Raw genomic sequence first — 113,864 nt, forward strand, 5'->3', positions numbered from 1 at the left:
GAGTCGTCGCACGCGTCGGCGGCCCTGTCGTACGCCGACGGCCTGGCCAAGGCCTTCGAGCTGTCCGGGCAACGGCGCCGGCACGTGGTCGCCGTCGTCGGCGACGGCGCCCTGACCGGCGGCATGTGCTGGGAGGCGCTCAACAACATCGCCGCCGGCAAGGACCGCTCGGTGGTCATCGTCGTCAACGACAACGGCCGCTCCTACGCGCCCACGATCGGCGGCCTCGCCGATCACCTCGCGGCGCTGCGCCTGCAGCCCGGCTACGAGCGGATGCTCGACAGCGGCCGGCGCATGGTCAAGAAGATGCCGTGGGTGGGCCGTGCCGCCTACCAGCTGCTGCACGGGATGAAGGCCGGTCTCAAGGACGCCGTCAGCCCGCAGGTGATGTTCACCGATCTCGGCATCAAGTACCTCGGCCCGGTCGACGGGCACGACGAGGTCGCGATGGAGTCGGCGCTGCGCCGCGCGAAGGCGTTCGGCGGTCCGGTGATCGTGCACGCGGTGACCCGCAAGGGCATGGGCTACGCGCCCGCCGAGAACCACGTCGCCGACCAGATGCACGCGACGGGCGTGATCGACCCGCTCACCGGCAAGTCGCGCGGCGCCCCGGTGCCGGACTGGACGTCGGTGTTCTCGACCGAGCTGATCACCCAGGCCGAGCAGCGCGACGACATCGTCGCGATCACCGCGGCGATGCCCGGCCCGACCGGCCTGGCTCCGTTCGGGGAGCGGTTCCCGGAGCGGATGTTCGACGTGGGCATCGCCGAGCAGCACGCGGTCACCTCGGCCGCGGGCCTCGCGCTCGGCGGGATGCACCCGGTGGTCGCGATCTACTCGACGTTCCTCAACCGTGCGTTCGACCAGCTGCTCATGGACGTCGCGCTGCTGAAGCAGCCGGTGACGATCGTGCTGGACCGGTCCGGCATCACCGGCACCGACGGCGCGAGCCACAACGGCATGTGGGACCTGTCGTTCCTCCAGCTGGTGCCGAGCCTGCGCCTGGCCGCCCCGCGCGACGCCGCCCGGCTGCGCGAGCTGCTCAACGAGGCCGTCGAGGTCGACGACGCGCCGACCGTCGTCCGGTTCCCGAAGGGGCCGCCGCCCGCCGACATCCCGACGATCGGCAAGGCCGGTGCGGCTGACGTCCTGGTCCGCAACGGCAGGAAGGACGTGCTGGTCGTCGCCGTCGGGTCGATGAACGAGGTCGCCGTCGACGTCGCCGACCGGCTGGTCGCGCAGGGCATCGGCGTGACGGTGGTCGACCCGCGCTGGGTCAAGCCCGTCGACCCGGCGATCGTGGAGCTCGCCCGCGAGCACCGGCTCGTCGTCAGCGTCGAGGACAACGGCCGGGTCGGTGGCTGCGGCGCGGTGCTGCTGCAGACCCTCAACGACGCGGGCGTCACCACGCCGTTCCGGCTGCACGGCATCCCGCAGGAGTTCCTGGGCCACGCGAAGCGGGCCGCGATCCTCGAGCGGATCGGCCTGACGCCCCAGGCCCTGGCCCTCGGCATCGTCGAGGACATGACCTCGATGGCCGAGGATCGTTCTCCCGTCGATGCCGATCGTCCGGCCTGACCTCTCCCTCCGCGCCGCGCTGGTCGCGGCGCTGGTCCTCGCGTTCCCGGCCTGCACCGGCCACACCGAGGACGCCCTGCCGCCCCCACCGAGCGGCACGTCGTACGCCGCCGCACCCGACGTGGTCTCCGGCGTCCAGCAGGCCCTGCAGCGCCGGGCCCGCGCGGTCCTGGCCGGCGACGGCGCCGCCTTCGAGCGCGGGATCCGCGGCACCGCCGAGTTCCGCGAGCAGCAACGCACCTGGCTCGCCAACCTGCGCCAGCTGCCGGTCGGCGAGCTGAGCTACACCGTCGACCCCGCCGCGCTCGTGCGCGACGGCGACGACTACTGGGTGGTGGTCGAGGAGCACCTGCTGCTGTCCGGGTACGACGCCGTCCCCGTCGTCACCCGGGACCGCTACCGGTTCCGCCCCGGCACGCGGCGGCCCGACCGGATGGTCCTCACCTCCGTCACCGACCCGGCCTGGGAGCAGACCCACGAGGTGCACCCGCAGCCGTGGGACCTCGGTCGGGTCGTGGTGCGCAGCGGGTCCGGCGTCCTCGGGGTGTTCGACGAGGGCAGCCTGCCGGCGTCCGGCCCGCTGCTGCGCTCGGTCGAGCGGGGGATCGACGCGGTCGCCGCCGAGGTCCCGTACGACTGGTCGCGGTCCGTCGTGGTCTACGCGCTCTCGGACCCGGCGTACCTCCGGGTCATCGACGACGTGCCCGGGGGCGACCCGGACGTCCTCGACGGGGTGGCCTTCCCGGTCCCGGCCTCGCCCGGCGAGGAGACGCTGGCGGCGACCCGGTTCGCCCTGCACCCGCGGATGCTCGAGCGCGCCGGGGTCGCCCGCGACCGCCTGGTCCGCCACGAGCTCACCCACGTGGCCCTGGGCTCGCGCGACGACCACGCCCCGGTGTGGCTGAGCGAGGGGCTGGCCGAGTACGTCTCCGCGCAGGCGATGGACCCGGCCGAGCGCCGGGTGCCCGAGCGGGCGGTCCGGGCCGCGGAAGCGGGGTTCGACGCGCTGCCCGACGACGGGTCGTTCAGCGGGGAGGGCACGGCCACCAGCTACGCGCTGGCCTGGTGGGCCTGCGAGTACCTCGCCCGCACCTTCGACGAGTCGGTCCTGTGGAGCCTGCTCGACGAAGTGGGCTCCGGCGAGGTCGACCCGGACCGGCTGCTGCTCGACTGGCTCGAGATCCGGCCCGCCCGCCTGGCCCGGCGAGCGGGCGAGCTGATCGTCGCCGAGTACGGCGAGCCGGTGCCGCCGCCGGTGCCGCCGACGCCGACCGTCCCGGTCCCGACCGCCCCGAGCACGGATCCGGGCACCGACCCGTCGATGGTGCCGACCCAGACCCCGCCGGCCCCCGAGATCAGCCCGGCAGGCTGAGCGCGCGGGCGTGCGCGAGCGCCCACTCCAGCGCGGTGTCGGCGACCTTCTCCCAGCCCGGCTCGGCGCAGGTCCAGTGCGAGCGGCCCTCGAACTCGAGGTACTCCGCAGGGACGCCCGACTTGGCGTACTTCTTGGCGTTCGACTTGTTCACCGCCGGCGGCATGATGTGGTCGGCGGTGCCGCCGATGAACAGCAGCGGCGCCCGGTCGGCGTTGCGGTAGTCGACCCAGGTCTCCTGGTGACCGGGCTTGAAGTTGGCGATCAGCCCGTAGTCCCACACCCAGCGCCCCGGCGCGGCGATGGCGTAGCGCTCGTACGCCGCCTTCGCGGCCTCCTCGTCGAGGGTGTTGGTGAACGCGTAGTGGAACTGCTTCTCGGTGAACCCGACCGCGCGGTGCCGCTTCGCCGGGTTGTTCAGGGCGGGCCACAGCGACTTCAGCTGCGACGGCGGGTTGGTGCGCACCCCCTCGGTGGGGGCGGAGTTGATCGCTACGCCCGCCGCGCCCAGCCCGCGGTGCAGCAGCATCTGGGTCAGCGCGCCGCCGAAGGAGTGGCCCATGATGATCGGCGCCGTCGGGATCGACCGGACGACGTCGGCGAGGTGGTCGATCGTGGCGGTGATGTCGCACTCGGCGATGATCGACTCGTCGGCGCGCAGCGCCTCCACCTCGACCTCGAAGCCCGGGTAGGCGGGTGTCACGACCGTGAAGCCCTGCGCCTCGTAGTGGGCGACCCACTCCTCCCAGCTGCGGGGCGTGACCCACAGTCCGTGGACGAGCACGATCGTGTCGGGGGCAGGGTGCTGCTCGGCGTCCATGGTCGATCTCCTTCGGTGACGCGGTGGGGAGCCATGACGCTAGGGCCGCACGGCGTACGCCCGAACGGCTCTGGGTGCCCGCTCGTCGGCCCTGGGTGCCGCTGCGGGCGGCGATCGAAGACCACCCGCGTGGGTCATGCGCGGTGGCGGCGGTCCGTCGTACCGTCCGGGGCATGCCGGTGCTGCTCGACACTGCCGCGCTGGAGGCGCGCGAGCGCGCCGAGGCGTTCCGCACGACGATGCTGGTGATGACCGGCTCGACCCGGGTCGACCTGGAGCACGAGGAGCAGGGGACCGCGGCGCGGATGGAGCTCACCCCGGTCGGACCGGTGCAGCTGTTCAGCACGTGGAGCACCGGTGTCCGGATGACGCGCGGTTCGCGCGCTGCCCGCCAGGACTTCCCGGAGTACGTCGCGGTCGCGGTCCACGAGCAGGGCACGGGTCGGTACGACGCGGGCGCGCTGCAGCGGCGGGTCCATCCCGGGGAGCTGATGGTGGTCGACCTGACCCGGCCGTACTCCTTCGCCTGGAGCGGGATCGGCTCGTCGAGCTCGATGCAGGTCGCGACCGCCGACCTGGGGCTGTCGCCGGAGGTGATCGCGCGGGCCTCGACCCGGCTCGCCAGCAGCCCGCTCTACGGCACCCTGGCCCACCACCTGCGCGACCTGACCCGGCACGCGGAGACGCTCGCCTCCTCGCCGGCCGCCGTCGACGCCGGGACCGCGAGCGTGCACCTGCTGCGTGCGGTGCTCGCGGGCGCGGCCGAGGGTGGCCGGACCCCGGCCGACGTCACGGAGCGGACCCTGGCCGACCAGGTGCGGGCCTACCTGGCGGCGCACCTGCGGGAGCCCGACCTGGGACCCGACCGGGTGGCGGCGGCGCTGGCGGTCTCGCGGCGCCAGGTCTTCCGGGCCTGCCAGGCGGCCGGGTTCAGCCTGGAGCAGTACGTCATCGAGCGGCGCCTGGAGGGCGCGCGGGCTGAGCTGGCCCGGTCCCGGCGCGGCGTCGCGCGGGTCGCGCACGGCTGGGGGTTCAAAGACGCGACCCACTTCGCGCGCCGCTTCCGCACGGCCTACGGCCTGCTGCCCGGGGAGTGGCAGCAGGCCGTGGGTGCGCGGAACGGGACGGGGTGAGCGGGACGGGTCAGCCCTCCTTGCGGGCGACGATCTGACCGAGCACGACGTACCCCACCAGCAGGTGCAGCGGGGCGACGACCTGGGCGATGTCCTCGCCGAAGATCCCCATGGTCGGGATCACGACGACGGCCCAGCTCTCGGCGACCATCGGCCAGAACCGCGACACGCCGCGCCACCGACCGGCGACCGCGATCCGGATGCCGATGAAGAACATGCCGAGCATCGACAGCGGCCAGAACATGTCGAGCAGCAGCCAGCGGGTCTGGTCCAGGTTGCTGACCCCGGTGCCGTCGGCGATCGTCGAGCCGATGGCCAGCACGACCAGGACGGCCTCGAAGCGGACGAAGAACCGCGCGAGCCGGCCGGTGCCGAGTGCCCGGGTCCGGAACAGCACGGTGAGCAGGCACAGCAGTCCGACCTGGAACAGGCCGGAGCCGAACGCGAAGGCGATCCGGTCCGCGCCGGTCTCGCCGGGGTCGATCCCGCCGAAGGCCATGGTGACCGCCCAGGCGAGCGCGCCGACCGAGAGGACGGTGCCCTGGAGGACGTAGGGCCGGCGGGCGGGCGAGCCGGACGAGGTGGTGGTGGGCCGCACGTCGGTGCGGGCGGGGGTGGTGTCGGTGTAGTTCGTCATGGCAGCAACCCTCGGCGGGACGGCGACCCGGGCGGCAGGGAGCGCGGTCCCGTCCCCGGTCCCGCGAGATGTCCCGTCCGCGGCGGGACTCCGATCCCGGGACGACGGGACGGGTGCCGCTCGATACTGAGCGGGTGCACCCCGCCCGTCCCGCCCCGCGCGTCGCCCCGGTCGCGTACGTCGTCGCCGCGCTGGCCCTGCTGGCGGTCGGGCTCTGCATCCCGCTCGATCTCGTGAACGAGCCCGCCGACCGCGCCCGCGCCCTGATGGGCTGGGGCAGCTTCTCCGCCCTGGTCGGCGCGGTCGGTGCCGGTACGGCGGTCCCCGTCCTGGCCCGGCACCCGCGGCACCCGGTCGCCTGGGTGATCGCGCTGACCGGCCTGCTGTGGGCCTTCGACGGGCTGGCCGAGTCGTGGTCGGCGTACGGGATGGCGCACACGCCGTACCTGCCGCTCACCGGGTTTGCGGTCTGGGTGGTCGCCCAGCTCGGCGCGTTCCTGATGGTCGGGCTGCCGCTGGTGCTGGTCCTCTACCCGACCGGCCGCCTGGTCCCGGGGCGCTGGCGGCCGGTGAGCATCGGCGTGATCGCGATGGCCTGCGCGCTGCCGGTGCTGCTGCTGTTCGCCCCGGTGGACTCCCTGGAGGGCGACGGCTTCGCGATGCCGCTCGAGACCGGCATGCCGCAGCTGCCGGTCGACGGCGACCTCTACATCGCCCTGCTCACGGTCGGTCGGACCCTGACCCTGCTCTCGATCCCGCTCGCCGTCGCGGTGCTCCTCGCCCGGCAGCGCCGCGCGTCGGGGCGGGAGCGGCTCCAGCTGCGCTGGCTGCTGTGGGCCGCGATGACGTGTCTCGTCGTCTTCGGGATCGCGATCGTGCTGCACAACGGCTGGATCGTCACGATCGCCCTCGTGGTCGCGTTCGCGGTGACCGGCGCGTCGATCACCATCGGCATCCTCGATCCGGAGCGGTGGGACGTCGACGCGCTGCTGGCGGCCACCGGCGTGTGGTCGGCCGTCGCCGCGATCGTGGTCGTGCTCGACCTGGCCCTGCTCGCTCTGCTCGACGGGGTCCTGGGCGAGCGGCTCTCCGAGGGCGACGCGACGCTGCTGGTGCTGCTCCTGGCCGTCACGATCTACGGCCCGCTGCGCACCTGGGCCGGCGCCGTCGTACGACGCGTGCTGGTGGGGCGCCGCGGCGACCGGTACGCCGTGGTCACCGAGCTCGCCGCCCGCCTGGAGGAGTACGGCGACGTACGCCGCCAGCTGCCGGCCCTGGCCTCCGAGCTCGCCGAGGCGTTCAAGCTCGGCTTCGTGCGCGTGGAGGTGTTCCGCCACGGCGGCGGCACCCTCGCGGCCACGCACGGCGACGCGCCGGACGAGATCCGGGAGGTGCCGATCCGCTACGGCGCCGAGGAGGTCGGGCGGCTGGAGCTGCCCGCCCGCGGGGTCCGCTCGATGCTGTCCAAGCGCGACCAGGCGCTGCTCTTCGACGTGGTGCGGCAGGCCGCGATGGCGGTCCGCAGCAGCCGGCTCGCCGACGACCTGCAGGCGTCCCGCGAGCAGCTCGTGCTCGCCCGCGAGGAGGACCGTCGCCGGATCCGCCGCGACCTCCACGACGGGCTCGGCCCGGCGCTCGGCGGGGTCGCCATGCGCCTGGACGCCGCCGGGAACGCCCTGGACCACGACCCCGAGACCAGCCGCCGCCTCCTGGCCCAGTCGCGCCAGGAGATCACCGACGCGCTCGCCGACGTACGACGCCTCGTGCACGGGCTGCGTCCGCCGGCCCTCGACGACCTGGGCCTGCTCGCCGCGCTGCGTCAGCAGGCGGAGCGGCTGAGCTCGACCGAGCTGGGCGCGACCGTCGACGCCGAGGACCTGCCGCCGCTGCCCGCCGCGGTCGAGGTCGCGGCGTACCGCATCGCCTCGGAGGCGCTGACCAACACCGCCCGGCACGCGGACGCCGGGTGCGCCGTCGTCCGGCTGGCGGCGGTGCCGGGCGCGCTGCTCGTGGAGGTCACCGACGACGGCGTCGGGATCGCCCCCGAGGTGACCGCCGGGGTGGGCCTACGCTCGATCCGCGAGCGCGCGGACGAGCTCGGCGGCCGCACCGAGATCATCTGCCCGCCGGGCGGCGGCACCCGGGTGCGCGCCTGGCTGCCACTGAGCGTCGTGTCCGAGGACACCAGGATCGAGGAGACGGCATGAGCGAGACCGACGGTCCGGTGCGGGTCCTGATCGCCGACGACCACCCGGTCTTCCGCGACGGACTGGCCTCGCTGCTCGGCACCCAGCCCGCCGTGGCGGTGGTCGCGACCGCGGCCGACGGCGCCGAGGCGGTGGCCCTCGCGCTCGAGCACCGGCCGGACGTCGTGGTGATGGACCTGCAGATGCCCGAGATGAACGGCATCGAGGCGACCCGACGACTGGGCGTCGAGCTCCCGGAGACCCGGGTCCTGGTGTTCACGATGGGGGAGGAGGACGGCACGGTGCTCGCGGCGATGCGGGCCGGCGCCCGGGGCTACCTCGTCAAGGGCGCCAGCCAGGACGAGGTGGCGCGGGCCATCTCCACCGTGCACGCCGGCGGACTCGTCTTCGGCGCCTCCCTGGCCGCGCGGATCACCGACCTCCTCTCCGGGTCGACGACACCGGACCGGTCGGTCTTCCCCCAGCTGACCGAGCGCGAGCTGGAGATCCTCGACCTCATCGCGGCGGGGCGCAACAACGCCCAGATCGCGGCGGAGCTGTACCTGGCGCCGAAGACGGTGCGCAACAACGTCTCGAACATCCTGGCCAAGCTGCAGGCCACCGACCGGGCCGACGCGATCATCCGCGCCCGCGAGGCCGGCCTCGGCGGTGGCGGCTGAGCGATCCGGCCGGCTCCGGTCCGGCGCCGGGGCTGGTCAGAGGACGAGCAGCAGGAGCAGGATGACGGCGATGACCAGGGCGGCGACGGCGATGGTGCGAGTGTTCACGAAGGACTCCGATCTGTCGTGCTCCCTGAACGGGAAGCGGTGCCACCGGGTGCCCGAGTCCCGACCGTCGCAAACGGCGTACGCCGGCGCCCCGCGCGTGCGGGAGCCCGGCGTCGGGTAGGGGGTCCGTCATGAGCGTGTTCCGCACCAAGTCCGTCGAGCAGGCCATCGCCGACACCGACGACCCCGACCACCGCCTCCGCAAGGAGCTGGGCGCCGCCGACCTCGTCGTCTTCGGCATCGGGGTCGTCGTCGGTGCGGGCATCTTCGTGCTCACCGGCACCGTCGCGGCCTCCCACTCCGGTCCTGCCCTCGCGCTGTCGTTCCTGATCGCGGCCGTCGCGTGCGGGCTCGCCGGCCTCTGCTACGCCGAGTTCGCCTCGACCGTGCCGGTCGCCGGCAGCGCCTACACCTTCAGCTACGCCAGCTTCGGCGAGCTGATCGCCTGGATCATCGGCTGGGACCTGGCCCTGGAGTTCACGATCGGCGCCTCGGCGCTGGCCGTCAGCTTCTCGGGCTACCTCCAGGAGCTGCTCGCCGGCACGCCGTTCGAGGTGCCCACCCAGGTCGGCTCGGCCTCCGCGGGTGTCGTGGACCTGCCGGCCATCGTGGTCTCGCTGGTGATCATGGTGCTGCTCATCCGCGGCACGAAGCTCTCCAGCCGGGTCAACCAGGTGATCGTCGCGATCAAGCTCGCCGTGGTCGCGACCGTGATCGTCGTCGGCATCACGCTGGTCGACCCCGGCAACTGGGTGCCGTTCATCCCCGAGTCGCAGCCGACGACCGAGTCGGAGGGCGGCTTCCTCCACCTGCCGCTGGTCACCAGCATCTTCGGCATCGAACCGGCCGTCTTCGGGATCGCCGGCGTGATCTCGGGCGCGGCCGTGGTCTTCTTCGCCTTCATCGGCTTCGACGTGGTCGCGACCACCGCCGAGGAGGCCAAGAACCCCCAGCGCGACGTCCCGATCGGCATCCTCGGCTCGCTCGCCGTCGTCACCGTCCTGTACGCCGCCGTCAGCCTGGTCGTCACCGGGGTCCAGGACTACCGCGACATCGACCCCGACGACGCCGCCCCGCTCGCGACCGCGTTCAACGAGGCCGGGGTGGACTGGATGGGCGACCTGATCTCGGTCGGGGCCTGCATCGGGCTGGTGGCCGTGGCGATGATCCTGATGCTCGGTCAGAGCCGGGTCGCGTTCGCCATGTCACGCGACGGCCTGCTGCCCCGCGGGCTGTCGTCGGTGCACCCGCGCTACGGGACGCCGTACCGGATCACGCTGATCACGGGCGTCGTGGTCGCCGCGATCGCGGGCTTCGTCGACCTCGCGACGCTCGCCAGCCTGGTCAACATCGGCACCCTGTTCGCCTTCATCCTGGTCAGCATCGGTGTCGCCGTCCTGCGCCGTACCCGGCCCGACCTGCCCCGCTCCTTCCGCACCCCGGTGGTGGGTCTCGTCTCGGTGCTCGCGACGCTGCTGTGCCTCTACCTGATGCTCAACCTGTCCGGCGAGACCTGGCTGCGCTTCCTCATCTGGATGGCGCTCGGCGTCGTGGTCTACGCCGTGTACGGCCGCAGGCACAGCCGGCTCGGCGAGCGGGAGCGCGAGCCCGTCCCGCCGCCCGGGGGCTGACCGGTCCGTGGCTCCGTCGATCACCCGAACCGGGGGAAGTACGCCCGTGACCGCGCCGCGACGCTGTGGGATTCCAGCCGACCCCAGCCGCGAAGGAAGGGCAGCCCATGAGCGGACGCATCGTGGTCGGCATCGACGGGTCCGAGCACAGCGGAGGCGCCCTCGACTGGGCGGTTGCCCGCGCCCGCCTGGGCGGCGAGCAGCTGGAGCTGGTGCACGCGTACAGCCCGGTGCCCGCCGTACCGACCGGCGACCTCTACGGCCTCCACGACCTCGCCGCCAGCCAGACCGTCGAGTGGTACGCCGAGCTCGCGAAGCAGCTGCTCGATACCGCGGCCGGCCGCGTCCGCGAGCTCGCGCCGGAGCTGACCTGCACCACCAGCGCCCGGCCGGGTCAGCCGGGTGCCGTGCTGATGGCCGCCTCCGAGGACGCGGACGCGGTGGTCATCGGTCGGCGCGGGCTGGGGAACGCGGTGGGCGCGCTGCTGGGCTCGGTCAGCAACCAGATGGCGACCGACGCGACGTGTCCGGTGGTGGTCGTCGGAGAGGGCGACGTGCCGACGACCGGGCCGATCGTGGTGGGCGTCGACGACTCGCAGTTCGGCATCAGCGCGCTCCGGTTCGCGATTGACGAGGCGGTCCTGCGGGGGACGTCCGTGCGTGCCGTGACCGCGTACGACGTCCTGCAGCCGGCCGGCCTCCGCGCCGACCCGGAGCTCGTCGAACGGCAGCAGGCCGACGTCGAGGGCGAGATCGCCAACCTGGTGGACCGGGTGCTCGGCGAGACGCCGGGCGGAGCCGCGGTCTCGGTGGAGCACGTCGCCGTGCACGCCGAGCCGGCCCCGGCGATCCTGGGCCATGCCGGGAACGCCCAGCTCATCGTCGTCGGCACCCACGGCAAGGGCCTCGTCCGTCGGGTCCTGCTCGGGTCGGTGAGCCGGGACGTGCTCCACGGCGCCGACCGGCCGGTCGCCGTCGTCGACGTCGGGAAGGGCCTGATCTGAGCGGGCGCGGGATCGTCAGCGCGTCCGGACGGCGCGCACGACCACGTCGTGCAGCGGCACCGGCCGGCCACCCGGGCCGGTGAGGACCCGGTCGACCTCGTCCGTGGTCCGGACTGTCCAGACCGTCGGGTCCAGGCGGTCCGTGACCGTCGCGGCCGTCACGGAGGCGGCCGCGGGCGGGCCGTCGTGGTCGTGCCCATGACCTTCGTGCCCATGACCTTCGTGATGGCGGTGGCCGACGATCAGCAGCGTGCCGCCGGGTGCGACCCAGTCCGCGATCCGGTCGTAGAAGTCCAGCTGCGGCATCGCGGGATGGGCGTAGTGGGTGGCGACCAGGTCGTACGGTGCCTCGGGCGTCCACGTCGTGAGGTCGGCCGCGAACCACTCGATGCGCTCGGCGCCGGGCAGTCCGGCGGTCCGCTCGCGCGCCTGGGCGATGGCGCTCTCCGCGATGTCGACGGCGGTGACCCGCCATCCGGCCGCGGCGAGCCAGGACGCCTCGGCTCCGCTGCCGCAGCCCGCGTCGAGCGCCGTACCCGGCTCGAGCTCGTCGGCGACGGCGCGCAGCGCGGGGTGCGGTCCGCTCGCCGCCATCGACCCGTGGGCGCCGGAGCGCCAGCGCTCCTCCCAGAACTCCCGGTCGAACTCGTTGCTCATGCATCCTCCGTGTCGGCTCGCGTCGTCACGACGAGCATGCGACGCTGGGTGGCGATATCGCAAAGGATGTTGCCGAATGGAAAATCGCTCACCCGGTCCCGACGACGCCGATCGGACCCTCGACGCGGTGGGTCCGCGGCTCAAGGCCCTGCGGCAGCGCCGGTCGACCACCCTCGCCGAGCTGGCCGAGCAGACCGGCATCTCCGTCAGCACGCTCTCGCGTCTCGAGACCGGGCTGCGACGACCGACGCTGGAGCAGCTCCTGCCGCTCGCCCGGGTCCACGGCGTCACGCTCGACGAGCTGGTCGACGCCCCGGCCACCGGGAACCCCCGGATCAACCTGCAGCCGATCGCGGGTCCGGACGGCGCGGTCATCCTCCCGCTGACCAGGCGGGCAGGCGGGATCCAGGCGTACAAGTTCGTGCTCCCCGCCGGCACCGACGACGCCGTACCCGACCTGCGCACCCACGACGGCTACGACTGGGTCTACGTCCTCGACGGGACCCTCCGCCTCGTCCTCGGCGAGCACGACCTGCTGCTCGCAGCGGGTGAGGCCGCCGAGTTCGACACCCGCACCCCGCACTGGTTCGGCGCCACCGCCGCCGGCCCCGTCGAGTTCCTCAGCCTCATCGGCCGCCAGGGCGAACGCGCCCACGTCCGCGCCGCCCCCCGGTGAGCCGACCCGTCACTTTCTCGGCAGTTTTCGCGGTGTGTCGACGAGAAAGTGACGGGTCGGGCTGGGCCTGGGTCGGACTGGGGTCAGTGGAAGGAGCCGAGGCCTTCGCGCTCCAGCAGCATCGTCAGGCCGCCGTTCCAGAACGAGAAGCCGGCGCCGGTGATCATCGCCAGGTCGAGGTCCTCGGCGGCGGCGACCACGCCCTCGTCGAGCATGATCTGCACCTCCTCGGCGAGCCCGGTGAGCACCTGGGTGCGGACCTCCGACGCGGACAGCTCGACCGGGGAGGCCGGCTGCTCCAGCAGCGCCGAGACCTCGGGGTCGAGCGTCCCGTCCGGCAGGAAGTACGACGACTTCCGCGCCTCGACGACCCGCTGCAGGGCCGGCGACACGTAGAACCGGTCGGGGAACGCCTGAGCCAGGGTCTCGGTGTTGTGCAGCGCGATCGCCGGGCCGACGAGCGCGATCAGCGTGAACGGGGGCATCGGCGCGACACCCGCGAACGAGCCGTCGACGACCTCGATCGGGGTGCCCGCGTCGACGATCCGGCTGACCTCGCTCATGAAGCGACCCAGCAGCCGGTTCACGATGAACGACGGGCTGTCGTTGACCAGGATGGTCGTCTTCTTCAGCGCCTTGCCGGTGGCGAACGCCGTCGCCAGCGTCTCGTCGGAGGTGGAGGATCCGCGCACGATCTCCAGCAGCGGCATCACCGCGACCGGGTTGAAGAAGTGGAAGCCGACGACCCGCTCGGGGTGCTCCAGGTCGGCGGCCATCTCGGTGATCGACAGCGACGAGGTGTTGGTCGCCAGCACGCACTCGGGGGAGACGACCTTCTCGACGTCGGCGAAGACCGACTTCTTGACCGACATCTCCTCGAAGACGGCCTCGATGACGAAGTCGGCATCGGCGAACGACGCCGCCTTGTCGATCGTGCCACTGACCAGGGCCTTGTGCCGGTTGGCCTTGTCGGAGTTGATCCTGCCCTTCGCGAGCAGCTTGTCGATCTCGGCGTGGACGTAGCCCACGCCCTTGTCGACGCGCTCCTGGTCGAGGTCGGTCAGCACGACCGGCACCTCGAGGCGGCGTACGAACAGCAGCGCCAGCTGCGAGGCCATCAGGCCCGCGCCGACGATGCCGACCTTGGTGACCGGGCGCGCGAGCGACCGGTCGGGTGCGCCGGCGGGCCGCTTGGCCCGCTTCTGCACCAGGTCGAACGAGTACAGCGAGGCGATCAGCTCGGGCGTGTGCGACATCGCCTCCAGGGCGTCGTCCTCGGCCGCGAAGCCCTCGTCGCGGGTCGCCGTACGGGCCGCCTCGATGAGGTCGACCGCCGTGGCGGCCGCGGGGCTGGCGCCGCCGGTGCGACCGGCCACGATCTGCCGGCCGCGCGCGACGGCCGCGTCCCAGGCCTCGCCCCGGTCGACCTCCGGACGCGACACGACGGTCGCGCCGGTGAGGACCGACGCCGCCCAGAGCAGCGACTGCTCGAGGAAGTCCGCGCCGGAGAACATCGCATCCGCGAGACCGAGCTCGTACGCCGCCCGGCCCGACAGCGTCTTGCCGTTGTTGAGTGGGTTCTCGACGATGACGGTCACCGCGCGGTCCGCCCCGATCAGGTTCGGCACCAGGTAGGCGCCGCCCCAGCCGGGGACCAGGCCGAGCATCACCTCGGGCAGGCCCAGCGCGGGCGCGCTGTCCAGCACCGTGCGATGGTCGCAGTGCAGGGCGACCTCCAGGCCGCCGCCGAGCGCGAGGCCGTTGACGAAGCCGAACGACGTCTTGCCGCCGTCCTGCAGCTTGCGGAAGACCGCGTGCCCCAGTTCGGCGACCACGCGGACGGCGTCAGGCCCGCCGCCCGCGACCGAGGTCAGGTCGGCGCCCGCGGCGAGGATGAAGGGCTTGCCGGTCACGCCGATCGACGAGATCGACTCGTCGGCCAGCGCCGCGTCGATGGCCGCGTTCAGCGCCAGCAGCGAGCGCGGGCCGAACGTGTTCGGCTTGGTGTGGTCCTCGCCGTTGTCGAGGGTGATCAGGCCCATGACACCGGCGCCCAACGGGAGCGTCACCTTGCGCAGGTGGGCGGCCGTGACGCGCTCGGCGTCGGAGGAGATCGCCTCGGCACGCTTCAACAGGTCGTTCATCAGGCCACTCCCTCGGTGGTCGAGCTCGTCGAGACCCAGTGCGGGTTCTCCCAGATGACCGTGCCGCCCATGCCGATGCCGATGCACATGGTGGTCAGGCCGTAGCGGACCTCGGGGCGCTCCTCGAACTGCCGCGCCAGCTGGGTCATCAGCCGGACGCCGGAGGAGGCGAGCGGGTGGCCCATCGCGATGGCGCCGCCGTACGGGTTCACGCGCGCGTCGTCGTCCGCGATGCCGAAGTGCTCCAGGAACGCGAGCACCTGCACGGCGAACGCCTCGTTGACCTCGAACGCCTCGATGTCGTCGATGGTGAGGCCGGCCTGCTTCAGCGCCTTCTCGGTCGCCGGGATCGGGCCGGCGCCCATCACCTCGGGCTCGACGCCGACGAAGGAGTACGACACCAGCCGCATCCTCACCGGCAGCCCGAGCTCGCGCGCGGTCTCCTCGTCGGCGAGCAGCGCGGCCGTCGCGCCGTCGTTGATGCCGGCGGCGTTGCCCGCGGTCACCTTGCCGTGCGCGCGGAACGGCGTCTTCAGCGTGGCCAGCGACTCCATGGAGGTGCCGGGCCGCATCGGCTCGTCGGTCGACGCCAGCCCCCAGCCCTCCTCGGCGGAGCGGGTCGCGACCGGCACCAGGTCGGGCTGGATCTTCCCGGCGTCGTACGCCGCCGCCGTCTTGGCCTGCGAGCGGACGGCATACGCGTCGACGCGCTCGCGGGTGATCGTGGGGTAGCGGTCGTGGAGGTTCTCCGCGGTCTTGCCCATCACCAGCGCGTCAGGGTTCACGATGCGCTCGGAGAGGATCCGCGGGTTCGGGTCGACGCCCTCGCCCATCGGGTGCCGGCCCATGTGCTCGACGCCGCCCGCGATGGCGACGTCGTACGCGCCGAAGGCGATGCCGGATGCCGTCGTGGTCACGGCGGTCATCGCGCCCGCGCACATCCGGTCGATGGCGAAACCGGGGACGCTCTGCGGCAGCCCGGCGAGGAGGGAAGCGGTGCGGCCGATGGTCAGGCCCTGGTCGCCGATCTGGGTCGTGGCGGCGACGGCCACCTCGTCCACACGCTCCGGCGGGAGCGACGGGTTGCGACGCATGAGCTCGCGGATGCACTTGATGACGAGGTCGTCGGCGCGGGTCTCGGCGTACTGACCCTTGGCCTTGCCGAAGGGGGTGCGTACGCCGTCGACGAAGACGACCTCTCGCAGCTGTCGGGGCACCTGTTCTCCTGGGTGGGGGTGGTGGGGACGAGGCAAGATTACCCATGAGTAACAACTTCGGCGACGAGGGTGGGCGTGTGCGTCGTCACGCGGGGGATCACCACTAGGGTGGCGTCGTGACGTCAGAACCCAGGCTCGTGCACATCGTGGACGAGGTCCCCGAGCTCGACGACCGCCAGGACCCGACCGACGGGCTGACGATGGTGCTCGTCCTCGACGGCTTCCTCGACGCGGGCAACGCCGCGGCCCGCGCCGCGCAGCACCTGCACGACCTCGACGACGGCGGCTCGGTCGTGGCGACGTTCGACGTCGACCAGTTCCACGACTACCGCGCCCGCCGACCGGCGATGTCCTTCCTCCAGGACCACTACGGTGCGTACGACGCCCCGCGGCTCGTCGTCCGGCTGCTCCACGACACCGGCGGGACGCCGTACCTCCTCTTCCACGGGCCGGAGCCCGACAACCGGTGGGAGGCGTTCTGCCGCGCGGTCAGGGAGGTCGTCGAGCGCTTCGGGGTGACCAGGACGGTCGCCATGGGCTCGGTGCCGATGGCCGTGCCGCACACTCGGCCGATCGCGCTGACCTCGCACGCCAACGACCCCGCCCTGCTCGTCGGCGAGAGCCGGTGGCGCGGCGAGCTGCGGGTCCCGAGCAGTGCGCAGGCCCTCCTCGAGGTGCGCCTGGGGGAGTGGGGCCACGCGGCCCAGGGCTTCGTGGCCCACATCCCGCACTACCTCGCGCAGCTGAGCTTCCCCCAGGCCTCGGCGACCCTGCTGGAGCAGGTCGAGATCGCGGGCCGGCTGACCGTCGACCTCTCCGGCCTGCGCGCGGAGGCCGAGGACCGCGCGGCCGAGATCGCCCGCTACCTGGAGGCCAACGACGAGCTCGGCGACGTGGTCGCGGCGCTGGAGCGCCAGTACGACTCCTTCGAGCGGGCCGAGGCCTCGGGCGCCAACCTGCTCGCGCCCGACCAGCCGCTGCCCAGCGGCGACGAGCTCGGTCAGCAGTTCGAGCAGTTCCTGGCCGGCCTCGAAGGTCCGGACGACGACAAGTCGGGGAGCTGAGATGCCGAAGGACGCCGCCGCCCTGCTCGCGCTGCTCGACCTCGAGCGCATCGACGACAACCTGTTCCGGGGCGCGCAGGAGCCCTCCGCGCTGCCCCGCGTCTTCGGCGGGCAGGTCGCCGCGCAGGCCCTGGTGGCCGGCACGAGGACCGTTGACCCGGCGTACGGCGTGCACTCGCTGCACTCCTACTTCCTGCAGCCCGGCGACCCCGGCGCGCCCATCGTGTACGACGTGGAGACGCTCCGCGACGGTCGCTCCTTCGCGACCCGGCGGGTGCTGGCGCGCCAGCACGGCCGGCCGATCTTCGCGCTGACGGCCAACTTCCAGGTGTCCGAGGAGGGCTGGGAGCACCACGACGTGATGCCCGAGGTGACCTCGCCCGAGAAGTCCCTCGACCCGCGCCAGGTGCTGGCCCAGATGTACCCCGACCGCGACACCAGCGCCGACAGCGAGTGGGACGTCGCCGACCTGCGCTACGTCGGCAGCTCGGGCGACGGCCTGCTGGCCGAGGACCCCGAGCACCCGGGCCTCCAGCGCTGCTGGCTGCGGGTCTCCTCGCGGCTGCCCGACGACCCGTTCCTGCACGTCGCGGCGTTCACCTATCTCTCCGACATGACCCTGATGGGCTCGGCGCTCGCGCCGCACGGGGCGCGCCCGGAGGACGGCACCCACATGGTCGCCTCGCTCGACCACGCGATCTGGTTCCACCGGCCGTTCCGTGCCGACGAGTGGTGGCTCTACGACCAGACCTCGCCGTTCGCCGGCGGCGGGCGCGGGCTCGTCACTGCCGGCGTGTTCACCGAAGGCGGCACGCTGGTCGCCACCGTCGCCCAGGAGGCACTGTTGCGGAAGTTCGACCCCTCGCGAGCGCGCGCATGAGCGACGTCGCCGAGCTGGTGCGGCTGCTCGACCTCGAGCAGATCGAGCCCGACCTCTTCCGGGGCGCCCAGCCCGACTCCGCCCGGGCCCGCGTGTACGGCGGCCAGGTCGCCGCCCAGGCCCTGGTCGCCGGGATCCGCACCGTCGACCCGGCGTACGCCGTCCACTCGCTGCACTCCTACTTCCTGCGCGGGGGCGACTACTCCGTCCCGATCGTGTACGACGTCGAGCGGATCCGCGACGGCCGGGCCTTCCAGACCCGCCGGGTCGTCGCCCGCCAGCACGGGCGCCCGATCTACTACCAGACGCTCGACTTCCAGCGGCCCGAGGAGGGCTACGAGCACCAGGACGCGATGCCGGCGGTCGGCACGCCCGAGCAGGGCTTCGACCTGGTCGAGCTGATGCGCTCCGGTGGCAACACCGAGGCGGACGCTCTCGGCAAGGAGTGGTCCGCGCTCGACGTGCGCTACCTCGGTAACACCCGCACCGGCCTGCCCGCGCACCACCGCTACCAGGCGCAGGCGCAGATGTGGGTCCGGATCCGCGAGGAGCTGCCGCCCGACCCGGTGGTCCACCTCGCCGCGTTCACCTACGCCAGCGACGTCAGCCTGCTCGGCGCCTCGCTCGCCGCTCATGACGCGAGTCCGTCGCACACCCAGATGGCCTCGCTAGACCACACCATCTGGTTCCACCGCCCCTTCCGCGCCGACGAGTGGTGGCTCTACGACCAGTGGTCACCCTCCGCCAGCGGCGCCCGCGGCCTCTCCCTCGGCCGCGTCTTCCTCACCGACGGCACCCTCGTCGCCACCCTCGCCCAAGAAGGCCTCATCCGCCCCCGCCCGAACGCTGGTTGAGGTGCAAAGGACGGCGTCCTGCGCCGGCCTGACGGTGGTCGAGGTGCGAAGGACGAAGTCCTGCGTCGGCCTGGCGCTGGTTGAGGTGCGAAGGACGAAGTCCTGAGCCTCGAAACCCGGTGACCTGCAAGTCGGCCTCGTGAGGGTCGGGTGCGGACGGTGGTCTCGATACGCCCGCTCGTTCCTCGCGGGCTACTCGACCAGCGAGTAGTGCCACGCTGGTTGAGGTGCGAAGGACGGAGTCCTGAGCCTCGAAACCCGGTGAGCCGCACGACGGCTTCGATCGGGCGTGCTTGTCGGGCTGCGGGGGTTTCGAGGCTCGCTGCGCTCGCACCTCAACCGGCGTTGGGTGGCGGTGGTTGAGGTGTGAAGGACGAAGCCTGCGCCGGCCTGGCGGTGGTTGAGGTGTGAAGGACGGAGTCCTGAGCCTCGAAACCCGGTGAGCGGTACGACGGCCGTCGGTCGGGCGTGCTTGTTGAGGTGCGGGGGTTTCGTGGCTCGCTGCGCTCGCACCTCAACCGGCGTTGGGGCACCGGGGACCCGGTGAGCGGTACGACGGTGTCGGTCGGGCGTGCTTGTCGGGCTGCGGGGGTTTCGAGGCTCGCTGCGCTCGCACCTCAACCGGCGTGGGGTCAGGCGGCGTCGGCCTCGTCGAGGGTCAGGCCGAGGGCGAGGGCGGTGTCGTGGAGCACCTCGGCGGCGAGCTCGGGGTTGTCCGAGAGGCTCTGGCCGTAGCTGGGGATCATCTTCTCCAGCGCGGGGAGCCACTCCTCGGCCTTGTCGGGGAAGCAGGTGCTCAGCACGTCGAGCATGATCGGGACGGCCGTCGAGGCGCCCGGCGAGGCGCCGAGCAGGCCGGCGATGGAGCCGTCGCCGGCGGCGATCAGCTCGGTGCCGAACTGCAGGACGCCGCCCTGGCCGGGGACGTTCTTGATGACCTGGACCCGCTGGCCGGCGACGATCTTCTCCCAGTCCTCGGCCTTCGCGTCGGGGAAGAAGTGCCGCAGCTCCGCGAGCTGGGACTTCCGGCCGGCGAGGACCTGGCCGATCAGGTAGAGCGTCAGGCCGACGTTGCGCAGCCCGACCTGGATCATCGGCCACAGGTTGTGCAGGCGGATCGAGCGGAACAGGTCGAGCAGCGAGCCGTTCTTCAGGAAGCGGGGGCTGAAGCCAGCGTACGGGCCGAACATCAGGCTGGGCTTGCCGTCGACCATCCGGGTGTCGAGGTGGGGTACCGACATGGGCGGCGCGCCGACGGCGGCCTTGCCGTACACCTTGGCCTGGTGGCGGGCGACGATCTCGGGGTTGGTGGTGCGCCAGAACTCGCCGCTCACGGGGAAGCCGCCGAAGCCGCGGATCTCCGGGATGCCGGAGCGCTGCAGCAGCGTCAGCGCCTGGCCGCCGGCGCCGACGAAGACGAAGCGGGCCGAGGCGTCGTACTTGCCGGAGCCGTCGCGGTGCTTGCCGCGCACGCGCCAGCCGCCGCCCTCGAGGCGGTCCAGCTTGCGCACCTCGACCCCGGTCACCAGGTCGATGGCGCCGCGGTCGTCCAGCGCGCCGACCAGCAGGCGGGTCAGCGAGCCGAAGTCGACGTCGGTGCCGGCGAGCGAGCGGGTCGCGGCCACCGGCTCGTCACGCTCGCGGCCGGCCATCAGCAGCGGCGCCCACTGCTCGATGACGTCGTGGTCCTCGGTGTACTCCATGCCGACGAAGAGCGGGTGCTCGGCGAGCAGCTCGTAGCGCTTGCGCAGGTAGGCGACGTTCTCCTCGCCCCACACGAAGCTGATGTGCGGGCTCGGGTGGACGAACGAGGTGGAGTCGGGGATCTGCCCGCTCTCGACCAGGAAGGCCCACAGCTGCCGGCTGAGCTGGAACTGCTCGTTGACGCTGATCGCCTTGCTGACGTCGACGGAGCCGTCGGGGCGCTGCGGCGAGTAGTTGAGCTCGCACAGCGCGGCGTGCCCGGTGCCGGCGTTGTTCCAGGGGCCGGAGGACTCCTGCGCCAGGTCGTCGAGACGCTCGACGACGGCGACCCGCCAGCTCGGCTCCACCTGGTGCAGGAGCGTGGCCAGCGTGGCCGACATGATGCCCCCGCCGACCAGGATGGCGTCGTACTGGACAGGTCCTTCGCTGGCCGAGCTCACGCTGTTGTTCTCCTGTCGATGGGGATGGCGCGCACGAAAATAGGTGCACCTTCACCAACACCGATCGGCAGGTCTGTTTTCCCCTGAGCAGGAGAGACATGGTTCACATTTCGGTGCTCCGACCGAGCAGATGAGGAGCCCCGTCGCGGGGTCGGGAGAGCGAGAACGCGTGGCCGTCGTCGAGTCGTATGACGCCGTACTCGACGGTTCCCGGAAGGGGGATGGGCTTCTTGAAAGCGGCGTCCACACGGACCGCGCCGGGGAGCCGGTTCTCGATCGCGGCGACGCACCGGGCGAGGCTCCACATGCCGTGCGCGATCGGTCGCGGGAAGCCCAGCGCGCGGGCCGTCAGGGGATGCAGGTGGATCGGGTTGTGATCTCCCGACACGGCGGCGTACCGGCGTCCCAGGTCGGCGGGCAGCCGCCAGGTCAGTCCGTGCGGAGCGGCCTCCGGGAGGTCGACGCCCTCGGCCGGCGACCCGGTGCTCGCTCCTCGGCGCAGGTACGTCGAGGTGCTCTCCCAGACGGTCTCGTCCCCGGACCGGGCGGTTGCCTCGAAGGCGTAGGCGGTGCCCTTCGGGTGAGGCAGGGCGGCGCCGACCTCGACCTCCACGGCGAGTGTCTCGCCCACGGCGATCGGCCGGTACGCCGTGATCGAGTTCTCGACGTGCACGGTGCCGATCGCGGGGGCGGGGAAGGCCTGGTCGCCCAGGATCTCCAGGTGCAGGCCGAAGGCCAGCAGGTGGGGGTAGGTCATCGGGACGGTGTCCTTGGCGGGGAAGCCGCAGACCGCGGCGTACCGCTCGACGTGCTCGCGCTCGATCGTCACCGGCGGGCGGGACCGCCGCAGGCCGGTGAAGCCGTCGGCCGGTGCCTTCCTGACGCCGGGCAGCCGGTTGACCAGGGGGACGCTGGGAAGTGCGGCGCGGACGAGCGACATCAGGCGCCCAGCATCATCTGGCCGCACACCCGGACGACGTTGCCGTTGACGGCGGTCGAGCCGGGGGAGGCGTACCAGGCGACGGTCTCGGCGACGTCGACCGGCAGCCCGCCCTGGGCCATCGCGTTCAGCCGCTGGCCGACCTCGCGGGTCGCGAACGGCACCGCGGCGGTCATCTTCGTGATGATGAACCCGGGCGCGACGGCGTTGACGGTGATGCCGCGGTCCAGGTCGTCGGCGAGCGAGTCGACGAGCCCGATGACGCCCGCCTTGGAGGCGGCGTAGTTGGTCTGACCGACGTTGCCCGCGATGCCGGCGATGCTCGCGACCCCGACGATCGAGCCGTTGTCGTTGATGACGCCCCGGTCCAGCAGCTCACGCGTGATCCGTTCGGGCGCGGTGAGGTTCACGGCCATGACGGAGTCCCAGCGGTCCTCGGTCATGTTGGCCAGCTTCTTGTCACGGGTGATGCCGGCGTTGTGGACGACGACGTCGACGCCGCCGTGCTGCTCGGCGAGGTGGTGGGCGATGCGCTGCGGCGCGTCCCGTCCGGTGATGTCGAGGGCGAGCCAGTCGCCGTCGAGCTCGCGCATCAGTGCCTGCAGCTCGCTGGCCGCCTGCGGTACGTCGACGCCGACGACCGTCGCCCCGTCGCGGTGCAGGACCCGGGCGATCTGCTCGCCGATGCCGCGGCTCGCGCCGGTGACGAGCGCGACTCGCCCGGTCAGCGGCCGGGTCCAGTCGGCGACCCCGCCGGCCGTCGTCGCGCCGTGGGCGCCGATGCGCACCACCTGCCCGGAGACGTACGCCGACTTCGGCGACAGAAGGAAGCCGAGCGTGGAGGTGGCCGCAGCCTCCGCGCCCGCGGCCACGTAGACGAGCTGGACGGTGCCACCCCGGCCGATCTCCTTGCCGAGGCTGCGGGTGAAGCCCTCCAGTGCGCGCTGGGCGACCCGCTCCGCACCCGCGACCTGCTCGGGCGGGGTACCGAGCACGATCACCCGCGGGCAGGTCTCGAGCCGGCGCAGCAGCGGGGTGAAGAACTCGCGCAGCGCACCGAGCCGGTCCGACGAGGTGAGGCCGGTCGCGTCGTAGACGAGGCCCTTGAAGCGCTGCTCGGGACCCGCGTCGTCGGTGTGGTCGATGCCCAGGTCGTCGAGCAGGCCGGGGAGCGACCGGGCCAGCCGGCCGTCGCCGCCGAGCAGGACGGTGCCGTCGACGAGCGGCGCGCCCGCGTCGTACCTCTCCAGGCGGGTGGGACTCGGCAGCCCCAGGTTCTTCACGAGGAACTTGCCGATCTGCGAGGACGCGAAGTCCTGGTAGCGGTCGCTCATGACACTCCATGCAACTAGTCGTGTAACTCCGAGTCCACATTTCATGACGTGGGTCTCATGTCGTTGTTGAGGTGTACCCAGGTGGGAACCATGGAGCCATGACCTCCAGCACCCGACGCGTCGCCGTCCTCGGCGGCAACCGCATCCCGTTCGCCCGGTCCAACACGGCGTACGCCGACGCCTCCAACCAGGACATGCTCACCGCGGCGATCGACGGACTGGTGGCGCGCTACGGGCTGGCGGGGGAACGGCTCGGTGAGGTCGTCGCGGGGGCGGTGCTGAAGCACTCGCGCGACTTCAACCTGACCCGCGAGGCGGTGCTGGGCTCGAAGCTCGCGCCCGAGACGCCGGCCACCGACATCCAGGAGGCGTGCGGCACCGGCCTGCAGGCGACGATCCAGGTCGCCAACAAGATCGCGCTCGGGCAGATCGACGCCGGGATCGCCGGCGGGACGGACACGACGTCGGACGCACCCGTCGCGATCAGCGACAAGCTGCGCCGGAAGCTGATGCGGGTCAACGCAGCGCGCGACACCGCCGGCAAGGTCAAGGCGCTCGGCGCGATCCGCCCGGGCGACATCGGCCTGGAGATCCCGCAGAACGGCGAGCCGCGCACCGGGCTGTCGATGGGCGAGCACGCGGCCCTCACGGCACTGGAGTGGCGCGTCACGCGCGAGGAGCAGGACGAGCTGGCGGCCGCGTCGCACCAGCACCTCGCGGCGGCGTACGACGCCGGCTGGCTCGACGACCTCGTCACGCCGTACCGCGGCCTCGAGCGCGACAACAACCTGCGTCGGGACTCGACCGCCGAGAAGCTGGCCAAGCTGAAGCCGGTCTTCGGTCGCGGCGAGGCGGCGACGATGACCGCGGGCAACTCGACCCCGCTCACCGACGGCGCGTCCGTCGTCCTGCTCGGGTCGGAGGAGTGGGCGGCCGCGCACTCCTTGGAGCCGCTGGCGTTCCTGGTCGACTCCGAGACCGCGGCCGTCGACTACGTGCACGGCAACGAGGGCCTGCTGATGGCCCCGGCGTACGCCGTCCCGAGGATGCTCGCGCGCCGCGGCCTGTCGTTGCAGGACTTCGACTTCTACGAGATCCACGAGGCGTTCGCGTCGCAGGTGCTGGCGACGCTGAAGGCGTGGGAGGACCCGGTGTTCTGCACCGAGCGCTTGGGCCTCGACGCCCCGCTGGGCTCGATCGACCGCTCGCGGCTGAACGTGCACGGGTCGTCCCTCGCCGCCGGGCACCCGTTCGCCGCCACCGGCGGCCGGATCGTCGCGACGCTGGCCAAGCTGCTCGCCGAGCGCGGGTCGGGCCGCGGTCTCATCTCGATCTGCGCCGCGGGCGGTCAGGGCGTCGTGGCGATCCTCGAGCGCTGAGTCAGGCGCTGGCGAGCGCGAGCGCCGAGGTGACCAGGTAGTCGCGGACCTGCTCGGGCGAGATCTGTCCGACGGTCGGGATACCGGGGGAGGCCTCCTTGACCAGGATTCCGACCCGGGCGAGCTGCAGCGCGCCCAGACCGCTGGCGTACAGCGTGTTCGCCAGCAGCGTCGGGTCCTCGACGCCGAGCTCCTCCAGGGCGGAGCCGAGGACGGCCAGACAGGCGGAGATGCTGCGCCCGAGCCGGAACAGCGCGCCCTCGGAGATCTCGTCCAGCAGCTCGGGGCCGGAGCGGCGCATCAGCGCCTGGGCGCAGTCCACGAACGCCGGGTGTGCCAGCCCGTAGTCGACGAACGCCGTGACGATCGAGGCCAGCCGCTCCTCGGGCGTCGCGCCCCCCGCGCTGTCGAGCTCGCCATGCAGCTCGTCGAGGTACCCGACCAGCACCAGCGCGAACAGCTCCTCCTTGCCGGAGAAGTGCCGGTAGACGATCGCCCGGTTGATCCCGACCGCGCCGGCGATGTCGTCGATCTGCGCGTCGCGCACCCCGCGCTGGTCGAAGAGCGCCCGGGTGGCGCCGATGATCTCCGCCTCCCGCTTGCGCCGCCGCGCCGCCGCAGCCGTACGCCGACCGTCGGTCGCAGGCGCACGGGTCGGCATACCCCGATGCTAGCCGTCCTGTAACCCCGAGTTGCACCACGAGTCCCACGCCGAGTAGGCAGAACTTGCACGCCGAGTAGGCAGAACTTGCGCGCCGAGTCGGCAGAACTTGCGCGTCGAGTCGGCAGAAGTTGCGCGTCGAGTCGGCAGAAGTTGCCGCCGGCTCGGCCTGGCATAGTCTCGCCCGGTGACCGCGACCCTCGTGGCGAAGGACCTGGCCGGCGGCCACGGGCATCGCATCCTCTTCGAGTCCCTCGACCTGACCGTCGCGCCCGGCGACGTGGTGGGGGTGGTCGGCGCCAACGGCGCCGGCAAGTCGACCCTGCTCCGGCTGCTGGCCGGGGCGAGCGAGCCGATGGGCGGGTCGGTGTCGCTGGCGCCGGCTGACGCCTTCGTCGGCTGGTTGCCGCAGGAGCACGACCGGATCCCGGGCGAGACCGTGGCGGCGTACGTCGCCCGCCGTACCGGCGCGACCGCGGCGACCGAGGCGATGGAGACGACGGCGTCGGCACTGGGCTCGGACGTGCCGGGGGCCGACGACGCGTACGCCGCCGCCTTCGACCGCTGGATGGCCAGCGGGGCCGCCGACCTGGAGGACCGCCTGCCTCCGGTGCTGGCCGAGCTCGGCCTCGACGTCGGGCCGGACGCGCTGATGACCTCGCTGTCCGGCGGCCAGGCCGCCCGGGCGGCGCTGGCCGCCCTGCTGCTGAGCCGCTTCGACGTCGTCCTCCTCGACGAGCCGACCAACGACCTGGACCTCGACGGCCTGGAGCGGCTGGAGTCGTTCGTCCGCGGGCTGCGTAGCGGGGTGGTGCTGGTCTCGCACGACCGCGAGTTCCTGGCCCGCTGCGTGACCCGGGTGGTCGAGCTGGACCTGGCCCAGCACCAGGTCGCGGTGTACGACGGCGGGTACGACGCCTATCTCGACGCCCGTGCGGTCGCGCGCCGGCATGCGCGGGAGGCCTACGACGAGTACGCCGAGAAGAAGGCCGAGCTCGTGGGGCGCGCCCGGACGATGCGCGAGTGGAGCTCGCAGGGCGTGCGCAACGCGATGAGGAAGTCGCCCGACAACGACAAGGTACGCCGCCGCGCGCAGTCGGAGTCGTCGGAGAAGCAGGCGCAGAAGGTGCGCCAGATGGAGTCGCGGATCGCCCGGCTCGACGAGGTGGAGGAGCCGCGCAAGGAGTGGGTGCTGCAGTTCAGCATCGCCGCCGCGCCGCGCTCCTCGACGGTCGTGTCGACGCTCAACGAGGCGGTCCTGCGACGTGGTGAATTCACCTTCGGCCCCGCCTCGCTGCAGGTCAACGCGGGCGACCGGATCGGCATCACCGGCCCCAACGGCGCCGGCAAGTCGACGCTGCTCGCCCTCCTGCTCGGCCGGGTCGCTCCCGACTCCGGGAGCGCCTCGCTGGGTGTCTCGGTCGCCGTCGGAGAGATCGACCAGGCGCGCACCGGCCTCGCCGACGACCAGCCGCTCGGCACCGCGTTCGAGCTCGCCGTACCGACCTGGACGCCCGCCGACGTACGGACGCTGCTCGCGAAGTTCGGCCTGAAGGCCGACCAGGTCGGCTCGCTGGTCGGGAAGCTCTCGCCCGGCGAGCGCACCCGGGCCGCGATGGCGCTGCTTCAGGCCCGCGGCGTCAACCTGCTGGTCCTCGACGAGCCGACCAACCACCTCGACCTGCCCGCGATCGAGCAGCTCGAGGAGGCGCTCGCGTCGTACGACGGCGCGCTGCTGCTCGTCTCCCACGACCGGCGGTTGCTGGAGAACGTCGAGCTGGACCAGCGCTGGCACGTCGAGGCGGGGCGGGTCACGCAGCTGTGAGCGGTGCGGTGGACGCCCGGTCCCGTTCGCTCGGTGCTCTGAGCGCCGACAGGATGTGCGCGTGCTGAGGCGAGAGCGCGACCTCGCGCTCGACGCCTTCGACCGCGGGTGCTGGGTCCTTCGCCGTAATGGCGAGATCGCGGGCCACGTCGCCACCACGCTGTCCTCGTTCTGGTCGCCCGGCCGTCCCCTCACGGCGCAGCAGTGGGTCTGGTACGTCGTCGTGTGGGCCGACGGTGCCCGCGAGCGAGCGCAGGAGGACTACCCGCCCTGGAACGCGGTGGCGGAGCTGAGGAGCGGCGTCTTCGCGTGGGGCGACGGCGGTCCGCGCAGCGGCCGGTACGACGCCGAGCGGCTTCCTGCTCCCGACGCCGACGCGCAGTGGATCTCGCTCGGTCTGACGGTCGAGGACTTCTGACAGTCGCGTACGAGCTCAGGTCGTCCGGTTCGACCTCCGCCACCAGACCACCAGTGCGTCGGCCAACGCCCGATCAGCGCCGTGATCAGGGCTCAGTCCGAAGTGGTCGATGCGTTCCCGGGTGATCCAGTCGCGCAGGAAGGCGGCGTCCGCTCCACCGCGGAGGCGGCTGAGAAGCGGTCCGATCAGGCAGTCGTACTCGTCCCGGCACTCGACGTCATCCGCGACGCCGATCGCGTCCCACTCCAGGAGCAAGGCGCGCACGTCGGCCACCTGGTGTCTGGCTTCCTGCGTGTCCACGAGGCGATTCTCGATGACCGCAGGCTCAGGCGAGCGCCCGCACCGTCTCGATCGTGTCCGCCTCGTCGGCGGTCTTGTCGTCGCGGTAGCGCATCACCCGCGCGAACCGCAGCGCCAGGCCGCCGGGGTAGCGGGTGGAGCGTTGCAGTCCGTCGAAGGCGATCTCGACGACCTGCTCGGGGCGCACGTGGACGACGTGCCCGTCGCGGTGCCTCTCCAGGCCGAGGAAGCGCTCGGTCTGCCAGGCGAGCATCTCGTCGGTCATGCCCTTGAAGGTCTTGCCGAGCATCACGAAGCCGGTCTCGGACGACGGGTCGCGGGCGCCCAGGTGGATGTTGGAGAGCGTGCCGGAGCGGCGGCCGGAGCCCCACTCGACCGCCAGCACGACCAGGTCGAGGGTGTGCACCGGCTTGACCTTGACCCAGGCGGCACCGCGGCGGCCGGCGTCGTACGGCGCGGCGAGGCGCTTGACCACGACGCCCTCGTGACCGGCCGCCAGGGTGTCGGCGACGAACGCCTCGGCGACCGCCACGTCCGAGGTGACGATCCGCGGGACCCGGAACGGCTGGGGGACCAGGCGCTCGAGCTCGGCCAGCCGCTCGTCGCCCGGGGCGGTCAGCAGGTCGCGGCCGTCGACATGGAGCACGTCGAAGAAGAACGGCGTGACGCGCACGCCGGTCGCCTGGGCGGTGCGCGAGGCGGTCTCCTGGAAGGCACGTGGCCGCCCGGACTCGTCCAGCGCGATCGCCTCGCCGTCCAGTACGAACCGCTCCGACGGGAGCGAGAGCGCGAGCTCGACGACCTCGGGCAGCCGCGCGGTGATGTCGTCCAGCGAACGGGTCGCGACGACGACCCGGTCGCCGAGCCGGTGCACCTGGATCCGGATGCCGTCGAGCTTGGTGTCGACCGCGACGGTGCCGCCGCCCGCCTTCTCGACCGCATCGGCCAGCGTCTTCGCCGACGAGGCGAGCATGGGCAGCACCGGCCGGCCGACCTCGAGCCCGATCTCCGCGAGCGCCGGCTCGCCGCCCTCGAACGCCACCCGCACGACGGCCACCGTCGATCCGGCCAGCATCGCGGCGCGGCGTACGGCGCTCAGCGGGATCTCCGCGGCGGCGGCGACCGCCTCCTGGACCAGCGCGTCGAGCGCCCCCTGGCGCACCTCGCCGGTCGCGAGGCCGCGCAGCCACCGCTGCTCGTCGGCCGTCGCCCGCCCGAAGAGCGCGGCCACGGCCTCCGCGCGGGCGGCCTGCGAACCCGGACCCGAGAGCGCCGCGATCGCCTCGAACGCCGCGTGCACCTCTAGTACGTCGAGCGTCGGCTCAGCGGCCGCCGGAGGCAGGTCGGCGAGGCTCCGCCAGCCCAGGCCGGTACGCCGCTGGCGCAGTGCGCCTCCGACGTACGACGTGACCGTCTCCAATTCCTCGGGCTCGGCCGTCGCGAGGAGCGCCGCGATGGCGGCCACCTTGGCCTTGCGCGAGCGGGTAGCGGCCACCGTCGCGGAGGTGGCGACGAGATCGGCGAGCAGCATGCGTCCATGGTGCCGGGTGGCGCCGACAGTGGCCGCGCAGATTCGCCGGTGTACCGGGGAACCTGGACGTTCCCAGGCAGAACTTCACCCCCGAACGTCAGGGTCTCGCCGAGAACCCGGACAGAAGTCGTCCGAAAACCCTTGCGCCTACGCAAGAACACGTTCTAATTTGGACACGTGTCCAGTCAGGTGTCCGGCGCGGCCCGCCGCGAGGTGAACTCCCGGCAGGCCGAGACCGTCGAGCGGCTGCTCGCGGCCGGCGCCGAGGAGCTGCGCGCCGTCGGCTCGGACAGCCTGACCATCCGCACGGTCGCAGGACGCGCAGGCGTCAGCCCGGCGACGGCGTACACCTACTTCGCCTCCAAGAACCACCTCTTCGCCGAGCTGTTCTGGCGGGCGCTGCTGACCGACCCGCAGCCCGCTCCGGTCGGCGACGACGCCGTCGAGCGGGTCTGCGGCGTGACCCGTCACCTCACCGCCATGCTCGCGGCCTCACCCGAGCTCGCCGCGGGGGTCACCTCGGCGCTGCTCGGCACCGACCCCGACGTCGAGCGGCTCCGGCTGCGGATCGGCTCCGAGCTCCTCGGCCGGTTCCGCGCGGCCGTGGGGGACGGGGCCGACGACGTACTCGTCGAGACCCTCGCGCTCACCTTCTCCGGCGCCCTGCTCCAGTCCGGGATGGGCCTGATGACCTACACCGAGATGGGCGAGCGGCTCGACGCCGTCGTCGCCACCATCATGAGAGGCAATGCATGAGTCTCCTCCAGAGCGCCCCGCGGGTCCTGGATCCCTACGACTACGGGTTCCAGGACGATCCCTACCCCGTCTACGCCTGGCTGCGCGAGAACGAGCCGCTGCACTACAACGCCGGCCTCGACCTGTGGGCGCTGACCCGGCACGAGGACATCGCGGAGGCGCTGCGCACCGAGGGGACCTACTCCAACTCCCACGGCGTCGCGATCGAGAAGTCCGCCTGGGGTCCCGACGCGCACAAGGTGATGTCGATCCTCGGCATGGACCCGCCCCGGCAGAAGCGGCTGCGCTCGCTGGTCTCGCGCGGCTTCACACCCCGCCGCGTCCACGACCTCTTCCCGCGCATCCAGGAGCTCACCGACCGCTACCTCGGCGAGTGCCTGGAGATGGGCAGCTTCGACTGGATCGCCGACTTCGCCGGCAAGCTCCCGATGGACGTCATCTCCGAGATGATGGGCGTCCCCGAGGAGGACCGCGCCGAGGTACGCCGCCAGGCCGACCTCGTCGTCCACCGCGAGGACGGCGTGTACGACGTCCCGCCGGCCGGCGCCGAGGCCTCGCTGTGGCTGGTCTCGTACTACATGGACATGGTCGCCCAGCGGCGCAAGCAGCCGACCGACGACCTCACCAGCGCCCTCATCGAGGCCGAGATCGACGGCGAACGGCTGACCGACGACGACGTCATCGCGTTCCTCTTCCTGATGGTCGTCGCCGGCAATGAGACGACCACCAAGCTGCTGGGCCACGCCGTCTACCACCTCACGCGGCACCCCGCCCAGCACGACCTGGTCTTCGGCGGAGCCGGGAACACCGACCTGGTCGCGCCGTGGGTCGAGGAGACCCTCCGCTTCGACACCTCCAGCCAGCTGCTGGCCCGCTACCTGCTGCGCGACGTCGAGCTGCACGGCCGCGTCGCCCCGCAGGGCTCGAAGCTGCTGCTGTGCCTGGGCTCGGCCAACCGCGACGAGTCGGTGTTCAGCCGCCCGACCGAATACGACATCACCCGCGACCCCGACGAGCTGGCCAAGATCCTGTCCTTCGGCGGCGGCCGGCACTTCTGCCTCGGCGCCAACCTGGCCCGGCTCGAGGCACGGGTCGCGCTGACCGCGCTCGTGCAGCGGGCGAGCTCGATCCAGGTCGACCACGACGCGTGCCGGCGGGTGCACTCGGTCAACGTCCGCGGCTTCGCAGTCGCCCCCATGACGGTGGTGCCGCGATGAGCAAGTACGCCCAGCCCTCTCGGCGCCCGGCCGTCGTCACCGGCGCCTCGTCCGGCATCGGAGCCGCGACCGCGCTCGCCCTCGCTGCGGCTGGACATCCGGTCGCGCTCGGCGCGCGGCGTACCGAGAAGTGCGAAGAGGTCGCAACGGCGGTCCGCGACGCAGGCGGCGAGGCCGTCGTCCACCGCCTCGACCTCACCGACGGCGAGTCGGTGAACGCCTTCGCGAAGGCGGTCGCGGACGACCTCGGCGACATCGAGGTCGTGATCAGCAACGCCGGGGCGGTCGCGCCCGGCACCATCCACGAGGTCGAGCCCGATCGGTTCGCCCGCGAGATCGACCTCAACCTCACCGGCGCCCAGCGGCTGGTGCGCGCGTTCGTCCCCGGCATGGTCGAGCGCCAGCGCGGCGACTTCGTCTTCGTCTCCTCCGACGTGGCCGTGCGCGCCCGCCCGTTCATGTCGTCGTACGCCGCCGGCAAGTGGGGCCTCGAAGGCATGGCCCACGCGCTGCAGATGGAGCTCGAGGGCACCGGCGTACGCGCCTCGATCGTGCGGCCCGGCCCCACCTGGAGCGAGATGGGCACGGACTGGGACGTCGACGAGGCGGCGTTCGTGCTCAACCAGTGGGTGCGCTTCGGCCTGGCCCGCCACCCGCACTTCATGAAGCCCACCGCCATCGCGGACGCGATCACCACCGTCGTGAGCGTCCCGCGCGGCGTCCACCTGAACCTGGTCGAGGTCTCGCCCGAGGCGCCGATCGCGAAGCCGGAGGACCGATGATCAAGGAAGTCTCGTACGCCGTTCCCGACGACGGGCACGGTCATCTGGCCGAGATGCGCGTCGACCCGATCGGCCTGTTCCAGCGCGTGTACGACGAGTGCGGCGACATCGGCCGCTTCCGGCTGGCCGACAAGGACGTCGTGCTCGTGTACGGCGCCGAGGCGCAGGAGCAGTTCTTCCGGGCACCCGACTCGACGCTGGACCAGGCGGCGGCGTACCCCTTCATGACCCCGATCTTCGGCAAGGGCGTCGTCTTCGACGCCTCGCCCGAGGAGCGGCAGCAGATGCTGAAGAACCAGGCGCTGCGCGGCGACATGATGCGCGGCCACGCGGCGACCATCGAGGCCGAGATCAACCGGATGGTCGCCGACTGGGGCGACGAGGGCGAGATCGACCTGCTCGACTGGTTCGCGGAGTTGACGATCTACACGACGTCCGCCTGCCTGATCGGCAAGCCGTTCCGCGAGGAGCTCGACTCGTCGTTCGCGCACCACTACCACGACCTCGAGCGCGGCACGGACGCGCTGGCGTACGTCGACCCGTACCTCGACATCGAGTCCTTCCGGATCCGCGACGCGGCGCGCGAGAAGCTGGTCGAGCTGGTGCAGGGCATCATCGACCGCCGCAAGCAGCGGGGCACGGTGCCGAAGGAGGACCGTGACCTGCTCGACGTCCTCATCTCGATCGACATGACCGCCGACTACATCACCGGGATCTTCATCTCGATGATGTTCGCGGGCCACCACACCTCGTCCGGTACGGCGTCCTGGGCGCTGATCGAGCTGATGCGCCACCCCGAGACGATGAAGGACGTGGTCGCCGAGCTCGACGACCTGTACGCCGACGGCAGCGAGGTGTCGTTCCAGGCGCTGCGCTCGATCCCGCGGCTGGAGGCGGCGCTGAAGGAGACGCTGCGGCTGCACCCGCCGCTGATCATCCTGATGCGCGTCGTGCAGGAGGAGATCGAGCTCGCCGGGCACCCGATCCCGCCCGGCACCGTCGTGGCGGCCTCCCCGCGGGTGTCGAACCGGATCGCCGAGGACTTCCCGGAGCCCGACTCCTTCGACCCCGGCCGCTATATCGACCCCCGGCAGGAGGACCTGCAGAACCGCTGGACCTGGATCCCGTTCGGCGCCGGCAAGCACCGCTGCGTGGGCAACGCCTTCGCGATGATGCAGATGAAGGCGATCTTCTCGGTCATCCTGCGCGACTACGAGTTCGAGATGGCGCAGCCGTCCGAGGGCTACCGCGACGACGTGTCGAAGATGGTCATCCAGCTCCAGCAGCCCTGCCGCGTGAAGTACCGCCGGCGGCAGCGATGACCACGACGCCGGTCGAGGTGCGAGGCGCGCCAGCGCCGACAGTGCCGCTGGTTGAGGTGCGAGGCGCGCCAGCGCCGAGCCTCGAAACCTCTCGTGCTGAGCGTCGGTGTGGGTCGGGGCCGTTTGTCGTCTCGCCGGGTTTCGAGGCTCAGGACTTCGTCCTTCGCGCCTCAACCAGCGTGGGGCCGCCGCTGGTTGAGGTGCGAGGGCCGCTAGGCCCGAGCCTCGAAACCCCTCGTGCCGAGGATCGGCGTGGGTCGAGGCCGTATGTCGTCTCGCCGGGTTTCGAGGCTCGCTCCGCTTGCACCTCAACCAGCCTGGGGGTGCCGCTGGTTGAGGTGCGAGGGCCGCTAGGCCCGAGCCTCGAAACCCCTCGTGCTGAGGGTCGGCGTGGGTCGGGGCCGTATGTCGTCTCGCCGGGTTTCGAGGCTCAGGACTTCGTCCTTCGCACCTCAACCAGCGTGGGGGCGCTGCCGGCGTCCAGCGTGGGGAACGGCGGCGCGCGATGAGGGTCGTGGCCGACCTCGGCCTGTGCCAGGGCCACCAGATGTGCACCGGTGAGGCGCCCGAGGTGTTCGGGTTCGACGACGACGCCGACCTGGTGACGGTGCTCCAGGAGCACCCCGACGAGTCCCTGCGGTCCGACGTGACGTCGGCCGTCAAGTACTGCCCGGCGATGGCGCTGAGCATCGAGGAGGATTGATGAGTGACCTCACGCGTGAGGAGATCGAGGAGTTCTGGAACTCCTGGCTCGACATCAACCGCAAGGCCGAGGAGTCCGGCGACTGGCGGGTGATGGCCGAGTGGTACGCCGAGGACGCGACGTACGGCTGGATGCTCACTCCGGAGGAGCACTTCATGGCCGTCGGTCGCGACCAGATCCGCGACTGGGCCATCGGCATCGAGATGGACGGCTTCGACGGCTGGCACTACGACTACCAGGCGACCGTCATCGACGAGAAGAACGCCATGGTCGTGGGCTTCTGGAAGCAGAAGTCCGGCATCACCGACGACGCGACCGGCCGCGAGTTCGAGGTCCCGGGCCTCGGCGGGAGCTGGTTCGGGGTCGCGCGGCAGCCGGACGGCCGGCTGCTGTTCTCGTGGCAGCGCGACTGGTTCGACTTCGGCGCGATGGCCCACACGATGGGCGCGGTCATGAAGTCGGGCAAGGCGCCGGAGACGCTGAAGAAGCGGCTGCAGGTGTTCGGGCTCGGCGTCCCGGGTCACTACAAGCCCGAGGACCTCCCGTCGACGGTGTGGCCGCCGCCCGTCGAGTCCGGCGAGTTCCTCACCCAGGAGCAGGTGTGAGCGGGCTCCCCTCGCCCCAGCAGCTGGTCGACGGCAAGCTGGGACCGGCGAGCGACGGGGCGACGTACCCGATCCTCAACCCGGCGACCGGCGCCGAGATCGGCCAGGCGCCGGACTCGACGGCGACCGACGTGGATGCCGCCATCGCCGCGGCCCGGCGGGCCTTCGACGAGACCGACTGGTCGACGAACACCGAGCTGCGGGTCCGCTGCCTGCGGCAGCTGCACGAGGCCCTGCTGGCGGAGGCCGACGAGTTCCGGGCGCTGACCACGGCTGAGGTCGGGATGCCGGGCTTCATGATGGGCGCGGCCGGCTTCGACGTACCGGTGGCGAGCCTGAAGTGGGTCACCGACCTGGCCGAGTCGTACGAGTTCGAGACCGACCTCGGCGTGGCGGAGCCGATGGGCATCCCGTCGCGGCGCACGGTACGACGCGAGCCGGTCGGCGTCGTCGCGGCCATCACGCCGTGGAACGTCCCGACCCAGATCAACCTGGCCAAGGTCGGCCCGGCGCTCGCCGCCGGCTGCACGGTCGTGCTGAAGCCTGCGCCCGACACCCCGTGGGTCGCGGCCGAGCTGGGGCGCCTGGTCGCCGAGCACACCGACATCCCGGCGGGCGTCTTCAACGTCGTCACGCCGCGCTCGAACGAGGTCGCGTCGCAGCTCGCCACCGACCCGCGCGTCGACATGGTCTCGTTCACCGGCTCGACGAACACCGGGCGCGCGATCATGGCGGCGGCCGCGCCCACGCTGAAGCGGGTCTTCCTCGAGCTCGGTGGCAAGTCCGCCGCGATCGCGCTCGACGACGCCGACGTGGGTGCGGTCGCGGGCGCCACCGCGTTCGCCGCCTGCATCCACGCCGGCCAGGGCTGCGCGATCACGACGCGGCTCGTCGTACCGCGCGAGAAGTACGACGAGGCGGTCCAGGTCGCCGCGGCCACGATGGAGTCGATCGGCGCGAAGGACCCGAGCGACCCCGGTGCGATCTGCGGCCCGGTGATCTCCGAGGTGCAGCGCGACCGGGTGGCGTCGTACCTCCGTCTCGCCGAGGAGGAAGGCGGGAGGTTCGCCACCGGAGGGCACGTCATCGAGCAGGACGGCTACTGGATCGAGCCGACGGTCGTCGCCGGCCTCGACAACTCCTCACGGCTCGCCCAGGAGGAGATCTTCGGGCCGGTGCTGGTCGTGATCCCGCACGACGGCGACGACGACGCGGTCCGGATCGCCAACGACTCGGCGTACGGCCTCTCCGGCTCGGTCGACTCCGGCTCGCTGGAGCGCGCCAAGGCCGTCGCCGCCCGGATCCGCACCGGCACGCTCGCCGTGAACGGCGGGGTCTGGTTCAGCCCTGACGCGCCGTTCGGGGGCTACAAGCAGTCCGGCCTGGGACGCGAGATGGGCGTCGCGGGCTTCGAGGAGTACCTCGAGACCAAGACCATCGCGGAGCCGGCTTGACCAACTCGGTGGTTGAGGTGCGAAGGACGAAGTCCTGAGCCTCGAAACCCCGTCAGACGAGAAGCAGGCTCGATCGAGGCCGACGTCCGGCTCGCCGGGTTTCGAGGCTCGCTTCGCTCGCACCTCAACCAGCGTGGATCACAAGGAGAGCAGCAGATGAGCGGGTTCAAGGACAAGGTCGTCGTCGTCACCGGCGCGGCCCAGGGGATCGGCGAGGCGTACGCCACGGCGCTGGGCGCCGAGGGGGCCTCCGTGGTCGTGGCCGACCTCAACGAGGAGTCCGGTGAGCGGGTCGCCAAGGAGATCGAGGCGGCGGGCGGTACGGCGATGTTCGTGCGCACCGACGTCTCCTCGGCCGAGTCGGCGCAGGCGCTGGTCGAGCAGGTGACCGCGGCGTACGGCGGCATCGACGGGCTGGTCAACAACGCCGCGATCTACGGCGACATGCAGTTCGACCTGCTGATCAGCGTCGACTGGGACTACTACCGGAAGTTCATGTCGGTGAACATGGACGGCGCGCTGGTGATGACCCGGGCGGTGTGGAAGTCGATGCAGCAGCGCGGCGGGGGCTCGATCGTCAACCAGTCGAGCACGGCGGCGTACCTCTACTCCGGCTTCTACGGCCTCGCCAAGGTCGGCGTGAACGGCCTGACCCAGCAGCTCGCCCACGAGGTCGGCGGGATGGGCATCCGCGTCAACGCGATCGCGCCCGGCCCGACCGACACAGCCGCGACGCGCACCCAGGCCGGGGACGCGTCGAAGGAGCTGGTGAAGAACCTCGCGCTGAAGCGGATGGGCCAGCCCGAGGACATGGTCGGCGCCTGCCTGTTCCTGCTCTCCGACGAGTCGTCGTGGGTGACCGGGCAGATCATCGCGGTCGACGGCGGACAGACGTTCCGCGCATGAGGGTCGGGTTCGTCGGCCTCGGCATGATCGGCAAGCCGATGGCGCTGACGCTGGCGCGCTCCGAGCTGGACCTGGTCGTGTACGACGTCGCGCCCGAGCCGCTGGCCGAGCTCGAGGCGGCCGGGGCGAAGGTGGCCGGCAGCGTGGCCGAGGTGGCCGGGCTGGTCGACGTGCTGTGCGTGATGGTGCGCGACGACGACCAGGTGCGCTCGGTGGCGGCGGAGGCCGGGCCGGGCACGGTGCTGGTCGTGCACTCGACCGTCGCGCCGGGTACGCCGGCCGAGCTGGCCGGTCTGGGCCTGCGGGTGCTGGACGCGCCCGTGAGCGGGGGGCCGACGGGCGCGGCGGAGGGGACGCTGGCCATCATGGTCGGCGGCTCCGAGGACGACCTCGCGGTGGCCCGGCCCGCGTTGGAGGTGCTGGGCGGCAAGGTCGTGCACGCCGGCCCGATCGGGTCGGGCACGAGGTTCAAGCTGGCCCGCAACATGATGCACTTCGTCTCGTTCACCGCGGCCACGGAGGCGATGCGGCTGGCCGAGGCATCCGGGTTGTCGCTGAAGGACCTGGGTGACGTGGTGCGTCACACCGACGCGATCACCGGCGGACCGGGCGCGATCATCCTGCGCGACACCACCGCCCCCATCGACCCGGCCGACTTCTGGCACGGCGTGATGACGCACGTGGTCGCCCTGGGCGACAAGGACCTCGGCTTCGCGATCGAGCTCGCCGAGCAGCTGGACATCGACGTACCCCTGGCGCGGCAGGCCCGCGCCGACCTAGCGAAGGGACTGGGCCTCTGATGGGCAAGTTCGACGACCTCCCCGAGACCCGCCGGCGCGGGCTGGAGAAGATGGAGGAGGTCTACGGCTTCGAGATGACCGACGGCGTCGGCGACTTCTTCCGCTACACCGCGGACCACCTGTTCGCCGACATCTGGAACCGCCCCGGGCTGTCCAACCGCGACCGCCGGCTGCTGCTGATCGGCCTGCTCGCCGGCTCCGGCGGCCAGGACGTCCTGACCATCCAGATCCCCGCCGCCCACGCCGCCGGCGAGCTCGACGACGACGCCCTGCGCGAGATCACGATCTTGATGTGCCACTACGCCGGCTGGCCGATGGGCTCCCGGATCAACGCCATCGTCGAGGACACCATCGCGAAGGCGGCCAAGAAGCGCGAGGCCTGAGCGCGACCCGTCACTTTCTCGGGGCTTTTCGCGGTGTGTCGACGAACGATCGACGGGTGGAGCGGTGGAGTCAGCCGCGTCGGATGCGCGGGCCGAGCGCCGGTGGGCCATCGCCGTTCCACCCGGTGGCCCGGGCGTCATCGCTCCACGAGTCCGGGAGGGCCGACTCGGGCTGATAGCCCGCGTGCGCGCCGGTGCGCACCCAGCGCGGGGCGTCGAGGCACGACGCCGGGATGGTGACCTGGACCGCACTCCGCTTCACCAGCGTCGCGCCTTTCAGGCGGCGACAGTCCCGGCTCCCTCCGCTGCCGGTGCGGAGCTCCACCCGGACTCGTCCGCGCGTCGGGTGGAATGAAGCGTTGTAGCGGCGTTCCGGCGTCTCGACCGACACGTATCCGCCCCACCAGCCGTCGGCCTCCGGTCCTGTGGGGAGCTCGCGGAATTTGATGGTGACCTGCAGCGCGCGGGCGCCGTACCGGGTCCGCAGGCGCACGATGTCGGCCTTGCTCTGCGCGCGGTCGGGTCGAGTCTTCACCACCCCGCCGTTGACGAGGTCGGACGTCACGCGCGTCATGTCTCCTCGGGCGTCCCGGACGACGTGGGTCTCGGCCGAGGCGGGAGCGGGGGCGAGGGGCAGGATGAGGGCCGCGGCCACCGCGGCGAGCCCGAGAGTGCGGATCACGCGAGGAGGCTAGCGGCGAGCCGACGTGCGCGCAGGGCTTTGCGGCGACCGCCGACCCGTCACTTTCTCTTCGACACGCCGACGAAAGCGCCGAGAAAGTGACGGGTCGGCGGGGTGGCTAGGGTCCGCGACATGCGCCTCAAGCTCGGTCGCCCTGACCTGGGTCGGTACGCCGACCGCTTCGACGTCCCGGAGGCGACCGGCGACCTGTCGGTGACCTTCCTCGGGGTGGCGAGCCTGCTCCTCGACGACGGCCGTACGGCGGTCCTCACCGACGGGTTCTTCTCCCGGCCGTCGCTGCTCAAGGTCGGGCTGGGGAAGGTCGCGCCGGACCGCGGGCGGATCGACGCGGCGCTGGCCCGTGCGAGGATCGACCGGCTGGCCGCGGTGGTGCCGGTGCACACCCACTTCGACCACGCGATGGACTCGGCGCTCGTCGCCGACCTCACCGGGGCCGAGCTGCTCGGCGGTGAGTCCGCGGCCAACGTGGGCCGGGGGCACGGCCTGCCGGCCGACCGGGTCCGCGTGGCGACGTCCGGCGAGACGATCCGGTACGGCGACCTCTCGCTCACCCTGGTCGAGTCGCACCACTGCCCGCCGGACCGCTTCCCCGGGACGATCACCCAGCCCGTCGTACCTCCGGTGAGCGCGAAGGCGTACCGCTGCGGCGAGGCCTGGTCGATCCTCGTCGAGCACGCGAGCGGGGCCAGCGTGCTGGTCCAGGGCAGCGCCGGCTTCGTCCCCGGCGCACTGGCCGGCCGACGGGCCGAGGTCGCCTACCTCGGCGTCGGACAGCTCGGCGTCCAGGACGAGACGTACCTGCGCGCCTACTGGGACGAGACCGTCCGGGCCGTCGGCGCCCGCCAGGTCGTGCTGATCCACTGGGACGACTTCTTCCGCCCGCTCGACCGCCCGCTGCGTGCGCTGCCGTACGCCGGCGACGACCTCGACGTCACGATGCGGGTCCTCGACGAGCTGGCGCGTCGCGACGGCGTGGGCCTGCGGTTCCCGACGCTGTGGCGGCGCGAGGACCCCTGGGCGATCAGCTGACCGAGCGCAGCAGCCGTCGGCCGAGCGCCTCGACCGCGGCCCGTAGCTCCGGACCCTCCTCGATCCGGAAGTCGGCCGGCAGGGTGGCCAGCTGCTCGGCGAAGTACGTCGGGTTGCCGGTCGATGCGGTCAGCCGGGTCGTCGTCGCGTCGACCGGCTCGAGCCGGCCCATGGTCCGCGGCACGCACCGGTGCATCCGTTCCAGCGGGGCGTCGACGAGCACCCGGACGTCGTACTCCCAACCGACGGCGAGGTTCTCCTCGAGCGTGGCCACGGGGTCGAGGTCGGCGGGCGGCTCGAACCTCGCCTCGAGGACCTCGACCGCACGCACCCGGTCGATCCGGTAGGTGCGCACGGCGTCGGCGCGCAGCGAGCGGCACACGAGGTACCAGCGGCCGTAGCGGACCGCGACCGCCCACGGCTCGACCTCGGCCTCCCACTCACGCCCACCGTCGGAGCGGTAGCCCAGCCGGACCCGACGGTGCTCGGCGCACGCCTCGACCAGCGCGACCGTCGTCGCCGGATCGGGACGCGAGGCGCCACGGTCGGGCACCGGCGCCGCCGTACGACGCACCGCCTCGGCCTGGGCGGCGACCGAGCGGGGGAGCGTCCGCAGCAGCTTGCCGAGGGCGCGCCCGACCGGACCCTCCACGTCGGCCGCGTCGTGCTGGCCGTCGAGGGCGGCCATCACCAGACCCAGCACCTCGTCGGGACCGAACAGCAGCGGCGGCGGCCGTACGCCGCGCCCGAGCCGGTAGCCGCCCGCGGGGCCGCGCACCGACTCGACCGGGATGTCGGCCTCGCGCAGGATCCCGACATAGCGGCGTACGGCGCGCGGCGAGACGCCGAGCCGGTCCCCGAGCCGCTCGGCGGTGATGCCGGGGGAGTCCTGCAGCGCCTCGAGCGCGAGCAGCGCCCGGGCGGTCGGACTGGCGTCGATCGTCATCGTTCTCCTGATGCGGAAGTAGAACGTCCGCAATCGACTCTAGTGTCGTCGTCATGGACGAGCACGCACCACCACCCTGGGAGCCACCGCTCGCGGGCGGCGAGACCGAACAGCTGGTCGCGGCGCTCGACCGGCTGCGCACGACGTTCCGCTGGAAGGCCGACGGGCTCGACGCCGCGGGCCTGGCGGCCGCGCCGGTCCCGAGCTCGGCGCTCACGCTCGGTGGGCTGCTCAAGCACCTCACGCTGATCGAGGCGACGTACGTCCCGGGGAAGATGTTCGGGGAGCCGCCCGGCGAGCCCTGGGACTCCGTCGACTGGGAGGCCGACCCCGAGTGGGAGTTCCGTACTGCCGCGGACGACGGCCCCGCTGCGCTCTACGCGTCGTACGACGCCGCGGTGGCGCGCTCGCGGTCCCGACTCGCCCAGGGGGTGACCGTCGGTGGGCTCGGGCAGGATGCCGACGTCAGCGACGGGGACGGCCGGCACGCGAGCCTGCGCCGGGTCCTCTGCGACCTGATCGAGGAGTACGGCCGCCACACCGGCCACGCCGACCTGCTGCGGGAGGCCGTCGACGGCCGCGTCGGCGAGGACCCGCCATCCGACTGGAAGCCCACGACAGGAGAACCCTCATGACCACGCTCACCGACCGTCCGCACACCGCCCTCGTCGTCGTCGACGTCCAGGTCGGGGTGGTGGCGGAGGCGCACGACCGGGACCGGGTCGTCGCGAACATCGCCACGGCCGTCGGCAAGGCCCGCGACTCCGGCACGCCCGTCGTCTGGGTCCAGCACTCGCACCCGGAGTTTCTGCCCCGTGACTCCGAGGGCTGGGGATGGGTCCCCGAGCTGGACGTGCAGGAGTCCGAGCCCGTCGTCCACAAGACGTACGCCGACTCCTTCGAGGAGACCGACCTGGAGGACGTGCTCGCCGCGCGCGGGGTCGGCCGGCTCGTGGTCGCGGGCGCGCAGACCGACGAGTGCATCCGCTCGACCCTGCACGGCGCGCTGGTCCGGGGGTACGACGCCACGCTGGTCGCCGACGCCCACACCACCGAGGACCAGAGCGAGTACGGCGCCCCGACGCCCGACCTCGTCATCGCGCACACCAACCTCTACTGGACCTACCACCGCGCGCCCGGGCGGGAGGCCGGCACGGTGACCACCGAGGAGCTCGCGTTCTGAACGCCGCCGGCCTGTTCGTGCGGCGATGAGTCGCGGCGGTCGTGCCGGTCGGTACCGGCATGACCGCCACGAATCTCGCCGAGCTCTACGACCTGCCGCCGCTGGACTGGCAGGCGGTCCGCACCCATCTCGACGCCGGCATCGCCCAGGCGCCCGGCGCCGGCGGCCCGGACCGGCACACCTGCTGGCTGACCACCCTGAACCCCGACGGCAGCCCGCACGTGACCGGCATCGGTGCGCTCTGGGCCGACGGCGCCTTCTGGTTCGAGACCGGCGCCACGACGCGCAAGGGCCGCAACCTGGCCCGGGACCCGCGCTGCGCCCTCAGCGTGGCGCTGCGCGAGCTCGACCTGGTCGTCGAGGGCACGGCCTCCGCCGTGACCGACCCCGCGGTCGTCGCCGCACGCGCCGCCGACTGGGCAGCCGAGGGCTGGCCGTGCGAGGTCGACGAGAGCGGCGTCGCGCTGACCGCGCCGTTCAGCGCCCCGTCCGCGGGGAAGCCGCCGTGGCTGGTCTACCGGCTCGAGACCGGCCGGGCCACCGCGCTCTCCACGGTGGAGCCGGGCGGGGCCACGCGTTGGGACTTCTGAGCCCGTCCTACGGCCGCAATTGCAGCCTCCGGGCAGGGTGGTCGGTTGCGGCCGTGTCATTCGGCCGCAATTGCAGCCGAGCGGCAGACCGGCAGGAATGGTCCGCGCCGGCCCGTCCTACGGCCGCAATTGCAGCCTCCGGACACGCCAGCGGGCCGCTGGCCTGTCATTCGGCTGCAATTGCGGCCTCCCGACGACCCGCACCCCGCGGCGAGCCGCCGGCCGCCGGGCGCGGGCTCACCACCCCGGCGGCAGGCCGGTGAAGTCCGGCTCCCGGCCCTCGGCGAAGGCGGCCAGGGCCTCCAGGTTGGCGGGGCCGCCCATCAGCTCGGCGAAGGCGGCGTTCTCGCGCTCGCGGGCGGCGTCGATCTCGGCGCGCAGCGGCGCGGTCATCGTGCGCTTGACCGCGACCAGCGACGAGATCGGCCGCTGGGCGAGGAGGGTGGCGTGGCGGGTCGCCTCGGCTATCAGGTCCTCGGGCGAACACACCCGCCACACCAGGCCCATCTCCCGGGCCTCCTCCGCGGAGATCCACTCCGCCGAGAGCAGCACCCACGCGGCACCCTGGCGGCCGAGCAGCCGGGGGAGCAGGTACGACGACGCCGCCTCCGGCGCGACGCCCAGGGAGGTGAACGGGCACTTGAGCCGGGCGGTGGACGACATGAACGCCAGGTCGGCGAAGCCGAGGATCGTCGTACCGATCCCGAGGCCGACCCCGTTGACCGCGCACACGAGCGGCTTGGGGAAGTCGACCAGCGCGTCGACCAGACCCACGAAGCCGTGCTTGCCCCGCTCGAACGTCGGGTCCGTGGCGATCCGGTGCATCTCCAGCAGGTCCGTCCCCGCGCTGAAGCCCCGGCCGTTGCCGGTGAGGAGTACGACGGCCACGCCCGGGTCCTCGGCCGCCTCCAGGAGCGCCTCGGCGGTCGCGTCGTAGAGCGCCTCGTTGAAGGCGTTGAGCGCCTCGGGGCGGTCCAGGACGAGGGTGCGGACCCGGTCGCGGTCGGTGATCTGCAACATGGCGCGAGACTAGAACAGGTTCCACTGTCGGCGCGGCGGCGTACCGTCTGCCGGGTGACTTCCGTGACCCGGGTCTGGCGTCCCGACTGGCCGTGCTCGGTCCGGATGGTCCGCATCCACCGCCGCGGCGGTGGCGACCCGACGTACCACCTGGACGACGACCGGCACTGGCGCGGCCTGCGCACCCCCGAGGGGCCGGCCACGCTGGTGCTGTGGTCCCGGGCGGCGGACGGCGAGGTCCACGCGCAGGCGTGGGGGCCGGGCGCGGAGTGGGCGATCGACTCGGTCCCGGGCCTGCTGGGCGCCGCCGACGACCCGAGCGGGTTCGAGCCGCGTCACCCCGTCCTGGTCGAGGCCGCCCGGAGGTACGGCGAGGTCCGCGTCGGCCGCAGCGGCCTCGTGATGGAGTCGCTGGTGCCCGCGATCATCGAGCAGAAGGTCACCGGGCAGGAGGCGTTCGCCGGGTTCCGGATGCTCGTCCACCGCTTCGGCGAGCGCGCGCCCGGGCCGGGCGCCGATCGGCGGCTGTGGGTCCAGCCGGACGCCGCGACGCTGCGCACGATCCCCTCGTGGGAGTGGCTGCGCATGCACGTCGACCCGGCTCGCTCGCGCGCGGTGGTGACCGCGGCCCGGGTCGCGGACGCGCTGGAGCGGACGACGACCGTGCCGCACGACGAGGCGGCCCGGCGGCTCACGTCGATCCCCGGCATCGGTCGCTGGACGGCCGCCGAGACGATGCAGCGCGCCCACGGCGATCCGGACGCGGTCTCGTTCGGCGACTACCACGTCGCCAAGGACATCGGCTGGGCGCTGACCGGTGAGCCCTTCGACGACGACCAGCTGGAGGAGTTCCTCGAGCCCTGGCGACCGCACCGCGGCCGGGTCCAGGCCCTGGTCGGCCGCGCGGGGCTGCGCCGTCCCCGGCACGGCGCGCGGATGGCGCCGCGCACCCACCTCCCGGCGAAGGTCACCCGACGATGAGCGCCGCCGGGCCGGCACCGCGCTAGCCCGGCTCCGCGGGTTCCCGGCATTCGCCCCCACGGGTGGGCCGGCGTTGGCAGACTGCCGACCGACCGAGTGCGTGGCGACCCCGCCCCGACACAGAGAGTGGGCCGGTGAACCTCGCGCACGACACCGCGGAGCCGACGAAGGCGTCGCCGACGCCCGCACCGGCGCCCGCGACCGCGACGCCGGCCGCTCCGGTGCCGCTGGCGGTCGGCCGGCTGGTCGTCGGCCACGCCGAGGACCGGGCCGAGCACGAGGCGGACACGATGGCCGACTCGGCCCTGGCGAGGCTCGTACGACGCTCGGAGACGGCCTCGGGGACGGACTCCTCCACAGCTCGCCTCGACGACGGCTCGCCGATCGGCCGGCTGGCCAGGACGGGCGGGGGCGTGATCCGCCGCGATCCCACCAAGACCGACGGTGCGACCCCCGCGTCGTCGACCCCCGCGCCGACCACCCCGACGCCGGAGCCCAGCCCGGCACCGGCACCCACTCCCGCACCCACGCCGGTGGCGAGCCGCTCCGCCGCAGCGCATCCCGTGGCAGCGCACCCGGTGGAGGGCGGCGCACCGGCGCGGACGGCGTACCAGCCGGCCATGGCCGCGCTCATGGACATGCCCTGGGAGACCGCGCTGGCGATCTCGATGGAGCGTGGCCGCGACTCCCGGCTGTGCAAGGACGTGCTGCTGGGCGCCTTCGAGGGGGACTGGTTCAAGGCCAAGGACTGCCTCGTCTTCGGGCGCTGGCCGGGGAGGTCGAGGCCGCACTTCACCCATGCGCAGCCCGAGCTCGCCCTGGACCTGATGAAGGGGCTGCTCCGGCTGCGCGACGACATCCACGCCAAGCTGCAGCCCGTCGTCCAGCGGAAGATGAAGGAGCGGCTGGGCAGCGCGACCGAGGCGATGGCGGGGCACACCTCCGTGCCGGAGGCCGCCAAGCCGAAGGTCCGTGCGGCGCTGGAGGCGCAGGCCCGGGCCGAGTCGGTGCCCACGGTCCCGGCGAACAAGGAGACCGGCGCGAAGGCCGTGCCCAACCAGAACGTCGACTACTTCGACGCGGCCGGCGCGACCTCGGTCACCTCCGACCTCGACATCTCGACGGGAGGGATCAACACCGAGCTCGCGGTGCAGGTCTACAACGAGGAGTTCCGCAAGGAGATGGGGACCAGCCTCGACCCGGGCACCGTGTTCGACCTCAACGTCTACGCGAAGGACTTCATCTTCGGCGGCCACTGGTCGAAGAAGGACACCCTGCTCCGGCCGAAGAGCGAGCACGAGGCGCTGGAGTCGTCGTCGATGGAGAAGCTGAAGGACCGGCCCGCCGACCTGGCCGCGCAGAAGATCGCCGACCAGCAGAACCAGGCGGCGGCCGACCGGAAGCAGGACGTCTTCGCCCTCACCCACATCGCCCGGTTCCTCGTGGGCGGCGAGTGGACGGCGTACGCCAAGCAGATCACCGACGGCATCGCGGACCCGGTCGCCCAGGACGAGCAGGCCAAGCGGCTGCAGGAGGCCCGCGCGAAGGCCGACGAGTTCGAGGCCACCCTCCAGCGGACGATCGGGAAGCTGGTGTCGACCGACGCCGGTCTGGCGAGTCTCGGCACCACGTCCTCCTGGTCGAAGGCCGACGGCGGGGACGAGTACGCGAGCAATGCCAAGCGGATGCGGGCCGCGAACGCCGTCTACGAGCAGAAGCTGGTCCAGGTCAAGATCCTGCGCGAGCAGATCGCCGCACTGGCGGCCAGCACCGAGCCGACCGACATCGCCCGGCTGCGCCTGCTGATCTCGCAGGTCGCGGAGACCGTCTCGGAGGCGTCGCTCTACGCCAACGAGGTCTACGGCTCGGCGGGGGCCACCGTGCACGCGGTGGTCGCCGTCCAGGGCGGACGCAAGCGGCAGAAGATCAACGAGGCGGAGGCCAAGCGCACCGCGACGGGCGCCCCGCTGGTCAACGAGAAGGGTGAGGCACACGGGTCCCGGCTCGGCACGGAGACCGAGGTGACGGTGGAGATGAGCACCGAGGCGTGGAAGCAGGCCTTCACCGACAACGTGGGCGACGTGCTCAAGGACTACCTGCACTACGGTCACAGCCACGGCACGCAGGCGACCAACTACCCCTACGCGGCCTTCAAGATGGGCAAGTACGTCGACCGGGTGGTCGACGCCTTCGACCACCTGAAGGGCGCGATGAGTGCCGAGGCCTACGAGAGGATGACCGCGTTGCCGGAGCTGAAGCGGCTGCGGGCACTGGGCACCAACCACGTCAAGGCGAAGGCCGGACCCAGCGGGGACGACCCGAAGCTGCTCGCCGAGGAAGAGAACTTCAAGTCGCTGACGACCCGGGCCGACATCGACTCGATCAAGTCGGACACGCTCAGCTTCAGCGCCGCCGTACGAGCGAGCTGGGCCACGAGTCCGGCTCCCGTGACGCCCGCGGCCCCGACCGCCGCCGTCGCCTCCCCGACGGCGTCCGGCGCGCCCGTTCCCGCGCCGGTCCCGCAGCACCCCGTGCCCGCGGCGCCGCCGGGTGACGTCCACGCCCAGGTGCCGGCTCTCGCCGAGGCGACGGGCACGATCGCCGCCACCGCGGCCGCCGTCACCGCCGCCGAGAAGAGGCTCGAGGAATGACCGACGAGATCATGACCCGGGTGCTCGACCTCCGTGCCGACCTGTCGGACGCCGACCTGAGCGGGCTCGACCTCGAGGGCGCCGTACTCGTCGGCCGACGGCTCGAACGGGCGATCCTGCGCGGGGCGGTGCTCGACAGTGCGCTGCTGCGCGGGGCGAACCTGACCGGGGCCGACCTCACCGGGCTCACCGCCTTCGGACTGCGTCTGGAGGAGGCGGAGCTCGCCGACGCCCGGATGGACGGCGTACGACTCGACTACAGCCGCCTGAGCGACGCCGTCGCACCGCGGCTGCACCTGAGGGCTGCGGTGGTGACCGGGGGCGAGTGGCAGCGCATCCACGCGCCCGGCGCCGACCTGGACGCCGCTCGTCTCGAGCGCGTGCTGCTGCACGACGCCGACCTCACCGGGGCCACCCTCCGCGACGCCGTGCTGACCGGCTGCTCGCTCATCGGCGCCGACCTGGACGGGGCCGACCTGACGGGCGCGACGCTGGTCGACTGCGACCTCACCCGCGTGCGCGGGACCTGGATCTCCTAGAGCAGCGGCCGCAGGGGAGCCAGCATCAGCTCGGTGAACTTGCGGTGCAGGTCCCGGGCCTCCCACTCGCCCTGGGTGAGCTCGAGGCAGTTGCTCTGGTCGGTCGCGAAGATCTCCTCCAGCGTCCGTGCGAACGCCTCGTCGAAGACCTCGACGTTGATCTCGTAGTTGCCCTGCAGGCTCAGCCGGTCGATGTTGGCGGTGCCGACGGTGGACCAGCTGCCGTCGACCGTCGACGTCTTCGCGTGCACCATCGCGTCCTTGAAGCGGAAGATCCGCACGCCCGCGCCGAGCAGCTGGCTGAAGTAGCCGCGCGAGATCCAGTCGGCCACGATGTGGTTCGACTTCAGCGGCACCAGCAGCCGTACGTCGACCCCGCGGCGGGCCGCCTCCTTCATCGCGTCGACGAAGTCCTGGTCGGGGGTGAAGTAGGCCTGCGTCATCCACACGTTGACGCTCGCGCGGTTGATCGCCTCGATGTACATCGAGCGGATGGGGAACATCCACAGCCGCGGCACGTTGCGGTGGATCCGGATGCGCGGCTCCCAGGTGGAGGCGGTCTCCAGCAGCAGCGGACGCTCGCTGGTGCCGATCCGCCGGCGCCGGTTGAGGTTCCAGAAGTCGGCGAAGGCGCGCTTGAGGTCCCACACGCCCGGACCGGTGATCCGGACGTGGGTGTCGCGCCACTCGGTCTCGTACGCCGAGCCGATGTTGTAGCCGCCGACGAAGCCCTGGGCGTCGTCGACGACCAGGATCTTGCGGTGGTCGCGGCCGTAGCGGGCCAGGTCGAAGGGGCGCCAGCCCGCCGGGTAGATCGGGTAGCGCAGCACCTTCAGGTTCGGCGAGAACTTCTTGAACCGCGGCGAGACGACGAGGTTCGCGAAGCCGTCGTAGATGCAGTAGACCTCCACGCCGCGGTCGGCGGCGGCGGACAGGGCGGCCTTGAACCGCTCGCCCATCTCGTCGCCCTTCCAGATGTAGGTCTCGAAGAGGATCTGCCGCTCGGCGCTGTCGATCGCGGCGAGCATGTCGTCGTACAGGTCGCGGCCGAACGTGTACGTCGTCACCTCGCCGTCGCCGATCGGCACGGGCCGGGGCGGGGTGACCGGGAAGGGCTTCGGCTTCTTGCCGCGGCGCCGGTAGGAGTCGACGAGCGACATGCCGATGGCGAGGACCAGCTGGATGCCGAACACGGTCAGGAGCGTCCTCCGCAGGACTCGCAGCACCCGTTCCGTGGCCCTCGGTGCGCGCATCCTCACCGGGACAACATAGCGACGAGCCGGATTGTCGGTGGCCCCACCTACGCTGGAGTCATGCGTCCTGTCACCGATCTCGTGCGCCGGGTGGCGCCGTTCAAGGTCGAATCCGACTATCAGCCGTCCGGCGACCAGCCGGCGGCGATCGCGGAGATCACCAAGCGGATCAAGGGCGGCGTCGAGGACGTCGTCCTGCTGGGCGCCACCGGCACCGGCAAGACCGCGACCGTCGCGTGGGTCACCGAGCAGCTCCAGCGCCCCGTGCTGGTGCTCCAGCCCAACAAGACGCTGGCCGCGCAGTTCGCCAACGAGCTGCGCCAGCTCTACCCCGACAACGCGGTCGAGTACTTCGTCAGCTACTACGACTACTACCAGCCCGAGGCCTACGTCCCCCAGACGGACACCTACATCGAGAAGGACTCCTCGATCAACGAGGAGGTCGAGCGGCTGCGGCACAGCGCGACCAACTCGCTGCTGACCCGTCGCGACGTGATCGTGGTCAGCACGGTCTCCTGCATCTACGGCCTCGGCACCCCGCAGGAGTACGTCGACCGCATGCTCCGGCTGCGCGTCGGCGAGGAGCACGACCGCGACTCGGTGCTGCGGCGGCTCGTCGAGATCCAGTACACCCGCAACGACATGACCTTCACCCGCGGCACCTTCCGGGTCCGCGGCGACACCCTCGAGATCTTCCCGGTCTACGAGGAGCACGCGGTGCGCATCGAGTTCTTCGGCGACGAGATCGAGCGGCTGATGACCCTGCACGCGGTCACCGGAGAGGTGCTCACCGAGGACGAGGAGCTCTACGTCTTCCCCGCGACCCACTACGTCGCCGGCCCGGAGCGCATGGAGCGGGCGATCAAGGGCATCGAGCTGGAGCTGGAGGACCAGCTGGCGAAGTTCGAGCGCGAGGGCAAGCTCCTGGAGGCGCAGCGGCTGCGGATGCGCACGACGTACGACGTCGAGATGATGCGCCAGGTCGGCTCCTGCTCCGGCATCGAGAACTACTCGATGCACATGGACGGCCGCACCCGCGGCAGCGCGCCGAACACCCTGCTCGACTACTTCCCCGAGGACTTCGTGCTCGTGGTCGACGAGTCGCACGTCGCCGTCCCGCAGATCGGCGGCATGTACGAGGGCGACATGTCCCGCAAGCGCAACCTGGTCGAGCACGGCTTCCGGCTGCCGAGCGCGATGGACAACCGCCCGCTGCGCTGGGAGGAGTTCCTGGAGCGGATCGGCCAGACGATCTACCTCTCCGCGACCCCCGGCGACTACGAGCTCGACAAGGTCGGCGGCGACACGGTGGAGCAGATCATCCGCCCGACCGGCCTGGTCGACCCGGAGGTCGTGGTCAAGCCGACCAAGGGCCAGATCGACGACCTGATCCACGAGATCCGCGCCCGGGCCGACAGGAACGAGCGGGTCCTGGTCACGACGCTGACCAAGAAGATGTCCGAGGACCTCACCGACTACCTCCTCGACGCCGGCATCCGCACCCGCTACCTCCACTCCGAGGTCGACACCCTCAAGCGCATCGAGCTGCTGCGCGACCTGCGCCTCGGCGAGTACGACGTGCTGGTCGGCATCAACCTGCTCCGCGAGGGTCTCGACCTGCCCGAGGTGTCGCTGGTCTCGATCCTGGACGCCGACAAGGAGGGTTTCCTGCGCTCCGACAAGTCGCTGATCCAGACCATCGGACGCGCCGCCCGCAACGTGTCGGGCCAGGTGCACATGTACGCCGACAAGATCACCCCCTCGATGGAGTCGGCCATCGAGGAGACCAACCGGCGCCGCGACAAGCAGATCGCCTACAACAAGGCCAACGGCGTCGACCCGCAGCCGCTGCGCAAGAAGATCGCCGACATCACCGAGATGCTCGCCCGCGAGGACGAGAACACCCAGGCCCTGCTGGAGACCTGGGCCGGCACGGCCGCGAAGGGCCGCGCCGGCGGGGTCAAGGCCAAACAGCCCGTGCCTGCCCTGCGCGAGGGCGACGCCGGCAAGCACGCCGCCGGGCTCGCCGGCATGCCCAGCTCCGACCTCGCCCAGCTGATCCAGGACCTCACCGACCAGATGCGCACCGCCGCCGCGGAGCTCCAGTTCGAGCTCGCCGCCCGCCTCCGTGACGAGATCTCCGAGCTCAAGAAGGAGCTCCGCCAGATGATGGAGGCAACCAAGTGAGCGCAGCGAGCCTCGGCGACCAAGTGAGCACCTCGCGGCGGTCTCGATACACCGCCTCGTCCCTCGGCGGCACTCGACCACCGAGGTCCTCGTTGGTCGAGTAGCGAGCGCCAGCGAGCGTATCGAGACCCCCGGCAAACCGACCCGCGGGCCGCGATCGACTCCTAGGCTGAGGGCGTGACCTTCGAGCGCAGCCAGCTGGTGCACGAGATCTCGTCCGTCCGGTTCACCCCGGTCCGTCTGCGCGAGGGCTACGACATGGGGGAAGTGGACGAGCTCCTCGACCGGCTGGCCGCGGCCGTCACGGCGGGCGAGCCGGTCGACGACGTGGTGCAGGACACCGGGTTCACGGAGGTCCGACTGCGGGAGGGGTACGCCAAGACCGAGGTGGACGAGTTCCTCCAGCGGGTGGTGGAGCGGGCGGGAGCGCTGCCGGTCGACGATCCTCACGAGGACGACGAACCGCCGATCGTCGAGTACCGACCCCTGAGCCCCGATGGACCCTCGATGCCCAGCGTGATCCAGGAGCAGCGGGGCCTGGTCTCGCGGCTGTTCGGCCGACGCTGAGGCGAGCGGGTCTCGATTTCTCGGTGGTCGAGTAGCGAGCGCCGGCGAGCGTATCGAGGCCCACCTGTCGCGTACGTGACCAGCAGCACGCGCTCACGGGTGACCGAATGACGGGCCGCCGGGCGTAGCCTCGGGGGAGTGACCGAGACGCCCGCGCCGAGCCGCGGGTCGGCGTACACGGTCTGGGCGATCGGGCTGTCGATCTACGTCCTGGCGGTCTTCCACCGCTCCTCGCTCGCGGTGGCCGGGCTGGTCGCCACCGAGCGCTTCGACATCTCGGCCTCGCAGCTGGCGACGTTCACGATGCTGCAGCTGCTGGTGTACGCCGGCATGCAGATCCCCGTCGGGCTGCTGGTCGACCGCTTCGGGTCGCGCAGCGTGCTGCTCGCCGGGGCGGTGCTGCTCTCCGCGGCCCAGGCGGGCTTCGCGCTGGCCGAGAGCTACCCGCTGGCGCTGACGGCCCGGTTCTTCGTGGGGCTGGGCGACGCGATGACGTTCATCTGCGTGCTCCGGATCCTCGCGATGTGGTTCCCGGCCCGCCGGATCCCGCTGCTGACCCAGCTGACCGGCACGGTCGGGCAACTCGGCGCGGTCGCCGCCGCGGTGCCCATGACCTGGGCGCTCGGAACCTTCGGCTGGACCCGGGCCTACCTCGTCACCGCCTCCTTCGGGCTCGTCCTCGTGGTGCTCGGGCTGCTGCTGCTCCGCGACTCCCCGGCGCACCGCAACCTGCGCGGCACGGCCCTGTCGCCGCGGGCGGTGCGCTCCAGCCTCACTGCTTCCTGGGCGCACCCCGGCACCCGGCTCGGCTTCTGGATCCACTTCTGCACCCAGTCCAGCGCGACGACCCTGTCGCTGCTGTGGGGCTACCCGTTCTTCGTCCGCGGCGAGGGACGCACCAGCGGAGAGGCGGGCCTGCTGCTCACCCTGATCGTGGTCTCCGTGGTCGTCGCGGGGCCGGTCCTGGGTTCGCTGGTCGCCCTCCACCCCTGGCATCGGTCCTCGATGGTCCTGGCGATCGTCGGATCGATGGTGGGCGTCTGGACCGCCGTGCTCGCGTGGCCGGGTGAGGCCCCGTTCTGGCTCCTGGTCGTGCTGGTGCTGGTCATCGGCGTGGGTGGCCCGGGCTCCGTGATCGGCTTCGACATCGGCCGGACCTCCAACCCCGCGAGCCGGCTGGCGAGCGCTACCGGGATCATCAACGTCGCCGGTTTCTGCGCGAGCCTGGCGCTGGTCGTGATGATCGGGCTCGTCCTCGACTGGCGCACCCCCGGCGGCGGGTCCGACTACACGCCGTCGGCGTTCCGCTGGGCGATGAGCGTCCAGTACGCCGTGTGGACCCTCGGCATCGTGCAGATCCTCCGCTACCGCCACCGTGCCCGGGGCGTCATCGACCGGACCGCGCTGGAGGCGGGCGCGACCGCGTGAGCGACGACGGTCCGGAGCTCACGCCCGACGGGCGGTACGTCGTGATCGACGGCCGGCGCTGGCGCGCCACCGACCCGGCCATCCCGGCGGAGCGTTGCGCGGAGCTGCAGCGGATCCTGATGGCCTGGCGGCGGGACGTACGTCGTACGCGCGGGACCGACGACGAGCGCGCCTCCCGCGCCGGCGTCCAGGCGGCGAAGGTGGCCCTCGGAGAGCGCGGCACCCCGTGGTGGGAGCAGAGCGACGAGGAGCGACGGGCGCGCTGGGAGACGAACGTCCCCGGTCCGTCGTAGGTTCGGGCCGTGGACGTCGAGACGATGCAGGCCCACTGCCTGGCCAAGCCGGGCGCCTGGGCCGACAACCCCTGGGACCACGAGCACCCGGTGATCAAGGTCGGCCCGGGGGAGCGCGGCAAGATCTTCGCGTTCCTCGGCTCGGCCGGGGTCGGGGTCAAGGGCGGTCCGAGCCGCGAGGTCGCCGACGAGTGGATCTCCCGCTACCCCGGTGAGGCGAGCGTGATGGCCTACATCGGCCGCTCCGGCTGGAACGACCTCGCGTACGGCGGGGCGATCCCCGACGACGAGCTGCTCGAGGCCGTCGACGAGTCGTACCGCCTGGTGGTCGCGAAGCTGCCGAAGAAGCTCCGGCCGGAGGGCTGGGACGGGTCATAGTGGGGCGCTGTTGATGGCCTGCACCGCGGCGAACAGGCGGAGGGCCTCGGTCATCCAATCGGTCACCGGCAGCTGAGCGTTCAGGCCGCGGAACTCGTACACGTGGCCGATCGACTGGTCGTCCGGTTCGCCGACATTCTGGGGTGCCCAGCGCTCGGGCTTGTCCTGGCCCCAGTTCACGGGGTCGTTGCCTGCCTGGATGCTCTCGACCCACGTCTGCACGGTGCCCTGCCACAGATGCGTGTTCCCGTTCGCGCCGAACAGCTTCGCGGCAGGCTGCACCTCGCTCGCGTCGTACACGTGCTGGGCGAACTCCGGTGCCGACCTGATGGCGAACGGCAGCAGCCCGAAGTTGGTCCGGCTCATCAACGGGGTGACGTACTTCGTCTTGTCGGTACCGGTGCCAATCGTCGCCCCCCGGCGGATGATGTCGGCCAGGTGCAGCACGGCCCCCTCGTACGCCGCCTGCTCGGGGCGGGCGGACTTCGCGTAGTACGAGTCGGCGTCCGCCTGGTCGAGCACCTCCTTGGTCGCCCTCCTGGTGGCTTCCGTACGGGTCGCCTGGCGGTCTCCGCCCCGGGACGAGTGCAGCAGGTCGCCGCCGTTGTGCGGCACGGGCTGACTCATCCGCTCGAACAGCGCGGGAATCTGCTCGAGCTTGATGCCTCCGGTCAGCTGGATGGCGGCGTAGAGCGGAGCGCCGCCCGGGGGCCACGGACGGGTGTCGATCACGACGTCCTTGCGCTTCTCCAGGTTCTCCTTCAGCCGCAGGTGCTTGCCCCACTCGAGCGGGATGACGTTGTCGATCAGCTCGGCAACCGTCGTCTCGCCGGCGGGCTTCGAGGAGAGGTAGTCGACGACCTCGACGATCTGCGTGATCGTCTTCGTGAGGTGGACCAGACCCTGGGGAGTCTCCTCGAACGCCGCCGTGATGAATTCCAGGTTCCCGTAGCCGGAGTACTTCGGAAGCGTGATCACCTCCTCCGTCGCGCCCCAGAGGCTCTCGATGCCGCCCTTCGGGACGGTCTTCTTCGTCGGGAGGAACTCCGGTCGCATGACCTGGATCGGGCCATGGGGACCCTGCACCGTCATCGTCGGTGGCTTCATGTCGGGGGAGACGTGCCACAGGTCCTGCATCGAGGGTCTCTCGTCCTCCGCCAGCGCGTTGATCTCCTCTGCCGTGGGACCGCGTTGCCCGACGAACGCGTCGGTGTCGGAGCCGATGGTGTTCGAGGGGCCCTTGATCTCCCACGGCGTCTCGAACTCGAAGCCGACCTTGCGTCGCAGGGTTCCGGCGGCAGCGACGCCCGGCGGGTCTCCCGGGTTCGCCTCCGCAGCGGGGGAGTCCGGCGCCGACATCGCTCGCCGGAGGGTCGGCAGGACCCGGTCAGCGGACTCGTCAGCGCGCCGTTCGGCGGGATCGTCCGCGCGGCCGATGAGTCCTGGGTCGCCGGAAGGCTGGCGGTCCGCAACGTGCGCGAGCTCGTGCGCGAGGAGATGACGGCCGCGGTCGTCACTCAGGTCGAAGGCCCCGGCGCTGAAGTAGAGGTCGGTCCCGTGGCTGAAGGCGCGGGCGTCGACCGATCGGGCGATGCGATTCGCCTCGTGGTCCCGGTGGATCCTTACCTCCGAGAGGTCGCATCCCAACTCGCTCCCTGCGGCGTGCGTGACCTCGCCCGGGAGCGCGTCGCCGCGTCCGCGCCGCTCGGCCAGCCGTCGCAACAGGTCGGGTGGTGCCGCGCTCCCGCCGAGTCGGTCCGCGTGCCCCGCAGCGCGACGGATGCCGTCGGCGGGCTCCTCGAGGATCCGGTCGGCGTCCGGCGTCACCCCGGCCCGGCTCGACAGGACCGTCGGTCGCAGAGGAGGTCGACCATGGGGTCCGGATGGCACCGCCTGGTCCCGACGCGCCGGGGCTGCGGTGTGGGTGTGCTGGTGCTCGTGAGCCGGAGTGCGCATGCCCGAGTCCTCTGTTCGGCGCCTCGTCCCCCCGGAGTGTCAGGCCAAGGAACCACATCTCCGGGACGTTGTCTGCCCCACGACTCGAAATGTCTAGCGGTCGAGCGCAGCGCTCAGCGCGGCGTGGTCCGGCTGACCGTCAGCCCCACGAGACGGGCGACGACGAGCGCGACGTACAGGACGCCGGCGACCATCTCGACCATCACCAGCGACCGGGCGTGCGGCAGGACCGGCACCACGTCCGACAGACCCACGCTGGTGAGGGTGGAGAAGGAGAGGTACAGCAGCTCGAACCAGTCGCGCTCGCTCTCCCCGCCGGCGCCGATGAACGACCCGGGCCACACCACCTGGGCGGCGACGAAGACGTAGGCGAAGCCCCAGGCGACCACGGTGAACGCCGCCCCGGTCGCGAACAGCTCGTCGCGCGTGACCCGGTCGTCGTAGAAGAGGTACCGGATCATCCCGTAGGAGATGTAGAAGTAGAACGGCGCGTGCAGCAGCGCCGAGGTGAGCACGATCCAGTCGCTGCCGGGCGAGATCGCCTCCAGGACGGTGAAGACCATGCCCGGCACGCCGAGGCAGAGCGCCACCCACGACAACGCCGGAGTACGGCGCACCGCCCACAGCGCGGTCGCGACGATGGCCAGCTGCAGGACGCCGAAGATGGCGATGCCGGCCCGCGAGCCCTGCAGGTACGGGTAGGCGAGCAGACCGAGCAGCTGCGCCGCCAACAGCACCGCCGAGGGGTGCTTGCCCAGGACCAGCCGGATGCGGTGCCGCTCCGCGTGCGGGTCGAGCGCGCTCACTGGCCGAGCTCCCGCCGGCGCAGCTCGCGCGCCTGCTTCTTCTCGAGCTTGCGCACGTGCTCGCCGACCAGCGTCTCGCCCCGGGCGAGCGTCTGGACGAGGTTGATGCCGGTGCCGAGCATCACCCAGATCGGCCACGGATGGCCGCCGGGGCCGATCGTGAACCACCAGACGGTCCAGCAGATCAGGCTCGGGACGAGGAAGGTGCCGATGGCCTCCCGGACGTCGCCGCGCCACGCGGCCTCGCCGCGGCGGCGCAGCTCGCCGGGGGTGGCGAGGGCCAGCTCGGTGCGGGGGTCGCGCCGCGGGGTCGGGGCGGGCACCAGGTCGGCGACCAGCGGGGGAAGGTCGCCGAGCGTCCGAGCGGCGGAGGCGGCGGCGCTGCGCTCGTCGTACTCCTCGCGGTCGAGGCGGCCCTCGGCGTACCCCTCGGCGAGGGCCTGCTGGACCAGGTCGCGGTCCTGGTCGGACGCACGCAGCGGGGCGTGCGCGGGATCCCGCGGATCGTGCGGGAACGAAGCCCAGAAGGCGGAGCTGTCCACGCAGCGCATCGTCCCCCATCGGGCCGCGGTCTCGCGAACCCGCCCCGGCCTCCAATGTGACTCACGCCACTTCGAGGAGTGAATCCCCGGGGTCGGGGGTACGGATGCCGTCGTTGCGCAAAACGAGAACACGTTCTATCGCGGCTCCGGCCGCCGGGCGACGACGAGGGAGGGATGGATGGCGATCAGCGCGGTCTCGGTGATCCGGGGACCCGGTGAGATCGCCGCCATGGTGGTCGAGGTCGTCAAGGTGATCTTCACGCGGCCCTTCCAGGTGCGGGAGTTCATCGAGCAGGCCTGGTTCATCACCAGCGTCACCCTGATGCCGACCATCCTGGTCTCGATCCCGTTCGGCGCCGTCATCTCGCTCCAGGTCGGGAACCTGACCGGGCAGCTCGGCGCCCAGTCCTTTGCCGGGGCGACCGCGGTGCTCGCCGTCGTCCGCGAGGCCGCGCCCATCGCCGCCGCGCTGATCATCGCGGGTGCCGCCGGGTCGGCGATCTGCTCCGACCTGGGCGCCCGCAAGATCCGCGAGGAGATCGACGCGATGGAGGTGCTGGGCGTCGACCCGCTCGAGCGGCTCGTCGCCCCCCGCGTTCTCGCCACGATGTTCGTCGCGCTGCTGATCATCGGCGTCGTGATCGGGGCGGGCATCGGCGGCGGCTACTTCTTCACCGTCATCGTGCAGGGCGGCTCGGCGGGAGCCTTCCTGTCCTCGTTCACCGCGCTGGCCAGCCTGACCGACCTCTACATCGCCATCATCAAGGCCGGTGTCTTCGGCGCCATGGCGGCGATCGTGGGCGCCTACAAGGGCCTCAACGCGGGCGGCGGTCCGAGCGGGGTCGGCCGGGCGGTCAACGAGTCGGTGATCGTCGCGTTCATGCTGCTGTTCTTCATCAACGCGATCATCACGGCGATCTACTTCCAAGTCGTCCCGCCCCCGGGGTTGTAGGCCATGGCGAGCATCGGAGCACTCGGAGGCGCGTTCGTCCGCGGCCGGCGTACGGCGCTGGAGCAGTACGGCGACCAGCTGCTGTTCTACGTCAAGGCGCTGGCCTGGACGCCGCGGGCGATCCGCCGCTACCCGCGCGAGATCACCAACACCCTCGCGGAGGTCACCTTCGGCGTCGGCGGACTGACGCTGATCGCGGGATCCGCTGGTGTCATCGCGTTCCTGGCGTTCTTCGCCGGCACCGAGGTCGGCATCCAGGGGTACGCCTCGCTCAGCCAGATCGGCGTCGCGAAGTTCAGCGCGTTCATCTCCGCCTACTTCAACACCCGCGAGGTCGCCCCGTTGATCTCGGCGATCGCGCTGGCCGCCACGGTCGGGTGCGGCTACACCGCCCGGCTGGGCGCGATGCGCATCTCCGAGGAGATCGACGCGCTGGAGGTGATGGGCATCCCGTCGCTGCCGTTCCTGGTGACGACCCGGATGATCGCCGCCTTCATCGCCGTCATCCCGCTGTACGTCGTCGCGCTGTCGGCGTCGTACCTCTCGCCCCGGCTGATCACCACCTACATCTACGGGCAGTCGCCCGGCACCTACGACCACTACTTCCTGCAGTTCCTGCCACCGGTCGACATGCTCTGGTCGTTCGGCAAGCTGCTGTTCCTGGCCTCCGCGGTGATCCTCATCCACTGCTACTACGGCTACACGGCCAGCGGCGGCCCGGCCGGGGTCGGCACGGCCGTCGGCAAGGCGATCCGCACCAGCATCGTGACCATCGTGGTGGCCGACTTCTTCCTGAGCTTCGCCATCTGGGGCTCCACGACGACCGTCCGGATCACGGGGTAGGCCGGGCGTGTTGGTCAACATCCACCACGACAGCCGCCGGGAGCACGCCCGGCTGCTGGTGGCCGGCGTCGTGTTCCTCGGTCTGATCATCGGGCTCACCGGGCTGTCGATCGCCATCTACAACAAGGCGTTCGAGCCGGTCACGATGGTCACCATCAAGGCCGAGCGCGCGGGCCTGCAGCTGGCCAAGTTCGGCGACGTGCGCATCAACGGCGTCCTCGTCGGCCAGGTCCGTGAGGTGGCCCAGGACGGCGAGGAGGCCTCGATCCGGGTCGCGCTCCAGCCCGACGAGGCCGAGCGGATCCCGGCCAACGTGCGGGTCGAGATCCTGCCCACGACCCTCTTCGGGCAGAAGTTCGTCTCCTTCGTGCGGCCCGAGGACCCGGCCGCCGAGGCCATCGCGGACGGCGCGGTCATCCCGTCGGACCGGGTCGAGACCAACGTCGAGCTCAGCCGGATCCTCGCCGACCTGTTCCCGCTGCTGCGCTCGGTCCGCCCGGCCGACCTCAACGCGACGCTGAACGCGCTGGCCACCGCGCTCGGTGGGCGTGGCGCCCAGCTGGGGGAGACCATCGACGAGCTCGACGGCTACCTCACCGCGATCCGGCCGCACCTGCCGACGCTGCGGCGTGACCTGGTCGCGCTGGCCGACGTCGCCGACACCTACCACCTGGCCGCCCCCGACCTCGTCGACGTGCTGGGCAACCTCACCGTCACGAGCAAGACCGTGATCGAGAAGCAGCAGGAGCTCGACGTCTTCTTCGCCGACGTCCAGGGGCTGGCCACCACCTCCACGCGGGTCCTGCGGGACAACGAGGCCAACCTGATCCGGGTCGGCGAGGTGACCGAGCCGGTGCTGAAGCTGCTGGCGACGTACTCCCCGGAGTTCCCATGCCTGCTCCAGGGCGCGGCCCGCTACGCGCCGCGGCTCGCCGAGACCTTCGAGGGCAACCAGGTCAAGCAGTACATCGAGCTGCTGACGCCGCAGTACCGCAGTTATGACGAGCGTGACCTGCCGGAGTACGGCGAGGTGGGCCACGGACCCTGGTGTGCCGGGCTGCCGAACCCCCAGGTGCCGATCGCGCCGAACTCCTTCAAGGACGGCACCGACCTCGACGACAAGCCGCCGACGGGCATCCTCCCCGGGCTCGGCCGGGCGAGCACCACGGCCAGCGGGAACGCCGGAAGCGAGGGTGAGCAGGCCATCGTGAACGCCCTGCTCGCCGAGCGCAGCGGCCGGCCGGCCGACAGCTACGGCTCGCTCGGGTCGCTGCTCTACGGTCCGGTCGTCCGGGGAGGTGGCGAGCGGTGAGTGCAGACACGTCCCGGATGCGGAACCGGCGCAACGCGGTGACCATCGCGGCGGGCATCAAGCTGGCCATCTTCACCGTCGTCTCCGTCCTGGTCACGGGCCTGCTGGCCGCGATCATGGGCAACGTCGGGTTCGGCGCCGGCACGGAGTACCAGGCCGTGTTCACCAGCGCGTCGATGCTGGAGAAGGGCGACGACGTCCGCGTCGCCGGCGTGAGCGTCGGCGAGGTGAAGAAGGTGGAGCACCACGAGCGCACCGGCGCCCTGGTCACCTTCCGGGTGAAGTCCGACGTGCCGCTCACGACCGCCTCGCGGGCGGAGATCCGCTTCCTGAACCTCGTCGGCGACCGCTACCTCGCCCTGGAGGAGGGCGCGGCCGAGGCGGTCGACGCCGCCCGGCCGCTGAAGGCGGACGATCGGATCCCAGTGGACCGGACCGCGCCGGCGCTGGACCTGACCGTGCTGTTCAACGGCTTCCAGCCGCTCTTCCAGGCACTCAGCCCGAAGCAGGTCAACGAGCTGAGCCTCAACCTCGTCCAGGTGCTGCAGGGGGAGGGCGGCACCGTGCAGGGCCTGCTCGCGAAGACCGCCTCGCTGACCACCACGCTCGCCGACCGCGACCAGCTCGTCGGCGAGGTCGTCGACAACCTGGGCCGGACCCTCGCGACCGTCGACGACCGCCACGAGCAGCTCAGCCGGCTGATCGTGGAGCTGAAGGACTGGATGGGCGACCTGGCCGCCGACCGCGACACCATCGGCTCCTCGCTGGACAACGTCTCCGACCTGACCGTCGTGGTCGCCGACCTGCTGCGCGAGGGCCGGCCGGTGCTGAAGTCCGACATCGCCGAGCTGCGCCGGCTGGCCGCGATGCTCAACGAGAAGCAGAACCGCGCCAGCCTGGTCGAGCTGCTCGACCGGCTGCCCGAATCGATGACCGACCAGACCCGGACCGGGACCTACGGCTCCTGGTACAACTACTACGTCTGCGGGTTCTCCGGGAAGATCACCCTCCCGATCGTCAGCGACATCCCTGGCCTGCGGGACATCCAGGCCGCGCTGAACAAGCTCGACTTCCGCTCGTCCGCGCCGCGCTGCAACGGCGCCACCGAGGAGGGCGGCGAGTGAGGCGCTACACCGACTCCCAGATCCTGCGCCTCGGCGCGATCACCGTCGTGCTGATGCTGGTGGTGATGGCCGCGGCCTTCAACCTCTCGAAGTTCCCCGGGTTCGGCGGGACGTCGTACACCGCGGAGTTCAGCGATGCCGGCGGTCTGCGCAAGGGCAACATGGTCCAGGTCGGCGGCATCCGCGTCGGCCGGGTCCAGGAGCTGACGCTCGCGGAGGACCGGGTCCGGGTGCGGTTCGAGGTCGACCACGGTGTCGAGCTCGGCCCGGAGAGCCAGGCCTCCGTCGAGGTGCTCAGCCTGCTCGGCGAGAAGTACCTCGAGCTCACCCCGGCAGGGAAGGGCGAGCTCGACCCGGACGACACCATCCCCGTCGAGCGGACGCGGTCGGCGTACGACATCGTGGCCGCGTTCGGCGACCTGACGACGACCACCGAGCGGATCGACACCGCCCAGCTCTCCGAGGCGCTCGACGCCGTCGCCGACACCGTCGACGCCGCCAGCCCGGAGATCGCGGCGAGCCTCGACGGCATCACCCGGCTCTCGCGGACCGTCGCCTCACGCGACGAGCAGATCCAGGCGCTGCTGCTCAGCTCCCGCGAGGTCAGCAAGGTCCTCGCCGCGCGCAGCGACGACGTGGTCGACCTGATGAAGGACGCCGGCCTGGTCTTCCGCGAGGTGGAGAAGCGCAAGGACGCCGTGCACCGGCTGCTCGTCAACGCCCGCAGCCTGGCCGACGAGCTGCGCGGGCTCGCCCAGGACAACCAGGAGCAGCTCGCGCCCGCGCTCGCCGAGGTCGACGACCTGCTCGGCCTGCTGGTCGACAAGGAGAAGGAGCTGAAGGCGACGCTGAACGCACTCGGACCGTACGTCGACATCCTCAGCAACATCATCGGCACCGGGCCGTGGTTCGACGCGTACGCCGCGAACCTGCTCGCCATCCCCACGGGCGAGTTCCTGCCCACGCGGCTGGAGGACTGAGCCATGACCAGGATCAACCGACGGGCGCTGGTCGCGGGGGTGGCGGTGCTGCTGCTCGCGGCGACCTTCTTCACCGTCCGCCAGCCCGCCGAGACGAAGACCGTCACCGCGCACTTCCCGCGAGCGGTGAGCGTGTACGAGGGCTCCGACGTGCGGATCCTCGGCGTGAACGTCGGCCGGGTCACCGCCGTCGTCCCGGCCGGCAACTCCGTGCGCGTCGAGATGGAGTACGACGCCGCCGTCGACGTGCCGGCCGGCGCGAAGGCGGCGATCGTGACGCCGACGCTCGTGGCGGACCGCTTCGTGCAGCTGACCCCGGCGTACTCGAAAGGCGACCGGGTGCTCGCCGACGGGGCCGAGATCGCCCTGCCCGACACCGGGGTCCCGGTCGAGCTGGACCGGATCTACGCCAGCCTGCGCGACCTCACCCACGCGCTCGGACCGAACGGCGTCAACGCCGACGGCACCCTGGACAACCTGCTCCGCGCCGGCGCCGAGGGCCTGGGCGGTCAGGGCGCGGCGGGCAACCGCATGATCCGCGAGCTGTCGCAGGCGGCCGAGACCTTCGGCCAGGGCGCCGGCCCGCTGTTCGACACGGTCACCGAGCTCGCCACGTTCACCGGCACCCTCGCCGAGAACGACCGGCTGGTGCGGGCGTTCATGCGCGACCTCGCCGGGGTCTCGTCGTCGCTGGTCACCGAGCGCACGGAGCTGCAGGCCGCGCTCTCCTCGGTCGCCCGCGCGGTCGGCACCGTCGAGTCCTTCGTCAAGGACAACCGGGCGGCCCTGGTCGGCGACGTCGAGCAGCTCACCCGGGTACTGAAGACGATCAACTCCGAGCGCGACAGCATCGACACCGCGCTCCGCGTCGCCCCCGTCGCGATCGGCAACCTGACGGTCGCCTACAACAGCAAGACCGGCTCCATCGGGTCGCGGATCGGCGTCGGCGGCAACATCTGGGACGCCGACGGCCTGCTCTGCGCCGTCGTCCAGCAGTCCCAGCTGCCCCGGCGTCTCAAGAACGTCGCCTGCCGGCTCTTCGAGCAGCTCCTCGAGCCGGTCACCGGCAGCCTGTCGTGGATCCCGCCGGGGCCGCCGGGTCGCGAGGCGGCGCAACCCGGTGGGAAGCGCGCGGCCACCGAGCCGGCCCCCGACCCGGGCCAGTACCTCAGCGTCGAGGACCCGACGCTGAGCGGCCTGCTGGGCGGTGCCCCGTGACCGGCTCCGTGATCACCCCGGCTCGGCGCCGGCTCACCACGGTCGCGGTCGCGGCCGTCCTGGTGCTCTCGGGCTGCGACTTCGACGGCGCCTACGACCTGCCGCTCCCGGGGTCGCCGGTCGACGACGACAGCTCGTTCGAGATCACCGCGGACTTCGAGGACATCCTCAACGTGGTGCCGCGCTCCCCGGTGATGGTCGACGACGTGACGGTCGGCGAGGTCACCGACGTCGAGCGTGTCGGCTGGCACGCCCGCGTCACGATGCGGGTGCGCGACGACGTCGAGCTGCCCGACAACGCCCTCGCCGACATCCGCCAGGCCAGCCTGCTCGGCGAGAAGTACGTCGCCCTGGAGGCGCCGACCGGGCGACCGTCGAGCGGACGGCTCGGCGAGGGCGACGTGATCGAGCTGGCCGAGACCGGCCGCAACCCCGAGGTCGAGGAGGTGCTCGGCGCGCTGTCCTTCCTGCTGACCGGCGGCGGCGTGGCCCAGCTCGGCACCATCACCTCCGAGCTGAACGAGGTGATGGGCGGGCGCACCGACCGGATGCGCAACCTGCTCGGCAACCTCGAGGGCGTCGTCAGCACCCTGGACGCGCAGAAGCTCGACATCGTCCGGGCGCTGGAGTCGATCAACGGCCTGACCCGCACCCTCAACCAGGAGCGGAAGACCATCACCGGCGCCCTCGACGTCGCGGGACCGGCCGTGAAGGTGCTCGCGTCGCAGCACGAGGAGCTGGTCGGGATGCTCGGCGCGCTCGACGAGCTCGGCGAGGTCGGCGCCCGCGTGATCGGCCGGAGCAAGGACGACCTGCTCGACTCGCTGCGCCACCTGCAGCCGGTGCTGGCCCGGCTCCGCGAGGCCGGCGACGCGCTGGCCCCGGGGCTGAACCTGCTGATCAGCTTCCCGTTCCCGAAGGAGGCCTCCGAGATCGTCAAGGGTGACTACGCCAACACCTCGATCCGCCTCGACATCAACCTGGAGAACGTCCTGCCCGACGGCGGGCTGCTGCCGCCGATCGACGTACCCGATCCGGGCGAGGTCATCGACGGCGTGCTCCGCTGCATCGAGAGCGGCAGCCTCGGCAGCGCCGAGTGCGCGAAGGTCCTCGACGACCTCGACCTGCTCGGCAAGCTGCTGCGCGACTGCCGCAAGCCGGAGTACGACGACCGGCCCGTGTGCGTCGTGGTCAACCTGCTGCCGCCGAACCCCGACCTGGAGGGCGTCGTCGAGCTGCTCGACAACATCCTGGAGCTGCTCGGCCTGCCGGGCCTGCCGCGGGTCGACAGCTCGGGGATCGACCTGCCGTCGGTCCCGGGCATCCCGGGCGTCTCCGGGCTGGCGCGGCTCCGGTCCTCGATGGCGCTCGGCGCCGAGGCCGACCGTCCCGGTGACGAGCCGTCCCTGTCGGCCCTGCTGGGAGGTGCGCGATGACGCGCGGGGTACGGATCCGGATCGTGGCCTTCCTCGTGCTGAGCGCGGTCGGCATCGTCTACATCACCGCCACCTACCTGGGCTTCGTCGACCGGGTGCTCGGCCGGGGCCTGACCGTGCACGCGACCCTGCCGGCCTCCGGCGGCCTCTTCGAGGGCAGCGAGGTCACCTACCGCGGCGTCAAGGTCGGCAAGGTCCGCGCGATGCACGCCACGGAGGACGGCGTACGCCTCGACCTGGCGCTGGAGGAGGGCACCCGCCTGCCCCTGGACTCGCCGATGTTCGTCCACAACCTCTCCGCGGTGGGGGAGCAGTACCTCGACTTCGAGCCGCCCGACGACGACGGTCCGTACGCCGAGGACGGCGCGACGCTCCAGGGGTCCGAGGACTCGCTGCCCGTCGACGAGGCCGACCTGCTGGTCGAGGTCGACCAGTTCGTCGGGTCGGTCGACCGGGAGAACCTCCAGGTCGTGGTCGAGGAGCTCGGAGCGATGTTCGACGACACCGGCGTACCCCTGCAGCGGCTCATCGACAACGGCCGGCTCTTCGTCGGCGAGGCGGCGGCGCACACCGACGAGACGGTCGCGCTGCTCGAGAGCGGGCTCACCGTGCTGGAGACCCAGCAGGGCGAGGGCGAGAACATCCGCGGCTTCTCGCGGGACCTGAAGCTGATCACCCAGGCGCTGCGGGAGAGCGACCGGGACCTGCGCGCCACCCTCGACGGGACGCCGGGCACGGCGCGGGAGGTACGCCGGCTGCTGCGCGACCTCGAGCCCACGCTCCCGGTGCTCCTCGGCAACGCGGTCAGCGTCAACCAGGTCGTCGTGTCCCACCTCGCCGGGGTCGAGCAGCTGCTCGTCACGTACCCGCGGGTGATCTCCTCGGGCTTCACCGGCACGCCGGGCGACGGCTACGGCCACGTCAACCTGCAGCTCGACTACAGCCAGCCGCCCTGCACCGAGGGCTACGTGCCGCCGAACGACTGGCGCGGCACGCAGGACCTGAAGGACGGCCCGATCTTCCCGGCCCGCTGCACCAGCGGGCTCCCGTACGCCGCCCGCGGCGCGAACCACGTGCCCGCCGCGCGCGAGGGCCGGGCGTCGTCCGGCCGCGCGTACCGAACGTCGTACGACCCGGTCTCGGGCGTGCTGGAGGGCGCCGTCGACCGCGACGGCGACCCGGTGCGCTACGTCGATCCGGGCAACCTGTCGATCCTGGGAGGGGACTCATGGAAGTGGCTCCTGGTCGGTCCGGTGGCGAGCAAGTGAGCGCGCCCGGACGAGTGCGGCTGAACCTGCTGCTGTACGTCGTCGCGCTGGTCGCGGCCGCGGCGGCGGTCGTCGCCGCGGTGTCCGTCGTGGACCGGGTGCGTGAGGACCCGGCCCCGTCCTCGCTGCCGGCGGACGGCGCCGTCCGGGCCGTCGCGCTGGAGGAGTCCGACGGCGAGGAGCAGCAGCGCCTCGCCGCGGTCGTCGAGTCGGCCACCGCCGAGGTCGAGGCGCTGCTCAACGTGCGCTACGACGAGGAGACGTCCGTCGAGGCGGTGCTGACCGGCGCGACCGGCGAGTTCCGCGACCAGTACCAGAAGGCGACGGAGGGACTGCTGGAGCTGATGAGGAAGCAGCAGTCGATCCAGGAGAGCGAGGTCGTGTGGACGGGCGTCGTGGCCGCGGACGGCGACTCCGCGACCGTCGCCGTCGCGGCGTCGGGGACCGTCGCCAACAAGGCCACCGAGGGCAAGCCGACCGCACGCAACTACCGGCTGCAGCTGGAGCTCGTCCACGAGGACGGCGACTGGCTGACCCGCGACCTGCAGTTCGTGCCGTGAGGGGGACGAGATGACCGGACGACCCCGCGGGACATCCCGCACCCCCGCCTCCCGCCCGCGCCGGCTGGCCGGGCAGGGCGGGACGGGCACCGTGACCCGGGCGCCTCGGATCGAGGAGCCTCGGGCCGAGGAGCCGCACGCCGAGCGCCGGCCCGGGTTGTTCGCCGGCAGCCGGATCACGCGGGTCCTGGTGACGACGGTGGTCGTGCTCGTCGTGCTCACCGCGGCGATGGCGCTCTACCTCGTCGTCACCGACGACGAGCCGTCCGCCGCGGCCACCCCGCCGGTGGAGGGGGCCATCGCGGTGCCCGAGGACCGACCGATCCTGCTGCCCTGGGCCGACGCGCAGCGCGCGGCCGCGGCCGCGGCCGAGGCCGCGACCACGATCGTGACGACCTCCTGGCAGCAGTACGACGAGAAGGTCGAGGAGGCGACGGCACTGATGACGCCGTCCTTCGCGGAGGAGTTCCGCGCGACCAAGGACGAGGTCCGCGCCGGCGTGGTCGACGGCAAGGTCGACGTCGACGCCCGCGTGGTCGCCCAGAGCGTGGTCCGCGCCAACACCTCCGAGGTCCAGGCCCTGGTGTTCCTCAACCAGTACACGACCCGCGACGGCGGCGAGACGACGTACTCGCCGTACCGCGCCCTCGTGACCGTGGTGAACACCGACGCCGGCTGGCTGGTCTCCGACCTCCAGACCAGATGACGCCGACCCGGCGTGAATGTAGTGCCGACCCGGCGCGAACTCGCGCCGGGTCGGCGGTCCTGGGTCCGTTCGCAGGAGGGGTGGGGTGCCTGTCGCTGGACAAGGCCCGATTCGGAGGTTAGGTTTCCGCCAAACTAGAACACGTTCCACTTGGCGTCGACAGTAGGAAGGAGCAGGATCGCGCCCGTGACTGTCGAGACTGTCGAAACGGACCTGCTCATCGTCGGCGCCGGGCCCACCGGACTGTTCGCCGCCTACTACGCGGGGTTCCGCGGCCACCGGGTGGCCGTCGTGGACTCCCTGCCGGAGCTGGGTGGCCAGATCACGGCGATGTACCCCGAGAAGCAGATCCTCGACGTCGCCGGGTTCCCCAGCGTCAAGGGCCGCGACCTCGTCGACGGCCTCGTCGAGCAGGCGAACACCGCGAAGCCCGACTACCTGCTCGGCCGCACCGCCCTGACCCTCGAGCACCACGACGACGGCGTCACGGTCGGCCTCGACGACGGCACCGAGGTCCGCGCAGGTGCGGTGCTGATCACCGCCGGCATCGGCAAGTTCAGCCCGCGGCCGCTGCCCGCGGGCGAGGGCTGGCTGGGGCGCGGCATGGAGTTCTTTGTCCCGAGCTTCGCGCCGTACGCCGGCAAGGACGTCGTCATCGTCGGCGGGGGCGACAGCGCCTTCGACTGGGCGCTGCACCTCGAGCCCGTCGCCCGGTCGGTCACCCTGGTGCACCGCCGCGACGCGTTCCGCGCCCACGAGCGCACGGTCCAGCAGGTCCGCGACTCCTCGGTCCGGATCGTGACCCGCGCCGAGATCGCCGCCATCAACGGCGACGCGACCGTCGAGTCCGTCGACGTCACCGTCGACGGCGAGACCACGACGTACCCCGCGCAGGCCGTGGTGGCCGCGCTCGGCTTCGTGGCCGACCTCGGCCCGCTGCAGCAGTGGGGCCTCGACGTGCACAAGCGCCACGTCGTGGTCGACCCCTCGATGCGCACCAACCTCTCCCGGGTCTTCGCGGCCGGGGACATCACCGAGTACCCCGGCAAGGTCCGCCTGATCGCCGTCGGGTTCGGCGAGGCGGCGACCGCCGTCAACAACGCGACCGTGGCGATCGACCCGAGCGCCCACGTGTTCCCCGGCCACTCCAGTGAAGGGACGTGACAGGCCGTCATGAAGATCAAGGTGGACTTCGACCTCTGTGAGTCCAACGCCCTGTGCGAGGCGATGGCGCCGGAGGTCTTCGAGCTCGACGACGACGACTTCCTCCAGCTGAAGACCGAGGAGACGACCCCCGAGAACATCGAGAACGTCAAGCGCGCGGTCGCGGCCTGCCCGCGCGCGGCGATCTCCCTGGAGGACTGAGCGGATGAGCATCAACCTGGACGGCAAGGTCGCGATCGTGACCGGCTCGGGCGCGGGCCTGGGCCGGGCCGAGGCCCTCGCCCTCGCGGACGCCGGGGCCCGGATCGTCCTCAACGACCTGCCCGGCGGCGCCGACGAGGCGGCCGAGGAGATCCGTTCGCGCGGTGGCGAGGCGACGGTGGTCGCCGGCGACGTCGGGGAGCGGGCCACGGCCGACGCGATGCTCGCGGCCGCGGTCGAGGGGTACGGCGCGCTCGACGTCGTCGTCAACAACGCCGGCATGACCCGCGACCGGATGCTGTTCAACATGTCCGACGAGGAGTGGGACGCGATCATGCACGTCCATCTCCGCGGCCACTTCCTGCTCACCCGCAACGCCTCGGCGTACTGGCGGGCGAAGGCGAAGGAGAGCGGCGCCCCGGTCGACGCGAGCGTGGTCAACACCGCCTCGGAGGCGTTCCTCAGCGGCCCGCCCGGACAGGCCAACTACGGCGCGGCCAAGGCCGGCATCGCCGCGCTGACGGTCTCGACCGCCCGCGCGATGGCCTCCAGTGGCGTGCGCGCCAACGCGATCTGCCCCCGCGCCCGGACCGCGATGACCGCGCAGGTCTTCGGCGAGGACACCTCCGGCGAGCAGGTCGACCCGTACTCGCCCGACCACGTCGCGCCGCTGGTGGCCTACCTCAGCTCGCCCGCCGCCGCGAACATCACCGGCCAGGTCTTCGTCGTGTACGGCGGCATGGTCGCGCTGATCGCCCCGCCGACCCTCGAGCAGCGCTTCGACGCCTCGGGCTCGGTGTGGGACCTCGACGACCTCGACAAGCAGGTCGGCTCCTACTTCGAAGGACGTGACCCGATGCAGGGCTTCGCCGCCGACTCGATCATGAGGCTCCAGGCGCGAGGTGGCGCGTGAGCGGCCGGCTGGCCGGCAAGGTCGCCATCGTCACCGGCGGCGCGATGGGGCAGGGTGCCGGGATCGTCCGCGCCTACGTCGCCGAGGGGGCGAAGGTCGCGATCGCCGACGTCGCGAAGGACGAGGGTCAGGCGCTGGCCGACGAGTTGGGCGCCGACGCCCACTTCACCCACCACGACGTGAGCGACGAGGCCTCCTGGGTCGCGCTGGTCGAGGACACCAACACCCGCTTCGGGCCGGTGGGCATCCTGGCCAACAACGCGGGCGTGCTGCGCTTCGGCGAGATCGAGACCCAGGACCCCCGTGACATCGAGCTGCTGTTCCGGGTCAACCAGCTGGGTCCGCTGCTCGGCATGAAGGCCGTCACCCGCACCATGCGCGAGAACGGCGGTGGCTCGATCATCAACGCCTCCTCGACCGAGGGGTTGGGCGGGATGGCCGGCACGGTCGCCTACGGCGCGACGAAGTTCGCCGTCCGTGGGATGACCAAGGGCGCGGCGCACGAGCTCGGGCGCCACAACATCCGGGTGAACTCCGTGCACCCCGGCATGATCGACACCCCGATGACGCGTGTGCACGGCGGCGACGCCGCGATGGAGTACGGCGCCTCGAAGGTCCCGCTCCGCCGGGTCGGGCACCCCGAGGACGTCGCGCCGCTCTACGTGTTCCTCGGCAGCGACGAGTCGGCGTACATCAACGGCGCCGAGATCGCCATCGACGGCGGCGTCACCGCGACGCACGCCTTCGGCGGCTGAGACACGTGCTTGAAGTTGTCGACCCTGACAGTGGAACTGTGAGAGTCTGAGTCATGGCCAACCAGCGCGCTCAGATCGTGATGAGCCACGACGAGCAGGTCGAGTTCCTGAACCAGCAGCGCTCCTGCACGCTCGGCACCTACGGCCCGCAGGGCCAGATCCACCTCGTCGGCATGTGGTACGGCGTGATGGACGACCACATCTGGTTCGAGACCAAGCGGAAGGCCCAGAAGACCGTCAACCTGCGCCGCGACCCGCGGTGCAGCTTCCTCACCGAGGCGGGCCACACCTACGACCAGCTCCGCGGGGTCGCCATCGAGGGCCGCGGCGAGGTGATCGAGGACGAGCAGGTCGTCTGGGACGTCTGCGTGAACATCTTCGAGCGCTACAACGCGCCGTACACCGAGGAGCTGCGCCCGTTCGTCGAGTTCATGGCGCACAACCGCGTCGTGGTCCGCCTCGACGTCGACCGCGTCCGCTCGTGGGACCACCGCAAGCTCGGCATGGAGCCCATCGAGCTCGGTGGCTCGACCGCCGCCTTCCTCGGATGAGGTCAGTCGCGCAGCAGCAGGCGGACCGCGGTCTCCATGTGTACGGCGGTGTCCGCGGCCGTCGACCGGCCGGTCACCCAGGCGACCAGGGCGGAGAGCCACACGTCGCCGATCACGCGGGCGATCGCGACGTCCTCGTCGGTCAGCTCCGTCAGCTCGGTCTGCTCCGGGTGCATGGCGCGCGCCATCATCTGGGTCAGCAGCATGCCCACCGCGTGGATCTCGGCCTTCACCGAGCCGTCCGCGAACATGAACGCGCGGGTCAGTGCCTCGGTGAGGTTCGCGTCGCCCTGCATGCCGCGGGTGGTGCGCTTGAGCAGGTAGATCACCCGGTCGGCGGCGGTGTCGCCGGGCGTCGGCCGCTCGCGCAGCACGGCGTCGGAGCGCTCCAGCTCGCGACCCAGGGCCGAGACCAGCAGGTGGATCTTCGAGGGGAAGTAGCGGTACAGCGTGCCGAGGGCCACATCGGCGCGCTCGGCGACCGCGCGCATCTGGACCGCGTCGAAGCCGCCGGTGGAGGCCAGCTCGATGGTCGCGTCCAGGATCCGCTTGCGGCGGTCGCGCTGGGCCGCGGACCCGAGGTCCTCGGCGCTCAGCGAGTTGGCGGTGCTCACAGTGGCCCCCATGCGTTCGTGGAGTCGTGGTCGTCGACACGGAACGGCGACGGCGCTGTCGCGTGCGTGGGGACGAGGAAAGCAGATGGCGCGGCTAGGCTAGCAATCGGTGGGACATGATAGGAACACGTTCCACTTCGTCCGGCCCGGCGTGTCACCGCTTCCGGCAAGTGTCCGAATGTCGTTGATGAGCAGCACGACGAAAGAGGGTCGCGACAAGATGCGTGTCGCTTTTCTGTCCTATCGCAGTCACCCGCACACGGGTGGGCAGGGGATCTACCTGCGCCACCTGAGCCGGGAGCTGGCGAACCTCGGGCACACCGTCGAGGTCTTCTCCGGGCAGCCGTACCCCGAGCTCGACCATCCCGACGTGAAGCTGACCAAGGTGCCGAGCCTGGACCTGTACCGGCAGCCCGACCCGTTCCGCGTGCCGAAGCTGCGCGAGTTCCGCGACCGGATCGATGTCGAGGAGTTCGCGACCATGTGTACGGCGGGCTTCCCCGAGCCCAAGACGTTCAGCAGTCGGGTGGCGCGGGTGCTGAAGGACCGGGTCGACGACTTCGACATCGTCCACGACAACCAGGTGCTCGGCTACGGCATGCTCGACATCGAGAAGCTCGGCCTACCGCTGATCACGACGCTGCACCACCCGATCACCTTCGACCGGCGCATCGACATCAGCCAGACCCGGAACCCGTGGCGCAAGTTCACGCTCAGCCGCTGGTACGGCTTCCTGCGGATGCAGGGCCGCGTCGCCCGCCAGGCCCGCAAGATCCTGACCCCCTCGGAGACCTCCAAGCGCGACATCGCGAAGGACTTCGGGGTCGACCCCGCGCGGATGCAGGTGATCCTGCTGGGCGTCGACGACGGCTTCGTGCCGCCGACCAAGCCGCGCGTCCGGGGGCGGATCCTGGCGATGGCCAGCGCCGACGCCCCGATGAAGGGCATCGCCACCCTGCTGGAGGCCTTCGCCAAGCTGCGCACCGAGCGGGACATCGAGCTCGTGCTGGTCACCAAGCCGCGTCCCGGCGGTCGCACCGAGCGCCTGATCGGCGAGCTCGCCATCGGTGACTCGGTGCGGTTCGTGCACGGCATCAGCGACGCCGAGCTGGTCGAGCTGATGGGCTCGGCCGAGCTCGCCTGCGTGCCGTCGCTCTACGAGGGGTTCTCGCTGCCGACCGCCGAGCTGATGGCCTGCGCCACCCCGCTGGTCGTCTCCCGCGCCGGCGCGATCCCCGAGGTCGTCGGCCCCGACGGCCTGTGCGCGGACCTGGTGACGGCCGGCGACGTCGGGGAGCTGGCCGCCGCCATCGGCGCGCTGCTCGACGACCCCGAGCGACGGGACCGGTACGGCGCCGCCGGGCGCCGGCGGGTCGAGGAGCTGTTCAGCTGGCGCGCGGTCGCGGCGACCGTCGCGGCGGCGTACGACGAGGTGATCGCCGACTACCGGCGCGAACAGGAGGAGGGCCACCGTGCTGACCGTTGACTTCGACCGACTGGGTCTGCGGCCCGGGGAGCGGGTGCTCGACATGGGAGCCGGCGGGGGCCGGCACGCGTTCGAGATGTACCGCCGCGGCGCGGACGTCGTCGCCTTCGACATGGACGCCGACGAGCTCGCCGGCGTCCTGGAGATCTTCGGCGCGATGAAGGAGAACTGCGAGGTGCCCGCGGGCGCCGCGGCCGACATCAAGCAGGGCGACGCGCTCGAGCTGCCCTTCGCCGACGGCGAGTTCGACCGGATCGTGGCGGCGGAGGTGCTGGAGCACATCCACGCCGACGTCGACGCGATCAAGGAGCTGGTCCGGGTGCTGCGCCCGGGCGGCACGCTGGCCATCTCGGTGCCGCGCTGGCTGCCCGAGGTCATCAACTGGAAGCTCTCGGACGACTACCACAACGCCGAGGGCGGGCACATCCGCATCTACACCGACCACGAGCTGGTCGACAAGGTGACCAAGGCCGGTCGTTTCAACGACGGCACGCCCGGCGACGCGATGATCTTCGAGGGCAAGGACTACGCCCACGGCCTGCACGCGCCGTACTGGTGGATCAAGTGCGCGGTGGGCGTGGAGAACGACGGGCACCCGCTCGCGAAGGCGTACCACAAGCTGCTGGTCTGGGAGATCATGAAGCAGCCCAAGACGCTCCAGATCGCCGGCAAGGTGCTCGACCCGCTCATCGGCAAGAGCATGGTGCTGTACTTCCGGAAGCCGGATGCCTGAGCACGCGCCCGTCGACCTCGCGCCGGCCGAGCTGGCCCGGCTGCCGTACGTCGAGGGCATCCTCACCGCCGCCCAGGTCGCCGAGACCGCCCGCTCGATCGTCACCATGCAGGAGCCCTGCGGGGCGATCCCGTGGGCGGTGGGCGAGCACGTCGACATCTGGAACCACGTCGAGGGCGCGATGGCGCTGCTCGTGGGCGGCCAGGTCGCGGCCGCCGAGCGCGCCTACGCCTGGATCCCGACCCTGCAGCGCGCCGACGGCTCCTGGCCGATGAAGATCGTCGACGGGAAGCCCGAGGACGAGCGCGGCGACGTCAACATGTCGGCGTACTTCGCCGTCGGGCTGTGGCACCACTGGCTGGTACGCCGCGACCTGGAGTTCGTGCAGCGGTTCTGGCCGTCGGTGCGAGCCGGGCTCGACTGGGTGGTCGGCCAGCAGGTCGCCTTCGGCGGCATCAACTGGACGCCCACCGAGTCGTTCTGCCTGCTCACCGGCAATGCGAGCATCTACCACTCGCTGCGCGCCGGGGTGGCGCTCGCCGACCTGCTCGACGACCCGCAGCCCGAGTGGGAGCTCGCCGGCGGCCGGCTCGGCCACGCCGTGCGCGAGCACCGGGACCTGTTCGCCGACAAGTCGACGTACTCGATGGACTGGTACTACCCGGTCCTCGGGGGCGCCGTCCGCGGCGACGCGGCGCTGGAGCTGCTGTCCTCGCGCTGGGACGACTTCGTGGTGCCCGGGCTCGGGATCCACTGCGTCGACACCAACCCGTGGGTCACCGGCGCGGAGACCTGTGAGCTGGCGATGGCGCTGGACTGCCTCGGCGACCACCGCCGTGCGCTCGCCCTGCTGGGCGACATGCAGCACCTGCGCGGCGAGGGCGGCGCGTACTGGACCGGCTGGGTCTACCGGGGCGACAACGCGCCGGTGCACTGGCCGGTCGAGCACACGACGTACACCGCGGCGGCGGTCGTCCTGGCGGTCGACGCGCTGGGCGAGGTGGCCGGGCACGGCACGGCCGGGTCCGGGATCATGCGCGGCACCTCGCTCGCGCCGCACTTCACCGAGCTCGCGCTCGAGTGCGGCTGCCCGTCAGCCGACCGGGTCTCCGGCCGCGCCTGAGGTCCGGCGCAGCACCCGCATCGAGCCGAGTGCCCGTACGTCCTCGAAGCAGTCGCTGGCGAGCGCGCGCAGGTAGACGTGGTACGGCGGCTGCCCGCCCTCCGCGGGGTCGGCGAACACGTCGTGGATCACCAGCAGGCCGCCGGGCATCACCCACGGAGCCCAGCCCGCGTAGTCGGCCTGCGCGTGCTCCTCGGCGTGCCCGCCGTCGATGAACAGCAGCGAGAGCGGCGTACGCCAGTGCGCGCTGATGGTCGTGCTCTTCCCGATCAGGGCAACGACCTGGTCCTCCAGGCCGGCCCGCGCGACGGTACGGCGGAAGAACGGCAGGGTGTCCATCCGGCCGGTCTCGGGGTCGACGACCTCGGTGTCGTGGTGCTCCCAGCCGGCCTGGTTCTCCTCCGAGCCGCGGTGGTGGTCGACGGTGAAGACGACGGCCTGGGGGCCGCCGACCTCGCGGGCCGCCGCGCCCAGGTAGATCGCGGACTTGCCGCAGTAGGTGCCGACCTCGAGGACGGGACCGTGGGGGAGCCGCTCGCGGGCGGCGCGGTGCAGGAGCAGGCCCTCGTCCTCGGGCATGAATCCCTTGGCGGCGAGAGCGTGGTCGAGCAGATCGGGGGGCATGGTCGTCACAGGCGTCACACTAGTAGAGTTGGAACACGTTCTAGTTACTGTGCTCGGTGTCGTTCCTCGGCGAGCACAGATCCGCGAAAGCCAAGGTGGTTGCCCATGTCCATCGGGATCTCCGACGAGCACGTCGAGCTGGCCGACAGCCTGCGCAAGTGGGCGGCCTCTCTCGACGGGCCGGCGCTCGTCCGGGCGGCCGAGCAGGACGCGGCGGCGGCCTTCGGCGAGGTGTGGGGTGCCGTCGGCGAGCTCGGGGTGGCCACGATCGGCCTGCCCGAGGCGGCCGGCGGCGGAGGCGGCACCGTGCTCGACGTGGCCGTGGCGCTGGAGGCCTGCGCCCACGAGCTGGTGCCGGGACCGCTGCTCGGTCCCGCCGTCGCCGCGGTGCTGCTGGGGGAGTCCGCGGTGGCCACCGCGCTGGGGGATGGTGCGGTGGTCGCCGTCGGGCTCTCCGACGTCGTCTGGGACGTCCCGTCCGCGACCCACGTGCTGGTCGAGGACGCCGCGGGCACCTGGACGGTCTACCCGCGCTCCGCCGTCACCGTGACGGCCCAGCTCGGGATCGACCTCAGCCGCCGGTTCGGCTCGGTGCACGTGGACGAGCCGACCGCGGGGGTCGGCGTACCCGCGCTGGACGCGGAGCTCGTACGCCGTACCGCGGTGACGCTGGCGGCGGCCGAGGCGGCCGGCGTCGCGCGATGGTGCCTGGAGACGGCGGTCGAGTACGCCAAGGTGCGCGAGCAGTTCGGGCAGAAGATCGGCGGCTTCCAGGCCATCAAGCACCTGTGCGCCGAGATGCTCGAGACCGCCGAGTCGGTGACCGCGGCGGCGTGGGACGTGGCGTCCGTGGCGCTCGGACCCGACGACGAGCAGTGGGCCTTCGCCGCCGACGTCGCCGCGGCGACGGTCTTCGACGGCGCGCTCGCCGTGGCGAAGTCCTGCATCCAGGTGCTGGGCGGGATCGGGTTCACCTTCGAGCACGACGCGCACCTCTACTACCGCCGCGCCGCGGCACTGCGCGCGCTGTTCGGACCGTCCGACGAGGCCGCCGTACGCCTGACCGAGCGCGCCGTCGACGGCGTACGCCGCCGACTCGAGGTCGACCTCGACGGGCGCGACGCGGGGATCCGCGACGAGGTCCGGACCCACGTCGAGCGGATCGCGGGGCTGCCGGAGGACGAGCGGCGCGCGGCGCTCGTGGAGGTCGGCTACCTGACGCCGCACTGGCCCGCGCCGTACGGGCTCGGCGCGGACGCGGTGACGCAGATCGTCATCGACCAGGAGCTGGCCCGCGCCGACGTCACCCGGCCCGACATCGTGATCGCCGGCTGGGCGGTCCCGACCATCCTGGAGCACGGCACCGACGAGCAGCGGGAGCGCTTCGTGCGGCCCTCGCTCCTCGGGGACCTGGTCTGGTGCCAGCTCTTCTCCGAGCCCGGCTCGGGCTCCGACCTCGCGTCGCTGCGCACCCGGGCGGTCAAGGTCGACGGCGGCTGGCGGCTCAGCGGCCAGAAGGTGTGGACGTCGGTCGCCCAGAAGGCCGACTGGGGCATCTGCCTGGCCCGGACCGATCCCGACGTGCCGCAGCACCGCGGCATCACCTACTTCCTCGTCGACATGAGGAACTCCGCCGGCATCGACGTGCGCCCGCTGCGCGAGATCACCGGCGAGGCGCTGTTCAACGAGGTGTTCCTCGACGACGTCTTCGTGCCCGACGAGATGGTCGTGGCCCAGCCCGGCGACGGCTGGAAGCTGGCCCGGACCACGCTCGCCAACGAGCGGGTCGCGATGGCCACCAGCCGGCTGTCGAAGTCGACCGAGCGGGCCGTCTCGCTCGTCGGTGCCGGCTCGGCCTCGGCTGCCCAGCGCGTCGCCGTCGGCCAGTCGGTCGCCCTCTCGACCGTGTGCTCGCTGCTCGGCGTCCGCACCGTGCTCCGCTCGCTCGCCGGGCAGGGTCCCGGCCCGGAGTCGTCGGTCGCCAAGTTGCTCGGCGTACGCAACCGCCAGGACGGCGCCGAGCTGGTCGTCACCCTGCACGGCGACCGGGCCGTCCTCACCGGCGCCGACGAGGACGTCGCCGCCGACGTCTGGGAGATGCTCAACACCCGGTGCCTCTCCATCGCCGGCGGCACCACCCAGATCCTGCGCAACGTCGCCGGCGAGCGGATCCTCGGCCTGCCGCGCTGAGCCGGTCCAGGTCGGCCTGGCCCGGGCGGCGGTGAGCTGGCAACCGTTGGCCGGACGCCGACGGTTGCCCACTCACCGCTGGGGCGAGGGGCGGTGAGGTGGCAACCGTCTAGCGAAGGCGAACGGTTGCTGACTCACCGCCGGGCGGGACGGCTACGTCAGCGACACGGTGCCGTCGCACCAGCCGTCCGCGCCCACCGGGCGGACCGAGACGTCCCGGCTCGGGCCGTCGTCGAGGTCGGCCGTGCGCGCCGTGACGGCCGACGAGACCAGGTCGTCGCGGACGCGCAGGACGGCGTACGCGCCGTCTCCCCACTGCACCTCCCAGTCGCGCCGACGGTCGCTCCGGATGGTGACCGTGACGCTCACGCGCCCCTCCTCGAGGGCCGCGGTCGCGAGGACCTCGGCTCCGTCGCACGACCAGGTCGACGCGCCCGGGTCGGTGTCCGGGTAGAACGCGATGGCCCGGTCGAGCCAGGTCACGGCCATGGCGCCCGATACTCCGACGGCCACGCCGACCATGCCGGTCGCCAGCGCGACCCACCACCTCACCGTCACGGCGGGAGGGTACGACGTGCGCGCATCCGGTCGGGCTCGATTCGCCGTACCCGTAGGATCCCGGCATGACCACCAAGGTGCAGGCTGCGCTCGGCGCCGTCCTGCTCGTGGTCCTGCCGGCGCTCCTGCTGGCGCACGACTCGCCGGCCCTGGCCGGGCTGGCCGTCGTGGCGACCGTCGTGGTCGCCCTGCTCGCCGACACCCCGCTCCGTGGTGTCGTCCTGGTCGGTGCGCCACCCGCGCGGCCGGACGGCGACGACGCGACGTGGTCGCGGCGGGACCGGGTGACCGCCCCGGTCACCCACCCGCGCCGCCCGCGTGCTCCGGAAGCCGCCTGACGCTCGCCTCGAGCGAGCCCAGGCCCTCTTCCGCCGACCACTCCAGGAGCACCCGTGTCCGTTCTCGACCCCGTCTCGCACGCCCTCGCGGCCGTCACCGCCGCCGCCCACCACGCCCTCACCGCCCTCGGCGCAGCGCCGGACGCCGGCCCGACCTGGCTGCTCAGCATCGCCGCGGTGGTGGTCGTCGTCCGGGTCGCGCTGCTGCCGCTCACCGTCCACGGCGTACGCAGCGCCCACGCCGCCGCCCGCGCGCGTCCCCAGCTGCGCGACCTCGCGAAGCGCTACCGCGGCCGCACCGACACCGCCAGCCTCCAGCGGTACGCCGAGGAGCGTCGCCGCATCGGCGCCGAGCACGGGACGTCGCGCCTCGGCTGCCTGCCGCTGCTCCTGCAGCTCCCGATCTGGATCGCGCTCTACCACCTGATCGGCGACCTCGCCGACGGGACGCCCGTCGAGCCCGTCGACGGCGGGCTGGTCACGTCCCTCGGCGCGGCGACGGTCCTCGGGGTGCGGCTCGCCGACCGCGGCTACGTCGGCAACGGGGCGGGACACCTCGCGGTGGTCGCGGGTCTCGCCGCGACGGCCGCGCTCCTGAGCTTCGTCAACCAGCGGTACCTGGTCCAACCCAACACGTTCGTCGCGGACCTGCCGGAGGCGGTCGGCCGGGTGCAGCAGGTGATGCCGGCGCTCTCGGCCGTCGGACTGCTGGTCGCGGGCGCGGTCGTCCCCGTCGCGCTGCTCGGCTACTGGGTCTGCAACAACCTGTGGACGGCCGGCCAGAGCGCCGTGGTCTACCGCTGGTTCCCGACGCCGGGCACCCCGGCGGCGGCGCGCTCGCGGCGGTAGCCGTTCCAGTGCCAGTGCAGGTACCGGTCGATGGCCCGGACGACGTGCGAGCTGCGGATCGACGGGAAGATGTCGAACGCGTGCTGGGCGCCCGGCAGCTCGGCGTACACGACGGTGCGGCGGGAGACCTGGCGCAGCCGCTCGACGAACAGCCGTGCCTGGTCGACGCCGACGAGGGTGTCGAGCGAGCCGTGCAGCACGAAGAAGTCGGGGGCGTCGGGGGTGATCCGCAGGATCGGCGACGCCTGCTCGAACGCGTCCGGGTCGTCGCTCCACCGGCGCTGGAAGACGCGCGGCGCGAGGAACCGGTCCCGCATCAGCTCGGCGCTGCGCAGGCCGGTGGAGCCGGCGAGGTCGTAGACACCGTAGTGGGGGACGGCGACCTGGATCGAGGTGTCGGCGTCCTCGAAACCCGGCTGGTACGCCGGGTCGTTGGCGGTCAGCGCGGCGAGTGAGACCAGGTGTCCGCCGGCGGAGCCGCCGGTGATCGCGAGGTAGTCGGGGTCGCCGCCGTACTCGTCGATGTGCTCGTGGATCCAGGCGATCGCCCGCTTGACGTCGACGATCTGTGCGGGGAACGGGTCGCGCGGGGCGAGCCGGTAGTTGACCGAGACGCAGACCCAGCCCTTCGCGGCGAGGTGCTGCATCAGCGGGATGCCCTGCTGCTCCTTCGTCCCGATCGTCCAGGCGCCACCGTGCACGTGCAGCAGCACGGGCGCCCCGCCGTCCGGTACGCCGCCGGCGGGGGAGTAGACGTCGAGCAGGCCGCGGCGGCCGTGCCGGTCGTCGTACACGATGTCGCGCTGCGTGCGGACCTCGGTGCTGCGCATCCGGAACGGGTTGACCAGCCGGCGCCACGGTACGGCGAGGTCGGCTGGCGTCGGTGCGGCGTCGAGCTGCTCGGCGTAGTCGAGGCCGAGCCCTTCGGTGAGGGCCTCCTCGGCCTGGGTGCGCACGCGCCGGCCCTGGTCGATCAGGAACGCCAGGCCGGCGACGTTCACCGCCGCGACGGCGAGCCCGAGCCGGCTCCGGGAGCGGCGGGTCGCGTGCGTGACCGCGTCGGCCGCCGTCAGGGCGAGCACGTGCGGAGCGAGCTCGCCGGTGAGCCAGCCGGCCATGAAGGACGGGATCCCCGCGCGGAAGCCCGACAGCGGCCGGATCGCATTGACGGTGAGGGCGGCGGTGACGACCTGGCGGCGCAGGAAGGACATGGCGCCCAGGCTAACTGCGGGGGCGAGGCCGGATCGGTGAGAATTGGAACACGTTACGTTTCCGGGCAGAGGGGAACGCCAGGGTCATGGACCGCCTGTCGGGGCTCGATGCGAGCTTCCTGTATCTGGAGACGCCCGCCCAGCTGATGCACGTCTGCGGCGTGATCGTCCTCGATCCCAGCACCGTCCCCGGCGGCTACTCCTTCGCGCGTATGCAGGCCAGCATCGAGGACCGGGTGCGCGACGTACCCGCCTTCACGCGCAAGCTCCGACGGGTCCCGCTCGACCTGGACCACCCGGTCTGGGTGCGGGACAGGCGCTTCGACATCGAGCGGCACGTGCACCGGCTCGCGCTGCCGGCGCCGGGCGGCTACCGCGAGCTGATGGACCTCACCAGCCACCTGGCCGGGCTGCCCCTCGACCGGTCGCGGCCGCTGTGGGAGATGTGGGTGATCGAGGGGTACGGCGACCGGGTGGTCGTCTTCTCCAAGATGCACCACGCGACCGTCGACGGGGTCTCGGGTGCCAACCTGGTCTCGCACCTGTGCAGCCTGGAGCCCGACGCCGAGCCGCTGCAGCTCGAGGAGCCGGAAACCTTCGGCGGCGACCCGGGCCAGCTCGCGCTCCTGGGACGTGGGGTCGTGAGCAACCTGACGCGACCGCTCAACGCCGTACGCCTGCTCGCGCCGTCGGCCACCATGGTGACCCGCACGATCGGGCGGGCGCGGGCCGGTACGGCGATGTCCGCGCCGCTGACCGCCCCGCGCACGTCGTTCAACGGCACCATCACCGGGCGCCGCACGATCGCGATCGCCGACCTCGACCTGAGCGACGTGCGCGCGGTCAAGCGCGCCACCGGGACGACGGTCAACGACGTGGTCCTCGCGGTGGCGGGCGGTGCGCTCCGGGGCTACCTCGAGGACCGTGGCGAGCTGCCCGACGACTCGCTGCTCGCGACCGTGCCGGTCTCGGTGCACGGCTCGTCGCGGCACGCGCGTGGGGCGAACAAGGTCTCGGCGCTCTTCACCCGGCTCGGGACCGACGAGGAGGACCCGCTCGAGCGGCTCGCCGAGCTGGCCGAGCGCAACCGTCACGCCAAGGAGCACCACAACGCGATCAGCGCGGACGCGCTGCAGGACTGGGCGGAGTTCGCCGCGCCCCGGACCTTCGGCCTGGCCGTGCGCGCGTACGCCAACCTCCGCCTCGCCGAGCGCCACCCCGTCGTCCACAACCTGGTGATCTCGAACGTCCCCGGCCCGCCCGTGCCGCTCTACTTCACCGGCGCCCGGATCGAGGCCCTCCACCCGCTCGGTCCCGTCTTCCACGGCGCCGGCCTCAACATCACCGTGATGTCGAACGACGGCAAGGTCCACGTCGGCGTCATCGCCTGCCGCGAGTCGATGCCGGACGCCGACGACCTGGTCCGCCGCTTCCCCCTCGAGCTCACGAGACTCAAGGACGCCGCCCACCCTTGAGCGTCGGCAGGTGGCGGGCCCGGACGGTGACGGCGGCCTCGACGACGGCGGGGACGAATCTCTCCGCCTCCAGGACGCAGGAGGCGTGTCCGGCGTCGACGTCGTGGACGGTGGCGCCGGGGATGGCGCGGGCGAGGGCGATCTGGCGGGAGGGCGGGATGACGCGGTCCCGTCCGGTCACGACGACGGCGGTGGGGACGTCGATGCGGTCCAGCCAGGGGCGGGAGTGGTGGCGGCCGAGGGCGGCGAGGGCCTGGCCGACGGCCCACGGGCTGGTGCTGCGGAACTCGTGCATCGCCCACTCGTGGATGTCGCTCGGCTCCAGGGAGAGGGCGCGGGCGGCGGTCCGGGTGGCGCGGGCCGCCGTACGCGACCGTGAGACGCCGCGGGCGCCGAGCATCGTGGCGCCCATCCCGGCGAAGAACGCCTGCTCGGCGACGCTCAGTCGGAACCGGTCGCTCGTCGCGGCGAGCACCAGCCCCTGCACCCGACCGGGGTGCTGGCGCCAGACCCGCTGCGCGACCACGCCGCCCATCGAGTAGCCCGCGACGATCGCGCCCTCCACCTCCAGCACGTCGAGCAGCGCCGCCACGTCGTCGGCGCAGTCGCGCAGCGAGAACTCCGCGCTGCGGATGCCCTGGCCGTGCCAGCGCTGGTCGAGCGTGACGACTCGGAACCGGCGCGATAGTGGCTCGATCGCGGGATACCAGGTGAGCAGACCCGTGCAGCCCAGGGCGTGCAGCAGCACGACGGTCGGGGCGCCGGGCGTGGGACCCGGCGTGTCCGTCGCGTACGTCGTCCCGCGGCCGGCCAGCTCGACCGGGCGGCCCGCCGGGATCCGCGCCCACGGCAGGTAGACCCGGCGGAGCAGGCCGCCGGGCGACGGCAGCGGCCACGGGCGAGCCATCGGTCCACCTCCCACCTCGGAATGCCGTTTCAGGGTAGAACACGTTACAGTTCGCGCCGGGGAGCGACCCCCAGGCACAGAGGAGACGCAGGTGAGCTCTGACGGTTTCGTCCAGCCCGACGCCGACGCGGCGGAGGCACTCGATGCGGTCCGGTCGGTGATCCGCGAGGCCCTCGACCGGTCGGCCGACTGGTCGGCACTGGCCGCCGCGGGGGTGCTCGGCCTGCCCGTTCCCACGGCGTACGGCGGTGAGGGGCTCGGGCTGCCCGAGGTCGGCGTCCTGCTCCGGGAGACCGCCGCCCGCGCCGTGCACCTGCCCGTCTGGGAGACGCTGTGCTGCGGCGTGCTCACGCTGGCCGCGCACGGCACCGACGAGCAGCGCGCCGAGCTGCTCCCCGGCGTCGCGACCGGCGAGATCGTGCTCTCGCCGGCCCTGCGCGAGGTGGGTGCGGGGATCACGGCCACGCCGTCGACGACGTACGCGGACGGGACGGTGACCGGTCGCAAGGTCGGCGTCTCGTACGCCGAGGACGCGGCCCGGCTGCTCGTGACGGTGACTCACGAGGGCCGGCCGGCCGTCGCGCTGGTCGACCCGAGCGGACCCGGCGTCGACCTGCTCTCGTCCACTGCCTCCAGCCGCGAGCCCCAGCACACCGTCGTCTTCGACGCGGCGCCGGCCGAGCTGCTCGGCGACGGCGCGGACCGGCTGCTCCGCGACCTGGCCGTCGCCGGGCTGACGCTCACCGCGGCCGGCGTGGTGGCCGGCGCGCGCGACCTCACCGCGACGTACATCAAGGGGCGCGAGCAGTTCGGGCGCGCGCTCGCGCAGTTCCAGGCCGTCGCCATGCAGATCGCCGACGTCTACATCGCCTCGCGCACGCTCGACCTGGCCGCGGACAACGCCGCCTGGCGAGTGGCGCAGGGCCTCGACGCGGCGGACGACCTCGCGGTGGCGGCGTACTGGGCCACCACCGAGGGGCCGGAGGCGCTGCGGACCTGCCACCACCTGCACGGCGGCATGGGCGTTGACGTGACCTATCCGCTGCACCTCTACTTCTCCTGGGCGACCGACCTCGCGCACGCCCTCGGCACCCGCGCGGAGGACGTACCGGTCGAGGACCCCGCGACCAAGAACCTCGAGCTCGCCCGGTCCCAGCGGGACCTGAAGGCCGAGCTGCGCAGCTACTTCGCCGGGCTCGCCGACGACAACGAGCACCGCGACATGGGCACCGACCGGCACGGCCCGACGTACCAGCGGGTCGTGCGCCAGATGGGCACGGACGGCTGGATGGGCGTCGGCTGGCCGCGTGAGTACGGCGGCCACGGGCTCGGCGAGGTCGAGCAGACCGTCTTCGCCAACGAGGCCCAGTACGCCGATGTGCACCTGCCAGCGGTCACGCTGCAGACCGTCGGGCCGACCCTGATCCGCTACGGCACGCAGAAGCAGAAGGACCTGTTCCTCGGCCGGATCCTCGCGGGCGACGTGCACTTCGCGATCGGCTACAGCGAGCCGGACGCCGGCACCGACCTGGCCTCGCTGCGCACCAGTGCGCGCCGCGAGGGCGACCACTACGTCGTCAACGGACAGAAGCTGTGGACCACCGGCGGCCACCAGGCCGACTACGTGTGGCTCGCCGTCCGCACCGATCCCGACGCCCCGAAGCACCGGGGCATCTCGATCCTGATCGTCGACACCACCGACCCCGGCTACTCCTTCACGCCGATCATCACCGCGGACGGCTCGCACCACGTGAACGCGACGTACTTCAACGACGTCCGGGTCCCGGTCGACATGCTGGTCGGCGAGGAGAACCAGGGCTGGAAGCTGATCACCACCCAGCTCAACCACGAGCGCGTGATGCTCGGACCCGCCGGCCGGATCGAGGGGCTGCGCGACCGGGTCGCCGAGTGGTGCGCCAAGGCCGGCGTACTCGACCGTCCGGACGTGCGGCAGGTGCTCGGCCAGACGACGGCGGTGTTCCGCGTCAACGAGCTGCTCAACTGGGAGGTGGCCCGGGCCGGGGAGTCCGGCGAGGTGTCGGTGGGCGACGCGTCGTCCTCGAAGGTCTTCGCCGCCGACCAGGTCCAGCACCTGCTGGCCGCCCTGATCGGCCTCGTGCAGAGGTACGGCGACCCCGCCGAGGCCGAGACGGATCACCTGCTGGCCTACCTCGACGGGCAGGCGAAGCGGAACCTCGTGCTCACCTTCGGCGGCGGCGTCCAGGAGGTGCAGCGCGAGCTGATCGCGATGTTCGGTCTCGGCCTCCCGCGGGTTCCCCGATGAGCGCGGCCGAGGAGCTCGGGACCCACGAGCGGATCATGGCCGAGGCGGAGCGGATCAAGGCCGAGGGCGAGGCGAGCGAGTCGCAGGCGCCGTACCCCGTCAACCAGCCGACGATCGGGACCTGGCTGGACGCGATGGGCTACGACAACGAGCGCTTCCGCGCGGGCGAGGCGCCGCCGTCGATGGCGCAGGTCTGGACGATGCCGGGGCTGGGCCGCAAGCGGCCGCCGGAGGACCCGCTCAGCCGGATGACGGACTTCCTGACCGCCGAGGGCTACACCGCCGTGCTCGGCACCAACTGCGAGCAGAGCTACGAGCGCTACCTCCGCGTCGGCGAGCAGCTGCGGGTCACCAGCGCGCTGGACTCGGTGGTCGGTCCGAAGCGGACCGCGATGGGCGAGGGCTACTTCGTGACCTCGCGCAACACCTGGTACGTCGGCGACGAGGTGGTCGCGACGATGCTCTTCCGGGTACTCAAGTTCATCCCGAGGAACGGTGGTTGAGGTGCAGACGGAACACGCCACGAAGCCGGGCGTCGTCCGCCCGATGATGAACCGCGACTCGCAGTTCTTCTGGGACGGCACCGCGCTCGGGGAGCTGCGGATCCAGTCCTGCAACGTCTGCGAGGCGCTGCGCTTCCCGCCCGGCCCGGCGTGCCCCGATTGCGGCGCGTTCGACCGCGGGTACGTCGTCGGTCTCGGCACCGGCACCGTCTTCTCGTACGTCGTGCACCGCCACCCGCCCGTGCCCGGCAAGGACCTGCCGATCGTGATCGCCCTGGTCGACCTCGACGAGGGCGTGCGGATGGTGGCCGAGGTCGTGGACGTACCGGACGACGAGATCGAGATCGGCATGCGGCTGCGCGTCGACTTCAACCAGGTCGACGAGGACCTGACCCTGCCGATCTGGAGGAGAGCATGAGGACGCTGAGCTCGGGCCAGCAGCTCCCGGAGTGGAGCCTGTCGCTGACCCCGACGACGATCGTGAGCACCGCGATCGCCACCCGGGACTGGCAGGACGTGCACCACGACCGCGACATCGCGCAGGCCGCGGGGTCGAAGGACATCTTCATGAACATCCTGACGACGAACGGCCTGGTCGAGCGGTACGTCGCCGACTGGGCGGGCCACGACGTCCAGCTCAAGGGCATCGCGATCCGGCTGGGCGCCCCGGCGTACCCCTACGACACGCTGACCTTCCGCGGCACCGTCGAGTCGGTGTCGGAGGGGGTCGCGACCATCGCGGTCGTCGGGTCGGTGTCGCTGGGCGACCACGTGACCGGGACCGTGAAGGTGGCGGTGTGAGTCTCTCGCGCAAGGCCGCCATCGTCGGGATCGGCGCGACGGAGTTCTCCAAGGCGTCCGGCCGCTCGGAGCTGCAGCTCTCGGTCGAGGCCGTGCGGCACGCGCTGGCCGACTGCGGCCTCACGGTCGCCGACGTCGACGGGCTGACGACGTTCACCATGGACACCTCCTCGGAGATCGCGGTCGCCCGCGAGCTCGGGATGAAGGAGATGCGGTTCTTCAGCAGGATCAACTACGGCGGGGGCGCGGCCTGTGCGACCGTCCAGCAGGCCGCGATGGCGGTCGCCACGGGCGTCGCCGACGTGGTGGTCTGCTACCGCGGGTTCAACGAGCGCTCGGAGTCGCGCTTCGGCCAGTTCTCGGTCGCGGCCGCGACGCAGGTCAACACCAACGGCCTCGACAACGCGTGGTCGTACCCCATGGGGCTCGGCACCCCAGCGGCGACGGTCGCCATGCAGGCCCGCCGCTACATGCACGAGTACGGCGCCACCTCGCGCGACTTCGGCGCGGTCGCCGTGGCGGACCGGCGGCACGCCGCCAAGAACCCCGCGGCGTTCTTCTACGACAAGCCGATCACCATCGACGACCACCAGTCGTCGCGGATGATCGTCGACCCGCTGCACCTGCTCGACTGCTGCCAGGAGTCCGACGGCGCGGTCGCGCTCGTCGTGGTCTCGTCCGAGCGCGCGAAGGACCTGCCGCAGACCCCGGCGTACGTCGCCGCCGCCGCGCAGGGCAGCGGCACCGACCAGTTCGTGATGACGTCGTACTACCGCGACGACATCGGCATCCCCGAGATGGGCGTGGTCGGCCGCGAGCTGTGGCGCCAGTCCGGCCTCGGCCCTGCCGACATGCGGATGGGCATCCTGTACGACCACTTCACGCCGTACGTCCTGATGCAGCTGGAGGAGCTCGGCTTCTGCGGCCGCGGCGAGGCTCCCGGCTTCGTCGCGGGCGGCCGGATCGAGGTCGACGGCGCGTTCCCGCTGAACACCCACGGTGGCCAGCTCGGCGAGGCGTACATCCACGGCATGAACGGCATCGCCGAGGGCGTGCGCCAGGTCCGCGGCACCTCGGTGAACCCGGTCGACGACGTCGAGCACCTCGTCGTCACCGCCGGCACCGGCGTGCCCACGAGCGGGCTGGTCCTCAGCCGCTGACCCCCCACCGCCGAGTCGGCAGAAGTTGCGCGCCGGGTCGGCAGAACTTGCGCGCCGAGTCGGCAGATCAGTGCTCCAGGACCAGCCGCCCGCTGTCGAGCTCGGCGCCCGGGATGCTCATCTGGGTGACGCACGGGTCGCCGGAGAGCGGACAGCTCACGATCTCCTGGCGCTGGAACTCCGAGGCCGATCCGGAGCCCTCCTCCGGAAGTGTCCGGTCGCGGCCGACGACGAAGACCGCGGACGTCTCGCCCAGCACGGCCTGCTCGATCTCGTCGCTCTGGCCCAGGGACGGAGTCTCGATCCCGACCGGCTCGCCGGACGCGGCGTCGTAGACCTTCCACGCCAGGCTCGCGTTCCCGATCGGTGCCATTCCCACGAGGACGTGCCGGCCGTCGGGAGACACCGCAGCGTTCCCGCTGCCCCGGACCGAGTACGACGGCCCGCTCGCCGAGGCGACGGTGACGAGACTCGGCACCGTCGGGTCCGCGGGACTGGTGACGACCGTCCTGTCCGCCGCGTCGAGGACCCAGGACCCGGCGTACGGCGACGCCTTGAGGGGCCGGCCTGGCTCCCACACCAGGTCGCCGGTCGGGGTGCGGACCCACACCCGCTCGCCGTCGACGGCGATCGCCATCGACCTGCGGACGGGATCGACAGCGGGACCGGCGAGCGCCGCGGCGGGCAGCGGTTCTCGGGCAACCTGCTTGTTCTTGGCCGTGTCGTGGACGACGAGCGCTGGGTGGCCCTCGGTCGCATCGACCCACGCGCTCCAGGGGGAGACAGTCGAGGCGGCGACGTACGTGTCGTCCGCGCCGGTGCGGCCGATGGTCCGGACCCGGCCGAGCGAGTCGACGTGGATCACGTCCCCGTCGACAGAGGCGTAGACGACGCCGTACCGGCCGCCGTCCTCCGCCACCCGGCTGTGCCACGCGACCAGGTCGTCGAGCTCGTCGCCGACCGTGAGAGTGGTGCGGTCCAGGTGCAGCGTGAAACCGTCGGTCCAGGACACGTCGGCGGGGTTGTCGACCACGGGTCCGACAGGTCGTGGGTCCTCGGTGTCACCACGTGTCGTGACGAGGGCGACGGCCAGGAGCGTCGCCGCCGCGACGCCGACGATCCCGCCCCACCGGCGACCGGCCTGACGGCGCCGGTCCCGCTCGGCGAGCTTCTCGACCAGGTGCACGGGCGCAGGACCGACCGGCAGGTCGTCCCACTCGGCGCGCAGGAGCGTGCTGATCTGCTGCTCGTTCACGACGGCTCCTCGCTCAGGTCGCGGTGGTCGATGGCGGCGAGTGCCCGGGACACCCGGCTCTTGACGGTCCCGGCGGCGACGCCGAGCACGTCGGCGGTCTGGGCCTCGGAGAGGTCGGCGCCGAAGCGCAGCACGAGGACCGTGCGGTGGTCGATCGAGAGCCGACTCAGTACGCCGATCAGGGAGGCCCGGTCGAGCGCGGAGTCGAGGCCGGGGTCGTGCCGGCCCGCCGACGGCCCCTCGGGAAGGCGCTCGGTCGGTTGCTCGCTCCACCAGCGACGTCGCCGACTCGTGTTCCAGCAGTTGAGCAGGGTCCGGTACACGTAGGCGTCGATGTCGTCGGCCGCGCGAACCCGTTCCCAGGAGCGCAGGCAGCGGGCCAGTGCGGTCTGCGCGACGTCCTCAGCCTCGTGCAGATCGCAACCCAGCGAGACCAGGGTGCGGACCAGGTCCGCCCACCGGGCACGCATGAAGTCCGCGAAGTCCTCGTCGCGAGGCCGTGGATCAGTCATGCCCACCAGACCCCCGAGGTGCCGGAACCGGTTCCACGATCAGGGATGCAGCTTCTCCTGGAAGAACGCGAGCACCCGCTCCACGGCCTCGTCGCTGCGCTGGGCGGTGACCGTTGAGTGGCCGCGACCGGGGAGGTCGACGCGGAGGAACGCCGATCCGAGCTCGCGGTCGAGGGTGTCGAAGCGGGTGCCGGTGGCGGGGTCCTGGGCGTACTGGAGGCCCAGCACCTGGCAGCCGGCGGCGGCGCGGCGGCGTACGACGTCGAGGTCGCCGGGGGAGAGGTTGAGGTCGGCGCCGCGCCGCTTCCCGACCGGGAACGGGGCGGAGGGCTGGCAGAGAACCGGCGCCGCGACCGCATCGTCGACCATCATCGCCAGGGCGAACCCGCCGGTGAAGCACATGCCCAGTGCCCCGACACCGGATCCGCCGAGCTCCTCGTGCAGCTCGCGGGCCAGGCTGCGCAGCCACCCCGCCACGGGTGCGGTCTCGCCGGTCGCCAGCTTCGTGAACTCCCGGCTCACGCACACCCGGGCGAACGACCGGGCGATCTCCGGCACCGACATGGGCGCGCCGGGACGGCCGAACAGGTGCGGCAGCACGACCGTGAACCCCGCCGCGACCACCTCCTCGGCGAACGCGAGCACGTCGGGCGTGATCCCGGGGATCTCGTGGACGATCACGACGCCCGGCCCGGTGCCGCGGCGGTACGTCGGGTGGGTCGTCGCGTTCGCATCGGTGTGGCTGCCGAGGGTCCAGTCGTCGAGGGCCATGCCTGAGTATGGCGATCCGGCGGCCGCGACGGGCGCGGACTTGTTCCCAGCCGCCGATCCGAGGGTTCCGCTGCGGCCTGGTGCAGTGTTCGCCAGGATGGGTCGGTGAGCACCGACCGGACCGCGATTCTGTGCTCGATGCCCGCCGACGGCCACGTCGCGCCGATGCTCGCCGTGGGGCGAGGCTTGGCCGACCGCGGGTGGCGGGTCCGCTTCCTGACCGGGGCGGCCTACGCCGACCGCGTCCGTGCCGCCGGGTTCGCGTTCACCGCGCTGCCGCCGGAGGCGGTGACCCTCGATGAGGTGGCGGCGGGCGAGCGGCCGAAGGGCGTGGCCGCGATCAACGACGGCGTCACCCGAGCGTTCCTCGACCCCGCCCCGCACGCGGCACGGACGCTGCTGGCCATGCTGGAGGAGGAGCCCGCGGACGCCGTGCTCTACGAGCTGACGTTCGTGGGCGCGGTCGGGCTGGAGGCACTGCCGGAGGCGACCCGTCCGCTCCGGGTGATGTGCGGCATCGGCCCGCTCGGGCTCTCGAGCCGCGCGACCCCGCCGTACGGACTGGGGGCGCTGCCGATGGCCGGGCCGCTCGGCAGGCTGCGCAACGCCGTGATGAAGCAGGTCGCCACGAGGGTGGTGCTGCGGCCGGTGCACCGCCGCCTCGACGCGCTGCTGGCCGAGCTCGGCGCCGCGCCGCTGGACGGCGGCTTCTTCTTCGACGTGGTGACCCGCGCCGACCTCCTGGTGCAGTTCACGGTGGCGCAGTTCGAGTACCCGCGTCCGGACGCCCCCGACCGGCTGCACTACGTCGGGCCGGTGAGCCGCACCGCGCCGTCGAGCATCCCGGTGCCGGAGTGGTGGGACCGCTTGTCGTCCGGGACCCCGGTCGTGCACGTCAGCCAGGGCACCGTGGCGGTCTCGGACTTCACCGAGCTGGTCGGACCGACGCTCGAGGGACTCGCGGACGAGGACGTCCTGGTCGTGGTCAGCACCGGCAACGCCCCGCTCGACGGGCTGCCGCCGCTGCCGGCCAACGCCGTCGCGGCCGAGTACCTGCCCTACGACCGGCTGTTCCCACTGACCTCGGTCTTCGTCACCAACGGCGGGTACGGCGGCCTGCACTACGCGATGGAGCACGGCACGCCGATCGTGGTCGCGGGCGACACCGAGGACAAGGTCGAGACCTCCGCCCGGGTCCACTGGTCGAAGGTCGGCGTCCGGCTCGGCACCGGCCGGCCGACGCCGACCCAGGTCCGCGACGGCGTACGCCGGCTGCTGAACGACCCGTCGTACGCCGAGCGCAGCGCGGCCATCGGTGCTGCCATCCGCCGCTCGCCCGGGGTGCAGGGCCTGGTCGACCTGGTCGGGGCCGGGGTTGCCGTTCGGGCGTCGTACTCGGACTGACACAAGTCGCCCCGTCGTCCGCCGTCCAGGCGTACATCGGGCCGGCCGGGTGGACTTGTGTCTGTCGGTGTACGACGCCGGTCAGCTCACCGGGTCTCGACGGTCGCTCAGGCGCCAGAGCGCCTTCGCTGCTCGACCACCAGGCTCGACCGCCGAGGAAGCGGTGGGCCAGGATCGAGCCATGCCCCGACTGCACGCGTTCGAGCTGGTGCCCGACGAGGCGGGGCGGGAGGCGGTGCTCGCGGACTGGCAGGCGCTGCGCGACGCGGGGCTGCCGTCCCAGCTCGACCACACGGGCGGCACCAACACGCCGCACGTCACGGTGATCGCCGCGCCCGTGCTGCCCGACGACGGCCGAGCGGTCGACGTACTCGGGCCGCTGCTGCCCACCCGGGTGCGGGCGACCGGGCTGCTGCTGATCGGGGGGCAGAAGGTCACCGTGGCGCGGGCGCTGGACGTCGACGACGCCCTGGTCGCAGCGGTCCTCGGCCTGCGGGCGGGCGTCGCCGACCTGGCCCACCGGGGCTGGCTGCCGCACGTGACGCTGGCGCGTCGGGTACCGCGCGACCAGGTGGCCACGGCCCTGGGCCTGCTGGGGTACGCCGACGTGGAGCTGCAGCTGACCGGCCTCCGGCGCTGGGACCCGGCCGAGGGCACGGTCACCGGCCTGCTGCCAGCCGAGAGCTGAGCGCCGCCGCCAGTTGTAACGACAAGCTCGCTGCACTGGACGCCCGTTGCAGCGTCCTACCAGTGCGGCGAACTTGTCGTTACAGCACGGGCGGCCGACCGGCCCCCGACCGGTGAGCTACGCCGACGGGGGATCGATCATCGCCGAGGGCGAGGACCCGCCCGCCGGCGCCACCCTGGACCCGCTCGGCAACCGGCCGCTGTCCTGCGACGAGCGCTGGGGGTGGCGGGTCGTCACGAACGGCGAGGACGAGGACTGCCTGCGCGAGGGCCGAGCCGTGCCCGCGGGCTGGCGGGTGCGGTAGGGTCGGCCGCGATCGACATCCTTTAACGAGCCGTCCTGTGAGGCGGAGAAGGAGGTCCGGCAACACTCGTGTGTGCCCAGCCTGCACCCCCAGAGTCCGAGGGACCGGCCGCCGGCCGCGTGGTCCTGGACGCTCGTGACATCACCCGAGCACTGACCCGCATCTCCCACGAGATCCTCGAGCGCAACAAGGGCGGCGAGGACCTCGTTCTCCTCGGCATCCCCAGCCGCGGCGTACCCCTGGCCGAGCGGATCGCCGAGCGCATCGCCGCCGTCGAGGGGTACGACGTCCCCGTCGGCTCGCTCGACGTGACCATGTACCGCGACGACCTGCGGATGAAGCCGGCCCGCGCACTGCTGCCGACCAAGCTGCCGCCCGGCGGCATCGACGCCAAGACGGTCGTCCTGGTCGACGACGTGCTCTTCTCCGGCCGCACGATCCGCGCCGCCCTCGACGCGCTCAACGACATCGGCCGCCCCCGCGCCGTGCGGCTGGCGGTCCTCGTGGACCGCGGCCACCGCGAGCTGCCGATCCGGGCCGACTTCGTCGGCAAGAACCTCCCGACGAGCCTGGTCGAGCGGGTCCGGGTGACGCTGGACGGGATCGACGAGGCCGACGCGGTGACGATCTACGGCGAGCAGGTGGCTCCGTGAAGCGCCACCTGCTGAGCGCGGGCGACCTGACCCGCGACGACGCCGAGCTCATCCTGACGACCGCGGCGGAGCTGCGCGAGCTCGCCGACCGGCCCATCAAGAAGCTGCCGGCCCTGCGCGGGCGCACCGTGGTCAACCTGTTCTTCGAGGACTCCACCCGCACCCGGATCTCCTTCGAGGCGGCGGCCAAGCGGCTGAGCGCGGACGTCATCAACTTCGCCGCCAAGGGCTCCAGCCTCTCCAAGGGCGAGTCGCTGAAGGACACGGCGCTCACGCTCGAGGCGATGGGCGCGGACGCGGTCGTCGTACGCCACGGCGCGAGCGGTGCGCCGCACCTGCTGGCCAACTCCGGCTGGGTGCGCTCCAGCGTCGTCAACGCCGGCGACGGCACCCACGAGCACCCCACCCAGGCGCTGCTCGACGCGTTCACGATGACGCGGCACCTCGGCTCGCTGGACGGCCGCCGGATCGCCGTCGTCGGCGACGTCCTGCACAGCCGGGTGGCCCGGTCCAACGCGCTGCTGCTGCACACGCTCGGTGCCGAGGTCACGCTGGTGGCGCCGCCGACGCTGCTGCCGGTGGGGATCGACACCTGGCCGGTCGAGACGTCGTACGACCTGGACGCCGTGATCCCGAAGGCCGACGCGGTGATGATGCTGCGCGTCCAGCGCGAGCGGATGCAGGGCGGGTTCTTCCCGACCCCGCGCGAGTACTCGCGCCGCTACGGTCTCGACGCGCGCCGGATGGCGACGCTGCAGGACCACACGATCGTGATGCACCCCGGCCCGATGGTCCGCGGCATGGAGATCACGGCCGACGTGGCCGACTCCAGCCGCTCGGTGATCGTCGAGCAGGTCACCAACGGCGTCGCCGTCCGGATGGCCGTCCTCTATCTCCTCCTCGGTGGAAACGAAAGCGACTGATGAACTACCTGATCCGCAACGTCTCGATCCTCGGCGGCGAGCCGACCGATCTGCTGCTCCAGGACGGAGTGATCTCCGAGGGTGCCGCCGACGGCGCCGAGGAGATCGACGGCACCGGCCTGGTCGCGCTGCCGGGCCTGGTCGACCTGCACACCCACCTGCGCGAGCCGGGCCGCGAGGACGCCGAGACCGTCGAGACCGGCACCCGGGCCGCCGCGATGGGCGGCTTCACCGCCGTCCACGCGATGGCCAACACCGAGCCGGTCGCCGACACCGCCGGCGTCGTCGAGCAGGTCTGGCGCCTGGGCCGCGAGGCCGGCCACTGCGACGTGTTCCCGGTCGGCGCCGTCACCGTCGGCCTGCAGGGCGAGAGGCTGGCCGAGCTCGGCGCGATGGCCGACTCGGCCGCACGGGTCCGGGTCTTCTCCGACGACGGCAAGTGCGTCAGCGACGCCGTCCTGATGCGCCGTGCGCTGGAGTACGTCAAGGCCTTCGACGGCGTCATCGCCCAGCACGCCCAGGAGCCGCGGCTCACCGAGGGCGCGCAGATGAACGAGGGTGAGCTCTCCGGGAAGCTCGGCCTGACCGGTTGGCCGGCGGTGGCCGAGGAGGCGATCATCGCCCGCGACTGCCTGCTCGCGGCCCACGTCGGCTCGCGCCTCCACGTCTGCCACGTGAGTACGGCGGGCTCGGTCGAGATCGTCCGCGACGCCAAGCGCAAGGGCTGGGACGTCACCGCGGAGGCCTGCCCGCACCACCTGATCCTCACCGACGAGCTGGCCGCGACCTACGACCCGATCTACAAGGTGAACCCACCGCTGCGCACGGCCGCCGACGTCGAGGCGCTGCGGGCCGGGCTGGCCGACGGCACGATCGACATCGTCGCCACGGACCACGCCCCGCACCCGCACGAGGACAAGGACTGCGAGTGGGCGGCCGCCGCGTTCGGCATGCTCGGTCTGGAGACCGCGCTGTCGATCGTGCAGGCCACCATGGTCGACCCCGGCCTGCTCGACTGGAACGGCGTCGCCGAGCGGATGTCGTACGCCCCCGCCCGGATCGGTCGGGTCGCCGAGCACGGCCGGCCGATCGAGGTCGGCGAGCCCGCCAACGTCGTGCTCTACGACCCGGCGGCCCGCCGCACGATCGACCCGACCGACTCGGCCAGCCTGAGCCGCAACACGCCGTACCGCGGCATGGAGCTGCCGGGCCGCGTCGTCGCGACCTTCCTGCGCGGGAAGCCCACGGTCCTCGACGGCAAGCTGGTCTGAGCCCGCTCCCCGAGGAGCGGGCTCCGACCGTCGGGCGGACGGATCAGCCGATCCGCACCGTCCGGCCCAGCGTGGCCCGCACGTCGTTCCCGACGAGGACCCGCACCCGGCCGCGCGGGGTGACCCACGCGTCGGTGGCGGTGTTCCAGTAGGACACCGACTCCCGGCCGATCCGCACCTGCACGACGCGGCTGCGTCCCGGGCGGAGCCGCACGGTGTCGTAGCCGGCGAGCTGGCGCGGCGGGGTCGCGACCCGCGTGGGCAGCCTGCCGACGTACACCTGCGGTACGGCGGTCCCGGTCCGGTCACCGACGTTGGTCACCCGGAACCGTGCGACCGCGCCGCGGCCGTTCGCCGTCGCGCGCACGCGCAGCCCGTCGTAGCGGAAGCGGGTGTAGGAGCGCCCGAACCCGAAGGGGTACGCCGGCCGGGTGCCCGTGGCGAGGAAGCCGCGGTAGCCCACGTTCACGCCCTCCGTGTACGCCGCCACGCCCGCCGGCGTGCCGGGGACCTGGGACTCGCTCCGGGGAACCGTTGCGGGCAGGCGTCCCGACGGGTTCACGTCGCCCCACAGGACGTCGGCGATCGCCCGGCCCTGCTCCTGGCCGGGGTACCAGGCCTGGACGATGCCCTCGACGCGGCGCTGCCACGCCCGCAGGACCGTCGTCGCGCCGGTCTCGACGACCACGACGGTGCGCGGGTTCACCGCCGCGACCATCCGGATCAGCAGGTCCTGCTCCTTCGGGAGCCGCAGGTCGGGCCGGTCGACGCCCTCGGTCTCGTAGTCGCGGACGACGACCACCGCGACGCGGGCGCGGTCCGCGACCCGGACGGCCCGGGCCATCTTCGGGGGCACCATGCTGTCGGGGTGGGTCCAGAACAGTCGGACCTGCCCACCCTGGTAGCTGTTCAGCGCGGGAGCGGAGTACTCCACCCGGATGTCGTGGGTCCGTCCCGCGACGAGCTGGACGGGCGCGCTCACCGATGACAGAGCGCCGGTGTGCTGGACGAGGAGCTGGCCGTCGACGTACAGCCGGGCGTCACCGCGGGCGGTGAGCCCGAGCCGGACGGTGCCGGTGCCGGGCGCCCGCAGGACGCCCGTCCACTCGGCCGAGAGGTCGCCGTACAGCGCGAACTCCCCGACGGGCGTCGGGATCTTGGGCGACGCCACGTTGAACCCGGGGAAGTTCTGGAACCCGAAGTTCACGTTGACGTTGGGATCGACCACGGTCCGGGCGGGGGTGCCGGACCGGTCGAGGTTGGGCCAGTAGCTCGCCTGGAGCCCCTCGGCCGTGCTGCCGGCGGACGGCGCCAGCACCGAGGCCGGCAGCGGCGCCGGGCCGGGCAGCAGGTCGCCCTCGTTGATGCCGTCGGTGCCGGGCTGGTACCGCACCCGGGTCCGGGCGCCCGCGCGGTCGCGGATGCCGGCGAGCGGGCTGACCGAGGCCGTCGGCACCGAGATCGTGGACGAGCCGCCGCCCTGGGCGGAGGTGTTGTCCGCGTCGGGGCCGATGACGGCGATCGAGCGGGTCCGACCGGCCAACGGGAGGACGTCGCGGCGGTTCTGCAGCAGCACCATGCCGCGGGCCGCCACGCGCCGGGCGAGTGCCCGGTGGCGGGCCGTCGGGAACCCGGCGTTGTCCGGGTGCCGGTCGAACAGCCCGAGCCCGACCATCGGCCGCAGGATGCGCCGCGCCATGTCGGTGAGCCGCGCCCGGCTCACGTCGCCCGCGGCCACGGCGTCGAGCAGGCGCTGACCGAAGTTGGCGGAGCCGGGACCCTGGTCACCGGGCTGCTCCTGGTCGAGGCCGGCGTTCGCGGCCGCGACCGTGCTGGGGGTCGCGTTGTAGTCGCTCATCACGAAGCCGCGGAAGCGCAGCTGGCGCTTGAGCAGGGTCGTCATCGCCGGGTTCTCGCAGGCGTAGGTGCCGTTGAGCCGGTTGAACGAGCACATCATCGAGCCGGGGCGGCCGAGGCGCTGGGCGATCCCGAACGGCCGCAGGTAGATCTCCTGGAGCGCGCGCTCGCCCACTTGGACGTCCACGTTGAAGCGGTCGGTCTCCTGGTTGTACGCGAACGGGTGCTTCGCCGTCGCCATGACGGGGCTCGACTGGATCCCGCGCACCACCTCGCCGGACATCCGTCCGACCAGGAGCGGGTCCTCGCCGAAGCCCTCGAAGGCCCGGCCCCACAGGGGCGTGCGGGCGATGTCCGCCGACGGCGCCAGCGAGACGTTGTGGCCGGTGTGCCGGGCCTCGACGCCGAGCAGCCGCCCGTAGCGTCGGGCCAGGCCGTCGTCGTACGACGCCGCGAGCGAGCTGCCCGACGGCAGCTGGGTCGAGCGCTGGTCGACGCCCGGGTCGGCGACCCGGACGCCGACCGGGCCGTCAGCCATGGTCTGCGCCGGGATGCCCAGCCGGGGGATGGGGTTGTTGTAGAAGCCGAAGTTGTTGTTGAGCTCGCCGGTGGCGAGGTCGGCCTTCTCCTCGTCGGTCATCTGGTCGAGCAGGGCGTCCACCCGTCGCTCGACCGCCGCGCTGCGGTCCCAGTCGGTCGCCGACGCCCGGTAGGACCGGCCGTCGGGTCGGGCGGGCACCGGGGGGACGGGACCGCGCTGACCCGTGAAGCGGTCGCGGACGTCGTCGTCTCCCGGTGGGGCGCCGAGCGCCGGCCCCGGGAGCACGGCCAGCACGAGCGCACTGGTCGTCACTGCGATGAGCTGCTTTCCGATCTGCATGAGATTCCTCGATCCGAGTCGATCGAGTCCGGGGCGTTGCGCCCACGCGGCCGGGAGGACGCGGCGTCGTGCGATCGGGCTCGGCGGAGCTCCCTGCGGGGTCGGTGGAGGTTGCGCTCGGGACTCCCTTCCCGTCCGCGCTTCGTGGCGGACGACCGTAGGACCGGTGTCCCGATCGTCCGCCACGATGCGTCCCGGGGCGGGAGTGTTCAGCTCGCGGTGCGGGCGGTGAGCAGCAGGTACTCCCAGGTCATGTCCTGCGCGCCGCCGAACCGGTCCGGCAGCGCGGCCAGGGCCGCGTCGAGCTCGGCGACGCGCTCCGGCTGGTCGGCGATCCCGCGGTACGCCGCGATCGTCGGGCCGTAGCAGGCCTTGAAGAAGTCCCGGAACTCCTCGCCGGTCGCGAACCGGGTCACCGGCAGCTGCCGCCGCTCGGCGACCACGTCGACGACCCGGTCGCCGAACAGGTCGCGCACGTGCTGCTCCGAGCCCCACAGCGGGGGCGGCTGGACGCCGGCCGGCGGGGGAGCGACGTACCCCTTCATGGTGGCGAAGAGCTGGCCGATGAAGCCCTCCGGCGTCCAGGCGATCAGCCCGATCGTCCCGCCCGGGCGGCAGACCCGGATCAGCTCGTCGGCGGCCGGCTGGTGGTGCGGCGCGAACATCACGCCCACGCACGAGGTGACGACGTCGAAGGTGTGGTCGGCGTACGGCAGCGCCTCGGCGTCGCCCTCGGCCCACTCGACCTCGACGCCGGCCTCGGCGGCGAGGCGACGGCCGACGTCGAACAGCTCGGGCGTCAGGTCGGAGGCGATCACCCGGGCGCCGTTGGCGGCGGCCGGTACGGCGACGTTGCCCGACCCGGCCGCGACGTCGAGAACCCGGTCGCCCGGCCCGATCCCGCTGGCCTCGACGAGGGTCGGACCGAGGTCGGCGATGACCTCGGTGGCGACGGCCGGGTAGTCGCCGAGCGCCCACATGGCGCGGTGCTTGGCCTTCAGGGCCTGGTCGGCCGCGAGGTCGGTGGCGGTGCTGCTGGTGCTCATGCTGGTCTCTCCTTGGTCGATCTTCTCGGGACCACCAGTTCTAGGGGTGCGTACGGGGCCGCCGGATCCGCAGCCGTTGCCCATCTCGGCCCGCCGCACTACCCATGTCGGCATCGGGCGGCACCGAGGGGAGAGACTGGGCCGGTGCCGACCGACCCGCTCCAGCGCCTGCTCGCGGCACCTCCCGACCTGCCGGTGCGGTCCGGCCTGGAGCCCCTGCTCGCCGGGCTGCGCGACCGGGGCGCGACGGTCGTCCAGGCGCCGCCGGGCAGCGGCAAGACCACCCTGGTGCCGCCGGCCGTCGCCACGCTCGGGCCCGGCCGCGTCGTCGTCACCCAGCCGCGCCGGATCGCCGCCCGTGCCGCGGCTCGCCGGCTGGCCCACCTCCTCGGCGAGCCGGTCGGCCAGACGGTCGGGTACGCCGTCCGCGGCGATCGCCGCTCCGGGCCGCGGACGCGCGTCGAGATGGTCACCACCGGGGTGCTGCTCCGGCGCCTGCAGCGCGATCCGGACCTGCCGGGCGTCGACGCGGTGGTCCTGGACGAGGTGCACGAGCGTGCGCTCGACGCCGACCTGCTGCTGGCCCTGCTGGTCGACGTCCGGACGAACCTGCGCGACGACCTGCGGCTGGTCGCGATGTCGGCGACGGTCGAGGCGGACCGGTTCGCGGCGCTGCTGGACGCTCCCGTCGTCGACGTGCCCGGCACCTTGCACCCGGTCGAGCAGGTATGGGCGGCTGCGCCGCCGGGAGTACGGCGATCCGACGACCGCGGCATCACACCCGCCTTCCTCGATCACGTGGCGGCCACGGTCCGGCGCGCGCTGGCCGAGCGGAGGGGCGACGTCCTCGCGTTCCTGCCCGGCGTCGCCGAGGTCGACGGGGTCGTACGCCGCCTGGCGGATGTCGACGCCGACGTCCGTCCCCTGCACGGCCGGCTCCCGTCGGATCGCCAGGACCTCGCCCTGCTCCCGGGGGAGCGGCGACGGGTCGTCGTCTCGACCGCGGTGGCCGAGTCGTCGCTGACCGTGCCGGGCGTCCGCTGCGTCGTCGACGCGGGACTGGTCCGGCAGCCCCGCACCGACCACCGGCGCGGGCTGGCCGGCCTGGTGACGGTCCCGGTCAGCCGGGCCGCCGCCGAGCAGCGGGCCGGACGCGCCGGGCGGGAGGCTCCGGGCACGGTGTACCGCTGCTGGAGCGAGGCCGAGCACGCCCACCTGGCCGCCCAACCGGAGCCCGAGATCGCGGTCGCCGACCTGACCGGGTTCGCGCTCGAGCTGGCGGTGTGGGGGAGTCCCGGCGGCGCGGGTCTCGCCCTGCCCGACCCGCCGCCCGAGGCGGCGCTCGCGGTCGCGCGCGCGACGCTGGCCGACCTCGGCGCGATCGACGCGAGCGGAGCCGTGACCGAGCGGGGCCGGGCCATCGCCCGGGTGCCGGCCGACCCGCGGCTGGCACGGGCGCTGCTCGACGGCGCCGCGATCGTCGGAGCCCGCCGAGCAGCGGAGGTGGTGGCGCTGCTCGACGAGGACACCCGGGCACCGGGCGGCGACCTGGTCGCCGCGCTCCGGTCGCTGCGTCGCGGTGGACCGGGGACGGCGGCCTGGCGGACCAGCGCGGAACGGCTTCGCGGGCACCTGGCGGACGGGGCGGGGCCGACGACGGACCTGACCGACGACCTCGCCGTCGGTGCCGTCGTCGCGCTGGCCCACCCGGACCGGATCGCCCGCCGTCGACCGAGTGGCGCGTCGTACCTCCTGGTCGGGGGCACGGGGGCGGTGCTCCCACGCGGCGAGTCCGGGCTCGCCGGCGCCGACTGGCTGGCTGTCGCCGACATCGACCGGCGCCCGGGCCAGCGGGACGCCACGATCCGCTCCGCGGCGCCGATCGACGAGGGTCTGGCCCTCGAGGCGGCCGCTGCCCGGTGGCAGGAGGACGACGAGGTGGCCTGGTCCGGCGGCCGGGTCGTGGCGCGCCGGGTCACGCGGCTGGGCGCCGTCGAGCTCTCGTCCGTCGGGCTCGCGGACCCGCCCGCGGAGCGGGTCGGCGCGGCCGTGCGCGACGGGCTGCGGCAGGAGGGGCTCGGGGTGCTGCCCTGGACCGACGCCGCCCGCGCGCTCCGGGCGCGGATGTCCTTCCTGCACCGGACGCTGGGGGAGCCCTGGCCCGATGTCTCCGACGACGCCCTGGCCGCGAGCGTGGAGACCTGGCTCGGTCCGGAGCTCGCCCGGATCCGGACGGCCCGCGACCTGGCCCGCGTCGACGTGCTCACCGCCCTGCGTCGGCTGCTCCCGTGGCCCGCGGCGGGCCGGCTCGACGAGCTCGCCCCGGAGCGGTTGAGCGTCCCGAGCGGCTCCGCCGTCAGGGTCGAGTACGACGCCGAGCAGCCCGTGCTCGCCGTACGCCTGCAGGAGACGTTCGGCTGGGCCGCGACGCCGCGGCTGGCCGACGGACGGGTGCCGGTGCTGCTGCACCTCCTCTCGCCCGCGCGCCGGCCGGTCGCCGTGACGGCCGACCTGGCGTCGTTCTGGGCGAACGGCTACCCGCAGGTGCGGGCGGAGCTGCGGGGCAGGTACCCGAAGCACGCCTGGCCGGAGGACCCGTGGTCGGCACCGCCGACTCGGGGTACCAGGAGGTGATGCCCACCCCTCGGTTTGGAGGCTCCGCATGACCACATCCACCACCCGGCCGCCCGAGGAACCCGGGCCGGCCGCTCCGGACCAGCGGCGGATGACGCCGCTGTCCATGGCGATCTGGGCCTTCATCGCCGTCGTCGGCGCCGTCTGCTGGGCCGTGCTCGCGCTCAGTCGCGGCGAGGACGTCTCGGCGCTGTGGATCCTGTTCGCCGCGCTGTCGTCGTACTTCATCGCGTACCGCTTCTACTCCCGCTTCATCGCGCGCCGGGTGCTGAGGCTCGACGACCGCCGGGCCACGCCGGCCGAGCGGCTGGAGAACGGCACCGACTTCGAGATCACCGACCGCCGGGTGCTCTTCGGCCACCACTTCGCCGCCATCGCGGGCGCGGGACCGCTGGTCGGTCCGGTGCTCGCGGCGCAGATGGGCTACCTGCCCGGCACCCTGTGGATCATCGTCGGCGTCATCTTCGCGGGCGCCGTACAGGACATGGTGGTGCTCTTCTTCTCGCTGCGCCGCGACGGCAAGAGCCTGGGCCAGATGATCCGCGAGGAGATCGGCGTCGTCGGCGGGACCGCCGCGCTGATCGCCGTCTTCGCCATCATGATCATCATCCTCGCGGTGCTGTCGCTGGTCGTCGTCAACGCGCTCGCCGAGTCGCCGTGGGGCGTGTTCTCGATCGGCCTGACCATCCCGATCGCCCTGTTCATGGGCTTCTACCTCCGCTACATCCGACCCGGCCGGGTCCTCGAGGTGACCGCCATCGGCGTCGTGCTCCTGCTCCTCGCGATCATCGGCGGCGGGTACGTCGAGTCCTGGGGGCTCGACGGCCCGCTGACGCTGTCGAAGGAGACGCTGACCCTCTGCCTCGTGGTCTACGGCTTCGTCGCCTCGATCCTGCCGGTCTGGATGCTGCTGACGCCGCGCGACTACCTCTCGACGTTCATGAAGATCGGCGTCATCGTGCTGCTCGCCATCGGCCTGGTGGTCGCCGCCCCGGTCCTGCAGAACGAGGCGGTCACCAGCTTCGCCACCGACGGCGACGGGCCGGTGTTCGCCGGCAAGCTGTTCCCGTTCCTGTTCATCACCATCGCCTGCGGCGCGCTCTCCGGCTTCCACGCGCTGATCGCCTCCGGGACCACGCCGAAGATGGTCGCCAAGGAGAGCCACGTCCGGATGATCGGGTACGGCGGCATGCTGATGGAGTCGTTCGTCGCCATCTCGGCGCTGATCGCCGCCTCGGTGATCGACCAGGGCCTCTACTTCGCGATGAACGCCCCCGCCGGAGTCACCGGCGGCACCGTCGACGGGGCGGTCGAGTTCGTCAACGGCCTCGGCTTCACGCTGACCCCGGACCAGCTCAACGCCGCGGCGGCCTCCGTCGAGGAGGAGCTGGTCTCGCGCACCGGCGGTGCCCCGACCCTGGCCCTCGGCATCTCGACCATCTTCACCGACGCGTTCGGCGGCGGGCTGGCGGCGTTCTGGTACCACTTCGCGATCATGTTCGAGGCGCTGTTCATCCTCACCGCCGTGGACGCCGGCACCCGCGTGGGCCGCTTCATGCTGCAGGACACGGTCGGCAACGTCTGGAAGCGGTACGGCGACACCTCGTGGAAGCCCGCCGCCTGGAGCGCGTCCGCCGTGGTCGTCGCCTGCTGGGGCTACATGCTGTACGTCGGGGTCACCGACCCGCTCGGCGGCATCAACCAGCTCTTCCCGCTGTTCGGCATCGCCAACCAGCTGCTGGCGGCGATCGCGCTGACCCTGTGCGTGACGCTCTTCCTCAAGCACGGCTGGACCAAGTGGGTGTGGGTCCCGGCGGTGCCGCTGGTCTGGGACCTGGTCACCACGATGACCGCGAGCTACGAGAAGGTCTTCTCCTCCAACCCGGCCATCGGCTACTTCGCGCAGGCGGACCGCTACCGCGAGGCGCGCGACGCCGGCGAGGTGCTCGCGCCCGCCACGGATGCCGCGCAGATGGACACGGTGATCACGAACTCGACCGTGAACGGCGTGCTGCAGGCCAGCTTCGCGGTCCTGGTCCTGGTCATCGTCGCCAACGCGGCGCTGATTTGGATACGCGCGATCCGGGCCGGCACCCTGCCGACCACGGAGGTCCCGGCCCAGCCCTCCGAGCTGGTCGCACCGGCCGACTTCTTCGCCACCAGGAGTGAGAAGGAGGCGGTCGTGGCGTGGGAGGCCGAGCGCCGCGAGAGAGTCGGAGCCCGGCGATGAACCGGGTGCTGGCCGGGGTGCGCTGGTACCTCCGCGAGCTCAGCGGGGAGGCGCGGTGGGACGCCTACCTGGAGCGCTGCGCCCGGGAGGGCATGGAGCCGATGAGCCGCCGGGCCTTCGAGCGGCACCGCGACGAGCACCGGGAGCGCTCCACCCAGGGGAGGTGCTGCTGAGGCGTCCCGTCAGCCGACCGACCAGCCCAGGCCGGCCGCCCTCTCGACCGCCTCGTGCCGCGAGACGGCGCCGAGCTTGGCCATCAGCGCCGCCACGTGGTGGTCGACGGTGCGCACCGAGAGCACCAGCCGCTCGGCGATCGCCGCGTTGGGCAGCCCCTCGGCGAGCAGGGTGAGCACGTCGAGCTGTCGCGGGGTCAGCCCGGCCACGTTGTCCCGGGTCGCCGGGATCGGCCCGCGCGGCACGCGGACGACGCCCCGGCGGCGCAGATCCTCCCGGACCCGGTCGGCGAGCCGGACCCCGCCGAGCGCGTCGAGGCCCGCGAGCCCGCTGAGCACCACCTCGTCGTCGTCGCTGCCGGTGAGCGCCGCGGCCGCCTCGTACGGATAGCCGGCGGCCGCCCACCCGTCCGCCGCTCCGCGCCAGTCGCCGCGGGCCGACAGGGCGTACGGGTGGGTGCTGCCCGCCAGTTCCGCGGGGTCGACGGGGTCGCCGGCCAGGCGCAGCCAGTGCGCCAGCTCGACCCGCCAGGGGAGGGACCCGACGCGGCAGGCCTCGGCGTACACCTCACGGCCGATGCGGCATACCTGCTCCTCGTCGCGGCGCAGCCAGGCAGCCTCGCAGGCCAGCGCCGCGGCAGGGGCCGTGCGCTGGAGCTCGTCGAGCTGGCGCCCCAGCCGCCAGCACTCCTCGACCAGGTCCTCGGCGGGCTCGCCGGTGCGCAGGGCGACCCGGCCCAGCACGAACAGCGCCGTGCACCGGATCGGGCTGGTGGCGTCCAGGCCGACCTCGGCATCCGCGAGGGCCGCCGACCAGCGGGCGCCCGCGAGTGCGACCAGGCCGCGCTCCACCGTGAGGTACTTCCAGAAGGCGACCTGCTCGTCGGCCTCGGCGTGCTCGATCCCCGCCACCAGCTCCTCGCCGGCCTCGTCGGGGCGCAGGTGCACCAGCAGCTGCCACACGACGTTGCACCAGGCACGGCTCGCGTGCTCGGACAGGCCCGCCTCGAGCGCGACCGTGCGCGACCGCTCGACCAGGTCGCGGCCCGCGGGGTCGCCCTGGGCCCACTGCGCGGTGCCGAGGTTGTTGAGCGCGTGGGACAGCACCGCCCGGTCGTCGACCTCGCGGGCCAGCTCGATCGCGCGCTCGGCGTTCTCGCGGGCCTCGGTCATCCGCTCGGCCAGCATGGCCAGCTGGGAGACGTTGCTCAGCGCGAGTGCCAGCTCCCGGCGGTCCTCCGTCCCGCTCAGCACGTCGACCGCATCGGCCGCCGCCTCCTCGGCCCGGTGCCGGTCGCCCACCCACCAGGCGATCCGCGACAGCGAGCGGAGCGAGGAGCCGAGCGCGACCCGGTCGCCGAGCCCGCGCCGGATCCGGACCGCCTCGTCCTGGTCGGCCAGCGCGCTGCGCTCCCGGTCCCCGACGGTGTAGCAGGCCCGGGCCGAGGCCTCCAACAGGTCGGCCAGCTCCGGGAGGTCGAGCTCGTCGCGGTGCGCGAGCACCGCGCGCAGGTGGTCCGCTGCCTGGCGGTGCGCCCGGCCGGTCACCGCGGCGGCGGCCGCCGCCGGGCCGTGCCGCACGACGGCCGCGGCGTCCCCGGCCTCGAGCGCGTGGTGCACCAGCTGGGCGGGATCGTGGTCGGGTCGCTGCGCCAGGACCGCGAGCGCGGCCGCGTTCAGCGTCGTACGACGGGCCGCGGGCAGGGCGTCGACGACCGCGCGTCGGGTGAGCTCGTGGCGGAAGCCGACCCGCCGGGGCTCGACCAGCAGCAGCCCGTGCTCCTCGGCGCTCGCCAGCGCGGCCAGCCCGCCCGGGACCAGCGCGTCCACGAGCGGACGGTCGACGGTCGAGGTGATCACGCTGAGCCGCTCGACCGCGTCCCGGGAGTCGGGGTCGATCCGGTGCATCCGCGCCAGCACGAGGTCGACGACGCTGGGTGGGACGGCGTCGGGCGGCTCGCCGTTCGGGGAGGCCAGCACCTCGTGCACCAGGAACGGGTTGCCGCCGGTCACGGCGAGCACGGCGTCGGCTCGCGCGGGGCCGGCCAGCGACCGCACCGCGTCGGACGACAGCGGGCCGAGGGGGAGCCGGATCACCGAGCGGGCGGTCGCGAGTGCGGCCAGCAGCCGGCGCAGCGGGTGCCCGCCGTCGAGCTCGTCGTCGCGGTAGGTCAGGACCAGGACCGCGGGCAGGTCGGCCATCCGGCGGCCCAGCCAGCGCAGCAGGTCGAGGGTCGCCTCGTCCGCCCAGTGCACGTCCTCGACCGTCAGCACGGTCGCGTGCCCGGCCCAGTCCAGCTCGTCGTACAGCGCCGCGAACAGGGCGTCGCGCTCGCCGGGCGAGCGCAGCGCCCGGGCGAGGTCGGCCCCGACGGTCCCGGACAGGTCCCGCAGCGGCCCCAGCACCCGCGGGGTGGCCAGGTCGTCGCAGCGTCCCGTGAGCAGCCGGGCCTCCGGGAGGGCGTCCTGCAGCGCCGCGACCAGGCTGGACTTGCCGATCCCCGCCTCGCCGGAGACCAGGACGACCGAACCGGCCCCGGTGGCGGCGCGCCGAGCAGCGCCGGCCAGCTCCGCGAGCTCGTCGTCACGTTCCAGGACCCGCGTCCGGGACGGCATGCGCTGATCGTAGGGCCGGGTGACCGGTCGTCGTCCACACCATTCGCACGACCTCCGCCGAGCGTCCCCGGCATCTGCGAGACTTCGCGCCATGGCGACGGTTCTGGACCAGGAGGTCTACACCGAGCCCGAGGCGGCGCGACTCCTCGGGGTGGCGCCGTCGACCCTGCACTACTGGCTCCAAGGTGGGGAGCGGCGTGGGACCACCTATCTGCCGATCATCCGTCCCGAGGCGACCGACCGGCGCTACGTCACCTGGGCCGAGTTCATCGAAGCGGGCTGGCTGCGTGCCTACCGACGCAACAGGGTCCCCATGCGCGAGCTGCGCCTGTTCATCGAGCTGTTGCGCGACGAGCTCCAGGTGCCCTATCCGCTGGCTCACCAGCGACCGCTGGTCTCAGGGAAGAGGCTCGTGCTCGCGGCACAACAGGAGGCCGGTCTCGACGAGCACTGGCGCCTGGTCGACGACCAGCTCATGCTCACCTATCCGGGACAGACGTTCATCGAGCAGGTGACCTGGGAGGGCGATCTCGCCGCTGGTTGGCGGCCCGCGCCGGACCCGCGGTCCACGGTGATCGTTCGCCCGGATGTCCGGTTCGGCCGCCCGTCCGTGCAGGGGATCAGCACGCTGAGCATCTACGAGTACGCCGAGGAGGGCGCGTCTCGTGCCGAGATCGCGGCGGACTTCGGGCTTCGGGAGACGGACGTCCGATGGGCGCTCGCGTACGAGAACGCTCGCCAGGCCTCCTGACCTACGCGATGTCGCATGAAGTCCGCCGAGGTCCGCTACTACTTCGACGAGGACATCCTCCTGCTCGCGCACACGATCGCCCGGCTGCGGTCCGACTGCACCTATCCGGGTGACCCCGGTGCGGTGATCCATCGCCGGCAGCGCCCCGAGTGCCCGATCGCCCGCGGCAGCAAGGACACGGTCTGGGTTCCGGCCGTCGCGGCCCGGGGCTGGGTCATCGTCACGCGCGACCACAACATCCGTGAGAACCCGGCCGAACGGCGGGCCGTGCGCGAGAACGGAGCGCGGATGGTGGCGCTCGCCGGTGAGGACGGCAGGAACACCTGGGGACAGCTCGAGCTCTTCATGCGGTACTGGCGACAGATCGAGGAGGCCGCGAGCCGGCCCGGTCCCTTCATCTATCTCGCGAGCCGGTCACGGATGCGACTGCTCGACCTGGCTGACTGAGGGATCCCCCAGGGGTCCACGACCGGGGGCGGCGTGACGGAGAGGCCTCGGGCCGCTGATAGGGTCGACCCCGTTCGAACATCCTTTAACGATCCGTCCTGAGAGGCGGAGAAGGAGGTCGGCGTGCCGTTGCATGCCCCCGCGATCCTGGTCCTCGAGGACGGTCGCGTCTTCACCGGCGAGGCGTACGGCGCCCCCGGCGAGACCTTCGGCGAAGCGGTCTTCAACACCGGCATGTCCGGCTACCAGGAGACGCTCACCGATCCGTCGTACCACCGGCAGGTGGTCGTGATGACGGCCCCGCACATCGGCAACACCGGGATCAACGACGAGGACCCCGAGTCCTCGCGCATCTGGGTCGCCGGGTACGTCGTCCGCGACCCCGCCCGCCGCCCCTCGAACTGGCGCTCGCGGCGCACGCTCGACGACGAGCTGCGCGAGCAGGGCGTCGTCGGCATCTCCGGCATCGACACCCGCGCGCTGACCCGGCACCTGCGCGAGCGCGGCGCGATGCGCGTCGGCATCTCCTCGGTCGAGACCGACCCGGCCGCGCTGCTGGAGCGGGTCCGGGCCTCGGCCGAGATGGCCGGCTCCGAGCTGTCCACCGAGGTCTCCACGAAGGAGGCGTACGTCGTCCCCGCCCAGGGCGAGAAGCGGTTCACCGTCGCCGCGCTCGACCTCGGCATCAAGACGATGACGCCGTACCGGATGGCCGAGCGCGGCATCGAGGTGCACGTGCTCCCGGCCGACTCGACGCTCGACGACGTGCTCGCCGTGCAGCCCGACGGGCTCTTCTACTCCAACGGACCCGGCGACCCCGCCGCGACCACGCAGCAGATCGAGGTGCTCCAGGGCGCCCTGGGCCGCGACCTGCCGTACTTCGGCATCTGCTTCGGCAACCAGCTCTTCGGGCGCGCGCTCGGCTTCGGCACCTACAAGCTGAAGTACGGCCACCGCGGCATCAACCAGCCGGTGATGGACCGCACCACCGGCAAGGTCGAGGTCACCGCGCACAACCACGGCTTCGCCGTCGACGCGCCGCTCGACGGCGCCACGACCACGCCGTACGGCGAGGCGAGCGTCAGCCACGTCTGCCTCAACGACGACGTCGTCGAGGGTCTCGAGCTCCGCTCGCCCGAGGGGGCGCTGAAGAGCTTCTCCGTCCAGTACCACCCCGAGGCCGCCGCCGGCCCGCACGACGCGGCGTACCTCTTCGACCGGTTCGTCCAGCTCCTGGCTGAGCAGAAGGAGGCCTGAGATGCCGAAGCGCGAGGACATCAAGTCCGTGATGGTGATCGGGTCCGGCCCGATCATCATCGGCCAGGCCTGCGAGTTCGACTACTCGGGCACCCAGGCCTGCCGGGTCCTGAAGGCCGAGGGCCTGCGGGTCATCCTGGTCAACTCCAACCCGGCCACGATCATGACCGACCCGGAGTTCGCCGACGCGACGTACGTCGAGCCGATCACCCCGGAGTTCGTCGAGCAGGTCATCGCCAAGGAGCGCCCCGACGCGCTGCTCCCGACCCTGGGCGGCCAGACCGCGCTCAACGCGGCGATCGCGCTGCACGAGCGCGGCACGCTGGAGAAGTACGGCGTCGAGATGATCGGCGCTTCCTTCGAGGCCATCCACCGCGGCGAGAACCGCGAGCTGTTCAACGCCATCGTCGACAAGGTCGGCGGCGAGGTCGCCCGCAGCTTCGTGTGCCACACGCTGGACGACTGCGAGAAGGCCGTCGCCGAGCTCGGCTACCCGGTCGTCGTCCGCCCGTCCTTCACGATGGGCGGCACCGGCTCCGGCATCGCGTACGACGAGGGCGACCTGGCCCGCATCGCCGGCGCCGGCCTGGCCGCGAGCCCGACCACCGAGGTGCTGATCGAGGAGTCGATCATCGGGTGGAAGGAGTACGAGCTGGAGGTGATGCGCGACAAGGCCGACAACGTCGTCATCATCTGCTCAATCGAGAACCTCGACCCGATGGGCGTGCACACCGGCGACTCGATCACGGTCGCGCCCGCGATGACGCTGACCGACCGCGAGTACCAGAAGCTGCGCGACCTCGCGATCGGCATCATCCGCGAAGTCGGCGTCGACACCGGCGGCTGCAACATCCAGTACGCCGTCAACCCCGCCGACGGCCGGATCATCGTCATCGAGATGAACCCGCGGGTGTCGCGGTCGAGCGCGCTGGCGTCGAAGGCGACCGGCTACCCGATCGCCAAGATCGCCGCGAAGGTCGCGATCGGCTACACGCTGGACGAGATCCCCAACGACATCACCGCCCGCGAGGACGGCTCGAGCACGGCCGCCGCGTTCGAGCCGACCCTCGACTACGTCGTGGTGAAGGTGCCGCGGTTCGCGTTCGAGAAGTTCCCGGGCGCCGACAAGCGGCTCACGACGCACATGAAGTCGGTCGGCGAGGCGATGGCCATCGGCCGCAACTTCACCGAGGCGCTGCAGAAGGCGCTGCGCTCGCTGGAGTCGAAGGACGCGCCGTTCGACTGGCACCAGGAGTACGTCGAGCTCGACAAGGCCGCCCTCCTGGAGGAGATCCAGGTCCCGACCGACGGCCGGCTCAAGCGCGTCATGGACGCGATCCGCGCCGGGGCGACGCCGGAGGAGATCTTCGAGGCCACCGGCATCGACCCGTGGTTCGTCGACCAGCTGATGCTGATCAACGAGGTCGCCGCCGAGGTGACCGCCGCTCCCGAGCTCACCCCGCAGCTGCTGCGGCTGGCCAAGCGGCACGGCTTCTCCGACGTCCAGATCGGCAAGATCCGCGGCATGGCGCCCGACGTCGTCCGCGGGGTGCGCCACGCGCTCGGCATCCGGCCGGTCTACAAGACCGTGGACACGTGCGCCGCCGAGTTCGCCGCGCGCACGCCGTACCACTACTCGTCCTACGACGAGGAGAGCGAGGTCGCCCCGCGCGAGCGTCCGGCCGTGATCATCCTCGGCTCCGGGCCGAACCGGATCGGGCAGGGCATCGAGTTCGACTACTCCTGCGTGCACGCCTCCCTCGCGCTCAGCGAGGCGGGCTACGAGACCGTGATGGTCAACTGCAACCCCGAGACCGTCTCGACCGACTACGACACCTCGGACCGGCTCTACTTCGAGCCGCTCACCCTCGAGGACGTGCTGGAGGTCGTGCACGCCGAGTCGCAGGCGGGGCCGATCGCGGGCGTCATCTGCCAGCTCGGCGGCCAGACCCCGCTCGGTCTCGCCCAGGGCCTCGCGGCGGCGGGCGTGCCGATCGTGGGCACCTCGCCGGACTCCATCGACCTGGCCGAGGAGCGCGGCGCGTTCGGCCGCGTGCTCGCCGAGACGGGCCTGGTGGCGCCCAAGCACGGCACGGCGACGTCGTACCCCGAGGCCCAGAGGATCGCGTCCGAGATCGGCTACCCGGTGCTGGTGCGGCCGTCGTACGTCCTGGGCGGGCGCGGCATGGAGATCGTGTACGGCGACGACGCGCTCCAGACCTACCTGGAGAAGTACGTCGCCGCCGGGCTGATCTCGCGCGAGGCGCCGGTGCTGGTCGACCGGTTCCTTGACGACGCGGTCGAGATCGATGTCGACGCGCTCTTCGACGGCGAGGAGCTCTTCCTCGGCGGCGTGATGGAGCACATCGAGGAGGCCGGCGTGCACTCCGGTGACTCGTCCTGCGCCCTGCCGCCGATCACATTGGGCGACCACGAGATCGGCCGGATCCGCGAGGCCACCGAGGCCATCGCGCGCGGCGTCGGGGTCCGCGGCCTGCTCAACATCCAGTTCGCGCTGAGCGCCGACATCCTCTACGTCCTGGAGGCCAACCCGCGCGCGTCGCGGACGGTCCCGTTCGTCTCCAAGGCGACGGCGACGCCGCTGGCCAAGGCGGCGGCGCGGGTGATGCTGGGGGAGTCCATCGCGCAGCTGCGCGAGGCCGGCCTGCTGCCCGCGACCGGTGACGGCGGCAACCTGCCCGCCGACCAGCCGATCGCGGTCAAGGAGGCGGTGATGCCGTTCAACCGGTTCCGCACGCCCGACGGCGCGCAGGTCGACACCGTGCTGGGTCCGGAGATGAAGTCCACCGGCGAGGTCATGGGCTTCGACCACGACTTCGGGACCGCCTTCGCCAAGTCGCAGGCCGCGGCGTTCGGGTCGCTGCCCGTCTCGGGCAAGGTCTTCGTGTCGGTCGCCAACCGCGACAAGCGCTCGATGATCTTCCCGGTGCGGGTGCTCGCCGAGCTGGGCTTCGAGATCCTCGCCACCCAGGGCACGGCCGAGGTGCTGCGCCGCAACGGCGTCGCGTCCACGATCGTGCGCAAGCACTTCGAGGGCGAGGGGCCTCACGGCGAGCGGACGACCGTCCAGCTCATCCACGACGGCGAGATCCAGCTGATCGTCAACACGCCGTACGGCGCAGGCGGCGGCAGCCAGGCGCGCCTCGACGGCTACGAGATCCGCACCGCCGCCGTGCGCGCCAACGTCCCGTGCATCACCACGGTCCAGGGCCTGGGCGCGGCGGTGCAGGGCATCGAGGCGATGCGCCGCGGCGACATCGGCGTCCGGAGCCTGCAGGAGTGGGCCGCGCGGAACGGTGGTTGAGGTGCGAGCGAAGCGAGCCTCGAAACCCTACGACGTCCTCTTCGACACGGTCGCGACCCGGATCGACCCGGAGCGGGCCCACCACCTGGGCTTCCGGGCGGTCCGGGCCGCGCAACCGGTGCTCTCGCGGCGGCGTACGCCGGGGACGCCGGTGCATGCGATGGGGCTGACGTTCCCCAACGTCCTGGGCCTGGCCGCGGGCTTCGACAAGAACGCCGTGGGGATCGACGCCCTCGCCGCGCTCGGCTTCGGCCACGTCGAGATCGGCACCGTCACCGGCCACGGGCAGCCCGGCAACCCGACCCCGCGGCTGTTCCGGCTCACCGACGACCGCGCGGTCGTCAACCGGATGGGCTTCAACAACGACGGCGCCGCCGCCGTCGCCCACCGCCTGGCTGCTCGCGCCAAGTCCCTCGGTGGTCGTGGCGCGGGATCTTTCGGTGGTCGAGTAGCCGGTCGTGAGGAACGAGCGACCGGCGTATCGAGACCCGTCCTCGGCATCAACATCGGCAAGACCAAGGTCGTGCCGGACGACGACCAGGCCGCGGTCGAGGCCGACTACGAGCGGTCCGCCCGGCTGCTCGCGCCGCACGCGGACTACCTGGTGGTCAACGTCAGCTCGCCCAACACCCCCGGGCTGCGGAACCTGCAGGCGGTCGAGAAGCTGCAGCCGCTGCTGGAGCACGTCCGCCGGGTCGCGGACGAGTCGACGAGCGAGCGAGTGCCGCTGCTGGTGAAGATCGCCCCCGACCTGGCCGACGACGACGTGCTCGGGGTCGCCGACCTGGCCGTGGCGATCGGCCTGGACGGCGTCATCGCGACCAACACCACCATCTCGCGCGCCGGGCTCGCGAGCCCGGACGACGAGGTGGCGG

106 protein-coding genes (1 of these 106 running past the window's edge) are annotated in these 113,864 nt (G+C 72.3%); 77 read left to right on the forward strand and 29 right to left on the reverse strand.

Features of this window, described 5'->3' with window-relative positions:
* Together VMF51_RS06985 and VMF51_RS06990 are read left to right on the forward strand one after the other, a co-directional pair.
* Nucleotides 1-1,578 (forward strand): 1-deoxy-D-xylulose-5-phosphate synthase (locus VMF51_RS06985; RefSeq protein ID WP_325473689.1); only part of this gene is annotated, 1,578 nt, incomplete at its 5' end.
* On the forward strand, nt 1,559-2,950 hold the full coding sequence (locus tag VMF51_RS06990; RefSeq protein ID WP_325473690.1) for a hypothetical protein: 1,392 nt from the start codon (nt 1,559-1,561) through the stop codon (nt 2,948-2,950). The genes VMF51_RS06985 and VMF51_RS06990, both read left to right, overlap by 20 nt.
* Here VMF51_RS06990 and VMF51_RS06995 read toward each other — a convergent pair.
* The gene (locus tag VMF51_RS06995; protein WP_325473691.1) at nt 2,934-3,770 is read right to left on the reverse strand and encodes an alpha/beta hydrolase; all 837 of its coding nucleotides are present in this window, start codon (nt 3,768-3,770) and stop codon (nt 2,934-2,936) included. The genes VMF51_RS06990 and VMF51_RS06995 overlap by 17 nt on opposite strands.
* A gap of 173 nt (nt 3,771-3,943) precedes the next feature.
* Between VMF51_RS06995 and VMF51_RS07000 the strand changes: the two genes are divergently transcribed.
* On the forward strand, nt 3,944-4,903 hold the full coding sequence (locus VMF51_RS07000; protein WP_325473692.1) for a helix-turn-helix domain-containing protein: 960 nt from the start codon (nt 3,944-3,946) through the stop codon (nt 4,901-4,903).
* Between the two features lie 10 nt (nt 4,904-4,913).
* Here VMF51_RS07000 and VMF51_RS07005 read toward each other — a convergent pair whose 3' ends face one another.
* On the reverse strand, nt 4,914-5,540 hold the full coding sequence (locus VMF51_RS07005) for a hypothetical protein (protein ID WP_325473693.1): 627 nt from the start codon (nt 5,538-5,540) through the stop codon (nt 4,914-4,916).
* Nucleotides 5,541-5,674: 134 nt separating this feature from the next.
* On the opposite strand from VMF51_RS07005, the gene VMF51_RS07010 reads away from it, so the two are divergent.
* The 4 genes from VMF51_RS07010 (at nt 5,675) to VMF51_RS07025 (ending at nt 11,149) form a co-directional block, all read left to right on the forward strand.
* Nucleotides 5,675-7,747 carry a sensor histidine kinase gene (locus tag VMF51_RS07010; RefSeq protein WP_325473694.1) on the forward strand — a complete coding sequence of 691 codons (2,073 nt, stop codon included), beginning with the start codon at nt 5,675-5,677 and terminating at the stop codon, nt 7,745-7,747.
* Nucleotides 7,744-8,406, forward strand: a complete 663-nt coding sequence (locus tag VMF51_RS07015; protein ID WP_325473695.1) for a response regulator transcription factor — start codon at nt 7,744-7,746, stop codon at nt 8,404-8,406. The genes VMF51_RS07010 and VMF51_RS07015 overlap by 4 nt, the downstream gene beginning before the upstream one ends.
* A gap of 239 nt (nt 8,407-8,645) precedes the next feature.
* Entirely contained in the window at nt 8,646-10,145 is a 1,500-nt protein-coding gene (locus VMF51_RS07020) for an amino acid permease (protein ID WP_325473696.1), read from the forward strand.
* 107 nt (nt 10,146-10,252) lie between these two features.
* Nucleotides 10,253-11,149: a universal stress protein gene (locus VMF51_RS07025; RefSeq protein WP_325473697.1), complete on the forward strand. Its 897-nt coding sequence runs from the start codon at nt 10,253-10,255 to the stop codon at nt 11,147-11,149.
* A gap of 15 nt (nt 11,150-11,164) precedes the next feature.
* Here the strand turns inward: VMF51_RS07025 and VMF51_RS07030 are convergent, their stop codons facing one another.
* Nucleotides 11,165-11,806: a class I SAM-dependent methyltransferase gene (locus VMF51_RS07030; protein WP_325473698.1), complete on the reverse strand. Its 642-nt coding sequence runs from the start codon at nt 11,804-11,806 to the stop codon at nt 11,165-11,167.
* Nucleotides 11,807-11,882: 76 nt separating this feature from the next.
* Between VMF51_RS07030 and VMF51_RS07035 the strand changes: the two genes are divergently transcribed.
* Nucleotides 11,883-12,482, forward strand: coding sequence for an XRE family transcriptional regulator (locus tag VMF51_RS07035; protein ID WP_325473699.1), 600 nt, complete (start codon nt 11,883-11,885; stop codon nt 12,480-12,482).
* Nucleotides 12,483-12,565: 83 nt separating this feature from the next.
* Here the strand turns inward: VMF51_RS07035 and VMF51_RS07040 are convergent, their stop codons facing one another.
* Together VMF51_RS07040 and VMF51_RS07045 are read right to left on the reverse strand one after the other, a co-directional pair.
* Nucleotides 12,566-14,626 (reverse strand): 3-hydroxyacyl-CoA dehydrogenase NAD-binding domain-containing protein, encoded by a 2,061-nt coding sequence (locus VMF51_RS07040; RefSeq protein WP_325473700.1) that lies wholly within the window; start codon nt 14,624-14,626, stop codon nt 12,566-12,568.
* Nucleotides 14,626-15,843 (reverse strand): thiolase family protein, encoded by a 1,218-nt coding sequence (locus tag VMF51_RS07045; RefSeq protein ID WP_325473701.1) that lies wholly within the window; start codon nt 15,841-15,843, stop codon nt 14,626-14,628. The genes VMF51_RS07040 and VMF51_RS07045 overlap by 1 nt, the downstream gene beginning before the upstream one ends.
* A gap of 116 nt (nt 15,844-15,959) precedes the next feature.
* On the opposite strand from VMF51_RS07045, the gene VMF51_RS07050 reads away from it, so the two are divergent.
* From VMF51_RS07050 to VMF51_RS07060, 3 genes are read left to right on the forward strand one after another with little or no spacing between them, the layout of a single operon-like run.
* The gene (locus tag VMF51_RS07050; protein WP_325473702.1) at nt 15,960-16,907 is read left to right on the forward strand and encodes a PAC2 family protein; all 948 of its coding nucleotides are present in this window, start codon (nt 15,960-15,962) and stop codon (nt 16,905-16,907) included.
* A gap of 1 nt (nt 16,908) precedes the next feature.
* Nucleotides 16,909-17,787, forward strand: coding sequence for an acyl-CoA thioesterase II (locus VMF51_RS07055; protein WP_325473703.1), 879 nt, complete (start codon nt 16,909-16,911; stop codon nt 17,785-17,787).
* Complete coding sequence (locus VMF51_RS07060) at nt 17,784-18,641, forward strand: acyl-CoA thioesterase II (protein WP_325473704.1); 858 nt, start codon at nt 17,784-17,786, stop codon at nt 18,639-18,641. The genes VMF51_RS07055 and VMF51_RS07060 overlap by 4 nt, the downstream gene beginning before the upstream one ends.
* Nucleotides 18,642-19,273: 632 nt before the next feature.
* On the opposite strand, the gene VMF51_RS07065 is transcribed toward VMF51_RS07060, so the two are convergent.
* The 3 genes from VMF51_RS07065 to VMF51_RS07075 all read right to left on the reverse strand — a co-directional run bounded on the left by VMF51_RS07065 (nt 19,274) and on the right by VMF51_RS07075 (nt 23,059).
* A complete protein-coding gene (locus tag VMF51_RS07065) occupies nt 19,274-20,785 on the reverse strand; it encodes a malate:quinone oxidoreductase (protein ID WP_325473705.1) in 1,512 nt (503 codons plus the stop codon).
* Between the two features lie 103 nt (nt 20,786-20,888).
* Nucleotides 20,889-21,725, reverse strand: a complete 837-nt coding sequence (locus VMF51_RS07070) for a MaoC/PaaZ C-terminal domain-containing protein (protein ID WP_325473706.1) — start codon at nt 21,723-21,725, stop codon at nt 20,889-20,891.
* Nucleotides 21,725-23,059: a 3-oxoacyl-ACP reductase gene (locus VMF51_RS07075; RefSeq protein ID WP_325473707.1), complete on the reverse strand. Its 1,335-nt coding sequence runs from the start codon at nt 23,057-23,059 to the stop codon at nt 21,725-21,727. Before VMF51_RS07075 ends, VMF51_RS07070 begins: the two co-directional genes overlap by 1 nt.
* A 98-nt stretch (nt 23,060-23,157) precedes the next feature.
* Between VMF51_RS07075 and VMF51_RS07080 the strand changes: the two genes are divergently transcribed.
* Entirely contained in the window at nt 23,158-24,438 is a 1,281-nt protein-coding gene (locus tag VMF51_RS07080; protein ID WP_325473708.1) for an acetyl-CoA C-acetyltransferase, read from the forward strand.
* Between the two features lies 1 nt (nt 24,439).
* Here VMF51_RS07080 and VMF51_RS07085 read toward each other — a convergent pair whose 3' ends face one another.
* Nucleotides 24,440-25,099, reverse strand: a complete 660-nt coding sequence (locus VMF51_RS07085; RefSeq protein WP_325473709.1) for a TetR/AcrR family transcriptional regulator — start codon at nt 25,097-25,099, stop codon at nt 24,440-24,442.
* A gap of 187 nt (nt 25,100-25,286) precedes the next feature.
* Between VMF51_RS07085 and VMF51_RS07090 the strand changes: the two genes are divergently transcribed.
* Nucleotides 25,287-26,924, forward strand: a complete 1,638-nt coding sequence (locus VMF51_RS07090; protein ID WP_325473710.1) for an ABC-F family ATP-binding cassette domain-containing protein — start codon at nt 25,287-25,289, stop codon at nt 26,922-26,924.
* Nucleotides 26,925-26,985: 61 nt separating this feature from the next.
* Nucleotides 26,986-27,342 carry a hypothetical protein gene (locus VMF51_RS07095; protein WP_325473711.1) on the forward strand — a complete coding sequence of 119 codons (357 nt, stop codon included), beginning with the start codon at nt 26,986-26,988 and terminating at the stop codon, nt 27,340-27,342.
* A gap of 15 nt (nt 27,343-27,357) precedes the next feature.
* Here the strand turns inward: VMF51_RS07095 and VMF51_RS07100 are convergent, their stop codons facing one another.
* Together VMF51_RS07100 and VMF51_RS07105 are read right to left on the reverse strand one after the other, a co-directional pair.
* Entirely contained in the window at nt 27,358-27,606 is a 249-nt protein-coding gene (locus tag VMF51_RS07100) for a hypothetical protein (protein ID WP_325473712.1), read from the reverse strand.
* 61 nt (nt 27,607-27,667) lie between these two features.
* Nucleotides 27,668-29,173, reverse strand: a complete 1,506-nt coding sequence (locus VMF51_RS07105) for an ATP-dependent DNA ligase (RefSeq protein WP_325473713.1) — start codon at nt 29,171-29,173, stop codon at nt 27,668-27,670.
* Nucleotides 29,174-29,350: 177 nt separating this feature from the next.
* Between VMF51_RS07105 and VMF51_RS07110 the strand changes: the two genes are divergently transcribed.
* The 10 genes from VMF51_RS07110 (at nt 29,351) to VMF51_RS07155 (ending at nt 38,101) form a co-directional block, all read left to right on the forward strand.
* Nucleotides 29,351-29,929 (forward strand): TetR/AcrR family transcriptional regulator, encoded by a 579-nt coding sequence (locus VMF51_RS07110; RefSeq protein WP_325473714.1) that lies wholly within the window; start codon nt 29,351-29,353, stop codon nt 29,927-29,929.
* Nucleotides 29,926-31,146 (forward strand): cytochrome P450, encoded by a 1,221-nt coding sequence (locus VMF51_RS07115; RefSeq protein ID WP_325473715.1) that lies wholly within the window; start codon nt 29,926-29,928, stop codon nt 31,144-31,146. The genes VMF51_RS07110 and VMF51_RS07115 overlap by 4 nt, the downstream gene beginning before the upstream one ends.
* Nucleotides 31,143-31,928, forward strand: coding sequence for an SDR family oxidoreductase (locus VMF51_RS07120; protein WP_325473716.1), 786 nt, complete (start codon nt 31,143-31,145; stop codon nt 31,926-31,928). Before VMF51_RS07115 ends, VMF51_RS07120 begins: the two co-directional genes overlap by 4 nt.
* Nucleotides 31,925-33,250 (forward strand): cytochrome P450, encoded by a 1,326-nt coding sequence (locus tag VMF51_RS07125; RefSeq protein WP_325473717.1) that lies wholly within the window; start codon nt 31,925-31,927, stop codon nt 33,248-33,250. The genes VMF51_RS07120 and VMF51_RS07125 overlap by 4 nt, the downstream gene beginning before the upstream one ends.
* Before the next feature lie 505 nt (nt 33,251-33,755).
* Nucleotides 33,756-33,953, forward strand: coding sequence for a ferredoxin (locus VMF51_RS07130; RefSeq protein ID WP_325473718.1), 198 nt, complete (start codon nt 33,756-33,758; stop codon nt 33,951-33,953).
* Entirely contained in the window at nt 33,953-34,558 is a 606-nt protein-coding gene (locus tag VMF51_RS07135; protein ID WP_325473719.1) for a nuclear transport factor 2 family protein, read from the forward strand. Before VMF51_RS07130 ends, VMF51_RS07135 begins: the two co-directional genes overlap by 1 nt.
* Nucleotides 34,555-36,012: an aldehyde dehydrogenase gene (locus VMF51_RS07140; protein ID WP_325473720.1), complete on the forward strand. Its 1,458-nt coding sequence runs from the start codon at nt 34,555-34,557 to the stop codon at nt 36,010-36,012. Before VMF51_RS07135 ends, VMF51_RS07140 begins: the two co-directional genes overlap by 4 nt.
* A 156-nt stretch (nt 36,013-36,168) precedes the next feature.
* Complete coding sequence (locus VMF51_RS07145) at nt 36,169-36,918, forward strand: SDR family oxidoreductase (RefSeq protein ID WP_325473721.1); 750 nt, start codon at nt 36,169-36,171, stop codon at nt 36,916-36,918.
* A complete protein-coding gene (locus VMF51_RS07150) occupies nt 36,915-37,718 on the forward strand; it encodes an NAD(P)-dependent oxidoreductase (protein WP_325473722.1) in 804 nt (267 codons plus the stop codon). The genes VMF51_RS07145 and VMF51_RS07150 overlap by 4 nt, the downstream gene beginning before the upstream one ends.
* The gene (locus VMF51_RS07155) at nt 37,718-38,101 is read left to right on the forward strand and encodes a carboxymuconolactone decarboxylase family protein (protein ID WP_325473723.1); all 384 of its coding nucleotides are present in this window, start codon (nt 37,718-37,720) and stop codon (nt 38,099-38,101) included. The genes VMF51_RS07150 and VMF51_RS07155 overlap by 1 nt, the downstream gene beginning before the upstream one ends.
* 70 nt (nt 38,102-38,171) lie before the next feature.
* On the opposite strand, the gene VMF51_RS07160 is transcribed toward VMF51_RS07155, so the two are convergent.
* Complete coding sequence (locus tag VMF51_RS07160) at nt 38,172-38,783, reverse strand: hypothetical protein (protein WP_325473724.1); 612 nt, start codon at nt 38,781-38,783, stop codon at nt 38,172-38,174.
* 132 nt (nt 38,784-38,915) lie between these two features.
* On the opposite strand from VMF51_RS07160, the gene VMF51_RS07165 reads away from it, so the two are divergent.
* Entirely contained in the window at nt 38,916-39,833 is a 918-nt protein-coding gene (locus VMF51_RS07165; RefSeq protein ID WP_325473725.1) for an MBL fold metallo-hydrolase, read from the forward strand.
* Here VMF51_RS07165 and VMF51_RS07170 read toward each other — a convergent pair.
* On the reverse strand, nt 39,826-40,779 hold the full coding sequence (locus VMF51_RS07170; protein ID WP_325473726.1) for a helix-turn-helix transcriptional regulator: 954 nt from the start codon (nt 40,777-40,779) through the stop codon (nt 39,826-39,828). The two genes, VMF51_RS07165 and VMF51_RS07170, sit on opposite strands and share 8 nt — an antisense overlap.
* 53 nt (nt 40,780-40,832) lie before the next feature.
* On the opposite strand from VMF51_RS07170, the gene VMF51_RS07175 reads away from it, so the two are divergent.
* From VMF51_RS07175 to VMF51_RS07185, 3 genes are read left to right on the forward strand one after another with little or no spacing between them, the layout of a single operon-like run.
* Nucleotides 40,833-41,414 carry a DUF664 domain-containing protein gene (locus tag VMF51_RS07175; RefSeq protein WP_325473727.1) on the forward strand — a complete coding sequence of 194 codons (582 nt, stop codon included), beginning with the start codon at nt 40,833-40,835 and terminating at the stop codon, nt 41,412-41,414.
* Nucleotides 41,411-41,962, forward strand: a complete 552-nt coding sequence (locus VMF51_RS07180) for a cysteine hydrolase family protein (RefSeq protein WP_325473728.1) — start codon at nt 41,411-41,413, stop codon at nt 41,960-41,962. The genes VMF51_RS07175 and VMF51_RS07180 overlap by 4 nt, the downstream gene beginning before the upstream one ends.
* A gap of 59 nt (nt 41,963-42,021) precedes the next feature.
* Entirely contained in the window at nt 42,022-42,552 is a 531-nt protein-coding gene (locus tag VMF51_RS07185) for a pyridoxamine 5'-phosphate oxidase family protein (RefSeq protein WP_325473729.1), read from the forward strand.
* Between the two features lie 237 nt (nt 42,553-42,789).
* On the opposite strand, the gene VMF51_RS07190 is transcribed toward VMF51_RS07185, so the two are convergent.
* Nucleotides 42,790-43,572, reverse strand: coding sequence for an enoyl-CoA hydratase/isomerase family protein (locus VMF51_RS07190; protein WP_325473730.1), 783 nt, complete (start codon nt 43,570-43,572; stop codon nt 42,790-42,792).
* 54 nt (nt 43,573-43,626) lie between these two features.
* On the opposite strand from VMF51_RS07190, the gene VMF51_RS07195 reads away from it, so the two are divergent.
* The 3 genes from VMF51_RS07195 to VMF51_RS07205 all read left to right on the forward strand — a co-directional run bounded on the left by VMF51_RS07195 (nt 43,627) and on the right by VMF51_RS07205 (nt 47,743).
* Nucleotides 43,627-44,553, forward strand: coding sequence for a DNA-3-methyladenine glycosylase 2 family protein (locus tag VMF51_RS07195; protein WP_325473731.1), 927 nt, complete (start codon nt 43,627-43,629; stop codon nt 44,551-44,553).
* Nucleotides 44,554-44,687: 134 nt separating this feature from the next.
* Nucleotides 44,688-47,204 (forward strand): hypothetical protein, encoded by a 2,517-nt coding sequence (locus tag VMF51_RS07200; protein ID WP_325473732.1) that lies wholly within the window; start codon nt 44,688-44,690, stop codon nt 47,202-47,204.
* On the forward strand, nt 47,201-47,743 hold the full coding sequence (locus VMF51_RS07205) for a pentapeptide repeat-containing protein (protein WP_325473733.1): 543 nt from the start codon (nt 47,201-47,203) through the stop codon (nt 47,741-47,743). The genes VMF51_RS07200 and VMF51_RS07205 overlap by 4 nt, the downstream gene beginning before the upstream one ends.
* Here VMF51_RS07205 and VMF51_RS07210 read toward each other — a convergent pair.
* Nucleotides 47,740-48,936, reverse strand: a complete 1,197-nt coding sequence (locus VMF51_RS07210) for a phospholipase D-like domain-containing protein (protein WP_325473734.1) — start codon at nt 48,934-48,936, stop codon at nt 47,740-47,742. The two genes, VMF51_RS07205 and VMF51_RS07210, sit on opposite strands and share 4 nt — an antisense overlap.
* Nucleotides 48,937-49,056: 120 nt before the next feature.
* On the opposite strand from VMF51_RS07210, the gene uvrB reads away from it, so the two are divergent.
* From uvrB to VMF51_RS07235, 5 genes are all read left to right on the forward strand, one after another.
* Nucleotides 49,057-51,183, forward strand: coding sequence for an excinuclease ABC subunit UvrB (gene uvrB / locus VMF51_RS07215; protein WP_325473735.1), 2,127 nt, complete (start codon nt 49,057-49,059; stop codon nt 51,181-51,183).
* Nucleotides 51,184-51,360: 177 nt separating this feature from the next.
* Nucleotides 51,361-51,750 (forward strand): DivIVA domain-containing protein, encoded by a 390-nt coding sequence (locus VMF51_RS07220; protein WP_325473736.1) that lies wholly within the window; start codon nt 51,361-51,363, stop codon nt 51,748-51,750.
* Between the two features lie 138 nt (nt 51,751-51,888).
* On the forward strand, nt 51,889-53,178 hold the full coding sequence (locus VMF51_RS07225) for an MFS transporter (protein ID WP_325473737.1): 1,290 nt from the start codon (nt 51,889-51,891) through the stop codon (nt 53,176-53,178).
* Nucleotides 53,175-53,471 carry a hypothetical protein gene (locus VMF51_RS07230; RefSeq protein WP_325473738.1) on the forward strand — a complete coding sequence of 99 codons (297 nt, stop codon included), beginning with the start codon at nt 53,175-53,177 and terminating at the stop codon, nt 53,469-53,471. Before VMF51_RS07225 ends, VMF51_RS07230 begins: the two co-directional genes overlap by 4 nt.
* Before the next feature lie 9 nt (nt 53,472-53,480).
* A complete protein-coding gene (locus VMF51_RS07235; RefSeq protein WP_325473739.1) occupies nt 53,481-53,849 on the forward strand; it encodes an MmcQ/YjbR family DNA-binding protein in 369 nt (122 codons plus the stop codon).
* On the opposite strand, the gene VMF51_RS07240 is transcribed toward VMF51_RS07235, so the two are convergent.
* The 3 genes from VMF51_RS07240 to VMF51_RS07250 all read right to left on the reverse strand — a co-directional run bounded on the left by VMF51_RS07240 (nt 53,844) and on the right by VMF51_RS07250 (nt 57,153).
* On the reverse strand, nt 53,844-55,676 hold the full coding sequence (locus tag VMF51_RS07240; RefSeq protein WP_325473740.1) for a DUF4157 domain-containing protein: 1,833 nt from the start codon (nt 55,674-55,676) through the stop codon (nt 53,844-53,846). The two genes, VMF51_RS07235 and VMF51_RS07240, sit on opposite strands and share 6 nt — an antisense overlap.
* A gap of 242 nt (nt 55,677-55,918) precedes the next feature.
* Nucleotides 55,919-56,611, reverse strand: a complete 693-nt coding sequence (locus tag VMF51_RS07245; protein ID WP_325473741.1) for a potassium channel family protein — start codon at nt 56,609-56,611, stop codon at nt 55,919-55,921.
* Entirely contained in the window at nt 56,608-57,153 is a 546-nt protein-coding gene (locus VMF51_RS07250; RefSeq protein ID WP_325473742.1) for a DUF1707 domain-containing protein, read from the reverse strand. The genes VMF51_RS07245 and VMF51_RS07250 overlap by 4 nt, the downstream gene beginning before the upstream one ends.
* A gap of 178 nt (nt 57,154-57,331) precedes the next feature.
* On the opposite strand from VMF51_RS07250, the gene VMF51_RS07255 reads away from it, so the two are divergent.
* From VMF51_RS07255 to VMF51_RS07325, 15 genes are all read left to right on the forward strand, one after another.
* Complete coding sequence (locus VMF51_RS07255) at nt 57,332-58,105, forward strand: MlaE family ABC transporter permease (RefSeq protein ID WP_325473743.1); 774 nt, start codon at nt 57,332-57,334, stop codon at nt 58,103-58,105.
* 3 nt (nt 58,106-58,108) lie between these two features.
* Complete coding sequence (locus VMF51_RS07260) at nt 58,109-58,948, forward strand: ABC transporter permease (RefSeq protein WP_325473744.1); 840 nt, start codon at nt 58,109-58,111, stop codon at nt 58,946-58,948.
* Nucleotides 58,949-58,955: 7 nt separating this feature from the next.
* Nucleotides 58,956-60,260, forward strand: coding sequence for an MCE family protein (locus VMF51_RS07265; protein WP_325473745.1), 1,305 nt, complete (start codon nt 58,956-58,958; stop codon nt 60,258-60,260).
* Nucleotides 60,257-61,384, forward strand: a complete 1,128-nt coding sequence (locus VMF51_RS07270) for an MCE family protein (protein ID WP_325473746.1) — start codon at nt 60,257-60,259, stop codon at nt 61,382-61,384. The genes VMF51_RS07265 and VMF51_RS07270 overlap by 4 nt, the downstream gene beginning before the upstream one ends.
* On the forward strand, nt 61,381-62,364 hold the full coding sequence (locus tag VMF51_RS07275; RefSeq protein ID WP_325473747.1) for an MCE family protein: 984 nt from the start codon (nt 61,381-61,383) through the stop codon (nt 62,362-62,364). Before VMF51_RS07270 ends, VMF51_RS07275 begins: the two co-directional genes overlap by 4 nt.
* A 3-nt stretch (nt 62,365-62,367) precedes the next feature.
* Entirely contained in the window at nt 62,368-63,582 is a 1,215-nt protein-coding gene (locus tag VMF51_RS07280; protein WP_325473748.1) for an MCE family protein, read from the forward strand.
* Nucleotides 63,579-65,018 carry an MCE family protein gene (locus tag VMF51_RS07285; protein ID WP_325473749.1) on the forward strand — a complete coding sequence of 480 codons (1,440 nt, stop codon included), beginning with the start codon at nt 63,579-63,581 and terminating at the stop codon, nt 65,016-65,018. Before VMF51_RS07280 ends, VMF51_RS07285 begins: the two co-directional genes overlap by 4 nt.
* Nucleotides 65,015-66,286 (forward strand): MlaD family protein, encoded by a 1,272-nt coding sequence (locus VMF51_RS07290; protein WP_325473750.1) that lies wholly within the window; start codon nt 65,015-65,017, stop codon nt 66,284-66,286. Before VMF51_RS07285 ends, VMF51_RS07290 begins: the two co-directional genes overlap by 4 nt.
* Entirely contained in the window at nt 66,283-66,846 is a 564-nt protein-coding gene (locus VMF51_RS07295) for a hypothetical protein (protein ID WP_325473751.1), read from the forward strand. The genes VMF51_RS07290 and VMF51_RS07295 overlap by 4 nt, the downstream gene beginning before the upstream one ends.
* A gap of 10 nt (nt 66,847-66,856) precedes the next feature.
* Entirely contained in the window at nt 66,857-67,552 is a 696-nt protein-coding gene (locus VMF51_RS07300) for a hypothetical protein (protein WP_325473752.1), read from the forward strand.
* A gap of 186 nt (nt 67,553-67,738) precedes the next feature.
* On the forward strand, nt 67,739-68,716 hold the full coding sequence (locus VMF51_RS07305) for an NAD(P)/FAD-dependent oxidoreductase (RefSeq protein ID WP_325473753.1): 978 nt from the start codon (nt 67,739-67,741) through the stop codon (nt 68,714-68,716).
* A 9-nt stretch (nt 68,717-68,725) separates the two neighbouring features.
* On the forward strand, nt 68,726-68,917 hold the full coding sequence (locus VMF51_RS07310; protein WP_243057442.1) for a ferredoxin: 192 nt from the start codon (nt 68,726-68,728) through the stop codon (nt 68,915-68,917).
* 4 nt (nt 68,918-68,921) lie between these two features.
* Nucleotides 68,922-69,830 carry a 3-oxoacyl-ACP reductase gene (locus VMF51_RS07315; protein ID WP_325473754.1) on the forward strand — a complete coding sequence of 303 codons (909 nt, stop codon included), beginning with the start codon at nt 68,922-68,924 and terminating at the stop codon, nt 69,828-69,830.
* The gene (locus VMF51_RS07320; RefSeq protein WP_325473755.1) at nt 69,827-70,585 is read left to right on the forward strand and encodes a glucose 1-dehydrogenase; all 759 of its coding nucleotides are present in this window, start codon (nt 69,827-69,829) and stop codon (nt 70,583-70,585) included. The genes VMF51_RS07315 and VMF51_RS07320 overlap by 4 nt, the downstream gene beginning before the upstream one ends.
* Before the next feature lie 53 nt (nt 70,586-70,638).
* Entirely contained in the window at nt 70,639-71,136 is a 498-nt protein-coding gene (locus VMF51_RS07325; protein ID WP_325473756.1) for a TIGR03618 family F420-dependent PPOX class oxidoreductase, read from the forward strand.
* 2 nt (nt 71,137-71,138) lie between these two features.
* Here VMF51_RS07325 and VMF51_RS07330 read toward each other — a convergent pair whose 3' ends face one another.
* Nucleotides 71,139-71,750, reverse strand: a complete 612-nt coding sequence (locus VMF51_RS07330) for a TetR family transcriptional regulator (RefSeq protein WP_325473757.1) — start codon at nt 71,748-71,750, stop codon at nt 71,139-71,141.
* A 220-nt stretch (nt 71,751-71,970) separates the two neighbouring features.
* On the opposite strand from VMF51_RS07330, the gene VMF51_RS07335 reads away from it, so the two are divergent.
* The 3 genes from VMF51_RS07335 to VMF51_RS07345 are packed head-to-tail and all read left to right on the forward strand — an operon-like array spanning nt 71,971 to nt 75,092.
* Nucleotides 71,971-73,236 carry a glycosyltransferase family 4 protein gene (locus VMF51_RS07335; RefSeq protein WP_325473758.1) on the forward strand — a complete coding sequence of 422 codons (1,266 nt, stop codon included), beginning with the start codon at nt 71,971-71,973 and terminating at the stop codon, nt 73,234-73,236.
* Complete coding sequence (locus VMF51_RS07340; RefSeq protein WP_325473759.1) at nt 73,223-73,969, forward strand: class I SAM-dependent methyltransferase; 747 nt, start codon at nt 73,223-73,225, stop codon at nt 73,967-73,969. The genes VMF51_RS07335 and VMF51_RS07340 overlap by 14 nt, the downstream gene beginning before the upstream one ends.
* Entirely contained in the window at nt 73,962-75,092 is a 1,131-nt protein-coding gene (locus VMF51_RS07345; RefSeq protein ID WP_325473760.1) for a prenyltransferase, read from the forward strand. Before VMF51_RS07340 ends, VMF51_RS07345 begins: the two co-directional genes overlap by 8 nt.
* Here VMF51_RS07345 and VMF51_RS07350 read toward each other — a convergent pair.
* Nucleotides 75,063-75,716: a class I SAM-dependent methyltransferase gene (locus tag VMF51_RS07350; RefSeq protein ID WP_325473830.1), complete on the reverse strand. Its 654-nt coding sequence runs from the start codon at nt 75,714-75,716 to the stop codon at nt 75,063-75,065. The two genes, VMF51_RS07345 and VMF51_RS07350, sit on opposite strands and share 30 nt — an antisense overlap.
* A gap of 105 nt (nt 75,717-75,821) precedes the next feature.
* Between VMF51_RS07350 and VMF51_RS07355 the strand changes: the two genes are divergently transcribed.
* On the forward strand, nt 75,822-77,906 hold the full coding sequence (locus VMF51_RS07355; RefSeq protein ID WP_325473761.1) for an acyl-CoA dehydrogenase: 2,085 nt from the start codon (nt 75,822-75,824) through the stop codon (nt 77,904-77,906).
* Between the two features lie 153 nt (nt 77,907-78,059).
* Here the strand turns inward: VMF51_RS07355 and VMF51_RS07360 are convergent, their stop codons facing one another.
* Nucleotides 78,060-78,464: a hypothetical protein gene (locus tag VMF51_RS07360; protein WP_325473762.1), complete on the reverse strand. Its 405-nt coding sequence runs from the start codon at nt 78,462-78,464 to the stop codon at nt 78,060-78,062.
* 65 nt (nt 78,465-78,529) lie between these two features.
* Between VMF51_RS07360 and VMF51_RS07365 the strand changes: the two genes are divergently transcribed.
* Both VMF51_RS07365 and yidC read left to right on the forward strand, forming a co-directional pair.
* On the forward strand, nt 78,530-78,802 hold the full coding sequence (locus VMF51_RS07365; protein ID WP_325473763.1) for a hypothetical protein: 273 nt from the start codon (nt 78,530-78,532) through the stop codon (nt 78,800-78,802).
* A gap of 54 nt (nt 78,803-78,856) precedes the next feature.
* Entirely contained in the window at nt 78,857-79,651 is a 795-nt protein-coding gene (gene yidC, locus VMF51_RS07370; protein ID WP_325473764.1) for a membrane protein insertase YidC, read from the forward strand.
* Here the strand turns inward: yidC and VMF51_RS07375 are convergent.
* Nucleotides 79,597-80,862 (reverse strand): alpha/beta hydrolase, encoded by a 1,266-nt coding sequence (locus VMF51_RS07375; RefSeq protein WP_325473765.1) that lies wholly within the window; start codon nt 80,860-80,862, stop codon nt 79,597-79,599. The genes yidC and VMF51_RS07375 overlap by 55 nt on opposite strands.
* Before the next feature lie 86 nt (nt 80,863-80,948).
* Here VMF51_RS07375 and VMF51_RS07380 point away from each other — a divergent pair, with 86 nt between their 5' ends.
* Nucleotides 80,949-82,337 carry a wax ester/triacylglycerol synthase family O-acyltransferase gene (locus VMF51_RS07380; RefSeq protein WP_325473766.1) on the forward strand — a complete coding sequence of 463 codons (1,389 nt, stop codon included), beginning with the start codon at nt 80,949-80,951 and terminating at the stop codon, nt 82,335-82,337.
* Here the strand turns inward: VMF51_RS07380 and VMF51_RS07385 are convergent.
* Complete coding sequence (locus tag VMF51_RS07385; protein ID WP_325473767.1) at nt 82,315-83,244, reverse strand: alpha/beta fold hydrolase; 930 nt, start codon at nt 83,242-83,244, stop codon at nt 82,315-82,317. The genes VMF51_RS07380 and VMF51_RS07385 overlap by 23 nt on opposite strands.
* 91 nt (nt 83,245-83,335) lie before the next feature.
* Here VMF51_RS07385 and VMF51_RS07390 point away from each other — a divergent pair, with 91 nt between their 5' ends.
* The 5 genes from VMF51_RS07390 to VMF51_RS07410 are packed head-to-tail and all read left to right on the forward strand — an operon-like array spanning nt 83,336 to nt 87,992.
* Entirely contained in the window at nt 83,336-85,528 is a 2,193-nt protein-coding gene (locus tag VMF51_RS07390) for an acyl-CoA dehydrogenase (RefSeq protein WP_325473768.1), read from the forward strand.
* Nucleotides 85,525-86,031, forward strand: coding sequence for an FAS1-like dehydratase domain-containing protein (locus VMF51_RS07395; RefSeq protein WP_325473769.1), 507 nt, complete (start codon nt 85,525-85,527; stop codon nt 86,029-86,031). Before VMF51_RS07390 ends, VMF51_RS07395 begins: the two co-directional genes overlap by 4 nt.
* Nucleotide 86,032: 1 nt before the next feature.
* Nucleotides 86,033-86,449, forward strand: a complete 417-nt coding sequence (locus VMF51_RS07400) for a Zn-ribbon domain-containing OB-fold protein (RefSeq protein ID WP_325473770.1) — start codon at nt 86,033-86,035, stop codon at nt 86,447-86,449.
* On the forward strand, nt 86,446-86,832 hold the full coding sequence (locus VMF51_RS07405; protein ID WP_325473771.1) for a MaoC family dehydratase: 387 nt from the start codon (nt 86,446-86,448) through the stop codon (nt 86,830-86,832). Before VMF51_RS07400 ends, VMF51_RS07405 begins: the two co-directional genes overlap by 4 nt.
* Complete coding sequence (locus VMF51_RS07410; RefSeq protein WP_325473772.1) at nt 86,829-87,992, forward strand: lipid-transfer protein; 1,164 nt, start codon at nt 86,829-86,831, stop codon at nt 87,990-87,992. The genes VMF51_RS07405 and VMF51_RS07410 overlap by 4 nt, the downstream gene beginning before the upstream one ends.
* A 67-nt stretch (nt 87,993-88,059) precedes the next feature.
* Here the strand turns inward: VMF51_RS07410 and VMF51_RS07415 are convergent, their stop codons facing one another.
* From VMF51_RS07415 to VMF51_RS07425, 3 genes are read right to left on the reverse strand one after another with little or no spacing between them, the layout of a single operon-like run.
* The gene (locus VMF51_RS07415; protein ID WP_325473773.1) at nt 88,060-89,247 is read right to left on the reverse strand and encodes a hypothetical protein; all 1,188 of its coding nucleotides are present in this window, start codon (nt 89,245-89,247) and stop codon (nt 88,060-88,062) included.
* Complete coding sequence (locus tag VMF51_RS07420) at nt 89,244-89,759, reverse strand: SigE family RNA polymerase sigma factor (protein WP_325473774.1); 516 nt, start codon at nt 89,757-89,759, stop codon at nt 89,244-89,246. Before VMF51_RS07420 ends, VMF51_RS07415 begins: the two co-directional genes overlap by 4 nt.
* Before the next feature lie 39 nt (nt 89,760-89,798).
* Nucleotides 89,799-90,530: a dienelactone hydrolase family protein gene (locus VMF51_RS07425; RefSeq protein ID WP_325473775.1), complete on the reverse strand. Its 732-nt coding sequence runs from the start codon at nt 90,528-90,530 to the stop codon at nt 89,799-89,801.
* 105 nt (nt 90,531-90,635) lie between these two features.
* Here VMF51_RS07425 and VMF51_RS07430 point away from each other — a divergent pair, with 105 nt between their 5' ends.
* The 6 genes from VMF51_RS07430 (at nt 90,636) to VMF51_RS07455 (ending at nt 95,773) form a co-directional block, all read left to right on the forward strand.
* Nucleotides 90,636-91,934, forward strand: a complete 1,299-nt coding sequence (locus VMF51_RS07430; protein WP_325473776.1) for a glycosyltransferase — start codon at nt 90,636-90,638, stop codon at nt 91,932-91,934.
* 181 nt (nt 91,935-92,115) lie between these two features.
* The gene (locus VMF51_RS07435; protein WP_325473777.1) at nt 92,116-92,622 is read left to right on the forward strand and encodes a 2'-5' RNA ligase family protein; all 507 of its coding nucleotides are present in this window, start codon (nt 92,116-92,118) and stop codon (nt 92,620-92,622) included.
* Between the two features lie 112 nt (nt 92,623-92,734).
* Nucleotides 92,735-92,926: a hypothetical protein gene (locus VMF51_RS07440; RefSeq protein WP_325473778.1), complete on the forward strand. Its 192-nt coding sequence runs from the start codon at nt 92,735-92,737 to the stop codon at nt 92,924-92,926.
* Between the two features lie 68 nt (nt 92,927-92,994).
* Entirely contained in the window at nt 92,995-93,579 is a 585-nt protein-coding gene (gene pyrR / locus VMF51_RS07445) for a bifunctional pyr operon transcriptional regulator/uracil phosphoribosyltransferase PyrR (RefSeq protein WP_325473779.1), read from the forward strand.
* Entirely contained in the window at nt 93,576-94,502 is a 927-nt protein-coding gene (locus VMF51_RS07450) for an aspartate carbamoyltransferase catalytic subunit (protein WP_325473780.1), read from the forward strand. Before pyrR ends, VMF51_RS07450 begins: the two co-directional genes overlap by 4 nt.
* Nucleotides 94,502-95,773 carry a dihydroorotase gene (locus VMF51_RS07455; RefSeq protein WP_325473781.1) on the forward strand — a complete coding sequence of 424 codons (1,272 nt, stop codon included), beginning with the start codon at nt 94,502-94,504 and terminating at the stop codon, nt 95,771-95,773. The genes VMF51_RS07450 and VMF51_RS07455 overlap by 1 nt, the downstream gene beginning before the upstream one ends.
* 43 nt (nt 95,774-95,816) lie before the next feature.
* Here VMF51_RS07455 and VMF51_RS07460 read toward each other — a convergent pair whose 3' ends face one another.
* Both VMF51_RS07460 and VMF51_RS07465 read right to left on the reverse strand, forming a co-directional pair.
* Entirely contained in the window at nt 95,817-98,510 is a 2,694-nt protein-coding gene (locus VMF51_RS07460) for a beta-glucosidase H (RefSeq protein WP_325473782.1), read from the reverse strand.
* A gap of 209 nt (nt 98,511-98,719) precedes the next feature.
* Nucleotides 98,720-99,556 carry a class I SAM-dependent methyltransferase gene (locus VMF51_RS07465; RefSeq protein WP_325473783.1) on the reverse strand — a complete coding sequence of 279 codons (837 nt, stop codon included), beginning with the start codon at nt 99,554-99,556 and terminating at the stop codon, nt 98,720-98,722.
* Between the two features lie 144 nt (nt 99,557-99,700).
* On the opposite strand from VMF51_RS07465, the gene hrpB reads away from it, so the two are divergent.
* From hrpB to VMF51_RS07480, 3 genes are read left to right on the forward strand one after another with little or no spacing between them, the layout of a single operon-like run.
* Complete coding sequence (hrpB, locus tag VMF51_RS07470; protein WP_325473784.1) at nt 99,701-102,190, forward strand: ATP-dependent helicase HrpB; 2,490 nt, start codon at nt 99,701-99,703, stop codon at nt 102,188-102,190.
* Between the two features lie 28 nt (nt 102,191-102,218).
* A complete protein-coding gene (locus VMF51_RS07475) occupies nt 102,219-104,420 on the forward strand; it encodes a carbon starvation CstA family protein (RefSeq protein ID WP_325473785.1) in 2,202 nt (733 codons plus the stop codon).
* A complete protein-coding gene (locus VMF51_RS07480; protein ID WP_325473786.1) occupies nt 104,417-104,593 on the forward strand; it encodes a YbdD/YjiX family protein in 177 nt (58 codons plus the stop codon). The genes VMF51_RS07475 and VMF51_RS07480 overlap by 4 nt, the downstream gene beginning before the upstream one ends.
* Before the next feature lie 9 nt (nt 104,594-104,602).
* Here VMF51_RS07480 and VMF51_RS07485 read toward each other — a convergent pair whose 3' ends face one another.
* Nucleotides 104,603-107,209 (reverse strand): ATP-binding protein, encoded by a 2,607-nt coding sequence (locus VMF51_RS07485; RefSeq protein ID WP_325473787.1) that lies wholly within the window; start codon nt 107,207-107,209, stop codon nt 104,603-104,605.
* Nucleotides 107,210-107,300: 91 nt separating this feature from the next.
* Between VMF51_RS07485 and VMF51_RS07490 the strand changes: the two genes are divergently transcribed.
* The 5 genes from VMF51_RS07490 to VMF51_RS07510 form a co-directional block, all read left to right on the forward strand.
* Nucleotides 107,301-107,960: a DUF433 domain-containing protein gene (locus VMF51_RS07490; RefSeq protein WP_325473788.1), complete on the forward strand. Its 660-nt coding sequence runs from the start codon at nt 107,301-107,303 to the stop codon at nt 107,958-107,960.
* A 15-nt stretch (nt 107,961-107,975) separates the two neighbouring features.
* Nucleotides 107,976-108,407 (forward strand): hypothetical protein, encoded by a 432-nt coding sequence (locus tag VMF51_RS07495; RefSeq protein ID WP_325473789.1) that lies wholly within the window; start codon nt 107,976-107,978, stop codon nt 108,405-108,407.
* A gap of 123 nt (nt 108,408-108,530) precedes the next feature.
* A complete protein-coding gene (gene carA / locus VMF51_RS07500) occupies nt 108,531-109,664 on the forward strand; it encodes a glutamine-hydrolyzing carbamoyl-phosphate synthase small subunit (RefSeq protein WP_325473790.1) in 1,134 nt (377 codons plus the stop codon).
* Nucleotide 109,665: 1 nt separating this feature from the next.
* The gene (carB, locus tag VMF51_RS07505) at nt 109,666-112,989 is read left to right on the forward strand and encodes a carbamoyl-phosphate synthase large subunit (RefSeq protein ID WP_325473791.1); all 3,324 of its coding nucleotides are present in this window, start codon (nt 109,666-109,668) and stop codon (nt 112,987-112,989) included.
* A 1-nt stretch (nt 112,990) separates the two neighbouring features.
* On the forward strand, nt 112,991-113,864 hold the 5' portion of the coding sequence (locus VMF51_RS07510; protein ID WP_325473792.1) for a quinone-dependent dihydroorotate dehydrogenase. Its footprint extends 245 nt past the window's final position; 874 of the gene's 1,119 nt are visible here — the first part of the coding sequence; its start codon is at nt 112,991-112,993; its stop codon lies beyond the right edge, outside the window.

The organism is Nocardioides sp. (assembly GCF_035503875.1).
Lineage (GTDB): Bacteria > Actinomycetota > Actinomycetes > Propionibacteriales > Nocardioidaceae > Nocardioides.

Excerpts from the sequence above, each read along its gene's own strand:
- VMF51_RS06990 (WP_325473690.1), top strand. The coding sequence starts at position 1,559 with ATGCCGATCGTCCGGCCTGACCTCTCCCTCCGCGCCGCGCTGGTCGCG.
- VMF51_RS06995 (WP_325473691.1), bottom strand. The coding sequence starts at position 3,770 with ATGGACGCCGAGCAGCACCCTGCCCCCGACACGATCGTGCTCGTCCAC.
- VMF51_RS07000 (WP_325473692.1), top strand. The coding sequence starts at position 3,944 with ATGCCGGTGCTGCTCGACACTGCCGCGCTGGAGGCGCGCGAGCGCGCC.
- VMF51_RS07005 (WP_325473693.1), bottom strand. The coding sequence starts at position 5,540 with ATGACGAACTACACCGACACCACCCCCGCCCGCACCGACGTGCGGCCC.
- VMF51_RS07015 (WP_325473695.1), top strand. The coding sequence starts at position 7,744 with ATGAGCGAGACCGACGGTCCGGTGCGGGTCCTGATCGCCGACGACCAC.
- VMF51_RS07020 (WP_325473696.1), top strand. The coding sequence starts at position 8,646 with ATGAGCGTGTTCCGCACCAAGTCCGTCGAGCAGGCCATCGCCGACACC.
- VMF51_RS07025 (WP_325473697.1), top strand. The coding sequence starts at position 10,253 with ATGAGCGGACGCATCGTGGTCGGCATCGACGGGTCCGAGCACAGCGGA.
- VMF51_RS07030 (WP_325473698.1), bottom strand. The coding sequence starts at position 11,806 with ATGAGCAACGAGTTCGACCGGGAGTTCTGGGAGGAGCGCTGGCGCTCC.
- VMF51_RS07035 (WP_325473699.1), top strand. The coding sequence starts at position 11,883 with ATGGAAAATCGCTCACCCGGTCCCGACGACGCCGATCGGACCCTCGAC.
- VMF51_RS07040 (WP_325473700.1), bottom strand. The coding sequence starts at position 14,626 with ATGAACGACCTGTTGAAGCGTGCCGAGGCGATCTCCTCCGACGCCGAG.
- VMF51_RS07055 (WP_325473703.1), top strand. The coding sequence starts at position 16,909 with ATGCCGAAGGACGCCGCCGCCCTGCTCGCGCTGCTCGACCTCGAGCGC.
- VMF51_RS07060 (WP_325473704.1), top strand. The coding sequence starts at position 17,784 with ATGAGCGACGTCGCCGAGCTGGTGCGGCTGCTCGACCTCGAGCAGATC.
- VMF51_RS07070 (WP_325473706.1), bottom strand. The coding sequence starts at position 21,725 with ATGTCGCTCGTCCGCGCCGCACTTCCCAGCGTCCCCCTGGTCAACCGG.
- VMF51_RS07075 (WP_325473707.1), bottom strand. The coding sequence starts at position 23,059 with ATGAGCGACCGCTACCAGGACTTCGCGTCCTCGCAGATCGGCAAGTTC.
- VMF51_RS07080 (WP_325473708.1), top strand. The coding sequence starts at position 23,158 with ATGACCTCCAGCACCCGACGCGTCGCCGTCCTCGGCGGCAACCGCATC.
- VMF51_RS07085 (WP_325473709.1), bottom strand. The coding sequence starts at position 25,099 with ATGCCGACCCGTGCGCCTGCGACCGACGGTCGGCGTACGGCTGCGGCG.
- VMF51_RS07105 (WP_325473713.1), bottom strand. The coding sequence starts at position 29,173 with ATGCTGCTCGCCGATCTCGTCGCCACCTCCGCGACGGTGGCCGCTACC.
- VMF51_RS07115 (WP_325473715.1), top strand. The coding sequence starts at position 29,926 with ATGAGTCTCCTCCAGAGCGCCCCGCGGGTCCTGGATCCCTACGACTAC.
- VMF51_RS07120 (WP_325473716.1), top strand. The coding sequence starts at position 31,143 with ATGAGCAAGTACGCCCAGCCCTCTCGGCGCCCGGCCGTCGTCACCGGC.
- VMF51_RS07125 (WP_325473717.1), top strand. The coding sequence starts at position 31,925 with ATGATCAAGGAAGTCTCGTACGCCGTTCCCGACGACGGGCACGGTCAT.
- VMF51_RS07130 (WP_325473718.1), top strand. The coding sequence starts at position 33,756 with ATGAGGGTCGTGGCCGACCTCGGCCTGTGCCAGGGCCACCAGATGTGC.
- VMF51_RS07135 (WP_325473719.1), top strand. The coding sequence starts at position 33,953 with ATGAGTGACCTCACGCGTGAGGAGATCGAGGAGTTCTGGAACTCCTGG.
- VMF51_RS07145 (WP_325473721.1), top strand. The coding sequence starts at position 36,169 with ATGAGCGGGTTCAAGGACAAGGTCGTCGTCGTCACCGGCGCGGCCCAG.
- VMF51_RS07150 (WP_325473722.1), top strand. The coding sequence starts at position 36,915 with ATGAGGGTCGGGTTCGTCGGCCTCGGCATGATCGGCAAGCCGATGGCG.
- VMF51_RS07155 (WP_325473723.1), top strand. The coding sequence starts at position 37,718 with ATGGGCAAGTTCGACGACCTCCCCGAGACCCGCCGGCGCGGGCTGGAG.
- VMF51_RS07165 (WP_325473725.1), top strand. The coding sequence starts at position 38,916 with ATGCGCCTCAAGCTCGGTCGCCCTGACCTGGGTCGGTACGCCGACCGC.
- VMF51_RS07170 (WP_325473726.1), bottom strand. The coding sequence starts at position 40,779 with ATGACGATCGACGCCAGTCCGACCGCCCGGGCGCTGCTCGCGCTCGAG.
- VMF51_RS07175 (WP_325473727.1), top strand. The coding sequence starts at position 40,833 with ATGGACGAGCACGCACCACCACCCTGGGAGCCACCGCTCGCGGGCGGC.
- VMF51_RS07180 (WP_325473728.1), top strand. The coding sequence starts at position 41,411 with ATGACCACGCTCACCGACCGTCCGCACACCGCCCTCGTCGTCGTCGAC.
- VMF51_RS07185 (WP_325473729.1), top strand. The coding sequence starts at position 42,022 with ATGACCGCCACGAATCTCGCCGAGCTCTACGACCTGCCGCCGCTGGAC.
- VMF51_RS07190 (WP_325473730.1), bottom strand. The coding sequence starts at position 43,572 with ATGTTGCAGATCACCGACCGCGACCGGGTCCGCACCCTCGTCCTGGAC.
- VMF51_RS07205 (WP_325473733.1), top strand. The coding sequence starts at position 47,201 with ATGACCGACGAGATCATGACCCGGGTGCTCGACCTCCGTGCCGACCTG.
- uvrB (WP_325473735.1), top strand. The coding sequence starts at position 49,057 with ATGCGTCCTGTCACCGATCTCGTGCGCCGGGTGGCGCCGTTCAAGGTC.
- VMF51_RS07255 (WP_325473743.1), top strand. The coding sequence starts at position 57,332 with ATGGCGATCAGCGCGGTCTCGGTGATCCGGGGACCCGGTGAGATCGCC.
- VMF51_RS07260 (WP_325473744.1), top strand. The coding sequence starts at position 58,109 with ATGGCGAGCATCGGAGCACTCGGAGGCGCGTTCGTCCGCGGCCGGCGT.
- VMF51_RS07280 (WP_325473748.1), top strand. The coding sequence starts at position 62,368 with ATGACCAGGATCAACCGACGGGCGCTGGTCGCGGGGGTGGCGGTGCTG.
- VMF51_RS07290 (WP_325473750.1), top strand. The coding sequence starts at position 65,015 with ATGACGCGCGGGGTACGGATCCGGATCGTGGCCTTCCTCGTGCTGAGC.
- VMF51_RS07300 (WP_325473752.1), top strand. The coding sequence starts at position 66,857 with ATGACCGGACGACCCCGCGGGACATCCCGCACCCCCGCCTCCCGCCCG.
- VMF51_RS07310 (WP_243057442.1), top strand. The coding sequence starts at position 68,726 with ATGAAGATCAAGGTGGACTTCGACCTCTGTGAGTCCAACGCCCTGTGC.
- VMF51_RS07315 (WP_325473754.1), top strand. The coding sequence starts at position 68,922 with ATGAGCATCAACCTGGACGGCAAGGTCGCGATCGTGACCGGCTCGGGC.
- VMF51_RS07325 (WP_325473756.1), top strand. The coding sequence starts at position 70,639 with ATGGCCAACCAGCGCGCTCAGATCGTGATGAGCCACGACGAGCAGGTC.
- VMF51_RS07335 (WP_325473758.1), top strand. The coding sequence starts at position 71,971 with ATGCGTGTCGCTTTTCTGTCCTATCGCAGTCACCCGCACACGGGTGGG.
- VMF51_RS07345 (WP_325473760.1), top strand. The coding sequence starts at position 73,962 with ATGCCTGAGCACGCGCCCGTCGACCTCGCGCCGGCCGAGCTGGCCCGG.
- VMF51_RS07350 (WP_325473830.1), bottom strand. The coding sequence starts at position 75,716 with ATGCCCCCCGATCTGCTCGACCACGCTCTCGCCGCCAAGGGATTCATG.
- VMF51_RS07355 (WP_325473761.1), top strand. The coding sequence starts at position 75,822 with ATGTCCATCGGGATCTCCGACGAGCACGTCGAGCTGGCCGACAGCCTG.
- VMF51_RS07365 (WP_325473763.1), top strand. The coding sequence starts at position 78,530 with ATGACCACCAAGGTGCAGGCTGCGCTCGGCGCCGTCCTGCTCGTGGTC.
- VMF51_RS07375 (WP_325473765.1), bottom strand. The coding sequence starts at position 80,862 with ATGTCCTTCCTGCGCCGCCAGGTCGTCACCGCCGCCCTCACCGTCAAT.
- VMF51_RS07380 (WP_325473766.1), top strand. The coding sequence starts at position 80,949 with ATGGACCGCCTGTCGGGGCTCGATGCGAGCTTCCTGTATCTGGAGACG.
- VMF51_RS07385 (WP_325473767.1), bottom strand. The coding sequence starts at position 83,244 with ATGGCTCGCCCGTGGCCGCTGCCGTCGCCCGGCGGCCTGCTCCGCCGG.
- VMF51_RS07395 (WP_325473769.1), top strand. The coding sequence starts at position 85,525 with ATGAGCGCGGCCGAGGAGCTCGGGACCCACGAGCGGATCATGGCCGAG.
- VMF51_RS07405 (WP_325473771.1), top strand. The coding sequence starts at position 86,446 with ATGAGGACGCTGAGCTCGGGCCAGCAGCTCCCGGAGTGGAGCCTGTCG.
- VMF51_RS07420 (WP_325473774.1), bottom strand. The coding sequence starts at position 89,759 with ATGACTGATCCACGGCCTCGCGACGAGGACTTCGCGGACTTCATGCGT.
- VMF51_RS07425 (WP_325473775.1), bottom strand. The coding sequence starts at position 90,530 with ATGGCCCTCGACGACTGGACCCTCGGCAGCCACACCGATGCGAACGCG.
- VMF51_RS07435 (WP_325473777.1), top strand. The coding sequence starts at position 92,116 with ATGCCCCGACTGCACGCGTTCGAGCTGGTGCCCGACGAGGCGGGGCGG.
- VMF51_RS07455 (WP_325473781.1), top strand. The coding sequence starts at position 94,502 with ATGAACTACCTGATCCGCAACGTCTCGATCCTCGGCGGCGAGCCGACC.
- VMF51_RS07460 (WP_325473782.1), bottom strand. The coding sequence starts at position 98,510 with ATGCAGATCGGAAAGCAGCTCATCGCAGTGACGACCAGTGCGCTCGTG.
- VMF51_RS07465 (WP_325473783.1), bottom strand. The coding sequence starts at position 99,556 with ATGAGCACCAGCAGCACCGCCACCGACCTCGCGGCCGACCAGGCCCTG.
- VMF51_RS07475 (WP_325473785.1), top strand. The coding sequence starts at position 102,219 with ATGACCACATCCACCACCCGGCCGCCCGAGGAACCCGGGCCGGCCGCT.
- VMF51_RS07480 (WP_325473786.1), top strand. The coding sequence starts at position 104,417 with ATGAACCGGGTGCTGGCCGGGGTGCGCTGGTACCTCCGCGAGCTCAGC.
- VMF51_RS07485 (WP_325473787.1), bottom strand. The coding sequence starts at position 107,209 with ATGCCGTCCCGGACGCGGGTCCTGGAACGTGACGACGAGCTCGCGGAG.
- VMF51_RS07490 (WP_325473788.1), top strand. The coding sequence starts at position 107,301 with ATGGCGACGGTTCTGGACCAGGAGGTCTACACCGAGCCCGAGGCGGCG.
- VMF51_RS07495 (WP_325473789.1), top strand. The coding sequence starts at position 107,976 with ATGAAGTCCGCCGAGGTCCGCTACTACTTCGACGAGGACATCCTCCTG.
- carB (WP_325473791.1), top strand. The coding sequence starts at position 109,666 with ATGCCGAAGCGCGAGGACATCAAGTCCGTGATGGTGATCGGGTCCGGC.